The sequence below is a fragment of the Microcoleus harperi Pol14_C6 genome (genome assembly GCF_036701295.1).
In the GTDB taxonomy this organism is placed as follows: Bacteria; Cyanobacteriota; Cyanobacteriia; order Cyanobacteriales; family Microcoleaceae; genus Microcoleus.
Genome location: NZ_JAUBQN010000001.1, coordinates 170,737 through 286,079, shown reverse-complemented (window position 1 = coordinate 286,079; position 115,343 = coordinate 170,737). Strand labels below are relative to the sequence as shown.

89 protein-coding genes, 1 tRNA gene and 2 pseudogenes (1 of these 92 running past the window's edge) are annotated in these 115,343 nt (G+C 44.9%); 52 read left to right on the top strand and 40 right to left on the bottom strand.

What is annotated here, in order from left to right; all coding sequences use genetic code 11:
- Both QUA27_RS01185 and pyk read right to left on the bottom strand, forming a co-directional pair.
- Window position 1 (bottom strand) — tRNA-Thr (locus QUA27_RS01185) (it extends 71 nt beyond the left edge of the window).
- Between the two features lie 94 nt (window positions 2-95).
- Entirely contained in the window at window positions 96-1,883 is a 1,788-nt protein-coding gene (gene pyk / locus QUA27_RS01180; protein WP_333065811.1) for a pyruvate kinase, read from the bottom strand.
- A gap of 431 nt (window positions 1,884-2,314) precedes the next feature.
- Between pyk and crtR the strand changes: the two genes are divergently transcribed.
- A complete protein-coding gene (gene crtR / locus QUA27_RS01175; protein WP_333065810.1) occupies window positions 2,315-3,205 on the top strand; it encodes a beta-carotene hydroxylase in 891 nt (296 codons plus the stop codon).
- A gap of 161 nt (window positions 3,206-3,366) precedes the next feature.
- Here crtR and aroH read toward each other — a convergent pair whose 3' ends face one another.
- On the bottom strand, window positions 3,367-3,792 hold the full coding sequence (aroH, locus tag QUA27_RS01170; RefSeq protein ID WP_333065808.1) for a chorismate mutase: 426 nt from the start codon (window positions 3,790-3,792) through the stop codon (window positions 3,367-3,369).
- Window positions 3,793-4,059: 267 nt separating this feature from the next.
- A complete protein-coding gene (gene sppA / locus QUA27_RS01165) occupies window positions 4,060-4,878 on the bottom strand; it encodes a signal peptide peptidase SppA (protein WP_333065807.1) in 819 nt (272 codons plus the stop codon).
- A gap of 345 nt (window positions 4,879-5,223) precedes the next feature.
- Between sppA and QUA27_RS01160 the strand changes: the two genes are divergently transcribed.
- The gene (locus QUA27_RS01160; protein WP_333065805.1) at window positions 5,224-6,297 is read left to right on the top strand and encodes a DMT family transporter; all 1,074 of its coding nucleotides are present in this window, start codon (window positions 5,224-5,226) and stop codon (window positions 6,295-6,297) included.
- Window positions 6,298-6,354: 57 nt separating this feature from the next.
- On the opposite strand, the gene QUA27_RS01155 is transcribed toward QUA27_RS01160, so the two are convergent.
- Both QUA27_RS01155 and QUA27_RS01150 read right to left on the bottom strand, forming a co-directional pair.
- Entirely contained in the window at window positions 6,355-7,032 is a 678-nt protein-coding gene (locus tag QUA27_RS01155; protein WP_333065804.1) for a phage tail protein, read from the bottom strand.
- A 1-nt stretch (window position 7,033) separates the two neighbouring features.
- Window positions 7,034-8,203 carry an AAA family ATPase gene (locus QUA27_RS01150; RefSeq protein ID WP_333065803.1) on the bottom strand — a complete coding sequence of 390 codons (1,170 nt, stop codon included), beginning with the start codon at window positions 8,201-8,203 and terminating at the stop codon, window positions 7,034-7,036.
- Between the two features lie 47 nt (window positions 8,204-8,250).
- On the opposite strand from QUA27_RS01150, the gene QUA27_RS01145 reads away from it, so the two are divergent.
- On the top strand, window positions 8,251-9,099 hold the full coding sequence (locus QUA27_RS01145; protein ID WP_333065802.1) for a M28 family peptidase: 849 nt from the start codon (window positions 8,251-8,253) through the stop codon (window positions 9,097-9,099).
- A gap of 145 nt (window positions 9,100-9,244) precedes the next feature.
- A complete protein-coding gene (locus QUA27_RS01140; RefSeq protein WP_333065801.1) occupies window positions 9,245-12,970 on the top strand; it encodes a hydantoinase B/oxoprolinase family protein in 3,726 nt (1,241 codons plus the stop codon).
- Here QUA27_RS01140 and QUA27_RS01135 read toward each other — a convergent pair.
- Window positions 12,961-13,431 (bottom strand): RNase H family protein, encoded by a 471-nt coding sequence (locus QUA27_RS01135; RefSeq protein ID WP_333065800.1) that lies wholly within the window; start codon window positions 13,429-13,431, stop codon window positions 12,961-12,963. The genes QUA27_RS01140 and QUA27_RS01135 overlap by 10 nt on opposite strands.
- A 297-nt stretch (window positions 13,432-13,728) precedes the next feature.
- Between QUA27_RS01135 and QUA27_RS01130 the strand changes: the two genes are divergently transcribed.
- The 3 genes from QUA27_RS01130 (at window position 13,729) to QUA27_RS01120 (ending at window position 15,287) form a co-directional block, all read left to right on the top strand.
- The gene (locus QUA27_RS01130) at window positions 13,729-14,376 is read left to right on the top strand and encodes an RNA polymerase sigma factor (protein ID WP_333065799.1); all 648 of its coding nucleotides are present in this window, start codon (window positions 13,729-13,731) and stop codon (window positions 14,374-14,376) included.
- A gap of 111 nt (window positions 14,377-14,487) precedes the next feature.
- The gene (locus tag QUA27_RS01125; protein ID WP_333065798.1) at window positions 14,488-14,811 is read left to right on the top strand and encodes a 2Fe-2S iron-sulfur cluster-binding protein; all 324 of its coding nucleotides are present in this window, start codon (window positions 14,488-14,490) and stop codon (window positions 14,809-14,811) included.
- Window positions 14,812-14,813: 2 nt separating this feature from the next.
- Window positions 14,814-15,287, top strand: coding sequence for a hypothetical protein (locus tag QUA27_RS01120; protein WP_333065797.1), 474 nt, complete (start codon window positions 14,814-14,816; stop codon window positions 15,285-15,287).
- A 131-nt stretch (window positions 15,288-15,418) separates the two neighbouring features.
- Here QUA27_RS01120 and treS read toward each other — a convergent pair whose 3' ends face one another.
- Window positions 15,419-18,799: a maltose alpha-D-glucosyltransferase gene (treS, locus tag QUA27_RS01115; RefSeq protein WP_333065796.1), complete on the bottom strand. Its 3,381-nt coding sequence runs from the start codon at window positions 18,797-18,799 to the stop codon at window positions 15,419-15,421.
- Between the two features lie 573 nt (window positions 18,800-19,372).
- On the opposite strand from treS, the gene QUA27_RS01110 reads away from it, so the two are divergent.
- The gene (locus QUA27_RS01110) at window positions 19,373-19,603 is read left to right on the top strand and encodes a photosystem II protein, Psb35-related (protein WP_333046753.1); all 231 of its coding nucleotides are present in this window, start codon (window positions 19,373-19,375) and stop codon (window positions 19,601-19,603) included.
- A 211-nt stretch (window positions 19,604-19,814) separates the two neighbouring features.
- Here QUA27_RS01110 and QUA27_RS01105 read toward each other — a convergent pair whose 3' ends face one another.
- Window positions 19,815-22,754, bottom strand: a complete 2,940-nt coding sequence (locus QUA27_RS01105) for an ATP-dependent Clp protease ATP-binding subunit (RefSeq protein ID WP_333065795.1) — start codon at window positions 22,752-22,754, stop codon at window positions 19,815-19,817.
- Between the two features lie 275 nt (window positions 22,755-23,029).
- Between QUA27_RS01105 and QUA27_RS01100 the strand changes: the two genes are divergently transcribed.
- The 3 genes from QUA27_RS01100 to QUA27_RS01090 all read left to right on the top strand — a co-directional run bounded on the left by QUA27_RS01100 (window position 23,030) and on the right by QUA27_RS01090 (window position 27,491).
- The gene (locus QUA27_RS01100; RefSeq protein ID WP_333065793.1) at window positions 23,030-24,445 is read left to right on the top strand and encodes an MBOAT family O-acyltransferase; all 1,416 of its coding nucleotides are present in this window, start codon (window positions 23,030-23,032) and stop codon (window positions 24,443-24,445) included.
- A 4-nt stretch (window positions 24,446-24,449) separates the two neighbouring features.
- The gene (locus tag QUA27_RS01095) at window positions 24,450-25,439 is read left to right on the top strand and encodes an SGNH/GDSL hydrolase family protein (RefSeq protein ID WP_333065792.1); all 990 of its coding nucleotides are present in this window, start codon (window positions 24,450-24,452) and stop codon (window positions 25,437-25,439) included.
- 276 nt (window positions 25,440-25,715) lie between these two features.
- A complete protein-coding gene (locus QUA27_RS01090) occupies window positions 25,716-27,491 on the top strand; it encodes a hypothetical protein (RefSeq protein WP_333065791.1) in 1,776 nt (591 codons plus the stop codon).
- 101 nt (window positions 27,492-27,592) lie between these two features.
- Here QUA27_RS01090 and gloA read toward each other — a convergent pair whose 3' ends face one another.
- The 4 genes from gloA to QUA27_RS01070 form a co-directional block, all read right to left on the bottom strand.
- Window positions 27,593-28,021, bottom strand: coding sequence for a lactoylglutathione lyase (gloA, locus tag QUA27_RS01085; protein ID WP_333065789.1), 429 nt, complete (start codon window positions 28,019-28,021; stop codon window positions 27,593-27,595).
- Between the two features lie 109 nt (window positions 28,022-28,130).
- Window positions 28,131-28,643 (bottom strand): cupredoxin domain-containing protein, encoded by a 513-nt coding sequence (locus QUA27_RS01080; protein ID WP_333065788.1) that lies wholly within the window; start codon window positions 28,641-28,643, stop codon window positions 28,131-28,133.
- 19 nt (window positions 28,644-28,662) lie between these two features.
- On the bottom strand, window positions 28,663-30,918 hold the full coding sequence (locus QUA27_RS01075) for a heavy metal translocating P-type ATPase (RefSeq protein WP_333065787.1): 2,256 nt from the start codon (window positions 30,916-30,918) through the stop codon (window positions 28,663-28,665).
- 36 nt (window positions 30,919-30,954) lie between these two features.
- Complete coding sequence (locus QUA27_RS01070) at window positions 30,955-31,149, bottom strand: heavy-metal-associated domain-containing protein (protein WP_333065786.1); 195 nt, start codon at window positions 31,147-31,149, stop codon at window positions 30,955-30,957.
- A 322-nt stretch (window positions 31,150-31,471) separates the two neighbouring features.
- Between QUA27_RS01070 and QUA27_RS01065 the strand changes: the two genes are divergently transcribed.
- The 5 genes from QUA27_RS01065 (at window position 31,472) to QUA27_RS01045 (ending at window position 38,603) form a co-directional block, all read left to right on the top strand.
- Window positions 31,472-32,182 carry a DUF305 domain-containing protein gene (locus QUA27_RS01065; RefSeq protein ID WP_333065785.1) on the top strand — a complete coding sequence of 237 codons (711 nt, stop codon included), beginning with the start codon at window positions 31,472-31,474 and terminating at the stop codon, window positions 32,180-32,182.
- Between the two features lie 348 nt (window positions 32,183-32,530).
- Window positions 32,531-32,728: a hypothetical protein gene (locus tag QUA27_RS01060; protein ID WP_333065784.1), complete on the top strand. Its 198-nt coding sequence runs from the start codon at window positions 32,531-32,533 to the stop codon at window positions 32,726-32,728.
- A 193-nt stretch (window positions 32,729-32,921) separates the two neighbouring features.
- Window positions 32,922-34,880, top strand: coding sequence for an efflux RND transporter periplasmic adaptor subunit (locus QUA27_RS01055; protein WP_445251459.1), 1,959 nt, complete (start codon window positions 32,922-32,924; stop codon window positions 34,878-34,880).
- Window positions 34,881-34,970: 90 nt separating this feature from the next.
- Window positions 34,971-38,084 carry an efflux RND transporter permease subunit gene (locus tag QUA27_RS01050; RefSeq protein WP_333065783.1) on the top strand — a complete coding sequence of 1,038 codons (3,114 nt, stop codon included), beginning with the start codon at window positions 34,971-34,973 and terminating at the stop codon, window positions 38,082-38,084.
- Window positions 38,085-38,123: 39 nt separating this feature from the next.
- Window positions 38,124-38,603 (top strand): hypothetical protein, encoded by a 480-nt coding sequence (locus QUA27_RS01045; protein ID WP_333065782.1) that lies wholly within the window; start codon window positions 38,124-38,126, stop codon window positions 38,601-38,603.
- A 114-nt stretch (window positions 38,604-38,717) separates the two neighbouring features.
- Here QUA27_RS01045 and QUA27_RS01040 read toward each other — a convergent pair whose 3' ends face one another.
- From QUA27_RS01040 to QUA27_RS01030, 3 genes are all read right to left on the bottom strand, one after another.
- Window positions 38,718-39,662 carry an FTR1 family iron permease gene (locus QUA27_RS01040; protein WP_333065781.1) on the bottom strand — a complete coding sequence of 315 codons (945 nt, stop codon included), beginning with the start codon at window positions 39,660-39,662 and terminating at the stop codon, window positions 38,718-38,720.
- Window positions 39,663-39,749: 87 nt separating this feature from the next.
- The gene (locus tag QUA27_RS01035) at window positions 39,750-40,781 is read right to left on the bottom strand and encodes a 4-helix bundle domain-containing protein (protein ID WP_333065780.1); all 1,032 of its coding nucleotides are present in this window, start codon (window positions 40,779-40,781) and stop codon (window positions 39,750-39,752) included.
- A gap of 157 nt (window positions 40,782-40,938) precedes the next feature.
- The gene (locus tag QUA27_RS01030; RefSeq protein WP_333065779.1) at window positions 40,939-41,943 is read right to left on the bottom strand and encodes a multicopper oxidase domain-containing protein; all 1,005 of its coding nucleotides are present in this window, start codon (window positions 41,941-41,943) and stop codon (window positions 40,939-40,941) included.
- A 206-nt stretch (window positions 41,944-42,149) separates the two neighbouring features.
- On the opposite strand from QUA27_RS01030, the gene rppA reads away from it, so the two are divergent.
- From rppA to rpmB, 5 genes are all read left to right on the top strand, one after another.
- Complete coding sequence (gene rppA, locus QUA27_RS01025) at window positions 42,150-42,839, top strand: two-component system response regulator RppA (protein WP_333065777.1); 690 nt, start codon at window positions 42,150-42,152, stop codon at window positions 42,837-42,839.
- Window positions 42,840-42,916: 77 nt separating this feature from the next.
- Window positions 42,917-43,075 (top strand): hypothetical protein, encoded by a 159-nt coding sequence (locus tag QUA27_RS01020; protein WP_333065776.1) that lies wholly within the window; start codon window positions 42,917-42,919, stop codon window positions 43,073-43,075.
- Window positions 43,076-43,354: 279 nt separating this feature from the next.
- Complete coding sequence (gene rppB / locus QUA27_RS01015) at window positions 43,355-44,686, top strand: two-component system sensor histidine kinase RppB (protein WP_333065775.1); 1,332 nt, start codon at window positions 43,355-43,357, stop codon at window positions 44,684-44,686.
- Window positions 44,687-44,950: 264 nt separating this feature from the next.
- A complete protein-coding gene (gene htpG / locus QUA27_RS01010) occupies window positions 44,951-46,939 on the top strand; it encodes a molecular chaperone HtpG (protein ID WP_333065773.1) in 1,989 nt (662 codons plus the stop codon).
- A 147-nt stretch (window positions 46,940-47,086) separates the two neighbouring features.
- Window positions 47,087-47,323, top strand: a complete 237-nt coding sequence (gene rpmB / locus QUA27_RS01005; protein WP_333065932.1) for a 50S ribosomal protein L28 — start codon at window positions 47,087-47,089, stop codon at window positions 47,321-47,323.
- A 78-nt stretch (window positions 47,324-47,401) separates the two neighbouring features.
- Here rpmB and QUA27_RS01000 read toward each other — a convergent pair whose 3' ends face one another.
- Both QUA27_RS01000 and proS read right to left on the bottom strand, forming a co-directional pair.
- On the bottom strand, window positions 47,402-50,377 hold the full coding sequence (locus QUA27_RS01000; protein ID WP_333065772.1) for an adenylate/guanylate cyclase domain-containing protein: 2,976 nt from the start codon (window positions 50,375-50,377) through the stop codon (window positions 47,402-47,404).
- 175 nt (window positions 50,378-50,552) lie between these two features.
- Window positions 50,553-52,358, bottom strand: coding sequence for a proline--tRNA ligase (proS, locus tag QUA27_RS00995; RefSeq protein ID WP_333065771.1), 1,806 nt, complete (start codon window positions 52,356-52,358; stop codon window positions 50,553-50,555).
- 85 nt (window positions 52,359-52,443) lie between these two features.
- On the opposite strand from proS, the gene QUA27_RS00990 reads away from it, so the two are divergent.
- The 4 genes and pseudogenes from QUA27_RS00990 (at window position 52,444) to QUA27_RS00975 (ending at window position 57,683) form a co-directional block, all read left to right on the top strand.
- The gene (locus QUA27_RS00990; RefSeq protein ID WP_333065770.1) at window positions 52,444-52,749 is read left to right on the top strand and encodes a hypothetical protein; all 306 of its coding nucleotides are present in this window, start codon (window positions 52,444-52,446) and stop codon (window positions 52,747-52,749) included.
- A 125-nt stretch (window positions 52,750-52,874) separates the two neighbouring features.
- Entirely contained in the window at window positions 52,875-53,843 is a 969-nt protein-coding gene (locus QUA27_RS00985) for a hypothetical protein (protein WP_333065768.1), read from the top strand.
- Between the two features lie 63 nt (window positions 53,844-53,906).
- Window positions 53,907-54,167 (top strand): annotated as a pseudogene (locus QUA27_RS00980) (hypothetical protein); the annotation flags it as partial.
- A gap of 387 nt (window positions 54,168-54,554) precedes the next feature.
- Window positions 54,555-57,683, top strand: a complete 3,129-nt coding sequence (locus QUA27_RS00975) for an MFS transporter (protein ID WP_333065767.1) — start codon at window positions 54,555-54,557, stop codon at window positions 57,681-57,683.
- A gap of 86 nt (window positions 57,684-57,769) precedes the next feature.
- On the opposite strand, the gene QUA27_RS00970 is transcribed toward QUA27_RS00975, so the two are convergent.
- On the bottom strand, window positions 57,770-58,357 hold the full coding sequence (locus QUA27_RS00970; protein WP_333065766.1) for a Uma2 family endonuclease: 588 nt from the start codon (window positions 58,355-58,357) through the stop codon (window positions 57,770-57,772).
- 288 nt (window positions 58,358-58,645) lie between these two features.
- On the opposite strand from QUA27_RS00970, the gene QUA27_RS00965 reads away from it, so the two are divergent.
- Entirely contained in the window at window positions 58,646-59,122 is a 477-nt protein-coding gene (locus QUA27_RS00965) for an orange carotenoid protein N-terminal domain-containing protein (RefSeq protein WP_333065765.1), read from the top strand.
- 222 nt (window positions 59,123-59,344) lie between these two features.
- Here QUA27_RS00965 and QUA27_RS00960 read toward each other — a convergent pair whose 3' ends face one another.
- Window positions 59,345-59,776, bottom strand: a complete 432-nt coding sequence (locus QUA27_RS00960) for a VOC family protein (RefSeq protein WP_333065763.1) — start codon at window positions 59,774-59,776, stop codon at window positions 59,345-59,347.
- Window positions 59,777-59,813: 37 nt separating this feature from the next.
- Window positions 59,814-60,488, bottom strand: coding sequence for an acetoacetate decarboxylase family protein (locus QUA27_RS00955; protein WP_333065761.1), 675 nt, complete (start codon window positions 60,486-60,488; stop codon window positions 59,814-59,816).
- Between the two features lie 202 nt (window positions 60,489-60,690).
- Between QUA27_RS00955 and QUA27_RS00950 the strand changes: the two genes are divergently transcribed.
- The 3 genes from QUA27_RS00950 (at window position 60,691) to QUA27_RS00940 (ending at window position 63,678) form a co-directional block, all read left to right on the top strand.
- Window positions 60,691-61,353: a glycerol-3-phosphate ABC transporter substrate-binding protein gene (locus QUA27_RS00950; RefSeq protein ID WP_333065760.1), complete on the top strand. Its 663-nt coding sequence runs from the start codon at window positions 60,691-60,693 to the stop codon at window positions 61,351-61,353.
- A 247-nt stretch (window positions 61,354-61,600) separates the two neighbouring features.
- Window positions 61,601-62,452 (top strand): hypothetical protein, encoded by an 852-nt coding sequence (locus tag QUA27_RS00945; RefSeq protein WP_333065759.1) that lies wholly within the window; start codon window positions 61,601-61,603, stop codon window positions 62,450-62,452.
- Window positions 62,449-63,678, top strand: a complete 1,230-nt coding sequence (locus tag QUA27_RS00940; protein WP_333065758.1) for a sulfotransferase family protein — start codon at window positions 62,449-62,451, stop codon at window positions 63,676-63,678. The genes QUA27_RS00945 and QUA27_RS00940 overlap by 4 nt, the downstream gene beginning before the upstream one ends.
- A 142-nt stretch (window positions 63,679-63,820) precedes the next feature.
- Here the strand turns inward: QUA27_RS00940 and QUA27_RS00935 are convergent, their stop codons facing one another.
- From QUA27_RS00935 to QUA27_RS00925, 3 genes are all read right to left on the bottom strand, one after another.
- On the bottom strand, window positions 63,821-65,302 hold the full coding sequence (locus tag QUA27_RS00935; RefSeq protein WP_333065756.1) for an S-layer homology domain-containing protein: 1,482 nt from the start codon (window positions 65,300-65,302) through the stop codon (window positions 63,821-63,823).
- Window positions 65,303-65,463: 161 nt separating this feature from the next.
- Window positions 65,464-66,450 carry a DUF6263 family protein gene (locus QUA27_RS00930; protein ID WP_333065755.1) on the bottom strand — a complete coding sequence of 329 codons (987 nt, stop codon included), beginning with the start codon at window positions 66,448-66,450 and terminating at the stop codon, window positions 65,464-65,466.
- A gap of 4 nt (window positions 66,451-66,454) precedes the next feature.
- Entirely contained in the window at window positions 66,455-67,144 is a 690-nt protein-coding gene (locus tag QUA27_RS00925; protein WP_333065753.1) for a polysaccharide deacetylase family protein, read from the bottom strand.
- A 592-nt stretch (window positions 67,145-67,736) separates the two neighbouring features.
- Here QUA27_RS00925 and QUA27_RS00920 point away from each other — a divergent pair.
- The 5 genes from QUA27_RS00920 to QUA27_RS00900 all read left to right on the top strand — a co-directional run bounded on the left by QUA27_RS00920 (window position 67,737) and on the right by QUA27_RS00900 (window position 71,894).
- Complete coding sequence (locus QUA27_RS00920) at window positions 67,737-68,504, top strand: ChaB family protein (RefSeq protein ID WP_333065752.1); 768 nt, start codon at window positions 67,737-67,739, stop codon at window positions 68,502-68,504.
- A gap of 279 nt (window positions 68,505-68,783) precedes the next feature.
- Window positions 68,784-68,942, top strand: coding sequence for a rubredoxin (rd, locus tag QUA27_RS00915; protein WP_333065750.1), 159 nt, complete (start codon window positions 68,784-68,786; stop codon window positions 68,940-68,942).
- A gap of 12 nt (window positions 68,943-68,954) precedes the next feature.
- Complete coding sequence (locus QUA27_RS00910) at window positions 68,955-70,214, top strand: BaiN/RdsA family NAD(P)/FAD-dependent oxidoreductase (RefSeq protein WP_333065748.1); 1,260 nt, start codon at window positions 68,955-68,957, stop codon at window positions 70,212-70,214.
- Window positions 70,215-70,275: 61 nt separating this feature from the next.
- Window positions 70,276-71,013 carry a hypothetical protein gene (locus QUA27_RS00905; RefSeq protein WP_333065746.1) on the top strand — a complete coding sequence of 246 codons (738 nt, stop codon included), beginning with the start codon at window positions 70,276-70,278 and terminating at the stop codon, window positions 71,011-71,013.
- 107 nt (window positions 71,014-71,120) lie between these two features.
- The gene (locus tag QUA27_RS00900) at window positions 71,121-71,894 is read left to right on the top strand and encodes a class II aldolase/adducin family protein (protein ID WP_333065745.1); all 774 of its coding nucleotides are present in this window, start codon (window positions 71,121-71,123) and stop codon (window positions 71,892-71,894) included.
- Between the two features lie 111 nt (window positions 71,895-72,005).
- Here the strand turns inward: QUA27_RS00900 and QUA27_RS00895 are convergent, their stop codons facing one another.
- The 4 genes from QUA27_RS00895 to QUA27_RS00880 all read right to left on the bottom strand — a co-directional run bounded on the left by QUA27_RS00895 (window position 72,006) and on the right by QUA27_RS00880 (window position 74,683).
- On the bottom strand, window positions 72,006-72,908 hold the full coding sequence (locus tag QUA27_RS00895) for an Rpn family recombination-promoting nuclease/putative transposase (protein ID WP_445251461.1): 903 nt from the start codon (window positions 72,906-72,908) through the stop codon (window positions 72,006-72,008).
- A 41-nt stretch (window positions 72,909-72,949) separates the two neighbouring features.
- The gene (locus QUA27_RS00890; protein WP_333065744.1) at window positions 72,950-73,696 is read right to left on the bottom strand and encodes a HEAT repeat domain-containing protein; all 747 of its coding nucleotides are present in this window, start codon (window positions 73,694-73,696) and stop codon (window positions 72,950-72,952) included.
- 242 nt (window positions 73,697-73,938) lie between these two features.
- Window positions 73,939-74,475, bottom strand: coding sequence for a GNAT family N-acetyltransferase (locus QUA27_RS00885; protein ID WP_333065742.1), 537 nt, complete (start codon window positions 74,473-74,475; stop codon window positions 73,939-73,941).
- A 4-nt stretch (window positions 74,476-74,479) separates the two neighbouring features.
- The gene (locus QUA27_RS00880; protein WP_333065740.1) at window positions 74,480-74,683 is read right to left on the bottom strand and encodes a DUF8624 family small hydrophobic protein; all 204 of its coding nucleotides are present in this window, start codon (window positions 74,681-74,683) and stop codon (window positions 74,480-74,482) included.
- A gap of 136 nt (window positions 74,684-74,819) precedes the next feature.
- Here QUA27_RS00880 and QUA27_RS00875 point away from each other — a divergent pair, with 136 nt between their 5' ends.
- Together QUA27_RS00875 and QUA27_RS00870 are read left to right on the top strand one after the other, a co-directional pair.
- Window positions 74,820-76,181, top strand: coding sequence for an alpha/beta hydrolase family protein (locus tag QUA27_RS00875; RefSeq protein WP_333065739.1), 1,362 nt, complete (start codon window positions 74,820-74,822; stop codon window positions 76,179-76,181).
- Window positions 76,182-76,396: 215 nt separating this feature from the next.
- Window positions 76,397-77,755 (top strand): Tle-like phospholipase domain-containing protein, encoded by a 1,359-nt coding sequence (locus tag QUA27_RS00870; RefSeq protein WP_333065738.1) that lies wholly within the window; start codon window positions 76,397-76,399, stop codon window positions 77,753-77,755.
- Between the two features lie 212 nt (window positions 77,756-77,967).
- On the opposite strand, the gene QUA27_RS00865 is transcribed toward QUA27_RS00870, so the two are convergent.
- Together QUA27_RS00865 and QUA27_RS00860 are read right to left on the bottom strand one after the other, a co-directional pair.
- Window positions 77,968-79,332 carry an MFS transporter gene (locus QUA27_RS00865; protein ID WP_333065736.1) on the bottom strand — a complete coding sequence of 455 codons (1,365 nt, stop codon included), beginning with the start codon at window positions 79,330-79,332 and terminating at the stop codon, window positions 77,968-77,970.
- A gap of 188 nt (window positions 79,333-79,520) precedes the next feature.
- The gene (locus tag QUA27_RS00860; RefSeq protein ID WP_333065734.1) at window positions 79,521-81,548 is read right to left on the bottom strand and encodes an Eco57I restriction-modification methylase domain-containing protein; all 2,028 of its coding nucleotides are present in this window, start codon (window positions 81,546-81,548) and stop codon (window positions 79,521-79,523) included.
- Window positions 81,549-81,731: 183 nt separating this feature from the next.
- Here QUA27_RS00860 and QUA27_RS00855 point away from each other — a divergent pair, with 183 nt between their 5' ends.
- From QUA27_RS00855 to QUA27_RS00840, 4 genes and pseudogenes are all read left to right on the top strand, one after another.
- The gene (locus QUA27_RS00855) at window positions 81,732-83,102 is read left to right on the top strand and encodes an AAA family ATPase (RefSeq protein ID WP_333065732.1); all 1,371 of its coding nucleotides are present in this window, start codon (window positions 81,732-81,734) and stop codon (window positions 83,100-83,102) included.
- Entirely contained in the window at window positions 83,095-83,877 is a 783-nt protein-coding gene (locus QUA27_RS00850) for a ParB N-terminal domain-containing protein (protein WP_333065731.1), read from the top strand. The genes QUA27_RS00855 and QUA27_RS00850 overlap by 8 nt, the downstream gene beginning before the upstream one ends.
- A gap of 4 nt (window positions 83,878-83,881) precedes the next feature.
- A pseudogene (locus tag QUA27_RS00845) lies at window positions 83,882-84,022 on the top strand (alpha-E domain-containing protein); the annotation flags it as partial.
- 92 nt (window positions 84,023-84,114) lie between these two features.
- Window positions 84,115-85,749: a family 10 glycosylhydrolase gene (locus QUA27_RS00840; RefSeq protein ID WP_333065729.1), complete on the top strand. Its 1,635-nt coding sequence runs from the start codon at window positions 84,115-84,117 to the stop codon at window positions 85,747-85,749.
- 228 nt (window positions 85,750-85,977) lie between these two features.
- On the opposite strand, the gene QUA27_RS00835 is transcribed toward QUA27_RS00840, so the two are convergent.
- The 3 genes from QUA27_RS00835 to dusB all read right to left on the bottom strand — a co-directional run bounded on the left by QUA27_RS00835 (window position 85,978) and on the right by dusB (window position 88,819).
- Window positions 85,978-86,628 carry an NAD(P)H-dependent oxidoreductase gene (locus QUA27_RS00835; protein ID WP_333065728.1) on the bottom strand — a complete coding sequence of 217 codons (651 nt, stop codon included), beginning with the start codon at window positions 86,626-86,628 and terminating at the stop codon, window positions 85,978-85,980.
- Window positions 86,629-86,788: 160 nt separating this feature from the next.
- Window positions 86,789-87,709, bottom strand: coding sequence for an ornithine carbamoyltransferase (gene argF / locus QUA27_RS00830; protein WP_333065727.1), 921 nt, complete (start codon window positions 87,707-87,709; stop codon window positions 86,789-86,791).
- Window positions 87,710-87,808: 99 nt separating this feature from the next.
- The gene (gene dusB, locus QUA27_RS00825; protein WP_172185771.1) at window positions 87,809-88,819 is read right to left on the bottom strand and encodes a tRNA dihydrouridine synthase DusB; all 1,011 of its coding nucleotides are present in this window, start codon (window positions 88,817-88,819) and stop codon (window positions 87,809-87,811) included.
- Window positions 88,820-89,282: 463 nt separating this feature from the next.
- On the opposite strand from dusB, the gene QUA27_RS00820 reads away from it, so the two are divergent.
- The 3 genes from QUA27_RS00820 (at window position 89,283) to QUA27_RS00810 (ending at window position 93,140) form a co-directional block, all read left to right on the top strand.
- Window positions 89,283-90,875, top strand: coding sequence for a glucose-6-phosphate isomerase (locus QUA27_RS00820; protein WP_333065726.1), 1,593 nt, complete (start codon window positions 89,283-89,285; stop codon window positions 90,873-90,875).
- A gap of 63 nt (window positions 90,876-90,938) precedes the next feature.
- Window positions 90,939-91,673 (top strand): response regulator transcription factor, encoded by a 735-nt coding sequence (locus QUA27_RS00815; protein WP_333065725.1) that lies wholly within the window; start codon window positions 90,939-90,941, stop codon window positions 91,671-91,673.
- A 63-nt stretch (window positions 91,674-91,736) separates the two neighbouring features.
- On the top strand, window positions 91,737-93,140 hold the full coding sequence (locus QUA27_RS00810) for an MptA/MptB family glycosyltransferase (protein ID WP_333065723.1): 1,404 nt from the start codon (window positions 91,737-91,739) through the stop codon (window positions 93,138-93,140).
- A 77-nt stretch (window positions 93,141-93,217) separates the two neighbouring features.
- Here QUA27_RS00810 and QUA27_RS00805 read toward each other — a convergent pair whose 3' ends face one another.
- The 4 genes from QUA27_RS00805 to murC all read right to left on the bottom strand — a co-directional run bounded on the left by QUA27_RS00805 (window position 93,218) and on the right by murC (window position 96,984).
- Window positions 93,218-93,721: a low molecular weight protein-tyrosine-phosphatase gene (locus tag QUA27_RS00805; protein WP_333065721.1), complete on the bottom strand. Its 504-nt coding sequence runs from the start codon at window positions 93,719-93,721 to the stop codon at window positions 93,218-93,220.
- Between the two features lie 179 nt (window positions 93,722-93,900).
- On the bottom strand, window positions 93,901-94,251 hold the full coding sequence (locus QUA27_RS00800; protein ID WP_015178392.1) for a YbaB/EbfC family nucleoid-associated protein: 351 nt from the start codon (window positions 94,249-94,251) through the stop codon (window positions 93,901-93,903).
- A gap of 62 nt (window positions 94,252-94,313) precedes the next feature.
- Entirely contained in the window at window positions 94,314-95,270 is a 957-nt protein-coding gene (gene murB, locus QUA27_RS00795) for a UDP-N-acetylmuramate dehydrogenase (RefSeq protein WP_333065719.1), read from the bottom strand.
- Between the two features lie 157 nt (window positions 95,271-95,427).
- A complete protein-coding gene (gene murC, locus QUA27_RS00790) occupies window positions 95,428-96,984 on the bottom strand; it encodes a UDP-N-acetylmuramate--L-alanine ligase (protein ID WP_333065717.1) in 1,557 nt (518 codons plus the stop codon).
- Between the two features lie 963 nt (window positions 96,985-97,947).
- On the opposite strand from murC, the gene nadD reads away from it, so the two are divergent.
- From nadD to QUA27_RS00770, 4 genes are all read left to right on the top strand, one after another.
- Window positions 97,948-98,664 carry a nicotinate (nicotinamide) nucleotide adenylyltransferase gene (gene nadD, locus QUA27_RS00785; protein ID WP_333065716.1) on the top strand — a complete coding sequence of 239 codons (717 nt, stop codon included), beginning with the start codon at window positions 97,948-97,950 and terminating at the stop codon, window positions 98,662-98,664.
- A gap of 191 nt (window positions 98,665-98,855) precedes the next feature.
- Window positions 98,856-99,875, top strand: coding sequence for a type I glyceraldehyde-3-phosphate dehydrogenase (locus QUA27_RS00780; protein WP_190656404.1), 1,020 nt, complete (start codon window positions 98,856-98,858; stop codon window positions 99,873-99,875).
- Window positions 99,876-100,286: 411 nt separating this feature from the next.
- Window positions 100,287-101,258, top strand: coding sequence for a GDP-mannose 4,6-dehydratase (locus QUA27_RS00775; protein WP_333065715.1), 972 nt, complete (start codon window positions 100,287-100,289; stop codon window positions 101,256-101,258).
- 355 nt (window positions 101,259-101,613) lie between these two features.
- The gene (locus QUA27_RS00770; protein ID WP_333065714.1) at window positions 101,614-106,515 is read left to right on the top strand and encodes an FkbM family methyltransferase; all 4,902 of its coding nucleotides are present in this window, start codon (window positions 101,614-101,616) and stop codon (window positions 106,513-106,515) included.
- Between the two features lie 57 nt (window positions 106,516-106,572).
- On the opposite strand, the gene QUA27_RS00765 is transcribed toward QUA27_RS00770, so the two are convergent.
- The 3 genes from QUA27_RS00765 to QUA27_RS00755 all read right to left on the bottom strand — a co-directional run bounded on the left by QUA27_RS00765 (window position 106,573) and on the right by QUA27_RS00755 (window position 108,826).
- Window positions 106,573-107,361 carry a class I SAM-dependent methyltransferase gene (locus QUA27_RS00765; RefSeq protein WP_333065712.1) on the bottom strand — a complete coding sequence of 263 codons (789 nt, stop codon included), beginning with the start codon at window positions 107,359-107,361 and terminating at the stop codon, window positions 106,573-106,575.
- A gap of 118 nt (window positions 107,362-107,479) precedes the next feature.
- Complete coding sequence (locus QUA27_RS00760) at window positions 107,480-108,139, bottom strand: class I SAM-dependent methyltransferase (protein WP_333065711.1); 660 nt, start codon at window positions 108,137-108,139, stop codon at window positions 107,480-107,482.
- A gap of 3 nt (window positions 108,140-108,142) precedes the next feature.
- Window positions 108,143-108,826 (bottom strand): methyltransferase domain-containing protein, encoded by a 684-nt coding sequence (locus QUA27_RS00755; RefSeq protein WP_333065710.1) that lies wholly within the window; start codon window positions 108,824-108,826, stop codon window positions 108,143-108,145.
- Between the two features lie 30 nt (window positions 108,827-108,856).
- Here QUA27_RS00755 and QUA27_RS00750 point away from each other — a divergent pair, with 30 nt between their 5' ends.
- From QUA27_RS00750 to QUA27_RS00730, 5 genes are all read left to right on the top strand, one after another.
- Window positions 108,857-109,051, top strand: a complete 195-nt coding sequence (locus QUA27_RS00750; protein ID WP_333065709.1) for a hypothetical protein — start codon at window positions 108,857-108,859, stop codon at window positions 109,049-109,051.
- Window positions 109,052-109,300: 249 nt separating this feature from the next.
- On the top strand, window positions 109,301-109,999 hold the full coding sequence (locus QUA27_RS00745; protein WP_333065708.1) for an acylneuraminate cytidylyltransferase family protein: 699 nt from the start codon (window positions 109,301-109,303) through the stop codon (window positions 109,997-109,999).
- Entirely contained in the window at window positions 109,989-112,235 is a 2,247-nt protein-coding gene (locus QUA27_RS00740) for an N-acetylneuraminate synthase family protein (protein WP_333065707.1), read from the top strand. The genes QUA27_RS00745 and QUA27_RS00740 overlap by 11 nt, the downstream gene beginning before the upstream one ends.
- Window positions 112,199-113,146, top strand: coding sequence for a class I SAM-dependent methyltransferase (locus QUA27_RS00735; RefSeq protein WP_333065706.1), 948 nt, complete (start codon window positions 112,199-112,201; stop codon window positions 113,144-113,146). Before QUA27_RS00740 ends, QUA27_RS00735 begins: the two co-directional genes overlap by 37 nt.
- A 37-nt stretch (window positions 113,147-113,183) precedes the next feature.
- The coding region (locus QUA27_RS00730; protein ID WP_333065704.1) for a sulfotransferase at window positions 113,184-115,343 on the top strand (2,160 nt) is incomplete at its 3' end.

The window sequence follows — 115,343 nt, the reverse complement described above, 5'->3', positions numbered from 1 at the left end:
CACAGACAATTTTGAATTATAGCACAGCCTAAATGAAAAAAGCAAGGAGTTGTAGAATTTAATTCACAACTCCACAACTCCTAGCTCACCAACAGTTAAACGGTCACTTCCGCGTCAGTTGAGCCGCCTCTGGCCCCGGAATAAACTAAACCCCGCTGCATATCCAGCGTCAGCATAGTTCCGTCCCGAATGACCCGCGTGGCATTCTTTACGCCCACCATCACCGGCACGCCCAAGCGCAAACCGATAATCGCGGCGTGAGAAGTCAAACTGTCCTCCTCCGTCACCACACCGGCTGCTTTCCGAATCATCTCCACAAAAGCGACGCTGGTGTGTTCCACTACCAAAATTTCTCCAGGGTGGAAATTTCCTACATCCGCAGCAGTGCGAGCAACCCTGGCCATGCCACTCACCGATCCCAAACCGACACCGGTGCCTTTGCCTAAAACTGCTGTCACTACCTCAACTTTGATCAAATCCGTCGATCCAGCAACCCCTTGCAGAGTACCGGCGGTCATCACGACTAAATCTCCGTCGCACACTAACTCTTTTTCCTGGGCGACTGTCATGGCAGAGTGAAATGTCTGGCCGGTGGAGGGCAAATCCAGCACCAGCAAGGGTTTGACTCCCCATACCAATTGCAGTTGTCGGGCTACGTCTACGTGAGGAGTAACTGCCAAAATCGGAGTTTTGGGTCGGAATTTCGAGACATTTCGGGCTGTGGCGCCGGTTTTGGTCAGCGTCATGATGGCTGCGGCGTTCAACTGTTCGGAGATTTGGCTGACTGCTTGGCTGATGCCGTTGGGGATCGAGCGACCAATATCTTCTACATTCCTAATATTCCGTTTAATTCCTTCCCTCTCCATCCGCACAGCAATTCTCGCCATCGTCGCCACCGCTTCGACGGGGAACTTGCCGACAGCAGTTTCATTCGAGAGCATCACGGCATCAGTTCCGTCAAGAATCGCGTTGGCCACGTCGGAAATCTCGGCGCGGGTGGGACGGGGATTGTTGACCATGCTGTCGAGCATCTGGGTAGCGGTAATTACCGGAATACCCAGGCGGTTGGAGGTAGCAATCAGGCGCTTTTGCAAAATCGGCACGTCTTCGGCGGGCAGTTCCACTCCCAAATCGCCGCGGGCGACCATCACGCCGTTGCAAAGGGTGAGAATTTCCTCCATTTGTTCGATCGCCTCGTGCTTTTCGATCTTGGCAATCACCGGTACTTGCTTGCCCGCACTAGCAATCAGTTCTTTAATTTCGAGCACATCTTGGGGATTCCGCACAAAGCTCAGGGCCACCCAATCGACACCTTGGTCGAGGCCGAACATTAAATCTTTGCGGTCTTTATCAGTCAGCGCCTTAATTGACAGGTAAACTCCTGGAAAATTCACGCCTTTGTTGTTGGAAAGCGGCCCGCCGACGACGACGCGGCAGTGTAATTCCCGCGCCGCCCGGTCTACTTTTTCCACCAGCATTTCCACTTTCCCGTCGTCGAGCAAAATCATTGCTCCCTCTGGAACTTCGTCTGCTAGGGGGTCGTAGGTGACGGAAGAAATGAGCTCGGTACCTGGAACCTGGCGGCTGGTGAGAATGAAAGGATCGCCGTTTTTGACAACTATAGAGCCTGTCTCAAAGCGCCCTAAACGAATTTTCGGGCCTTGGAGGTCTTGGAGGATGGCAACCGGCTGGTTGAGTTCAAAGGATGTTTGCCGGATTAAGCGAATGCTGCGCTGGTGGTCTTCTTCTGTTCCGTGGGAAAAGTTGAGTCGCAAAGTTGTAGCACCGGCTTCTATGAGCTGGCGCAGCACTTGTGGGTCTGAAGTTGCTGGGCCAATGGTGGCGACGATTTTAGTCCGGCGTAGGGCTTTTGGCAATTGCATCAGCGGTGTTCTGGGGAGGCAGGTGGATTTCTTGTTTAAATTTCGGCTAACGTTTCATCTTTCACTACAAGCAATGACGCTAGTCTCAAGTCTTAAAAATTTTGATAGTCGTCAAAAAAGCAGGTATTGAACAATATATAGAATATCTGACTTTTTACCCATCGGTAATCTTTTCTTGGGCAGCGCGCTTTTTGGCAAATTTATCTGCTCTCAGGCTTGACATAAATACAGAGATACCCATTGATTTTATTTGGTCTGCAGAGCTCTTTTGGCTAATCTAGCACTGGTATCCTTGCACAACAGCAATACTTTCCTGGTTGTGCAGAGGCTAGTTTCTGGCGATCGAACTGTGTTCTTTCATAAAACTTTACTATTGTCCGGCTTGTATCTTATACTACGCAAGAGTGAAATATTAAGGAGTCTTAACAAAAATGTCGGAGGCAGGACGGCCGCTGACAGTGCCGAAAGAGTTTCTGAGTCCTCCCGGTGACTTTAATCCGACACTGCTGCTGTTTTTGAGTGCAGTAGCGATTATCGTGATTTCTTACTTGGGTTTCTGGTATTGGGAATGGCCCCAATGGTGCTGTTTTTTATTGAACGTGTTGGCTTTGCACATGGCTGGAACTGTGATTCACGATGCGTCTCATAATGCGGCCCATCGCGATCGCACAGTTAATGCTATTTTGGGACACGGTAGCGCCCTGATGTTGGGTTTTGCTTTTCCGGTGTTTACACGGGTACATATGCAGCATCACGCCCATGTCAATGACCCAGATAATGATCCAGACCATTATGTTTCGACCGGTGGGCCGCTGTGGTTGATTGCTGCGAGGTTTTTTTACCACGAGATTTTCTTTTTTAAGCGCAAACTGTGGCGGAAATACGAATTATTGGAATGGTTTCTCAGTCGTTTGTTTGTGATCGCGATCGTGTATATCTCGATTCAATACGATCATTTAGATTACGTGCTGAATTTTTGGTTTTCTCCGGCTTTGGTGGTGGGGTTGGCCTTGGGGTTGTTTTTTGATTATTTGCCGCACCGTCCGTTTCACGATCGCGATCGCTGGAAAAATGCCAGAGTATATCCGAGTCCTATTCTGAATATCTTAATTTTGGGGCAGAATTATCATCTGATACATCACTTGTGGCCTTCAATTCCTTGGTACAATTACAAGCCTGCTTACGAAGCTGTGAAGCCGCTGCTAGATGAAAAGGGTTCTCCTCAAACTTTGGGAATATTGGAAGGGAAAAAGGACTTTTGGAGTTTTATATATGACATTTTTTTAGGGATTAGGTTGCATCACAAAAAAGCGTCTGATTGACAAAAAACCCGGCTTCTCAAAGAAACCGGGTTTTTTTATAATAAAAGCTTTTAACCGTATATCCCCAGGGCAGGTTTTGTACTGTATCAAATGCCGTAAAAAATAAACCCACCTGTAATGGTGAGTTAACTGTTAAATCAAGCCCAAAGTGAATCTATTATTTATTTTTCCCCAGCCACCGCCACCGCTAAATTCCTATCGGGACGCAAATTTTGAGCTCCCCGCAAATAAGGATGATAAATTTCAGTATGTGCCGGCCAATTGACGTGAATTAAAAACCGGATGCAGCGTTCCAAAGCACCCTCAACGTGCATTTGCTGTACGTCCAACAAAGGAACATTGCACCAGTGAGAACGTTCGCGGGCGATTGCGGCCGGAAACACAGCATCTAAATCGCGAGTAGCAGAAAACGTAGCACTAATAATTAATTCTGGATTTATATCATTTTTTGCTTCTAATTCATCTAACAATTCTCTCACCGCTTCTCGAATTGCTGCCACCGAATTCTCGCTGGCAGTTGTTGCCCCACGAATACCCCGCACTTGCCACTCCACGCCAATTTCCTCCATTTTTTTGTCAGTTGTCATCGGTCATTAGTCATCGGTCATTAGTCATTAGTCACTAATAAGTAGTTATACTAAATTAGGCTTAAATACCCATTTTATTTCTTAGTCTGCGCTTGAGTGGACTTCGTTTATGTAGTTTGACCTCGAACTCGTAGGCGAAGCCAGCGCCAAGCACTTATGACGGGCGAAGCGCCACATTTGAGTTTGAGGTCAAGACATTTCAATCGTCCAATCATCCAGGGGGTAACTAATGACTACTGACTGCGAACCCATGACTAATTTATTTAATCACGGGCGATACATCCACAGCGGCAAACCGCTCGTAGAAAGCTCGAATTCCAGCAAATTATTGTAAGCTGAAAGCCCGGATATATCCAGACTACTCCCCAAAACGCGATTTAGGAAAGGTTTTGCTTTTTCTAGCGTGCAAGACTCGGTTTTTTCCGGGTCGAGGCCTGCGAGTTCGGCGGCAAGGCGGCGAGCGTCCTCTTCTGTTCCCAGTCGATCGACCAAACCCAATTCTAAGGCTTGCTGACCGGTAAAAACCCGACCATCGGCAAAACTTTTGACTTTTTCAACGGTCAATTTCCGGGCTTCAGCAACGGTTCCCACGAATTGCTGGTAGCTGGTGTCGATCAAGTCTTGCAGAATTTGCTGTTCAGGATCTGTCAATTCTCGATCGAATGCCAAGATATCTTTATACGGCCCCGATTTAATCACCTGAAAAGAAACGCCTACTTTTTCTAACAGCCGTTCTAAATTGTTACCCCGGATAATCACGCCAATGCTGCCGGTAATTGTACCGGGATTAGCAACGATATGCTCGGCTCCCATGCCGATGTAAACTCCACCAGAAGCTGAAATATTGCCAAAACTGGCAACAATTTTGACTTTTTCGCGCAGACGCTTGAGTGCGCTGTAAATTTCCTGGGAATCGCCGACAGTGCCGCCGGGGCTGTCTATCCGCAGCAGCAAAGCGGGAAATTTGCGTTCTTCAACGGTTTTGAGAGCTTCTAGGACTCGTTTGCGGGTTTCTCCGGCAATGGCTCCGGTGATTTCGATACGGGCGATTTGTTTGCGGTAGCGGGGCTTGAATGGCCAAATCATGGGCAGTGTACAGGCAATGTTACGGATTTTTGTAGCTAACTCTTATAGTGTGCCTTATTCATCGGGGTAGATGTTGTGCCTGTGTTCGCAACAGGCAAGATGCCTGTTGCACAAGAAAATTCTGGATTGTGGAACAGGCATCTTGCCTGTTCATAATTGCCGCAACAGGCAAGATGCCTGTTCCACCTTGATTTTGTTGTGGTACAGGCATCTTGCCTGTTCCTCATGGCCGAGATTTGTGCGATCGCATTTAACTCAACACCAATATATAATTGTAAAAATTGCTTAACAAATCTACATCATTCTCGTGAGAGCCACTCTCATCAATTATTTGGAGTCTCCGCCATGCAGCTAAAGCTTACCGATTCAAAACTGCCTTTTGCCCCGCTGTTGCTAATTGCGCCGTTTTTCCTGTGGGGAACCGCGATGGTAGCGATGAAGGGCGTGATGCCGCACACAACGCCGCTGTTTGTGGCTGTCGTGCGTTTAGTACCTGCGGGCGTATTGGTGCTGCTGGCGGCGGCATTCATGGGAAAACCGCAGCCGCAGGGTTGGAAAGCTTGGCTGTGGATTTCGCTGTTTGCTTTGGTTGACGCTACTTTGTTTCAAGGCTTTTTAGCCGAAGGTTTGGCGAGAACCGGTGCCGGCTTGGGTTCGGTGATGATTGATTCTCAACCGCTAGCTGTGGCGATTTTGTGTTTGTGGCTGTTTCAAGAAAAAATTGGTTTTTGGGGCTGGTTGGGATTAGTGATTGGCGTTGCTGGCATCAGTTTAATTGGGTTGCCCGATGGCTGGATTTTGGGGCTGTTTCATCCTGAAAACAGGCAGGTTTCTGCGGGTATCGAACAGTTGTTTCAGGGTGGAGAATGGTTGATGCTGTTGGCTGCTTTGTCGATGGCTGTGGGTACGGTTTTGGTGCGCTGGGTTTGCCGCTATGTTGACCCGGTTGTGGCGACGGGGTGGCACATGATTTTGGGCGGTTTGCCGCTGTTGGCAATTTCGGCTGTAACTGAGTCCGAACAGTTTGTGAATATTGATTTTTCTGGTTGGATGGCGTTAGGTTATTCTACCGTGTTCGGAAGTGCGATCGCCTACGGTTTGTTCTTTTATTTTGCTTCGAGTGGCAGTCTAACAAGTTTAAGTTCTCTAACCTTTCTTACGCCTGTATTTGCTTTGCTGTTCGGCAATTTGCTTTTGGGCGAAGTGTTGAATCCGCTGCAATCGATGGGAGTTGGGCTGACTTTGGTGAGTATTTATTTGATTAACCAGCGGGATACTTTGGGTGAGAAATTGAACAAAATGCGATCGGGCAAAGCAAATGCTGAGGAGGAAGCAGCGGGGTTGTTAGAGTCTTCTGAGTTGAATTCGGTGGAGTTGCCGGTGCAGGTGCGGGTAGGCGAAATGGAATCGGAAGTTTAGATTTAGATTTGGTTCCCGACGCAATTAACTCGATCCATAAAAACAGCTTAATTTACATTAAAAATCGTCTTCGGGTTCTCCAGCAATATTTCTTTTTTCAATTTCTTCTATAAAGAATTTGAAACTAGGATTGTCTGGGTAACTGGCGATTAAAACCTTCGGCTTGCAATATTTGCGGGCTATTTGTCGGTAGTAGTCAGGATTTTTAGCATTGCGATCGATTGTAAAACCATCTTTTCTACTAAGCTGCTGGTTTAACGTATCCAGACAATTTATCAACTTAGCTTTTTTCTTATCTGTATAGTACAACGGCAGCAACCAGCACTCAATAGAATGTACTGATATGGCAAATACGATCCGCTGTTCGTATTTGGTGTAAAAATCTTCCCCTATCAAACTTTTAAACTTATCTATGACTTTTTCAATCAACTGCCGAGGAGTCCACTCACCATTTTCATCTTGCTTGGCGATATTATAATCTTCTGAAACATCAGTATCTATTTGGATAATAATATAATCGATAAATTGAAATGCTTCCTTAAAATTATTTGACTCGCAGTAAGCAAAAACTTGACTCCAACCTCCATAGTTATGAGATTTATTCTCATCATCTTTATCTCTTTCTGGTTGAAGCGGTCTAATATCTATATCCGGGTTATTGAAATATCCTGCTAAAATACTTTCAATAACAATCTGGTCAGTTAATCCCTCTGTAATCAATCCCAAATTAGTCATATTAAAAATTCTTAGGAAGTCCTCCGATATAGCCCCTCAAAAACGCCTCTGATAATTTAACAGGTTCCTGTCCTTCTAGAGGTTCCGGTTTGAGAATGCGTCTAGCTTTAGTATGCCCTAATTGGTTGCGGTATATCACAAACAGCCGCTGTTCCTCATCATCTAAATCTAAACCGTCCAAAACTGCGGGATTGTGAGTTGTGAATATAACTTGTTTGTCGTGTTTTTTTGCTAATTCGACTAATTCTTGCATTAATCTGCGGCACAATCTGGGGTTGAGAGAAGCATCAATGTTATCTATTGCAAAAAATTTAGGAGTGAGATCGCTAATGAACAAGGCAAAGTAAAAGAGTAAAAACAAAAACCCTTCATTCGAGCTTCTTTGGTCGAAATAACTTAAATCAGTATCTAAGTACCTATCTGTGATTTGGATAGAAGTTTGCATTGCTGCTAAATTCTGAGGAACTTCAAAATCTTCAAACCAATCTATCAAGCGCAGCTTTTTTTTGATTTCATTAAATTTGTATTTATTTTCCTCTAAACTCAAAAAATTAATAAGTTTAAACAAGCCTTCGCCATTAATGCCTAACGGTTGAATTTGCCCTTCTTTTTCAAATGTTCGTAAAGCTGGATTTTCAGGAGAATAAACTATAAATAGATGTAAGTGAAATATTTCAATAAATGAGTCTATATCGTGGTTCAATTTTGATATGTCTTGTTCTGGTAGTTCCGTTGTATTTTTTAAAATTGATAGAAGTCTATCTTGCCCCCCGTATTTTTGAAGAAAAAGATTAAAAACATTCTCTGTTGAGGTTTCATTGTTGCCCCAAAAGTTTTTAGTCATCCACTGAGAATAAGGAGCATTATCATTTTGTAAAATACAACGGAATTGTTGTTTATTATTTGCTCTTAACTCAATTTGGATATTTTTAACTAAATTTTCATTTTCAAAACCTGCTCGCATAAATCGAGGTTCTGTAACTCGAATGCCCCGTGCAGCTAAGAACTCGTTATCAAGCTTATAATTAGCCGCAGCAGAAGCAAGGGCGATCGCCTCTAGGATATTACTCTTGCCGCAGCCATTTTCACCGATCAATACAGTTACTCGTCCTAATTCTAGTTTCAGCTTTTGAATGGACTTATAATTTTCAATTCTGACTTCTCCAATCATAATTTAATCCCATATAATCTTAGTGTACTCATTGTATCTCCGATCGCATGAATCTCAAAGAACGCTTGCACAGCCATCTGATTCAAATTGTACGCGATCGCAATCCATACCTCGCATCCGAAGGGCATTTTTATGCCCAGCAATACATCCGTGAACAGTTGGCACAGTGGGGAACTGTAGAAATTGACGATTTTTCCGTGCGCGGCCGAATTCATCACAATTTGATTTTGGATTTACCCCCCTTCGATCCGGTGGTTAAGAAGCGGTTGCCGCCGATCGTAATTGGTGCTCATTACGATACTGTACCCGGATCGCCTGGGGCCGATGATAATGCTACTGGTGTGGCTGTTTTGCTGGAACTCGCAAGGGATATCGCATCTGGGCCGCTCAAATATCCAGTGCAATTAGTTGCCTTCGATATGGAAGAATACGGTTGTTTTGGAAGCAGTCATCATGCAGCTAAATACAAGCAACAGCAAAAGTCAATCCGGTTAATGATTTCTTTGGAAATGTTGGGTTATTGCAACCACAATCCTAATTCTCAAAGCTATCCCGCTGGCTTGAAATATTTTTATCCAAATAGTGGTAATTTTATTGCTTTAATTGGCACTTTGCGGACGGTTCCCGATTTGATTAATTTGAGTGGCAAAATTCGCAAATCTGGTCAGCCCTGCGAGTGGCTGCCGGTGCCGAATCGAGGTTTAATTGTGCCGGATACTCGCCGCAGCGATCATGTTCCTTTTTGGGATAATGGTTATCCGGCTATTATGGTGACTGATACTGCTAATATGCGAAATCCGCATTATCATCGAGAAAGCGATCGGATTGAGACTTTGGATTTGGATTTTCTGGCTGGTGTTTGTCAGGGGTTAATCAAGGGCATTCGACATCTATAATTAACGCGAGCGATCGCCCGCTAGTTTGAGCGACAATAAATTATGACTTTTATGAGCCAAAGTTATGAATTTTATGAATTGACTCGAACAGAAGTTAGGTCAATAATTGTAAATTAATCAAGCAAAAATATCAAAAAAAAGAGATATGAATCCTACTTATTCCGATCGCACTCGCTGGCAATTTTGGATCGATCGCGGCGGTACTTTTACCGATATTGTCGCCAACAGCCCCGACGGTAAATTAGTCATTCACAAGCTGCTGTCGGAAAACCCAGAACGCTACACCGACGCCGCAGTCCAAGGAATTCGCGACATTTTGGGAATTCCCGCCGACGCAGCCATACCCGCCGCCGAAATTGAAGCGATTAAAATGGGGACGACGGTGGCGACAAATGCTTTGCTGGAACGAAAGGGCGATCGCACAATTCTGTTAATTACTAAAGGTTTCGGCGATGCGCTGAGAATTGGCTATCAAAACCGCCCGAATATTTTCGCGCGTCACATTGTTTTGCCCCAGATGCTGTACGATCGAGTTATTGAAGTTGCCGAACGCTACAGCGCTCAAGGTGAGGAGTTAACTGCTGTCAATCCCGAGTTTATCCCGTCTTTGCAGCAAGCATACGAGGAGGGAATTCGCAGTTGTGCGATCGTATTCATGCACGGCTACCGCTACTCAGAACACGAAAAACAAGTTGCTAAAATAGCGAAAGAAATTGGCTTTACTCAAATTTCAGTATCTCACGAAGTTAGCCCGCTGATGAAATTAGTTTCGCGGGGAGATACTGCGGTTGTCGATGCTTATTTATCTCCGATTTTGCGGCGTTATGTCGAACAAGTAACCAGTCAATTAAGAGAGGCCGAGCCTCTGGATATGGGTTCCCAGGCAGAGCCTGGGAACGAGGAAATGCCCAATGCCCAATCCCCCAAATTAATGTTTATGCAATCGAACGGCGGCTTAGTGGACGCCGCACAATTTCAAGGAAAAAACAGTATTTTATCCGGGCCTGCTGGGGGAATTGTCGGTGCTGTTCAAACCAGCAAAAAGGCAGGTTTTGATAAAATTATTACCTTTGATATGGGCGGAACTTCCACAGATGTTGCCCATTTTAACGGCGAATACGAACGCGAATTTGAGACGGAAATTGCTGGGGTGAGATTGCGATCGCCCGTGATGGCAATTCACACTGTAGCAGCCGGCGGCGGTTCAATTGTCTTTTTTGACGGGACTCGCTACCGCGTCGGGCCGGAGTCTGCAGGGGCCAATCCTGGGCCCGCTTGCTATCGCAAAGGCGGCCCCTTGACGGTGACTGATTGCAATGTGATGTTGGGGAAAATTCAACCGGATTTTTTCCCGAAAGTATTTGGATTGAATGGAGATTTGCCGATCGCCCCTGAGGTAGTAAAGCAAAAATTTGGGCAATTAGCGGCGGAAATTGGGGGCGAGAGGACGGCGGAACAAGTGGCGGAGGGTTTTTTGGCGATCGCTGTGGAAAAGATGGCAAATGCTGTCAAAAAAATCTCGCTTCAGCGCGGTTACGATGTTTCGGAGTATACATTGTGCTGTTTCGGCGGTGCGGGCGGCCAACACGCTTGTGCGATCGCCGATGCTTTGGGGATGAAACGGGTATTTATTCACCCTTATGCGGGTGTGTTGTCGGCTTACGGTATGGGTTTGGCTGATGTGCGGGCTATTCGCGAAAGGGCGATCGAGCAACAATTAAATGCAGAATTATTAGCTGATTTGCATCATATTTTAACTGCATTGGAGGCTGAGGGGAAGAGGGAATTGAACCGCAGAGGCGCAGAGAACGCAGAGAATGAGTCAGAGGTTTTAGTTGTTAGGAAGCTGCGCTTAAAATATCAGGGAAGTGACTCGGTTTTGGCGGTTGATTTTGCTGACAATATTGACGTCATGCAGGCTGAATTTGAAGCAGCACACCGACAGCGTTACAGTTTTATTATGCCAGAAAAACCGCTGATTGTGGAAGCGGTTTCAGTGGAAGTTGTAGAAAGAATGGATGTGCCGGAAGCATCCACAATTTCCCCCTCTGGTGGCACGGGCATCTCGCCTGTGCAACCAATTTCAACCGTGCAAACCTATGTTGCTGGCGGGTGGCGGGCAACACCTGTTTATCAGAGAGACGATTTGCGATCGGGCGACTGCATAGAAGGCCCTGCTATGATTGTTGAAGCAACGGGAACTAATATCATAGAACCGGGATGGGAAGGGGAAATCACCGAAAATAACGATCTAATTTTGAACCGCAGATGCACGCAGATGGACGCAGATAATATCCGCGTTCATTCGGGTTTATCTGCGGTTAAATCAGATCCGGTTTTGCTGGAAATTTTTAATAATTTGTTTCGGGCGATCGCGGAACAAATGGGCGTCACATTGCAAAACACAAGTTCCTCAGTCAACATCAAAGAACGTCTCGACTTTTCCTGTGCAATTTTCGACAAAAACGGCCAATTAGTTGCCAACGCGCCGCACATTCCCGTACATCTGGGTTCGATGAGCGAAAGCGTTGAAGCTTTAATTTTAGCACAAGGCAATGCGATTCAACCGGGCAATGTTTATGTTTCTAACAATCCCTACAACGGCGGCACACACTTGCCAGATATCACCGTTATTACTCCAGTATTCGATGGTGATTCCTCCCTTCCTTTGTTTTATGTTGCCTCGCGGGGACACCACGCCGACATCGGCGGCATTACTCCCGGTTCCATGCCTCCTAACAGTACAACAGTAACTGAAGAAGGTGTATTGCTTGACAATTTCCTGTTAGTAAGCGAGGGCAATTTTCGAGAAAAAGAATTACTTGAGCTTCTGACAGCGGGGAATTTTGCGGTTCGCAATTCCGCTCAAAATATAGCCGATTTGCAAGCACAAATTGCTGCTAACAAGCGCGGCTCTGAAGAACTGATCGAGATGGTAGAACATTATGGATTAGAGACTGTGCAAGCTTATATGGGCTTCGTACAAGACAATGCTGAGGAGTCAGTGCGGCGGGTAATTGATGTGTTGCCAGATGGCGAGTTTACTTATCCGATGGATAGTGGCGGACAAATTAAGGTAGCGATTACAATTGACAAATCTGCGCGCAGTGCAAAAATAGATTTTACTGGCACTTCTGCTCAACAATCCAACAATTTTAATGCTCCCGCTGCGGTGTGCAAAGCGGCTGTTTTGTATGTTTTCCGCACCTTGGTAGATGACGATATTCCTCTAAATGCGGGCTGTTTGAAACCTCTCGAAATCATCAATCCCGAAGGCTGTATGCTGAATCCTCGTTATCCAGCGGCGGTAGTTGCCGGAAATGTGGAAACTTCGCAGAATATTACCGATGCTTTGTATTGCGCGTTGGGAGTGATGGCGGCTTCTCAGGGAACTATGAATAATTTTACCTTTGGAAATCAGCGCTATCAATATTATGAAACAATTTGCGGCGGTTCGGGTGCTGGTGCAGATTTTGACGGTACGGATGCGGTTCAAACTCACATGACTAATTCGCGTTTAACTGACCCAGAAGTATTAGAATGGCGGTTTCCGGTGCTCTTAGAAAGTTTTGCAATTCGGGCTAATAGCGGTGGTAATGGATATCATCGCGGCGGGAATGGAGTTGTGCGGCGAGTGCGCTTTTGGGAGGCGATGACGGCGGGGATTTTATCGGGGAGACGGGTGATTTCTCCTGGCGGTTTGAATGGGGGTGAAGCGGGGAAAGTTGGACGGAGTTATGTGGAAACGGTGGAGGGAAAAGTTGAGGATTTGGGGAGTACGGCGACTGTGGAAATGCAGCCGGGGGATGTGTTTGTCATTGAGACTCCGGGGGGCGGAGGATATGGTTTTCCTAGCGGGGTTCACCGTTGATAGCCTTCATCTGCTGGTAAGTTTTGTTGATTGGCCGCTTGTCTGGAAATATAATTGCAGCGTTGATACTCTGGGTTGCCCGCACATTGCTTAATTCTAATAAACTCAACGTCGTGTTGCGAACAGAATTGGAGTAGTTGCTCCCACAAATCTACGTTAGCAGTAGGTTTCTGTTCGCTATTTTTCCAGTTATTAGCTTGCCAGCCCTGCGCCCAATTGTTGGCAATAGCGTCTACAAGGTAGCCGTTGTTATTGTATAGCGTAACTTTACATCTTGTTTTGAGTGCTTTGAGACCTTCAATTGCAGCAAGAATATCCATACGATTGTTTGTAGTCAACTGAAATCCGCCTGATAGTTCCTTGCGATGATTTTCATACAGCAAGACTGCCCCATATCCGCCAGCACCGCTCGCCGTAGTTATACCGCGAGTATAGATGCTAACTTGTTTCAAGTTGCTCATCCTTGTGGAGATCCTTCAGGGAATACAAACATTTTTGGAAAGAGAATGGACATCATAAAATTAGAATATAATTAGAAGGACTTTACCATTTCAACAACAAATTATATTTGTAGCTGCGCTGAACAAATAGAGTTTATATGTACTACTTTACATTAATACAGCATCACCTATAAATTCCCTTAGATAATTAATTGACTTAAATATCAACATAATTTGCCAGCACTTGCATCAAATGTATATGGTGTTGTAGAATTGGGCTGCACCAGCATTTATTCTCAAAGCTATTCCATAACAATTGTGCAAACACCTAATTTTTCCGAACTCAACCATCCTGTGGTCAAATCCCTGTTCCATCACAGCGACCAGGAATTATTGACCCTGTTTCAAAACCATCCCGATCAAGGTAGGTTCTTCACGGCGATTTTTTGCCGCTACGCTCAAATTGTACACTCCCTGATTCGCCATTCCGTGCGATCGCCCGTACAAGGCGATTACCTGTTTGCCCACACTTGGCAGCACATCTATCACGAACTCCGAGGCCTCGATTTGCGCCGCGAGATCCAAGAGTCTGATGGCGAAAATCTCAGTCTCCAAAACTGGCTGATTAATGTCACCGCAGTCTGCATAAATCAAGCCCAATTGCCCCCTGTTGAGTCGATTCACTATTCTTTGCAATCGGCTCCGCCTCCTCTGTGGTGTTACGTCAAACAAGCCTTGGAATTGTTAGCGCCGCTGCCGCGTTTAGTTGTGTTGATGGCTCAGACTTTCCGCTGGAGCGAAACTCGAATAGCAGCTTATTTGCAAGCAGAAGGCGAAGCTATTTCGCCCGCTCAGGTAAAGGCTTTGCTGCAAAAAGGATATCAAAGTTTAGAATCCAACTTGCCGGAGGATATTCGGGCTATTTATCTAGATGAAAATCTCGATTATCAAGAAGCACTTGTCTAGATATACACGATATAAATCCGCCCTTTCTATTTATAGGGGCGGGTGTTACCCGAAATATTTGCTAGGACTAACAGGATCGTAAACCCGCCTTTTGCGAGGAATAAGAAAAAAATGGCAGTTTATCAAGTTCGGTTGGTGAATGAGGCTCTCGCGCTCGATCGCACGATCGCAGTACCAGACGACCAGTATATCTTAGATATGGCAGAAGATGCCGGTATCCGCTTGCCGAACGGATGCAAGCAAGGAGAGTGTTCTGCTTGCGTTGTCAAACTGCTGAGTGGTGAAATCGATCAAAGCGAACAAAAGTTTTTGAAGCCGTCTGAATTGCAAGCTGGCTACGCTATTACTTGTGTGGCTTACCCGCTTTCTGACTGCACTTTGTTAACGCATCAAGAACAAGTTTTATATCAAACATCTCTCTATTTTAAGTCGTAAGTATGAACCGATTTAAAGATACTCGTGAAAACATCTACTCATTCCAGAATAAATTTCTGGTGCGATGCCCTTTCTGTGATTCATGTGCGATATTGCGCTGTATCGATGCTGATAAGGTCGATTACTTTGCTCCTCGGAGATTTTCCTGTACAGCTTGTGGTTCCTCAAAAGATTGGTCTAAGCAAAAGATTGAAAGCTGGTATAGTGGGCCAGGGGATGACTATTTAGGCTATCCTCTGTGGCTTGAAACTTCCTGTTGCGGTGAGACGCTTTGGGCTTACAATCTTCGACATTTAGAATTTATTGATGCCTGTGTTCGGGCAAAGCTGAGGGAACGAGAACCTCATGAACTTGATGGTTGGTCAAATCGCAGTCTATTCTCTCGACTTCCAAAATGGATGCAATCAGGTAAGAATCGAGAAGAAATTCTCAAAGCGATCGCAAAGATACGTGAATCAGTTGTAACTCCTACCTAATATTCGCCGCTGGAAATGGTTGTTCAACCAGATTTCGTGTCATGTAAGGTGCGTGACTCTCCAGCATCTCGCTGCAACTTGAGTGGCTAGAAAGCCACGCACCCTAACGAGTATAGATAAATCCCTCCTTATTAATTTAGCAACTGTAGAATCCGCTTCAGCGGAATTTCCGCCCAATCCAAGCGGTAATTAAGTTCGTAGGCTAGCTCGCCAACCGCTTTTTCCAAAATGTAAGCATCCAACAAAACTTGTAGTTCCGGTATAGATTTGGGCAAGAAATTCGCATCGGCTGCTGTTACCAAATAGCTGTTAAGAAAAGTGAGGCTGACCCAGCGGTGCCAAACGTTCGCCCACTGCTGCATCTCCGGGAGATTTTCCGGGCGAATCATCCCACTTTCTACTTCATTGCGGAGTGCCAAAGTAACAGCGTAACTTATAGATTGCAGCATTCCCGCAACATCTCGCAGGGGCGACCTCTTCATCCGTCGCTCGTTTAAGGGTCGATCGCGTTCTCCTCCGAAATCAATAATTACGAAGTCTTTGCCTGTATAAAGAACTTGCCCGAAATGAAAGTCTCCGTGACAGCGAATTCTATCGGCAGTGATTCTCAAGTTCAGAATAGACTTGAAACGTTCCATGAGCAAATCTTCACGGTTGAGGAGCTTTTGTGCCGATTTTTGTATTTCTGGCGGCAGTTTGGACAGCCGTTTTTTTAGCTCCAGCAAAGTTCTTCCTGCCAGATTTCTCATGTGTTGATAGATGGAACGCTGGTAAAAGGAGGTGAAGCTTTCTGGGGCAAAAGCGGGATTTTCTGTGTCAGCAGCTAAAGCGAGGTGAAGTTCGGCTGTCCGCTGACCTAAAAGTTCGGCTGATGCTAAGTAAGAGCCGATGAGTTCGCGAGCTAAGGCGGGAATTTCTAGGGATAAATCCGCTACTAGCGAGTTTGAGTTCCGCTGCATTTGTCCGGTCAAAGCGCTCGGTAAATAATTTTCGGGGGCAGTAGATAAATTCTCGCCGGAATGCTTTGCTTCTACGGTCATTACTTGCTCGAAATAGTCGCGCAGTGTGTCTAATGTATAAGACCAAGCGTCTATGCTGTCGGGGATTAATTTTTGCAGTATTCCGACGGTAAGGACTTGTTTTGCTGGTGTGTGATATTCCAATGCTCCGGCAATTGGAGCGTAGTGTTGGATCGAGTTGCGCTCTGTTAAAAAGCGTCCGATTTCTAATTCGGGGTTGATTCCTTCCTCGATTTTTCGCAATATTTTCAGGACGAAGCGGTCGCCGTAACCTGCTGATGTATTGCTTTGTTCTTTTTTGAACAGGTGAGGGTCGAGTTGCGATAAATCTTGTTCTGAGTTGAATGAACTGTCGGCAATTCCTAGCAGTTGACCTGCAGCACCTCTGTAACTGCGAGAATTGGCGATCGCCCCCAGCAGCGCGCTCAGAAAACCTTTGTCCCCGGCAGCGTCAAATAGTACGCCGACTTCGTTGTTGGTTTCTGGGAAGTGGAGGCGCGCGATCGCCCGATCGTCCATATCGCCTTTCATCTCTTCCCAACCTAAAGGCAAAACGTAAGTTTCCGGCATACCTTCAGTATAATTCAACAGCAAGAACAGAATGTAAACTTGAGATTCCTCCCCCGCACTATCTTTACATTCAATCGGTACAATCTCACTTATTTCTAATGATTGAATTGTCCGCTCTGTACCGCTAAACCAGCGATTCCGCCGCAGGTATCCCGGCAAAATATTAAGCAGCATATCGCTTAACTGACTGGTAGCAAAAGCAGTTTTCCAATTGCCTATCACCGCCAAAGTAGGCAAGTCTGTGGGAACGCCGTGGAGCGCCAAATCTTCGTTTTTAACCGTAAGAGTAAACCAGTAAAACGTGTGAGGACTCAAGCACAAAAAGTAAGGCGACTCGCCAACCGCAGGAAACTCCGTGCGGCCGAAAATCTCCACCGGAACAGCACCTTTAAAGGGCGCAAGGTCTAATTCTGCCGTCTGGACGAAGCGTGACAAATTAGCCACTACGAGGATGTGTTCGTCTTGATAAGTGCGTACAAAAGCTAAAACTTTGCGGTTTTCCGGGTACAGAAACTCGCAAGTTCCGCGGCCGAATGCTTGGAAGCGCTGCCTAATTGCAATCAGGCGTTTCATCCACCACCACAGAGAACTCGGATTCGCCCGCTGCGCGTCCACGTTAACAGATTCGTAGTGATATTCAGGGTCAACAATGGGCGGTGCGTACAGCCGCTGCGGGTTAGCACGGCTGAAACCGGCATTGCGATCGCCGCTCCACTGCATCGGAGTTCTCACCCCGTTGCGATCGCCCAAATAGATATTGTCTCCCATGCCAATTTCATCGCCGTAGTAAAGCACCGGCGTACCCGGAAGAGACAGCAGCAAAGCATTCATCAACTCGATGCGGCGGCGGTTATTTCCCATCAAAGGAGCCAAGCGGCGGCGGATGCCCAAATTAATTCTCGCCTGAGTATCTTGAGCGTAAACCCGATACATATAATCTCGGTCTTCATCGCTCACCATTTCCAGCGTCAATTCATCGTGATTCCGCAAAAATAAAGCCCACTGACAGTTATTGGGAATCTGCGGAGTTTGCTGGAGAATGTCGCTAATTGGGAAGCTATCTTCCATATACAAAGCCATAAATAAACGCGGCATCAGCGGAAAATGAAAGTTCATGTGACATTCATCCCCAGCAGCGTAATATTCAACCGCATCCTCCGGCCACTGATTCGCCTCAGCCAGCAGCATCCGGTTCGGGAATTTCTCATCTACGTGCTGCCGCAATTGCTTCAGGAATTGGTGAGTTTCTGGCAGGTTTTCGCAGTTAGTACCTTCGCGCTCGTACAGGTAAGGCACCGCATCCATTCGCAGTCCGTCTACTCCTAGTGCCAACCAGAAATCTACCACATCTAAGATGGCTTGGCGGACGGCCGGATTGTCGTAATTCAAATCTGGTTGGTGAGAATAAAAACGGTGCCAGTAATAAGCTTTTGCTACCGCATCCCAAGCCCAATTAGATGTTTCAAAATCTTGGAAAATAATTCTAGCATCTTGATATTTTTCCGGCGTGTCGCTCCACACATAAAAATCTCTTTCGTTACTGCCTTTCGGGGCGCGGCGCGCTCGCTGAAACCAAGCGTGCTGGTCAGAAGTGTGGTTGACAATTAACTCAATAATGACTCGAATTCCCCGCTGGTGCGCTGCTTCTAAAAGGTCTTTAAAATCCTCTAATGTGCCGTAAATCGGGTTGACGGTAGTATAGTGAGATGTATCGTAGCCGTCGTCTCGGAGCGGCGAGGGAAAAAATGGCAGTACCCAAATTGCTGTTACTCCCAAGTTTTGCAGGTAATCCAGTTTTTCTGTCAGTCCTCTAAAGTCGCCTATGCCGTCTGCATTGCTGTCGGCAAAAGCCCGAACTGGTACTTCGTAAATAATTGCGTCTTTGAACCACAAGGGGTCGTCATTTAACATTGAGTTTGGCATGATTTGTAGCGATGATTGGTAGTTGGTAACTTGTACTTAAAATTTGGTAATTGGGATTTGTTAGTTCCCATCCAAACCGATAAATCATAACTCATAATTTAGCCGCTATTCCTCATGCCAGCGGCAGACTTTTAATCGTAATTTATTAACGCAAAACTTATAATTTCTTAACTATAAAATCTCAACAAGCTGTTTTGCTATTTCGGATACGGTTCACAATTCCGATACATATGCGCGGTGCACACCCGAAAGACCGGTCCGCGGTGCACACCCTACCAAGGCGTGTCAACTTAAGCCTGAAACCCCTCTGAATCTCTCCCTGGTAGCCCAGTCTAGATCCCCCTAAATCCCCCTTGATGGGACTTTGAGAACACTCTTGTCCCCCCCTTATTAAGGGGGGCTAGGGGGGATCGAGCCCTTGTTGACACTAAGCGCACCCTCCCGACTCAGGATTAGGTGCGGTATTTACTACCTGCCGGACGGTTGCCACGACATTACAGTACCTTGACGTGAATTACTAATTTTCGTTACATTAGTTTACATAAAGCAACAAAAGTTAAGGAAAAAGCAAATATGGCTATTGTAATCGCTCTTTTAATCGTCGGTTGGGTCGCAGCTTCAGTAATTGGCACTCAAGCATATTTCCTCGGGGAACAGTCAAAGCCCATCCACGAGCGGAATTGGAACGATGAATCTTTTGAAAAATTGGCTGTAGCAATCACGGCAACAGAGATGGATTACAGCGTTCGCGTTCCCGCCTACAGCATGGATGCTTACGGCAGTCGCACCATCTCGAATTCTTGATATCAAGTAACAGGTTTCACCATTTTCAATAACAGGCATCTTGCCTGTTGCTAATTTTCAATAACAGGCAGGATGCCTGTTCCACAAGAGAATTAATGGTTTGTGGAACAGGCATCTTGCCTGTTGCTAATTTTCAATAACAGGCATTCTGCCTGTTCCACAAGAAGACTTATTATTTGTGGAACAGGCAGAATGCCTGTTCCTAACGCAACTACAAACTGTTACCTGTCAGCGCTGGGCGAGAATCTTTTTTGCGAAATTGCAAAGTGTTATTGTCACAGTCGATCGCAATTGTATCTCCCTCCACAAACGCATTTTCCAGAATCTTGTTTGCCAGCGGGTTTTCCAGCTCCCGCTGGATGGCGCGTTTCAAGGGACGAGCGCCGTAAACCGGGTCGTAACCGACATCTGTGATATGGTTTTTCGCCGCATCGGACAGTTCCAAAGTGATTTTTTGCTCGGCCAACAAACGCTCGATCCGCTTCACTTGGATACTGACTATTTGCCGTAGTTCCACCTTGCTCAAAGTGTGGAACAAAATTATCTCGTCCACCCGATTGAGAAATTCAGGTCGAAAGTGCGATCGCAGGGCTGTCATTACCCGTTTTAACATCTGTTCGTACTCTTGGTCTGTCTCCCGTTCTTGAGTCAATAAATTTTCATTTTCACTCTTGTTTTCACTCTTGGTTACACTATCAGCATCAACTCGCTGGGCCGACACCTCGACAGTACCGTCGGCAGCCACTTTATAATCTGTCTTTTGACTTGACAAATCTTTCGTTTCCTGCTTCCGGCTAGCAGGTTTTTTGACGGTTTTTTCCTTCTTAGTAAACACGTCTAAAATGTGGTCGCTGCCGATATTGCTAGTCATCACAATTACAGTATTTCTAAAGTCAACCACTCGACCTTGAGAATCGGTAATTCTGCCGTCATCCAACACTTGCAGCAAAATGTTAAATACGTCCGGGTGCGCTTTTTCCACTTCGTCAAACAGCACTACCGAATAAGGATGTCTCCGCACTGCTTCCGAAAGTTGTCCCCCTTCATCGTAACCGACATATCCGGGGGGAGCTCCTACCAACCGGGAAACGCTGTGTTTCTCCATGTATTCCGACATATCGATGCGGACGATCGCATCATCGCTGTCAAACAAAAACTCCGCCAACGCCCGCGCTAACTCAGTTTTGCCGACGCCTGTGGGGCCCATAAACAAGAAAGAGCCGATCGGCCTGCCGGGGTCTTTCATGCCCGCCCTCGCGCGCCTAATTGCCGCCGCCACGGCTGTTACAGCTTCCTCTTGACCGATGACTTTTTGGTGCAAGTGTTTTTCCAATTGCAGCAATTTTTGGCGTTCGGATTCTAACAATCGGTTAACCGGAATGCCCGTCCATTTAGCGACAATTTCCGCAATATCGCCCTCAGTAACTTTTTCGCGCAGCAGGGAAGAACCTTGAGCTTGCTGTTTCAAAAGTTCAGCTTCTTTCGCTTCGCGATCGCGCACCGCAGTTTCCAACTTGCCGTACTTTAACTGTGCGGCCTTATTCAAATCGTAAGCCCTTTCTGCTTGTTCAATTTGGACTCGCAATTGGTCTTCTTCTGCTTTCAATTTATTGATTGCATCCAACAACTGCTTTTCGCCCAACCACTGAGAGGACAATTTTTCCTGCTTGACTTTTAAAATGTCAATCTCCGATGTGATGCGTTCGACGCGGAAGCCGAGCCCAGGGGCTAGAGTGCCTTTTCCTTCCCCTTCGATCGACAATTTTTCCATTTCCAACTGCATCACCCGGCGGTCGATTCCTTCCAATTCCACAGGTTTAGAAGTAATCTCCATTTTCAAGTGGGCGGCCGCTTCATCTACCAGGTCGATCGCCTTGTCCGGCAAAAAGCGATCGGAAATATAGCGAAAAGAGAGAGTTGCAGCAGCTACCAGGGCCGAATCAGTAATTTTTACCCCGTGGTGGCGTTCGTAACGGTCTTTCAATCCGCGCAAAATCGAAACAGTATCTTCAACGCTGGGTTCGCCGACAAATACTTGTTGAAACCGGCGTTCCAAGGCTGGATCTTTTTCAATATTTTTGCGGAATTCGTCGAGAGTTGTAGCGCCGATGCAGCGCAATTCGCCTCTCGCCAACATGGGTTTTAACAAATTTCCCGCATCCATTCCCGAACCGGAACTGCCACCGCCGCCAGTGCCAACAACGGTGTGCAATTCGTCAATAAATAGGACAATTTGCCCGTCGGCATCGATGACTTCCCGCAGAACAGACCGCAATCGTTCTTCAAATTCGCCCCGGAATTTTGCCCCAGCAATTAAACTCCCCATGTCAAGGCTAAATAGCTGGCGATTTTTCAAAGATTCCGGTACGTCGCCGTTGACAATTCGCTGGGCTAAACCTTCGGCGATCGCAGTTTTTCCGACTCCCGGATCGCCAATTAACACCGGATTGTTTTTTTGGCGGCGGGAAAGAACTTGTACCACGCGGCGGATTTCCTCGTCGCGGCCGATTACTGGGTCGAGTTTGCCGGCTTTGGCGGCTTCTGTCAAATCGCGGCCGTACTTGCTGAGGGCGTCGGAGTTAGCTTCGCCATCTTGATCTTGGGCTTTAGCGCTGCTGCGGCTGCCTTTCCCCGTTTCGGAATTTTTTTCTTGTGTTTTAGCAGTGGCGCGGAAAGATTTGATTGCTTCTTCGAGTTTTGGTCGATCGATCGTACCGGCTGGGGGTTTGCGATCGTAACCGGGGCGGCCCGGCGGGCCGTCGCCTTTTGTCAGCAACCTGCGGCCGACTCGTTCGTCTTCTACTAAACCAATTAATAAATGTTCAACGGCGATAAAATTATCTTGCCAAGTCGCCCTGGTGGCCTCGGCAACATCTAACATCACTTCTAAGCCGCGGCCGAGGTATAGTTGGTCAGCGTTGGCAACTCTGGGCTGTCGTTTGGCAAAAGCATCTAACTGCTGCGCCAAGCGGGGGGCATCGACTCCAGCTTTGCTGAGAATGCTGTTGGCCTGGCCTTGCTGTTCGAGAAGGGCGATGGCTAAATGTTCAACCTCTAGCTGCTGATTGGCAAAGCGGCGGGCGACATCCTGGGATTTGACAATGGCTTCCCAGGCTTGATCTGTAAATTTGCTAGGGTCTGTTGGCTGCACGTTGGTTCCTCGCAATCAAGGGGATTCCTGTTGTTATCCGTTAATACATCGTCTCACAACCATCATAATCTTTAAACAGGATTATGAATTTATGAGTGCGGTTAACTAGGGCGGAAGTTGTGGCATAATTGGCCTCTTACAAAAGCTTACAGTCCGCAATCCACCCCGAAATTTGGTGAGGTCAGACCGACTCTGGCGATTCCCTTCGGGATAGGTTGGCTGGCCGTACTTATAAAAATATTGCTAGAAACAAGATTTTTTATAGGCTGAGACTTATGCTATTTCCCACTTACCAATTTCTAGTTTTTTTCCTAATTATTTTTAGCGCGATCGTCTCTGTGAAACCCCAAGTCAATTTGTATAAAATTGTCTTGTTAATTTCAAGTTTATTATTTTATTCCTTTTGGAGTTTCGACTTTCTCTTGCTCCTCATTTTTTCTACAGCGTCTAACTATATCATTCTCCGCTTTCTCTGCAACAATAAGTCTAAAAAAATTGCTTTGATCTCCGGTTTAGTTTTCAACATTACCTATCTCGGCATCTTTAAATATTGCAACTTCTTTGTAACTTCTTTATTTGAGATACTGAACCAGCTACAAATTCCAGCCAGCTTTCCAGTTTTGCAAATAATTGCCCCCGTCGGCGTGTCTTTCTACACTTTTAGAATGATTTCTCATTTAATCGACTGCTACCAGCAAAAAATACCCTGTCCAAAATTTATAGACTATGCGGCCTACATTACCTACTTTCCGCAAATTGCCTCTGGGCCAATCTCGCGAGCTCGCGAATTTTATTTGCAGCTAAATTCACGGAAAAAATACGACTATCAAATTGAAGAAGTTATAGTTTTGATTTTGTCTGGACTCTTCAAAAAATATACTTTATCGAGCTTTTTGTTTAACTTCACTGACTTACCCTTCAAAGTACCCCAGCAGTACAGCAGCATCGATTTAATCCTCGCGGCAATTTCCTATTCGTGTTTAATTTATGTAGATTTCAGCGGCTATTCGGATTTAGCCAACGGTATCTCCTGTTTGCTGGGTTTCAAGCCGATTGCCAACTTTAATATGCCATACCGATCGCTCAGTCTGCAAGAATTTTGGAAAAGGTGGCACATCAGTCTTTCCGAGTGGCTGAGGGATTACGTTTACTTTCCCTTGGGCGGTAACAAATACGGCAAGTTGAGGAAGTACCTAAATCTATTTTTAACAATGGCGATCGGTGGATTTTGGCACGGCGCAGGTTTAAACTTTATTTTCTGGGGAGCAATTCATGGTTTAGGATTAATTGTCAACCATTTATGTAAAGATATCCCCCAAGCTATCCACTTTAAATTAGACTATGCCTTTCCCAGATTTGCTAAATTTTGCAGTTGGCTGCTAACATTTACTTTTGTTACTTGTAGCTGGGTATTTTTCGGCACTCCCAACTGGGAAACTGCGGTGAGTTTTTTTGAAGGAATTGTCCATCCGGCCGTCGCAAATTTTCAATTTAACTTTTGGCAATTGTATTTAGTAATTGCAGTCATTGGCGCGATCAACTTGTGGGGCGATCGCATCGCCCAACTATTGCGAACCGTATTGTCATTAAAAAACATTTTCTTTCGGGTTGTCTTAGTTTCGCTGCTCGTGTATACTATCTTGATGTTGGGGCCAAGTACCGTTCCGCCTTTTATTTACTTTAATTTTTAAGAATATGAAAGACCGGGAAATTTTGCTGATTGTTACTTCTGTAATTCTCACTTTAATATTTTCAAACTTATCATTATTTCTCAAAAGCTTTGCTTCAACTCCTTTCGCCAGTCCAGAAATTAAACAAGCGGCGCGCCTGATCGAAATAGACGGTTTCCGAAAATCAGAACAAGATTTTTGGAGCAAAATTAAAGATATTAACTTTGATAGCCTCCCCAAAGAACCAGAACTCCCTCCCGTCAAAACCGAAACAAAAGCGGCCGTTCAACCTCCAAAGCCTGCTAATGCTAAAAAACCAACCCCAGCTAAAAAACCAACCCCAGCTAAACCTAAACTGACCAGACCTTATCGCAGATTTTTATTTATTGGAGATTCCGTAATGTTCGACTTAGGAATTCAACTCCAGTACACTCTTAAGAAAAAATACAATATCGCCGATACGAAAATTGACTACAAGGTCTCGACCGGATTAAATCGGATAGATTATTATGATTGGTATGCCAGAACTCGCCAAATTCTTAATAATTACCAGCCGGATGTAGTGGTAGTTTTGTTCGGAGCCAATGACCCTCAAAATATTATTGATTTTCAAGGAAAAGCCCGGGTTGTTATGACGAAAGAATGGCAAAAAGCTTATCAAGAAAGAGTTGAAAGATACGCCAAATTACTGGATTCGTCATCCGTGAGGAAAGTGTATTGGATCGGTCAATCCATACCTAAAAAATCTTGGTATCTCAAAGCTTTTCCCATCATGAACGATATTTATAAAAATGCCAGCAAATCTTCATCAAATATCGAATATATTTCGACCTGGGAGACTTTTGCACAAGGCGGAAAATTGGTTCCTGTAGTTGCTAATAAATCGGGTAAGCGAGGCTATGTAAAAAATAATGATGGCTTGCACTTTACCTCCCACGGCGCTCAAATTATCAGCGACTTAATCGTTGACAAAATGGTGAGCGACCAAATCTTAAAACTTCCCACAAAGAAATGACTATAATAGGTTTTGTTTCCTGACCCAACCTAAAAGTTTGACAGTTGATCGATTAGTGCAAAATGATATATTGAGTTCGGGACTGACATTAGCATTGCTCAACCCGGTTTATCAGAAAAATCTGGGCTTTATTTATGAGAAATTTACCCGTGAAACCGGGTTTATAACTCCCTATGCGTCCCGGACTAATATTGACAAAAAGCATCAGTAAATGTAATGCTGAATTCAGCATCAAACAACGGCGTCCATATCTAGTAATTGTCCTGGCGACAAATTATGACGAGCAATCTGTGGAAACTAGATCGCCCTAGCATCCCTGAGTCAATGGGGTGCAGCGGCACAGCGCTAATCTTCACTCTCACTAAATATACTCAACCTTGGCAAAGAATAAACCTAATTGAAAAAATCCTGCAACAGTGCGGCATTGAGCCTTTTGCTGAAGTTGTGGGCGTACCCAAAAACGGAATATTCAGAGAAAATATACCGGAATCCGTCAGAAAACCCCATCCGAATTTACTGTTTCGCGCTTTGGCAATTCAGGCATTGGGGAAGGTGCGAGAGGGGCACAGATCAAGTGAGAGAACGCCTAGATCAAGTGATTTTAGCAAAAATCTGCTGGCGACGTTAGAACAGGAAGCGCGAGGGGGATCGACTCCTTTAATTCGGTGGTCTGCGGCTGTTAGTATTAAGTCAATTTGGTTGGATGAAGCAGGGCCACGACAAGGCAAGGAAGGCGTTGTCAATTTCACAATCAATGCAGGGGAAATTGAGCGACGGGTTGTAGAAGAGCAAATTCAACTATTAGCAAGCAACAAATTTGCTTTGGGCGACAGCAGCAGAGATGACAGCAGTAAGGAATATGAGAATTGTCTCAATTTTTGGGTGTACGGCCCGAACTGGCTGCTGCCGAGTCTGCCAATGGATTGCGACGAATATCTGTTTTGGATCGATCGAGTATTTGGTGCGATCGCATTTACGGACCCGTACCAATTGAAAGCCGAAAACGATGCAGCGGCCACAAACTTTTTGGAAGCTGCGGAAAATAATTTTAATGACTTGGAATTCTCCAAAATACTTGCCAAAATTTTTGAGTTCCTGCACCACCCGGAAGCGAGAGTTAAAAATGTAGCTACAATTATTTTAGAACCTTACAAAGACAAGCTAGACCGAAAATCGGCGCAAATTATGACAGCGCTTGTATATAAATTTAATGTAAAATATCAGCCCTTAGAATGTCTGACTATTCCCGAGATAGAGGAGTACAAAGCGTCACTGTATTTCGGTAAAATGGAAATTGACGAGATGTATAGTCAGGCTTTGTCGCTGTGCGGCGAGCGGGATGTGGAACTCGCAAGTGTATTGTCAGCTAAACAAAGGGAATCCCAAAATACTCTAGAGGAGCATATCAACAATCTCAGCAAGTTAGTTAAGTCAATCATAAATTGCCAGAGCTTGTTAGATGCTAATAAGGAACTTTTATATTTGACTGTAGATCGGCTGGAAAAATGGGATTACACTCTCGACAATAAACTGGCGGCGCACCGCCAACAAATCCAAAACCTGAGCTTGGATAAAAGTACATCCGAGCAGTGCATAAACCTCGACAATGAACTCAATTATATCAGAGATGGTTTGCAGTATACTTTGTATGAAATCACCTCAAATATTAACAGCAAAATTAGAGACTTAGAACTTTCTGCGTCCAAAAATAGCAAGACTGCAACAGATATGTTTAAGTGGACGTGGCTATTATTCAGGGTGGGGTTTTCAGGAGGGCTGTTTTTGTATTTATCGGATTTACTGATTAAGTGGATATTCGGGGTCAGCTACACAAGCGAATTTCTAGTTTATTGGACTATTTTATTTAGTGTGAGCGTAGTATTTTTGTTAGTATTAGCTATATTTTTTTCGGGTATCGCTGCTTTAGACCAGCGCCGAGAATCTAAATTAATTCCTAAATTTGATAGCTTAAGCCAAATAGGGAGCAGTTTTTCTATATTGTGGCAAAAAATTTATTTGCAACAGTTTGTCCCGTCGGTGCGATCGAATTAAAAGTTTCAGTTGACAGTTGACAGTTGTGGGTACGACTGTTGTCAAAAGGAAAACGCAAGAGGGAAGATAGTTTTTCCTTCCCCTTCCCCCTCTTAAGAAAGTTAGGATGCGGTTGTTGCTGCTACTTTCTGGGTGTTGCTACCTTGATTTGCCAGTTGAATTAATTCAACTTTATATCCATCTGGGTCTTGCACAAAAGCGATGACTGTTGAACCGTGCTTCATCGGGCCGGGTTCGCGGATAACTTTACCGCCGCAGGCTTTAATTTCTTCGCAAGTACCGTAAATGTCGTCAACGCCGATCGCAATATGACCGTAAGCATCCCCCAAATTGTACTCTGTGACGCCCCAGTTGTATGTTAATTCCAAAACTGTAGTGTCTGATTCGTCGCCGTAGCCCACAAAAGCCAGAGTAAATTTACCGTCTGGATAGTCCTTTTTTCGCAGCAATTTCATGCCCAGAACCTCGGTGTAAAATTTGAGGGACTCTTCCAGGTTGCCGACTCGGAGCATCGTGTGTAGTAGTTGCATTTAGCTCACTCCAAATTTTTTAAGCTTTCATCTATTTTAGCGATTTCTTGCTGAAAAACTCGCGCCTCAACCGTCGCAATTGCCGCAGGTTGACAACTGTCTATTTGATTTAGCTTTGTACTTCCACCACACCCCTAAACATATTCATGCCGCAAGTAAATAGGTATCGTCCAGGTTTTTGAGGGGTGAATTCAACAGCCGTTAGCTGATTTAGAGGTAATTCTCGCACAATGTGAAAATCTGGTAACAACACTTTTTCAAGACAACTGTTGGGGTCACGCCTCAAGAAATTGAGCCTGACTAATTGACCCACTTTCACAACTACAGCTGCAGGTTCATAACCCCCGTCTACAGTAATAGTCAACTCTTGTATCCCCTGAATAGATTCAGCTTGCCGCCCTTTAGCTTTACTGAACAAAAACCACCACAATTCCAAACCAATTAATGTCAAACCACCTATTGTGACGCCAACTTTTAAACCTAGTGGCTGTTCAATGCTGCGGAATTGAGTCGTTGAATTAGAATGCTGGACGGACATTTCTGAAGCGTGAACCCCTGATGCAATTCCCATCACAAGTCCTAAAATCGCGAGACTTCCCCAAATTTGACTAGGCTGTAACATTTTTCTAATTCCTCCAAATTTATGCACTAGATTTGGCTTGAAAATTTCGCAATCGCAAAGCATTAGTAACTACAGAGACTGAACTGAAAGCCATTGCTGCACCGGCGATAATTGGATTGAGCAGCCAGCCGAAAATTGGGAACAAAATGCCCGCCGCGATCGGTATTCCAGCGATGTTGTAAATAAACGCAAAAAACAAATTTTCCCGGATGTTCCGCATGGTGGCGCGGGAAAGTTTAATTGCTGTAACTATGCCTTGCAAATCTCCTGAAATTAAGGTAATGTCGCTGGCTGCGATCGCCACATCGGTGCCGGTGCCGATCGCAATTCCCACGTCTGCTAAGGCCAAAGCCGGTGCATCGTTAATCCCGTCTCCCACCATCGCGACAATTTTCCCTTCCCCTTGCAGGGCTTGGATTTGAGCAGCTTTTTGGTCGGGTCTAACTTCGGCAAAAATGCGAGTAATACCCACGGATTCGGCGAGCGACTTCGCAGTCGCGCGATTGTCCCCCGTCAGCATCGCCACCTCCAAACCGAGTTTTTGCAGTGCTTTCACCGCCTGCGCCGACGATGGTTTGAGGGCATCAGCAATCCCCATAATTGCCTCTATTTTGCCCTCTACAGCCATCCAAACAACCGTTTTGCTCGCAGCTTCCAAAGCTCTGGCGCGCAGTTCCAGATATTCAGTATCGCAGCCTAGTTCCTGCATCCACCTCAGCGTTCCCAGGGCGATCGACTTTCCGCCGACAACCCCGCGCACACCGCTTCCCGCGATCGCCTCAAAATCCTTAACATCCGTCAAATTTACCTCTTGAGATTGAGCGTATCTAACAACAGCTTCCCCCAAAGGATGCTCCGAATTTCGCTCTACAGACGCCGCCAATTGCAGCAACTTTAACTCATTGCTGTTCGCCGTTCCTTTTATTGTCACAAAATCAGTGACAGTTGGCTTGCCGACCGTAAGAGTTCCAGTTTTATCTAACACAATTATTTGGATTTTGTGAGCCAATTCTAAACTCTCCGCTCCTTTAATTAAAATTCCGTTTTCTGCACCTTTACCCGTGCCAACCATCACAGCAGTCGGAGTCGCTAAACCCAAAGCGCAGGGACAAGCAATAATCAAGACTCCTACCATTGTCACGGTCGCTAGAGTGAAGTTTCCCGTCGCGTTAAACCAGATAAGAAAAGTAGCTAAAGCGACGGAAATTACTACAGGAACAAACCAACCAGTCACTTGGTCTGCTAACTTTTGAATCGGTGCTTTTGAACCCTGTGCATCCTGCACCATCTTGACAATTTGAGCTAAAAATGTATCTTTACCGACTCTTGTCGCCCGAAACTGAAAGCTGCCAGTTTTATTGATTGTCGCTCCGATAACTTCGTCGCCAAGCTGCTTTTTGACACGCAAACTTTCTCCCGTAACCATTGCTTCGTCTACTGTGGAAGAGCCTTCAATTACCTCTCCATCTACGGGGATTTGCTCTCCCGGCCGCACCTGCACGACATCGCCAATTTCCACTTGGGCGATCGGCACTTCCAACTCTTCCCCGTTGCGAACTATCCGAGCAGTTTTTGCTTGCAAACCCATGAGTTTCCGAATGGCTTCGGAAGTCTCTCCCTTCGCCCGATTTTCTAGGGTTTTCCCCAACAAAATTAAGGCGATAACGCTGGCTGCTACTTCATAGTAAACGCTAGGAGTCAAACCTTGGGCTGTCAAGAAACCGGGAAAAAATGTCACAAATACAGAATACAAGTAAGCAGCACTCGTTCCCAAGGCAATCAAGGTATCCATTGTCGCCACCCGCCGTTTGAAGGATTTCCAAGCTCCTACATAAAACGATTTGCCGCACCAAAATTGTACGGGGGATGTCAGGACTAATTGCAGCCAAAAATTGTGCAGCCATGCGGGAATAAATGGCAGGTGCAAGCCGGTCATCGCTGGAATAGCGCCCATAACCAGCAGGATGCTTATGATACCTGCTGTCCAGAGTTTCCGCTGCAAGGTTTGAGATTCAGATTTGCGATCGGCTTGTTCGGAATCATCCTCTATCGCCGCCATTTCTTGAAGTGGCAAAGCTTGGTATCCCGCAGCATCAACAGCCGATTGAATTGTTTCTAAGTTGGTTTGCTTGGAGTCGTATTGGATGGTTGCTTGTTCCATCCCAAAATTGACATGACACTCAAGTACGCCGGGGACAGATTGAATTGCTTGTTCGATAGAGGAAGCACAAGAAGCACAACTCATGCCCCGCAATTTAAGTGTGAGATTGTCCATATATGCCATCCTCAATGAGACATTTACCCTTTGTCTTTAAATAGTTGGATAGCCGGCAGATGCGATCGCTTTCCTAACTTCACTTTCCGACTTAGCGGTTTGAATCGTGACCAATTTTGTCTTGACATCCGCCTCAACAGTTGAGGCTGAGTCAATGGCTTGGACTGCTTTTGTGATTGTAGTCGCACAAGCAGAACAAGCCATTTTAGGAACTTTTAGCTGTAAAGTCATAATTTGAACCTCAGCAGAAACTACTCTGCTCAATCAATGAATTAACTCCATTGTAAAGTCTCCAGTAAACTGGAGAGTCAAGGGGAATTGCAAAATAAATCAGGAATTATGAAAAAACTGGTTTGACACGCTACCCATAGGGGTAAGGCACGCACTGTGCACCCTACATAATTAGATTCAAGTGAGTTCTGTAAATCTTAAATTTGAGTGCGATCGACGGCACAGCAATAATTCTTTACAAGTTCGCAGCAAAAATTTCATCCTAATTTCATTTATATATGAAAAACTGAAAATAAATGGCAGTTTTAAGGATATAGAATCTATGAAACCAATTTCATTAAAAACAGGCTTTGCAGCCCTGATATTGACCGCCGCAGCCGCTTTAACCAGCGGAGTGCTTGCAGCTTGTTCAAAAGCCCCTTCCAGCGAAGCTCAAGCCCCAAATGTTACGGCTGCAACCGAAGCAAACAACAAGCAAAACGTGGCCCAAGGCGGTGGCATGAATCATGGCATGAATCACGATATGTCAATGGATTTAGGCCCTGCTGATGCCGACTACGATTTGCGGTTTATTGATGGCATGACAGTACACCATCAAGGTGCTGTAAACATGGCAAAAGATGTGCTTAAACAATCCAAACGCCCGGAAATGAAAAAACTTGCCACTGATATAATTGCTGCTCAAAACCGCGAAATAAATCAAATGAAAGAGTGGCGAAAAACTTGGTATCCCAAAGCCAGCAGTACACCGATGGCTTATCACGCTTCAATGGGTCACATGATGGCAATGACTCCCGAACAAATGCAAAGCATGATGATGAGCATGGATTTAGGGGCCGCTGACGACCAATTTGACTTGCGATTTATCAATGCGATGATTCCTCACCACGAAGGAGCTTTAGTGATGGCTGAAGATGCTTTGAAGAAGTCAAAACGCCCGGAAATGAAGAAATTGTCTCAAGAAATTCTGACTTCGCAAAAGCAAGAAATTGAGCAAATGAAACAGTGGCGGCAAGCTTGGTACAAACAGTAATTTAGCTCACCTCAACAAAACGTGACCCAAATCCCGAAAATGAGTGACCTTAATCACAGTAGCTCAAGAGTTCCGAAAAGACTTGCTTCACCAAAGCAAGAAATTGAGCAAATGAAAAAGTGGCGACAACCTTGGTAGACAAAGTAATGTAGCTCGACAGTGGCTGTCAGCATTGGTCTGACTCCACCTCAGTTTCCTGAGAGTACCTACACATACTGTAGATAATTGAGCCGCCCTACCTCTAAAGTGGTAGAAAGTTACGTAACAATACTGTAGACAATTGTTCAGCCCTACCTCTAAAGTAGTAGATAGGTCAGCAAAAAGCTATATAAATAGAGAGGGTAGTTTATGATATTGAATAGCTTGGAATTAAACACCACTTATAAATCAGATGCAGCCGTAGATAAGTTAGTGAGCGCATTGACACAGGAAATTGAAGCGCAAGCAGAAATAAAAAAACCGGAAAAAAATTTACAGCAGAATCGCTTGTCATTAGGCGAAACTTATCTTCGTATTTTAGAATCTGGTGGGCATCTGGGCTGCTGATTCAAAATTTCATCCTAATTTCATTTGACCGTGAAATACTAGGTTGAGTAGAGCATTTCTAGCTCTTGGTCATTGCTTAGCGGTCGCTTCTTGGAAAATGCTAATAAGTAACTTTACGTAAGGGGTATCACTTACTTACGTTGGCAAAATACCAACTGCTAAACCTGTGGCACTCAACCTGATTTCAAGGACAATGCCAACGATGATATTCCACAAATATGCTCAATGTCCGGCAATTATTAGCAGCTTTTCGGGAAGTTTGCTCAGCCTAATTTTGCTAAGTTCTCCTGCTGCTGTTTTTGCCCACGCTGGCCACGGAAATGAATTTCACCAAAGCGGCGAAACAACTCAAACTCCTACTGCTATTTCTGTCGATGCCGAAACAGCAAAACGATTAGGAATTAAAGTCTCCCATGCAGCACGCCAGCGGCTAGATATCGGCATTAAAACCACTGGACAAATTGAAACTTTACCAAACCAAAAAGTAGAAGTTACTGCTCCTGTTGCTGGCAAAGTAGTAGAGTTGCTGGTTAAGCCTGGGGACAAAGTATCAAAAGGTCAACCGGTTGCGGTTATATCGAGTTCAGAATTAGGACAGTTGCGGGTTGAATCTCTCTCGAAACGTGCCGAAGCTGAGGCAGATTTGCAGCAAGCCGAAGGCGATCTCAAACTAGCACGAGAAAATTACGATCGCCAACTTCAAATATCCGCAGCAGAAATCGCCCAAGCCCAAACCCAATTGGCAGCGGTAACTAAGCAGTACCAACAAGAACAACAATTAGTAAACAAGCGTTCTGTGGTGCAAGCCGCTAAAGAAAACTATCGGCGTCAAGTTGAAATAGCGCAAGCAGAAATAGCGCGGGCAGAAACTGAACTCACAGTGGCTAAAGAACAGTTCGATCGCGATCGAGAGTTGGTGGCATCAGGGGCGATCGCGCGGCGCGCAATGCTGGAATCGCAAGCCCACTTCGCCGAAGCACAAGCCGCTGTTGCGAAGGCAAAAAGCCGTCCTGAAGTTATCAAAGCCCAAACCGAAATTAAACAAGCCGAAGTAGACCTCCCAATGCGGGAATTGCGGGAATCTCAAGGCAGAGTAGCAGAAGCAAAAGCTCAACTTACCAGAGCTCAGAGCCGCCGGGAAGTCCTAGAAGCCGAGAACCAAGTCAAACGCGGCAAAACTGCCGTCGAAGTCGCTCAGTCGCGCATTCGCTTGGCTGACGCAGCCTATCAAGCGCGGCTGCAACAATTAGGAACGGCTGCCAACGATCGAGGACTCGTTACCGTAGTTGCTCCGATTTCGGGGACGGTAGCCGATCGCGAAATCACCCCAGGCGAGTCAGTAAACTCGGCGGAAAAACCGCTGATGAGTATCTTAAACGACAGCAGCGTTTTTGCCACAGCCAATATTTACGAAAAAGACCTGAATCAAGTAAAAAAGGGTCAGGAAGTCAGGGTAAAAGTCGCTAATTTACCCGATCGCACTTTTAATGGAAAAATTGCCTTAATTGGGTCATCCGTGGAAGGAGAAACGCGGGTTGTGCCGGTGAAAGCAGAACTAGATAATATTAACGGCGAATTAAAGCCCGGACTGTTTGCTGAGTTAGAGATTTTAACCGACAAAACTGCAACAAATATTTTAGCAATTCCGAGTGCGGCGGTAGTGGATGTTAGCGGTAAAAAAAACGTTTACCTCCAAAATGGCAATGCTTATCAAGCTGTGGAAATTGAACTGGGTCAAACTGCCGGAGATTTAGTTGAAGTTAAGAGGGGTTTATTCGAGGGAGACTTGATAGTAACGCAGCGAGCACCTCAACTTTACGCACAATCTTTGCGGGGCGGCAGCAAGCCCTCAAAAGACGAGGCAAAGAAAGAGGCAACTCCAAAGGTAACAGAAATGAATTTTAATAATTTACCCGTGTCTTTATGGTGGGCGGGAATAGGGGGAGGAGTGGCGATCGCATCCCTGACTTTCACAGCCGGCGTGTTGTGGGGAAATCGGCGCAAATTGCCAGCAATAGCAGCGGATTCTGGAAACAATGCTACAAATAATGGTTTTTCCGCCTCTACATCGACCTGGGACGAGGAATTGCTGTTACATAATAACAACCATCACGTTAAAAATGCAGAGACAGAAGTCAAGAGTGTGAAGTAACAGCACGACACGGAAGTCACGGATACACGGATAGCTGTTTTTATCAATGCCCAATGCCCAATTCCCAATTCCCAATTCCCAAATTATTAAATGTTCAGCACAATTCTCAGATGGGTAATTAACCGTCGCTGGCTAGTCGTTGTCGCCACCATTATTGTTAGTCTTTGGACATTATATATCATCCCCCAAATGTCGCTTGATGTCTTCCCTCCTTTTGCACCCCCGCAAGTCGAAATTCAGACGGAAGCACCGGGGCTCGCGCCGGAAGAAATCGAGTCTTTAGTAACACTGCCGATCGAAAGTGCAATTAATGGAACTCCTGGGGTGACAGCAGTGCGATCGTCTTCGGCTGTGGGCCTTTCTGCGGTTAAGGTAATCTTTGATTGGGGAACTGAAATTTATCAAGCGCGGCAGTTGATAACAGAACGGTTGCAGCAAGCGCAAAGTAAACTCCCCGCCGGGGTAGAAACACCGCAAATTTCTCCCACAACTTCTCCTGTGGGCACTGTTATTACTTATGCTTTTACCTCGGAAACTACTCCTTTGATGGAAGTGCGCCGCCTGGTTGACTGGCAAGTCACAAATCGGCTTTTGGCAGTGACTGGGGTTGCTCAAGTGGTGGCTTACGGAGGCGAAGAAAGGCAGTATCAAGTATTAGTAGAACCTGCCAAGTTGAAAGCTTTTAATGTGTCGTTGCAGCAAGTTGCCGAAGCGGCGGCGGCTGCGAATGTTAACGCGCCAGGGGGGTATTTAATTACGCCGGATCGAGAAACTTTAATCCGGGGGGTGGGGCGGATTGAGTCTGTGGAAGATTTGCAGCAATCTGCGATTGACTCTCGCCACGGAACGCCCGTCAGAATTTCTGATGTCGCTGATGTCAAGATTGGTGCTGCTATCAAGCGGGGCGATGGCAGTTTTAACGGCAAAAAAGCTGTGATTGTGATGGTAAACAGACAGCCAGTTGCTGATACTCCGACTGTTACTAAAGCGGTTGAGGCAGCAATGGCTGAGGTTCAGCAAGCTCTGCCAAAAGATATTAAAGTTACTGTGACTTTTAGACAGGAAGAATATATTAATTCCTCAGTGGAGAATGTGCGATCGGCTTTAGTTGAAGGTAGTATCATCGTCACCCTGATTCTCATCCCGTTTTTGATGAATTGGCGCACTCTGACGGTTGTTTTGCTGGATTTCTTTCTGACTTGGCTGTTCGGGCTGCTGGCGATGTATTGGCTGGGGCTGGGGCTGAATACGATGACTTTGGGGGGTTTGTCGGTGGCGATCGGCACTGCGATCGACGATGCGATCGTTTATGCGGAAAATACCTACCGCAATTTGAGAGAAAATACGTCTTCTCTTCATCCACGCCCGGTAATGGATGTGATTTTTGACGGCAGTCAGGAGGTACGCGATTCGTTAATTGGAGCGACTGTAATTGGGATTGTGGTGTTTTCGCCAATTTTTACTTTGCCCGGTGTAGAAGGTAGAATTTTTACGCCGATGGGGATTACTTATCTGGTAGTTGTTGTGATTTCTAGTCTGGAATCGCTGTTAATATCTCCCGCCCTTTGCGCTATTTTATTGCCTAACAAACGCATGAGTGCTGCGGAACCTTGGCTGCCGAGATTTTGCAAGCGCATCTATCATTTTTTTATACAATTGTCAATGCGCTATTCGGGGATTATTTTAGCTTTAGCCGCTGCTAGCATGGTGGCTGCATTAATTATTTTGCCTTCCTTTGGACGGGTGTTTTTGCCGGAGTTTCAGGAGCAAACTTTGGTGAATACTATTCTCCTTTATCCGGGGGTGTCTTTGGAAACAACAGATAGCGCGGCTTTTGCTATTGAAGATGCACTTAAGGATGATACCAGGTTTGAATACGTACAAGTGCGATCGGGCAGAGCTCCGGGTGATGCTGATGCTGCGGGAGTTAATTTAGCTCACATTGATATCGGTTTGAGCGAGGCAGGGATGAAAAATCGGCCGAAAACTTTGGAGTCGCTGCGGCAGGAATTTGCTAGATTGCCGGGAGTTGCACCAAATATCGGCGGTTTTATTTCTCACCGGATGGATGAGGTTTTATCTGGTGTCAGAAGTCAGATTGCTGTTAAAATCTTTGGTCCGGATTTGGATCGACTTCGCAGCATCGGTGCCCAAGTTGAAGAGCAAATGAAAACAGTCGAGGGAATTGTGGATTTGCAACTAGAACCGCAGGTGCCAGTGCAACAAATTCAAATTAAGTTTAACCGTCAAGCTGCGGGTAGATACGGTTTGAAAATCGGAGAGCTTTCTGAAATAATTGAGACAGCTTTGAATGGCAAGGTTGTTTCTCAAGTTTTGGAGGTGCAGCAAACTTTTGACTTAGTTGTTTGGTTGCAGCCTGAAGCCAGAAACAACTTAGAAACTATTCATAATTTGTTGGTTGATACTCCAAGCGGCAACAAGATTCCCCTCGCCCAAGTTGCGACTGTTAAATACGGTACGGGGCCCAATACGATTAACCGCGAAAATGTTTCTCGCTTGATTGTGGCGGCGGCTAATGCTAAAGGTAGGGATTTGCGATCGGTTGTGAATGAAATTCAAGCTAAAGTAAAACGAGAGGTGGAGTTGCCTTTTGGCTATTTTATCCAGTACGGCGGTCAATTTGAAGCTGAGCAAAGAGCTTCGCAAAATATTATGATATTTAGCGCGATCGCCTTTTTGGTAATTACAGTATTGATGTACTTGTCCGTCAAGTCGATCGCTTCAACTGCTATGATTATGATTAATTTGCCGATCGGATTAGTGGGAGGAGTAATTGCGGTAGCTGTGACGGGCGGTATAATTTCCGTAGCTTCCCTGGTTGGCTTTGTCACTTTATTTGGCGTTGCCACCCGCAACGGCTTGCTTTTAGTAGACAACTACAACTCTAAGTTTGCCGAAGGAATGCCTTTTAAGGAAGCAATTATTCAAGGCTCGATGGAACGGCTCAACGCCATCCTGATGACGGCTTTAACTTCAGCTTTGGGTTTAGCACCTTTAGTCTTTGAAGGCGGGGCCGGCAAGGAAATCCTGCAACCGCTGTCAGTAGTAGTTTTAGGAGGTTTATTTACTTCTACAGCACTAACTCTGTTAGTTTTGCCAGCTTTGTATGCTCAATTTGGGAAATTTTTACGACCTCAAAAACTTCAGGCAGTTATTGAAGACGGTAAGGTACTTAATGTGTGATATTTTCTAATTATTGTCCGTCAGTAAGGAGTCAAACCAATGAAATCGCTCAAGTCTAGCTTAGTTATTCTAGGTAGTGTCGGATTGCTGTTGTTGGGAGGTTGCAGTAAAGGCGACCAAGCAAGCGATCCAAATAACACTCCAGCCTCCCCTCCTGTGGCCTCTAAACCTGCGTCTTCGGCTCCCGCCACTGCTCCTGCAACAGCAACTAAAGGGGGGCAAGTTGTAAAGTCTGGAGCTTACTATTTAGAGTTTGTACCTGAAAAAGAAGCTACCGGAACTCATTTAGATGTTTATTTGCAAAAAGGGGAGAAAAAGGAACCAGTTCCTAACGCCAAAGTGACGGCTCAAGTGCAGTTACCGAATGGAAAGCAGCAAACCCTAGCTCTCAAGTATGATGCTGAGGGTAAACATTACGCTGTGGTGTTTCCCGGCAAAGATGCAGGAAGTTATCCTGTGAAAGTGAATGCGGATATTAAGGGAGAAAAAGTTGACGGTCGTTTTACTTTCAATCAATAGATAGCTGATTTCCTAATGCGCTCTAACTTATGGGCGCATTAGTTATTAGCAACAAACAAGTACCTCCTGCATTTCCACTAAAAAGCCGATCGTATTTCGATCGCACTTTATTTCCTATTTCATTACCTGTGTTTTTTTGAATGGGAAGAAAACTCTGCCTGCCAGACTTTGGAAGTAGATGCCACCGACAGTACCTAAAAACATCAAATAGGCGATCGCCTGCACGACATAGAGCTTATCCGTGTATCCAAACAGCGCACTCAACAACAAACCGGGAAACTTTTCTTCGGGAAGCATTTGCGAGGTATTCCAGACCATCGGCCCGAGAATGCAAGAGTGGATTTTAGTAAATCTTTCGTAATAGAAACACAGTGCTGCTGATTCGCGGTTTGTTTGCGATAAAATATTCATCGCGCTGTCAAAAATTCCCAAAGTAGATACCACTAAGCCTGCTACAATGAAGAGCAATAAAATGCCCATATATTTGAAAAACAGGCGGATATTAATTTTGACTCCCCATTTAAACAGCAGGACGCCAAGTCCGGCGGCTGAGAGAATGCCCGCCAAAGCGCCGAGGGCTGGAATAATGCCTTGTTGAAACTTGGCGACGACAAACAAAACAGTTTCAAACCCTTCGCGCAAAACGGCAATAAAAACTAAACTAAATACGCCCCAACCAGCATGAGACTTTTGCGTTAAGGCGGCACTCACAGCGCCTTCAACTTCGGCTTTCATAAATCGCGCTTGTTTGGTCATCCAAATCAGCATCCAGCTCAGCATTGCGATCGCTATCAGCCCAAAGATTCCCTCTAGCAGCGACTCCATAATCGGTGCAAAAGGCTGATTGGATGCGGACAAAATTTGAATCGTCCAGCCGAACAGTACACCTATCAAAGCGCTGGCGATAAGTCCAGCGCCAACACCGCCGAAAACCCAAGGACTTAAATAACTTTGTCCTGATTTTTTGAGGCAAGCTAGAACAATTCCGACAACTAAGGCGGCTTCGACTCCTTCGCGGAGAGTAATTACAAATGTGGGCAATGCTTCGCCAAAATTCATTTTTTTATGGTGGGAATGAGAGTGGTTAATGAGCGAGGTAATTGGCAGATTATTTACCAATTACCGCTCTTGATGAGAGTGGTGTTTTTAGGATGCTGGTTTGAGAACTTTTTGGCTGTCGCTTTCGATCGTTTTAACTAGCTGGTTGACTTGTTCGGTTGTTTTTACGGGGGCTGCGGGCGCGATCGCAGTTGGCCAATTTGTCTTCAGTTCAGCCATGTTGGCAACAATTGCTTTGTCAATTTCAGGGCTGGTTTTAGCCACTTGTTCGGCGATATCTTTGTACAGCATTTCCGCGTACATGACAAAACCCCGCGAATCTTGATATTCAATTATTGCGGAAATTTTGCCGTTAGCAACTGCGGCTCCGTATTCGGAATTAGCTGTATCCAGCAAGCCGTTAATCACTTGCAGCACGAATTTGGGATCTTTGCGCTGCGTTTCGGGAAGGGCGGCAATTGCTCCGTCAACTGCTTGCATTGATGTGTCGAATTCCGCATTCACTTGAGCCGGATCTTTTGCACCCGCTTTAACTAAATCCTGCAATTTAATTAAAGTAGCCTTAAATTCAGGAATTTTACGCTCGTTTAGCTGATCTTCCACATCGGCATAAATTTCTTCGACTGGATGGCCGATGTGAGGTTCTGCCTGGTCTGGTTTGCCTTGCTCCAAGAGTTCTTTTGCTACGAAAAGATGCCCTTTCATCAAGCCAAGTTTAGTCATGTAGTCTACATCTTTGGCTTCCCCTGTCAGCACCAAATTTTCAATAGTTACCAAGTCTTTGATTTGGTCGAATTGGGCTTGAGTAATGACATTTTTTGAGACCAATTCTTCGACTTTTCCGTAAGGGCGGCTGGCTTGAATTTTGTTAGAAAGTGCCGGTACTCCTAACTTGGCTTCGAGTTTATCTAACTCTGAAAGAATGGCAGTATTGATGTTGATGCCGCCCTTGCCGCCGTGATTCATGCTGTGACCGCTTGTGGATGCGGGACTGGCTGTAGCAGCGGGTGAGGCGGTGCTGCCGGTGTTGCTGGTCGTGGAGGGGGAAACGCAACCGGCCAGAGCAACGAGGATGGCTGTAGCCGTGGCGGTCGGTAATAAGCGAAAGGATGGTAACATGGCAGTTGCTAATTTTTACGTTATGTGCATTTGGACTCACAAGTTATTAAGAATAATTCTCAATTTGCGAGCTATTCATTCTACCTATTTGCGATCGAGCTTGTCAAATAATTTCATACTTTATTTGAATCGGCGCAGCCTGGTAGCAGCATTAGGTTTAAGTGATGACTTCAAATACCCCCATGCAGCCTGCTTCGGCGATCGCATCTTGATGGGGATGAAACATATATTTTCCAGGGTAGCCGTAGGTAAATTCTAATATATGTCTTTCAGCTACTCCCATGGTGATGACATCAGTTCTTTCACTGGGAGTTAAAGTCATTCCCGTGCGATATACGTCAAAAAAGTTGGCGTGCAAGTGGAAAGTTACTGCTGCTTCGTACTCAATCAGGTTGAGAACGTAGAGCCGGATTAACTGATTTTTGTAAATAGGGATCGGGTTATTCATATAATAATTGGGCAACCCATTAAAAGCGTATAGTTCGTTTTTTTCGTCCTCGTTTACGTCATATCCCCCCATGATTAACATGATTTCATCGGCGGGAGGGCGGGGTTTTGGCGGATCGATAATGAACATTCCATATAGTCCTTTACCGATGTGGCGAGTTACGGGTTCAATATGGCAGTGATATAGATGCAATCCGTAAGGATTGGCATCGAATTCATAAATAAATACCGAACCGTTTTTCACTGGTTTAACGCCATCCATTTCGCTGGTATGAACGCCGTGAAAGTGCAGCGAATGAGAATGTCCGGCTTTGTTATAAAAAATGACGCGGATACGATCGCCCTCAGTTGCCCTCAATGTCGGCCCCGGCACGCGATTGTTGACGTTCCAGGTGTTGAAAGTGACGGCGCTGTTAAGTTGGACGATCGAAGTATTAGCTTCCAGGCGAAATTCCCGAACCGTGCGACCGTTTTCGCGCGTCACCGTGCCGTAATCAAAATCCCGCGCAATTTGCATCGGGTTAATATTGCTGACGGTGAGTGCATCTGCCGGGATTGGCGGTATTCTCGCGACTGATGTCGGTTTGCGAGTCAAGCTTTGAAGTGCGATCGCGCCGCCCGCTACCCCAGCCCCAGCTATTCCTAGCTGTAGCATTTGGCGGCGACTCCAGCGCCCAGCCTTTTTAATGGCGGGACGATCGGATAAATCTGTCATACTTATTGATAATTTTTCTCAAAAATTTACTCGTGGTTGATTATAAGACATTACCAGCTTGTTGTCAATTATTGTCAACTGTTATCTTTTTCTGGGAAGTCAGAAGATTTCATGCTGATTTCATCTCAGTATGTGAGGTTAGATATTGGGGTAGATGCTGCCGATCGCTAACAATGTATAAGGATTTACCGCTATAAATTAGAGTTATGAGAGTTTTGCTAGTTGAAGATGAGCCAGATTTAGGGAAAGCGATCGATCGCACTTTAAAGCAGGAAAAATATATAGTTGATTGGGCCCTAGATGGCAGTGAAGCTTGGGAATATTTAGACAGTCAGTGGACGCAATATAACCTAGCTATTTTTGACTGGTTGCTACCAGGATTGTCAGGATTGGAACTGCTGCGGAGATTGCGTGCTAAAAATAGCGCCCTGCCCGTCTTGATGCTGACAGCCAAAGACCGCATGGAAGATAAAGTGGCGGGACTAGATGCCGGGGCTGACGATTATTTAGTTAAACCGTTTGGGATGGCGGAACTGTTAGCAAGATTGCGGGCTTTGCAAAGGCGATCGCCCCAAATTCAACCGCAACAGCTACAGGTAGGAAATCTGGTTTTGGACTGCGGAAATCGAACTGTGTGCCATCTAGATCGAAGTGGCAACAGCCAGATAATTCCTCTAACAAACAAAGAGTTTCAACTGCTACAATACTTTATGAAACATCCCAACCAAATTATCACCACTGACCAAATTCGGAATCAGCTATGGGAGGCGAGTGCAGATACCTTTAGCAATGTGGTAGCAGCTCAAGTGCGCTTGCTGCGGCGGAAACTTGAGTCTGTTGGCGGCACGAATTTAATTGAAACCGTTCACGGCGTCGGATACCGCATGAGAAATTAAAGCTGTAGGGCCAACGGCGGGCGGATTATATCTCGTTTCCAGTATCTGGCTATAATATAGAAAATTTGATCGTAAAAATGACTGCTATGAAAGATTTAATTCAACAAGAGTTAGAAAAGCTCGCTCTAGAACAACTTAAACAAGTATTTGAATTTATTTACTGCCTAAAATTCCGTGCCAGATTAGCTACTATTCCAGCAATCTATGAAACTAACTTAGCTGCACTCTACGGCTAATTTACCGAACAAGACCGACCACTTGCGGAACTCGGAATAAGCGAATATGCAGAACTCCTAAAACATGAGGATTTGGCATGATAGCCAAATATAAAAAATCTATTATTACCGGGAAGTTTTTATTTTAATAGGACTTAGACACGGGTGTCATAAACCTGATTATTTAAGAGCTTATTCTCTCTTTTCTCCTCCTCTGCGTTCTCTGCGTCCTCTGTGGTAGGTAAAAAAATATCATCTTCGACTAATTACCAATTACCAATTACTAGCAAGATATGAAAGGTGAATCAAAATAAACTATTTAATCGAACTCGCTGGCAATTAGCCATTTCCTATGCGGCTGTAATGGGTTTGATTTTAAGCTTGTTGGGATTTGGCGTATACAAGGCGATCGCCCACGCTCACTGGGTAGCCATAGACCGGGAATTAGAATCGGTAGCGGGGACGCTACACGACAGCCTAGAACTCAAATTGCAGCAGCCCGGACGTTTGGAGCCTATAGTAAATGAACTTTTGCCCAACCTCCGCCTAATGGGAGTTAAAGGCATTAAAGAACAGTTGCCAAGCCGCCATATTTTAAGCGCTATCAACCAAGGCTATTATTATATTCGTTTATTTGATTATTCCGGGAAATTAATTGCTACCGCAGGCGCTTACCCCGAAGAATTACCACCAGAATTTAACTCCCAATACTGGCAAACAATAACTGACACTAAAGGAAATGTTTATCACCAAATTTCTGTAGCGCTACACACCCAAACACAGCAAGATTGGGGATATTTTCAAGTTGGGCGGAGCCTGCAAGACTTCAATGATTATCTCAGTACAGTGAAATGGGTTTTGAAATTAGGTTTGCCTACAGCCTTGATTTTGATAGGCTTTGCTAGTTGGTTGTTGGCAGGATTGGCCATGAAACCGATTTATTCTTCCTACCGACAAATCCAACAGTTTACAGCGGATGCAGCCCACGAATTGCGGACGCCTTTAGCGGCTTCGCAGGCGACAGTAGAATCGGCGCTGTTGACGCCTCAATTAGATGAGAAAGAAGCGCGGGAAGTTTTGCGGACGATCGATCGCCAAAACCGACGACTGACTCAGTTAGTTGCTGATTTGCTCCTGCTCGCTCGCATGGATAATCAGGCGCTACGCGATCGCCCTCAATTGTGTTGTTTGAATGACTTGGTTAGCGATTTAGTCGAGGAATTGGCAGCTTTGGCGATCGCTTCTAAGGTAGCGTTAACATCCGAAGTGCGAGTGCAGCAGCAATTAAATGTTGTCGGCAATTCCGACCAACTTTACCGCTTAGTTGCTAATTTAATTGTTAATGCCATTCAATACACTCCGGTGGGCGGGAAAGTAACAGTTATTTTAGATTGCAGCCACCAAGAGGCCATTGTTCAGGTTCAAGATACCGGTATTGGGATCGCGGCGGCAGATTTAGAGCGAATATTCGATCGATTTTACCGAGTCAACAGCGATCGATCGCGCCATACCGGCGGTTCGGGACTGGGATTGGCGATCGCCCAAACCATCGCCCGCGCCCACCGCGGCAGCCTCAGCGCCCGCAGCGAATTGGGTTCCGGCAGCACCTTTCTCCTGCAGTTGCCTTTGTGAGCTACTATGTGAGGGCAACTGACATCTTGCACCATGTTCGCTTAACAGGCTTTTCGGCCTGTTCCACAAAAAGTAAATTATCTTGTGGGGAGTAGGGGTTGGACAGGAGAACCCGCCAGTGAAAGGCTGATTGAGAATTGTCCAAGATGTGGGGAAAACCGAATCATCTTTTTGTGGTAATCCCTTTTGCAGAAGAGAGCACGATCGCCGAAAATCATTAAATAGCTATTTCTAAGCAATTAGCAGTCATCAGAGAGAAAAATTATGACAGTTTTAGAACAGGGAACAATCTCAATCCATACCGAAAATATTTTCCCGATTATCAAGAAGTCGCTATACACTGACCACGAAGTCTTCTTGCGGGAACTAATTTCTAACGGCGTCGATGCCATTGCCAAACTCAAAATGGTTTCCCGTTCCGGCGAATACGGCGGCGACATGGGCGAACCGCAAATCAACATAGCGATCGACAAAGAAAACAAAACCCTCTCAATTTCCGATAACGGCATCGGCATGACCCCCGATGAGGTAAAAAAATACATCAACCAAGTCGCTTTCTCCAGCGCCGAAGAATTTATTCAAAAATACCAAGGCAGTGGCGACGACGCAATCATCGGTCACTTCGGTCTAGGTTTCTACTCTTCTTTCATGGTGGCAAAGAAAGTAGAGATTGATACTCTTTCTTACCAAGAAGGTTCCCAAGCAGTACACTGGTCTTGCGACGGTTCTCCCGCTTTTGAACTATCAGAATCTTCCCGCACGGAACGCGGCACTACTATTACTCTTACCCTCCAAGACGAAGAAGAAGAATATTTAGAACCCAGTCGCATTAAGCAGTTAATCAAAACTTACTGCGATTTCATGCCAGTTCCCATCAAATTTGAGGGAGAGGAACTCAACAAGCACAAAGCAATTTGGCGGGAATCAGCCAGCAATTTGCAAAAAGAAGATTACTTGGAACTCTACCGCTACCTTTATCCGTTCCAAGACGAGCCGCTGCTGTGGGTACACCTGAATACAGATTATCCTTTCATTGTCAACGGCATTCTTTACTTTCCCAAACTGCGGCCGGATGTCGATGTTACCCAAGGCAATATTAAGCTATTCTGCAACCAGGTTTTTGTCAGCGACCACTGCGAAGAAATTATCCCTAAATTCTTGATGCCACTGCGGGGCGTTATTGACAGTACCGACATTCCGCTGAACGTTTCTCGCAGTTCTTTGCAAAGCAATCGCACTGTGCGGAGAATCGCTGATTATATTGCGAAAAAAGTGGGCGATCGCCTAAAAGAACTCTACCGCGACGACCGCAACGAATACATCCGCTGCTGGCAAGATATCGGCACTTTTGTCAAATTCGGAACTCTCAACGATGACAAGTTCAAAAAGCAAGTCGAAGATATTTTAATCTACCGCAGCACCTACGAACCAACAGCCGAGAAGCCAGAAACTGTAACGCCCGAAGTTCAGGTGCAAAGTGAGGAAGGAGATTTGTGGCAAGATGTCACTCCGAAGTCGGAAAATTCTAGTTCCACGCAGCCTTACACGACTCTAAAAGAGTATTTGGAACGCAATCAAAAACGCCACGAAAATCGCGTGTTTTATTGTACCGATCCGGCGTCTCAAGCAACTTACGTGGCAATGCACAAAAGCCAAGGTTTAGAAGTGCTGTTTATGGATTCTTTCATCGACACGCACTTTATCAGCTTCTTGGAAAGAGAATACTCAGATGTCAAATTCTCGCGGGTTGATTCCGACATCGACGAAACGCTAATTGACAAAGAGAAAGAAGCGGAAATCGTCGATCCGGCGACGAATAAAACTCGCAGCGAACAAGTTAAAGAAATGTTCCAAAAAGCTCTCAACAAGCCGAAAGTGAACATTCGCACAGAAGCTTTGAAGTCTGACTCTGCGGAGGCGACGCCACCTGCGATCGTACTTTTGCCGGAAGCTTTGCGCCGGATGCGCGATATGACAGCGCTTTTGCAGCAGCAAGCGGCCGAATTCCCCGAAGAACACGTTTTGCTGGTGAATACCTCTCACCCGCTGATTCAAAATCTGGCGAGTTTGAGTCAGGGTGCGATTATTCAAGGCGGCGGGGAGTCTCCGTCAAGTCAGTTGGCGAGTATGATTTGTCACCACGTTTACGACTTGGCTTTGATGGCCCAGAAGGGTTTCGATGCTGAAGGGATGAAAGATTTTGTCGAGCGATCGAATCAAGTCTTGACAAAGTTGACTGAACGTGCAATGTAATTACCCCCCCCAACCCCCCCTTGCTAAGGGGGGGAGCAAGAGCTTATTTCTATTGGTAAAGGGATAAGTCAAGCCTTCTTCCTTCTTCCTTCTTCCTTCGGGTATAATGAAATGCTGCACGCAAAAAACGGTAATCTGGAGGGAAGTATGTCACGGAAATGTCAGCTAACGGGAAAGAAGGCGAATAACGGTTTTGCAGTTTCTCACTCGCACCACCGCACTCACAAATTGCAAGAGGCAAATTTGCAGTGGAAGCGGGTTTGGTGGCCGCAGGAGAAGCGCTGGGTAAGATTGCACCTTTCTACAAAGGCGATTAAAACCTTGCAAAACAAAGGTTTGGAAATCATGGCGAAGGAAGCTGGAATTAACCTGTACAAGCTTTAAAAAACTTGGCTAAATTAAAATGAGGGCGATCGCACTTTCAAATGTGCGATCGCCCTTACTTTTAGAGAAAAACCTTTACTAGAGGCATTTTCGGCATTTTAGTAAATAAGTAGTCATCTCGCCTTTGCCTTTAACTTCGATCGCGCCGCGGTTTTCAAATAAATAATTTTCTCGCAATTGCTGATAAGTTGTTTCTGTTACCTGAATACTCCCTGGCTTGCCGTGAGATTCCATGCGGGAAGCGGTGTTAACGGTGTCTCCCCACAAATCGTAAATAAATTTTTTAATACCGATGACTCCGGCGACAACCGGGCCGCTGTTGATGCCGATTCTGATGCTGAAAGCTTGGCTGTGGGTATTGCTGAAGTCAGTAATTGCCTGCTGCATATCCAAGGCCATTTCTGCGATCGCCTCTGCATGATCCCTGCGGGGCATCGGCAGCCCTCCAACTACCATGTAGGCGTCGCCAATGGTCTTAATTTTTTCCAATCCGTGCTTTTCTGCTAGGAGATCGAATGTGGAAAAAATGTCGTTAAGCAAGGAAACTAATTCGGGGGGAGAAATTTGGGAACTAATTTGGGTAAAACCGACTATATCTGCAAACAATACTGTTACTTCGGCAAATGTATCGGCGATGATGCTTTGGTCTTGTTTTAATCTATCGGCGATTGGTTGCGGTAAAACGTTGAGTAGGAGACGGTCGGATTTTTCTTGTTCTAAGCGCAAAGCTGCCTCAGCTTGTTTGCGAGTTGTGATATCTTGAACAGTACCTTCGTAATAAAGCAAATTTCCGTAGGAATCGCGCACGGTATAAGTATTTTCCGAAATCCAAATTATGCTGCCATCTCGGCGGTAAATTTGAGATTCAAAATCCGATACTTTGCCTTGTTCTTCTATGAAGCGGACAACTTCGGCGCGGCGATCGGGGTCAACATAAAGTTGTTGGCTAATATCAGTTAGTGTGCCCACCAATTCCTCGCGTGAACTGTAACCATAAATGCGAAGCAAAGCAGGATTGGCGCTGAGATATTGCCCATCTGGGGTAGTTTGAAAAATGCCGACGATCGCATTTTCAAAAATGCTGCGGTATTTTGCTTCAGCTTGCCGCAGCGCTTCTTCAGCCCGCTGGCGTTCTCGCGCTTCCATTGCAAAAGTTACAGAGTCTGCTAGAGAAACAGCGAAACTTTGTTCTTCAATCGTCCAAAAGCGGGACATTCCTACGTGTTCTAAACAGAGAACTCCTGCTGTTTCTCCGCCTATTTGAATCGGCGTATCTAGCATAGAAGTGATGCCCAAGGGAATTAGGTAAGATTCCGCAAATTCTTTAGTTCTAAAATCGTTTTGCGCGTCAAAGGCAGCAATTGCGCGTTCTTCTCGCAGTGTTTGAAAATAGACAGGATAGTCTGCTGCTGTTAATTTCAAACCGTGTGAGTGCTGGTTGAGAGTGCGATCGAACAAATCCAGGCACTCCATCTTGGATTTAGTGCGATCGTACAGCCAGACGCTCGATCGGGCAACTTCCAGAGTACGGCTAGCAGTTTGAGTTATTTGTTGAAGCGCTTTTGTGAAGTCGCCTTGATTGAGCGCTTTATTTTTGGCTAAATCAATTAATGCCGATTTCTGTTTCTGTAGCTGAAGTTCGCTTTGTTTCAGGGCATTTGTCCGCTCTTCAACTCGGATTTCCAGCTTTTCATTCAGCTTTTGCAGGGCTATTTCAGCTTTTCGGCGATCGGTGATATCTGTGCCGATGCAGAGGATGCCCAAAAGTTTGCCCGCTGAATCAACCAGCGGTTTATTTGCCCAAGATACCCAAACCCGATCGCCACTGCGCCGGATACTTTCATTTTCATAGCTGGTAAAGCGATCGGGATTTTGTAAAATTTGACTATAAACCAACTCTAAGTTATTCCCTTCGATGTCCGTCTGTGGAATAATGGTTCCCAAGGCATTTTTTCCCAGAATTTCTTCCTCTGTGTAACCAAAGAATTTTTCGGCAAATTCGTTAAAAAAAGTAATATTGCCATCAGCATCCATTTTCAAAATAATACTGTTAGCATTTTCTACCAATTCTCGATACTTAATTTCGCTCTCCCGCAGAGAATACTCTGCTGATGTGCGTTCAGCCACTGTCGCTGCCAATAACAGCGAGGTAATCGTAATTACACCCATAAAAGCTTGTAAAAATAAGATAGCCTGATTAATATTGTCTGCTTTGGCTGTGAAGGGCCCCCCTCCATGAGAACTGCCAAAAATTGCGATGATTGAGACAATAAACGATGCTAGGATAGCGGCTCGCTGACCGAATTGAAGCGCAGCCCACATGATCAAAGGAAACGGCAAATATTCCAGGGGATAACGAGAAATAGAAGCTTCTTGTTTCGACTCAAAGACCAGCCAGCTCACCCCGATCAATAATATTAACCATACTCCTCGCTCAATTAAATAAGTTTTCTTGGTTTCTGTTTGTAGTTTTAAACGATTTGCGGTGACTTGAGGACGAATAAATATTAAAATTAATGGAGTTATAATTAAAACTCCCATGGTGTCTCCCAACCACCAATTCCATCGAACAGACCAATATTCACTCCACTCTATTTTGCCAGCTAAATATAGAGAAAATGCGCCAATAGTGCAACTGATTTGAGTAGCAATTAGACCGCCAAACAAGATTAAATTAATTACATCTTTCAAGCGTTCGAGAGAGGGACGAAACCGGAACCAGCTCAGGGCGGTTACTGCAAAAACCGCTTGCAGAATTGCCCCAAAATTTCCTCCCAGCCAAAGTGCAAATATCTGTTCACTTGGGTTAACTAAATTGAGCAAAAATGTACCCAAAGCTATGGCAGGCCAGACTTTACTCCCAAACAATAAAAGTCCGGCTTGTGCAATTCCTGCGGGTGGCCACACCGAAGAAGCGAAGGGACTAACACCTTGAATTGAAATTGCTAGCCTCGCCCCCACGGCGTAAGCGACAGCAACGACAGTTACTTGGGCCAAGTACCGCCCAATTCGGGATTGAGGGAATCGCAGAAACTGATTTAGGTTCAGATTCATACCGAGTGTTAAGTTTTAGGGAATTTCACATTTGGTCTTTAAAGTTCACAGCAGAAAGAAGGAAGAGGGATGAAGGAAGAAGGAAGCTAATGTAGGGTGCGCAGTGCGCACCTTACCCTATACGTTGCGCGTTAATTTAGGGCGATGCACTCCGCACCTCACCAATTATAAAGGCTTAGTTGATGGCAGCTTCAATCCACTGTTTCAAGGTAGAATTTACTTCATCAATGAGAATTTCATGTGATTTGTGAGTTGCTCTTTCCACGACTTCAACTTTACCTGCTTTCAGCGAACGACCCGGAACAATCCGATAGGGAATGCCGATTAAATCGGCATCTTTGAATTTAACTCCGGCCCGTTCATCGCGATCGTCGAGTAGGGTTTCAATGCCAGATTGGTTGAGTTCTGCGTAGAGTTTTTCGGCGACTTCTACTTGTTGGGCGTCGGAAATATTGGGGATGCTAATGATGGCGTGATACGGGGCGATCGCCACTGGCCAAATTATCCCGTCTTTGTCGTAGGATTGTTCTACGGCCGATTGAGCTAGCCGCGACACGCCGACGCCGTAGCAGCCCATCATAAAGGGCATTTCTTCGCCTTGTTCGCTGGTGTAGGTAGCGCCCATTGCTTGGGAGTATTTTGTGCCTAATTGGAAGATGTGGCCGACTTCGATGCCTCTGGCGCTTTGCAAGGTTTGTTCGGGATTGTGCACTGCCCGATCGCCCTTTTTGGCCGTCCTGACACCCACAACCGTTGCTGGCAAAGGAAATTCTTTGTTCCAATTTGCCCCGACAACGTGGTATCCTGATTCGTTTGAACCGGTGACAAAGTTTGTCAGGTCAACTGCAGTGCGATCGACTAAACGCAAAAACTTAGAGTTTACCTGCTTGCTTCCAGCGATATAATCATCAGCAACATCGGGAGCCATATAACCCAGAGGTAAAGATTTAGCAGCCCATTTCCGCTGAGCTTCCGCATCCGGAACAGTCAAAAATAAAACTGTTTTAGCTTGATAATTGCCCGCTAACTTCGTCAATTCATTCAGCAACTTTACCTGATTCACCTCTTGGTCGCCCCGAGTGCTTACCAATACCAAGACTGTAATGCCATTATCGTAAACAGCTTGGTAAAGCACATTTTTGACAACTTGCGTCGGAGAACATTTCAAAAACTTGCAAAGTTTATCAATTGTTTCAGTTCCCGGAGTTTCCCGCTTTTCAAAAGTTGCAAAGGGCGATGGTTCCGCATCAGCAGGCATAGAGACAGCCTTTTCCACATTAGCTGCATACTGACCGTCTTCAGTATAAAGAACTTCATCCTCGCCCGCTTCTGCCAGCACCATAAACTCTTGAGAACCGGAACCGCCAATTGCTCCCGAATCAGCATCTACTGCTCGGAATTGCAAGCCCGATCGGCGCAGCATATTGCTGTAAGCTTGAGCCATATCCTGATAAGTTTTTTTCAGACTTTCTTCGTTAGTGTGGAAAGAATAGCCATCTTTCATAATGAATTCGCGACCGCGCATCAACCCAAAACGCGGGCGAATTTCATCGCGAAACTTAGTTTGGATTTGATAAAGATGTAAAGGCAATTGCCGATAGGAACGAATCATATCTTTAGCAATTGTAGTAATTACTTCTTCGTGAGTTGGGCCCAGGCCCAATTCTCGCTGCTGCCTGTCTGTCATGGAAAACATAATACCTTCCGCTTGAGTGTAGGTGTCCCAGCGGCCGGATTCCCGCCACAAATCGGCCGGTTGTAGTTGCGGGAGGAGGCATTCTTGAGCGCCGGTAGCGTCCATTTCTTCGCGCACAATTTGAGACACTTTTTTGAGAACTCGCCACATCAAAGGGAGATAAGCGTAAAGGCCGCTACCGATGCGCCGGATGTATCCGGCACGGAGTAATAGTTTGTGGCTAGGAATTTCTGCTTCTGCGGGGTCTTCGCGCAGGGTGACAAAAAGCATTTGAGAGAGTCGCATAGCTAATTTCCTTAAAATACCGAATGATTGTAATCTCAGATCAACTTCTGATATTATCAGACGTGAGCCTGATTTGATTAAATATATGAATAAAATTTGGGAAAAATATCAAAAAGGTATGACAGCATTTGATAATTGTCACTCTCCTACAGTGCAATCTCAGTGGCTTGCCTTAAAAGATGAAATAGGAGAATTTATTCAAAAACCTAATTCAAGCGAAATTTGGGATATTCTTCATGCTGCTGGTCGATTGTTTTACAAACTAACCGGAATTCCTTTCAATTTACTGGCCTATCCTACTGTTCGCAAACACAGCCAACGTTTCGAGGAGTACGGCTGCATTCGCAGCCTTCGCAACTGTGAGGGTAAATGCTGCGGCAAAAATTCGTAGCCTATGCTGCGGCGCACCCGATATCATGTTTGTTGAATTGCCTGCAATTAGATTGTAATGACCCGATTTAAAAAACAATTATCCCGTAACTAATTCCAAATCTAAAATCTAAAATTTAAAATCCGATGACCAGATTCATCCACGACCAATTTGCCAAACAGTATCTGAAAGAACTATTAACCCCTCTCGGTAATGTAGAAACCAGCCGGGATGTCGCTGGAGAAGTGAGGCAGGTTGACGTTTTATTTGCCCCGAAACCGGAACCGGAAGTCGAACCAACAGCCCTCGGCATTCTGGGTCAAATAGCAGCACAACCCGCTGTATTTGAACCCTTCCGCAGTCCAGTCCAGATCGGAGAAATTCGCAGTTGTCTGGGCAAACTCTTCGATATCCACGGCGAATTTGAACGCGCCGCAGCTAGAGAAAATACCCGGATTGCAGAGGCAGACTTGCCTCAACTCTGGATACTGTCGCCGACTGTTTCCGATACGATGCTAGCTGGATTTCGAGCCCTTCCCGAACCGGAAAATTGGGTAAATGGAGTTTATTTTCTGGGCCCATCTCTGAAAGCAGCGATCGTTGTCATTCACCAACTGCCCCGCACTCCAGAAACGCTGTGGCTGAGAGTTTTGGGGAAGGGAAACGTGCAGAAGCAAGCTATTGCCGAATTGAGAGAATTACCCTCAGATAATGTGTTTCGGGTGAGTGCGTTAGAATTGTTGTACAACTTGCGAACTATTTTAGAAGTCCGCCAAGACATAGATCGAGAAGATCGGGAGTTAATTATGGAACTGTCACCCCTCTACTTGCAACGGTTGGAAGATGCAACTCAGCGAGGTATCCAGCAAGGTATTCAGCAAGGTATTCAGCAAGGTATTCAGCAAGGTATTCAGCAAGGTATTCAGCGCGCTCAACGCCTGATAGTAGAGAATCTGCTACAAGTAAAATTTGGCGAGATTGATGAAGAATTAGCCCAAATAATCGAGCCCTTGATTCAGCTAGAACCCCTCGATCGCACGCGACTGATTATGCAGCTCGATCGCTCTGAATTACTAACTCGTTTCGATGCGTCGAAAAACCAACCGGAATCCTAACTCAGCAGCGCGCTCTACGATATGTAGGGGGCGCTAAATATCACTTTACTATTTATTATATATCGAGAAAATCGGGAGTTAATTATGGAACTGTCACCACTCTATTTACAACGGCTTGAAGAAGCAACTCAGCAAGGTATTCAGCAAGGTCTTCAGCAAAGTAAACGCCCGATAGTTGAGAGTATGTGACAAGTGTATTTTGGCAAAATTGATGAATAATTATCCCAAATAATCGAGCCTTTAATTCAACTAGAACCCATTGAGATCGCGCGACTGATTATGCAGCTCGATCGATCGCAATTACTAGCTCGTTTTGAGCCTTAAAATCCAACGGAATCCTAACTCGCTAGCGCACTCTACGATAGGTAGGGTGCGCCGCATCTCAGTTTACTACTATAGATAATTGGTGGCGATCGCCCCCTGCCTCAAACTTGCCGCTTTTATGCGAACTCTGCTGCTAGCATTCCCTTAAAAACTAATTTCTGACTTTAGACGGATTTATTTTTTAACTTTCACAGCCATAATAAGCAGTAAGGATGAGAGCACTAGAGAACTGATTTACTACTCATTCCAATTTCACTAATAAGGCCTTCCGTAAGATAAAGCCGAACCAAAACACACCATCATCTAAAGATTACAAAATCCCCTATAACAAAGTTGGGGACTCTTTTCGCTATGCCGAGTTAGGCATAAAAAATTAGGAGGTAAATTATGTTTGAAAGCGAGTTATTAATGTCGCTGTACAGTCCCAAATTCAATATTGCCCAAATGCCAGTAGAAATAGATGCGCGATTTGACCACCCCGATATCGGAGGGCTGATGTTTTTAAGCCCGCAGTTTTTTGTGGCATTAATCGCGGGAGTCATTATGGCTTTCGGCTTCCAATTCCTGTTAACAAATTTCTCGATCGCCGCCAAAATCTCAAATTGGGACGAGGCTTTACCCGACGATGACGATGATGAATCTGAAAGTTTGGGGACTAAAGTTCGTAAGACTGAAGGTCTAGTCGGAGGTTGGATTTTAGTCACCGTTAACCTGGCTTTATTTTTGGCTTGTTTTCTGGCAGTCAAACTAACTTCAATTGCCTCGGTAGATGGAGCGGCAATTATTGGTGTAGTCATTTGGTCGGCGTACTTTTTAACGCTGGTGTGGCTCGGTTCTAGCGCCGTCGGTTCCATGATCGGTTCCTTGATAAAAACTGCTTTTTCAGGCGTTCAAGGCGTCATGGGTACTGCTGGTGCAGCGATCGGTGGCAAGATGGCCAGCGACCAAATGGTCAACACTGTAGAGGCATCTGTTGCCGCTGTCCGCCGCGAATTGAGTTCGGCGGTAGACCCGGATAGCATTCGCGAAACACTGCAAGATTATGTGGGTTCTTTGCAGTTACCGAAACTAGATGTTAAGGAAATTCGCGGTCAATTTGAAAAGTTGCTGGGCGATGCAGATATCAAATCTCTTGCGGGAAGCGACGTTCTGAAGAATGTTAACCGCCAGACTTTTGTGGATTTAGTTAAGAGTCGCACCGACTTTTCTCAAGAGGAAATAACTCAAGTTGCTGACCAACTCGAAGGCGTTTGGAAGCAAACTTTCGGCAAACAGCAACAGCAGAAAGACCCGAATTTAGAGTTGGTTGATTTTCTCAAGTTTGCGGCTCCGGATTTGCTGAAGTCTGACGAACTCAACGCCAAGCTGTCCCAAATTCTGGAAAGTCGGGAAAACAAATCGGAATCCAGCAGCGGCATGAAACGAGCGATGCAGTTGGGTGTGGAAGCTCTTGTGGGCACTGTTTTGTCGCGGACGGATTTGTCTGATTTGGATGTGGAAAAAATCTCTGGTCAGTTGCAACAACTGACAGCACAAGGGACTCAAAAAGCTAAATCTTTTGCTTCTCAGGTGGGCGACAAAGTGCCTGCGCTGCCTTTCAATACAGCTAAGGCTGATGTGGAAAATTACTTGATGAACTCCCAACCGTGGCATCTCAACCGGGAGACAATCAAGCAGGAGTTTAGGGATGTTATTTACGACCCGGAAGCCTCTCCAGGGGCAGTTTTGCGCCAGTTAGAGATGTTTAATCCCGATTATTTTGTAGGGATTCTGGGCCGCCGCGAGGGGTTTGCTCCTGAACAGGTGACGGAAATTGCCGAACAGCTTGAAGGTGTCCGCCAAGAAGTGTTGGAAATCGTGCGAGATGCTGCTGGTGAAGAACAGTCTCAAGATTTACGCAGCCGGATTGAAAATTATTTGCGATCGACTGGCAAAGATGAGCTGAATCCAGAAGGTATTGAACGGGATTTCCAAGCGCTTTTGGAAGACCGGGATGCGGGTTTTGAGGCTTTGCGCGATCGCCTGTCGCAGTTTAACCGCGATACTTTGGTGCAGTTGCTCGGTCAGCGGGAAGATTTCAGTCCAGAGGAAGCCGATCAGTTAATCGGGCGGCTCGAAAGTTCGCGCGATCGCGTGATTTCAAGAGCTCAAGAATTGCAAGAGCAAGCGAAATCGAAAGCGCAAGAATTGCGGCAAAAGGTAGAAGACTATCTCCGCAATACTAATAAAGAAGAGCTCAATCCAGAAGCGATCGAGCGCGAGTTTCAAACGCTGTTAAACGACCCGGAAGCCGGATTTAAAGCGCTGAGAGAACGCTTGTCTCAATTCGACCGCGATACGCTGGTGCAGTTGCTGTCACAGCGCCAAGACCTCAGCGAAGAACAGATAAATCAGGCGATCGACCGGATCGAATCTGTGCGCGACAACATTATCCACGCGCCGCAAATGGTGGCAGATAGAGCTAAGCAACAGTACGAGGAAGTTACTGCAAAAATTGGCGAGTACCTGCGGAATACAAACCTGGAAGAACTCGATCCAGAAGGTATCAGTCGGGATTTGACTAAATTGTTTGAAAATCCGAAAGAGGGTGCTTTGGCACTTCGGGAAAGACTTTCTCAGGTCGATCGCGAAACTTTAGTCAAGCTGCTGTCGCAGCGGGAAGATTTGAGCGAAGAACAGATCGAGCGGACGATCGATCGCGTGCAAGATTCGATTCGCAGCATCGTGAAATCGCCCCGCCGCTTGGCATCTCGCGCTCAAAAAACAGTCCGGGATTTCCAAGGCAGTTTGGAAAATTACTTGCGGAATACGGACAAGGAAGAACTCAATCCTGAAAGCATCAAACGCGATTTGCAGTTGCTGTTTAGCGAGCCGGGAATGGGGATGCAAAGTTTGGGCGATCGCCTGAAGCACTTCGATCGATCGACTCTGGTAGCATTGTTGTCGCAGCGGGAAGACATCTCGGAAGAGGAAGCTAACAGAATTGCCGACCAAATTGAGTCGGTCCGCAACCAAATTGTCGAACAAGTTCAAATGGTTCAGGACAAGTTCCAGTCCGCAATGGATGGTATTTTCGGGAAAATCCGGGATTACCTCAATTCGCTGGAGCGACCCGAACTCAACTACGAAGGAATCAAGCGGGACTTACGCAAAGTGTTTGACGACCCGCAGGCCGGATTTGACGCCATTAAAGAGCGTTTAGGTGAGTTCGATCGCGGTACTTTAGTTGCCCTGCTGAGTTCTCGTTCCGATATTTCCGAGGCACAGGCTCACCGAATTGTTGACCAAATGGAAGGAGCCCGGGACAGCGTTTTATTGCGCTCGGAACGCCTGCAAAGTGAAACTAAAAAACGCATCAAACAGCTCAAAAACAAGGCCAAGCAGCAAGCAGAAGATGCGCGCGAAGCCGCAGCAGCAGCAGCTTGGTGGCTGTTCGGTACGGCTCTGACTTCTGTGGTTGTTTCGGCTTTGGCTGGAGCAATAGCAGTCGGTGGTATTTCGGGTTTGTTTAGCTAGACTTTCAACGAGTTTGAAATAAAGTTCTCCTGATTCTAGGCTGGCTGTTTGCCAGCCTATTTTCTTTGGAATAATATCAGAGTCCTTCAGGATTCTATAGTTGGCGGAAACACTCTCGATAAATCGAGCGCCAAGTCGTGAAAATAAGGCAGATTAACAGACTCGTTGGGCAGAAAAATCAGCGTCCTGCGATAACCAAATTGGCCAGGGGCATTCTGATACGGCTCGCTGTAACATTCCAAGCAAGTTTGTGATAAATTAAATATCCAATAGTTAGAGATTCCGGCTTCAGCATAAAGGGGGAGCTTAACCTGTTTGTCGTAACTCAAAGAAGAATCTGCAATCTCAATCAGCAACAGTAGATCCCCTGGACAGGGGTGAGAGGATAGATAGTCGTCAGGGCGATTTTGTACGAGCGAAAAATCAGGTTCAGGTTCGCTGTTTGTCGGTAAAACGATGGGAGATTGACACTGTAAAGTTGCCCGTTCTGCTACTATGACGCTTAATTCCCGCAGTAATCTTCTCAGACAGGTTTCGTGAGCGGTACCTTTAGCTGCCATTTTCACAAGTTCTCCCTTGATTAACTCAACTCGATCGTCCTCACCAAAGAACCCCAGTTCTGTCAGGCGGTGATATTCCGCTATGGTGAAGCGTTTTGCAGTTGCGATCGACATAACAGCCACCTCAATACAGGTCTGTTGCGATTATAGGCGATCGTCGATCGGCTAAACAATGCTAATCATGAGCTCCGCTAACAACAATATTGTCAAATTTGCCTCATCCTTTGGTTGCAAATTTTCCCGATTTTGGTAAATTTACTCCCCGAAATTATGTCCGGGATCATATCTGTCTTAAGCAAGATTCTAGCATCACTATTTATTAGGTACTTTAACTTAAGTAGCAAACAAAAGTTTTCTCACACATCAGAAAACTGAGCAATACATATTATTTTGGAGGCTTGAATGACCTTTACTACCAGTGCTTACGACCAAGGAAAAGCAGATATTAAGAAGTTGAGTGTAGACGACCAATTAGGTTTGCTGTGGTTTGTTTACACCGAAATGGGCAAGTCAATAACGCCAGCGGCTCCCGGTGCTTCCGGTTCCGAAATCGCTCAGGGTTTGTTCGAGCAAGTCAAGCCTCTGCCCCACCAAGAACAACTACAAGTAATGCGGGACATTGCCTCAAAAGCAAATACCGAAATCAGCCGGATGTACGGCTCAATGAGTCCTGAAACCAAGCTGGCTTTTTGGTATTTCCTAGCAGTAGGAATGGACGAAGGAACTATTATTCCTGTTCCTCCCGACTATCAACTTCCCGAAGCAGGAAAAGCTTTACTAGGAAAGATTGAAGGCATGGACTTCCAGCAGCAAATTGATTTCCTTCGCGGTACAATTTTAGAAATGGGAGCTGAAGCCGCTCCGGGGGCTGGCATTTAAAAATAGGAATTACTCAGCGAATTAATTGCCCGCAGCCCCGGTTAATTTGTGATTAAATTAACTGGGGTTGCTCAATCTAGCAGTTCTGGACGCATTTCAACGTAATCCTGTCATTCACAAGCGTTGCGAAGCATCTGCTAAGATGCTTCGTTGCACAGCGTTTCACTCAGCATGACACCTAGGCTTTGCGTAAGTCCTGTCTAGAAAACTTAATGCTTGACCTTATAACTTTGGCTGCGGGAATAACTTTTCTAACAGCGCGCTAACTTCCTGACCGTAAGAAATTTCCAACGTATGACCGTCCGGGTCTCGGAGATAAGCCCAGTAACCGACAGGAGGTTCCGACTCATTAGGGCCGTTCAATAAAAGCCCTTCTGACTCAGCCTCACTGCAAAGGCGATCGACTTTTTCACGAGTTTCGCAGGCGACGCCGAGATGGGAATGTGGTAAAAGTTTGCCATCCACTAATGGTGCTTTAATTAGCACAATGACGAACGGTCGAATCAAATCACAAATCCAAGAAACATCTAATGATGTAATTGGATCTACACGGCGGTGAACCACTTTTAGGTCAGCGTACTTCGCGTAAAACGAGATGCTTTTGTCTACATCGCTTACTGAAAGTGCAATGTGGGTAAAACCAATATCGCTCATTGGAACTTTCCTCCTATAATGTACGCCAATTTTAGGGTTAATAACTGAATTCAGCAGATCTGTTCCCCACTATTTGCGGCGCACCTGCAATTAAACGCAGATCTTCGCAGGCAACTGTTAGCAAGGGCTGACCTAACTTTAAATGGGCAAAATGACTTTCTTCAGATATTTCTAATTCGCCTTTAATCAAGCCGACTCGAGATTTAAACTCTCCTTTAAACAACAGCAAATTGCTCCTGTCAGCGCTGAAAACATTTCCGCTCAAAGACAGGGGTAAAGCTAAACTTTGCTGGGTGTAACTGAGGCTGCACAGTTGACGGTTTCCTTGGCTAACTGTGACGCGGTAGCCTAGCGGTGCTGCCTTTACCGAATCGCTGCCTTCCCAACTAAATTGCGCTAATTCTTTAGGAAGTCCCCAAATTTCGCGTCCGCCGGCTACCGAGTTAGGATTGTCTACATAAATGTGAGAAATCCAAGCACCCCATTTTCCGGCATAATTGGCGATCGCGCTAACTACAATTAACTCATTGTACTCCATCACAGAACCCAACCCGTAGGAGGATATATAAATGCCGCCTAGGGTTTTTCCTGGCAATAAAGAGACTATTTCTAACTCAGAGGGAACCAAGGGGCGCACTCGTGCCACATCTACCAATTGTAAAGTCTGAACAGCATAACCTTGCAGATTCCAAGGTGCAGGTGGATATACCATTTTTAGTGATTAAATGTCTGAGAGTTTATATTTATTTTAGCTTAGCGTCTCAAAAAGCAACATTTTTTTGTATCTCTTCACATATTCTTAGGAATTTTACATATAAAAAAATAATGTGTTGATAGCAGCCAAACAGTTGACATTAGAGAGAATATTAAATATGGTCTATCTAGTGAATATTTAGAAGGAAACCTAAACCTGTATGCTGACATCTTACAAGCCAGATGTTTTCGATAGTTTAGAGCATTTTTTCACGGCAAGAGACCTGCTAGAGCAAGCCCAGGATAACATGACAGAACTGGGTGCTATCATCCGCAGTTACGGTTTGCAAAAGCAGGTAGGTATTTGCTTGCTTCAAAAACACTTTGACCTATCCGGTAACGAAAGGTTGGTCGAAGAGTTTGACGGCAACAATGCTTATGTCAAGCCGACAGCAGAATACGGCGATGCTATTCCGTATATGTGGAAGGTTGAAAAAGATCGAGCATCAGGCAACTGGGTTTGGTTTCCCTTAGAATTTGTCCGCGTTAGTGAAGCTGTCTCGGCAGCAATTAAACGCTCTGAAGCAGTTGTCAATAACTCAGAATTTCTCAATGAAATTGCAGGTAAACTGTCCGAATTGGGGATGACTGATATGTTTGGCATCAGCATTTTGCACCGAGATGCAATTAAAGTTGCTGAGGGCGAAATTTTGGTAGAAAGCACCGACGATGAAGCCCGCGTTTTGACTCTTTCCTCAGTTCCCCGGCAGGATGTTGACCGCGCAACTTTAACGCAAACTCTCTGGCAGTTTCCCAATGATGAAGGGGTTGAGGTAGGAGCGATGTGCACTCACTGCACTCACTGCACCCATTGCACTCATTAGGCAAGATTTCTAGAGGGTAAAAAGTTTGTAGTAAAGCCCTCATTGCTCAAAATTTTCTATATATGTAGGGTGTGAACTGCACACCTTACCGCTATAAGTAGCACCTCAAACCACTTTTTACCTAAGTCCTGAAACGGAAAAGAAAGAACTTACATTTCTTACTAATAACGGGAAATTCAAGAAAAAGAACTTGCATTTCTTACTACAAACGACGTTTGCGATCTGGGCGATTAATACATATTAAATAATGTCCACTCTCCGTCAAAGTATAGTAATTTATCGCTGCCAAAATCTGGAGTCAGAAACTACACAGAAAGAGTTCCCAACTAGAGTGTGGCTGAGTTCGGGCACGCAGCTAGCTTTTGACAGCGTACCCGATCGCATTCCGTATTGCGAAGGGGCTTTTATGCCAAAAGAACCTTGGAGGGAACCAACACCAGCAGAGTCTGCACTGCTTTGGGTTCATGAACCCCCACCGCCATATTCGGGTGTAGGAATTGTGCGTTTACCGCCGGATGTTTTAGCTTTGTTTGCTGCTGCCGGTATCGCTTCCCTAACAACTCCGCTACAGGTTGCTGAGTTTAAATCAGAGGAAAAATGCCGACAGGCACTCGATAAATTAATTGAGTATTTTCAGCCTTTTTGTCTGTCGGATGCGCCGCCGATTATTAACGGTATGGGAGGCAGGCAGCCGGGATTGAGTACGGCAACAATTGATAATCAACGCGGTTGTCGCAACGGCTTGCATACTGATAATTGGGACGGGTTGGCGCTGGCGAACAAGCAGGAGGCTACTAATCGGGTTTGCGTGAATTTAGGGCGGGACAGCCGTTACTTTTTGTTTGTGAATTTGACTGAGATAGACATTTTTGAAATGCTGGAATGTCCTGATTATGATCTTGGAAAACCCTGGACGCGAGAGTTAACCAATGAGTTTATGCAGCGCTATCCAGAATATCCGGTGGTGAAGCTGAGAATTGCGCCAGGCGAGGCTTATATTGCACCGACTGAAAATATGATTCACGATGCTTCTACTGCAAAAATGAAGCACTTGGATGTTAAGGTGATGATGCGCGGTTATTACAGGATTCCAGCATGAGTTTTGCCGTTAGCCAAGCCTTCGGAGAGGATCGCACTTTTACAGATACTTGTAGAGATAGTTTGGAGGATGAGAGAAAATTGCAAGAGTCGATCGCCCTTTACGAAAAATTGATCGCCCAAAACCCCAATTCGCCCTCAGCCTACCACAATTTGGGAAAAGCGCTGCAACAAAACGGGCAAATTGCAGAAGCTGTCGCCTGTCACCAAAAAGCCATTCTCCTCCAACCAAACTTTACTGCTGCTTACTTCCCCTTGCTGTACGCGCCGCTGCCTAAAGATTCTCCTCTGATTGACAGCCTGGTTGCTCTTTACCGCGAAGTTATCGAGATTTTGCCAAATTTTCCCTTAGCCTATATTAACTTAGCTGTAGCGCTCAGCAAGCAGGGAAAAATTCAGGAGTCGATCGCACTTTTTCAAACAGCAGTCCGCTTGCAAACAGTCGCATCTCGCCCGCAACTGTCGCAAGTAGAATGGAATTGGGCCTCATCGCGATCGCCGGATTTCATTATCATCGGTTCTCCCCGTTGCGGCACAACTTCTCTCTACAAATATATCACTTCGCACCCTCAGATTTTACCTGCTGCCAATAAAGAAATTTGTTTTTTTTCAGAACATTTCAACAAAGGAATAGCTTGGTATCGATCGCATTTCCCGCCGACAATAGACGCGCATCATTTTTTGACAGGAGAAGCAACTCCGACTTATCTCACTCACCCGCTGGCTGCGGAAAGATTGCACGGTTGTTTGCCCAAAGTTAAGCTGATTGTGATTTTGAGAAATCCGGTCGATCGGGCTTTTTCTCACTATCAAATGCTGGTGAGACGCGGTACGGAACGCAGAAGTTTTGAAAAGGCTATCGATTCCGAGTTGCAATTGCTTGATGGCGCAACCGAAACAAACTTAGAAGATAAAAATCCTGGGAAAGATTGTGATTATATTTATAAGAGTCTTTATGCTTGCAGCCTCAAAGAGTGGATGAAACTTTTTTCCAGGGAACAGTTTTTGATTTTGCAGAGTGAAGAATTTTATGCCAATCCGGCTGCGACAATCAAACAAGTTTTTGAGTTTTTAAATGTGCCAGATTTTCAACTGGGGAATTATCAAAAGTACAACGGTGGTGATTATCAGCCAGCAGATGATTTTGTCAACCAGCGATTGCGCGAGTATTTTCAGCCGCACAATCAGAAATTAGCGGAATATCTGAATAGAGAATTTGCATGGTAATTATAAAAAACTTATAGGGGCGGGTTTAGCCCGAAATACCAAACACTGAACAACTAATCTAGATACCAAATCCGCCCCTACAAACACTATCCGCGTTAATCCGCGTTAATCGGCTTAAATCTGCGGTTAAAAACCTGCAAATCTACTTACTGGCATAACCCGTACTTACCAAAAACTCCCGCAACTTCCCAAAGAATTGAGTGCGATCGCGCCCTTGATAAACTCTCTCCAACAACTGCCAACCTTCCGCCTCTTGACCCATGACATACTTGTTCGCCATGAAGGCCGCCAAAACCCCCTTCACCTCCCCATTTTCACTCAAACGCTTGTTAGATTCCAGCCAAAGCTCAGCAGAATTTGTGTATACCTCCACCGGATACTGTTTGCTAACATCTTGCATTTTACCTTGGCGGTACTGCCAAATTTGCAGCGGAAAGCGAGAATCAGCGTAGTTTGTAAAAGCCTCGGAAAATCTGCCGTCCTGACTCTTAAACTCTGGGATATCATTTTTGCCAAAATCGACTATTTCGTAACTTACATTGCCCCAGAAATGCTTGATATGAGTGTATTTGTTAGCGCCAGAGTCGTAGCGGTAAATAAACGAATAATTGCAGCAGCGGACGCCGCTTTTGATTGAGACTAAATCTGCCAGCACTTCCGGTTCCTTGTCGCCGTCTAAATCACGGATTAGTAGCGATAAAAAACGTCCTTCTGATATTTCTTCGCTCGCCCTTTGGTCGGGGTTATCTACTAAAGAACGAGTCGGAATGAGCACTGGTTCTTCTAATAAAGTTTTACCGTTGCGGATAATTCTGATGCGGAGATTTTTTGCATTTTCTGCTTCTTTTACGAAAGAAACTTCTGCCCGAACTTTCCCCGCTTCCGAGATTTCTGTTGTTCTCGGCGGGCCGATATTCGCCGGAACTTGGGCGATATATTGGGCAGGAACTAAGGCAGTTTGGCCGGGTTTGGCGATCGCCTGACAGAAAAAAGTTGCGACTTCAGCGCGAGTAGCATTCCGAGTAGGTTCTAGCTGTTTAACAGCAGGATAATTGACCACAAGTTGTTTTTCTGTGGCGGCGGCGATCGCATTTCTTGCCAGTTCGGGAATTTGCGGCGCATCCTCAAAAGTCGCATCCAAAATCTCAGCCGCCGAGCCCGTAGGTGTATATTTCAAGCCGCTGGTTAAAGCTACCAAAGCCTGCCAGCGGGTAATATTCAAAGTGGGGTTAAAGATACTGCCACTGTATCCAGACATAAAACCCGTCTGATAAGCTTCTCGAATTGCTTTAAAACCCCAGTAATTTGTTGGAATATCTGCAAAGTCGATCGGAGCGCGGACGGTTTTGGCATCGGGAAAAGCCATGCGAACCATCGCCGCAAACTCAGCCCGGCTAACTGGGCGATTCGGGCGAAAAGTGCCGTCTTCGTAGTAGCCACTAATGATTTTTTTCTGTGCTAACTCCTCTATGCAAGCTTGCGCCCAATGCTCGTTAACATCCTTAAATTTAGCTTGAGCAAATGCCGGCGCTACATTCAAGCCCGGAAACATTAAATTCCCGATGATTATCCCTAGGGCTACCACTAAACCGATGATAGCTTGCCATCTGTGCGATCGAATCATAGAACAGACTCCTCTACTTACAAATTGGCGATCGAAACTTTTGGAAACTTTATATAATATCAGGTATATTAACCCCATTTAATACCAGTTATTAAAAATTTACCGACAACTAAGGACACGGCAATGCCATGCCCCTAATTTTTAGACTTGTATAATAAAGCTTACTTCGACTCTAAAGTCATCTCCATCGTCATTTTTGTTGTGATTGTGGATTCTTCTGAACTGCCAGCACTTTTAGCACTCATTTCGCTATTTGAACTAATAGACACAGTAGAGCGAAAAGGAATTAATTTATCCAAGCGCCCTGTAACTTTTCCCCGACCCTGAGAACTAAAAGATTTTAGGGTTAAGGTAGTTCCAGCAGGCAGTAGGGGAGAGGTAATATTTTGGGGGTTTGCTTGCTGCTCTATACTTACACTCATAGAGACAACTCCATCTTGCCAGCTATCCAATTCATAGGTAGCAATGTCATTCACATTCATGCCACTGAAATCAGAGGAAGAAGAAACGCGCCATTTGGCTCCTTTTCCGACTGCTTCTGCAGGCAGCGGCGAGGCAAGTTGTTCTAGAGATTTAGACATTTGTCCAACCATTTGTTTGAGGTTGTTGTCAGATCCTTCGGGCAAAATAATGTCACCTCCTTTATGAAAACCGCGATTGTCCATGATGAAAGAGCCTTTCACTCCGACCATGCTTTTGAGTGCGGAACGCATGGCATCTCGCGCGGCTGGCGGGGTATTTCCAGTATCGCCCGCGATATCTGAGTTAGTATAAGCAAACTCATAGTGAATATCGCCGTTGGGATCAATTTTAGTGACTTTTGTCTCGAAAGTCATCACCGATATTGGAATTTTACCCTCAGGCGAAGACCGACCGGATGCGGATATTTCCATATCCATTTTTACGGTCATAACACTTGTTTCTTTGACATCGATAGCTGGTTTTAAACGCAGTTCCTGTCGGGGTTCCACTCCCGGATTTAGCAGTTCCACTTGCGGGGTTTTCGAGTTGGGGGCAGGCGCGGATAAGCCAGGGGCTGGCTGCTGCACTACAAGTGGAGTTTCCGCACTTAGGGAAGCAGGAGAAAGCTCGATCGCCCATCCGGCGCTCGCCAAACAAAGAGATGTAATAAACAGTGTTTTTTTCATTAACTTAATTTCCTGTTATCTGAATGTTGGCCTGTTCCCACAGTCGATCGACTGTCACGAATTTGTAACCTTTATACAAAAGCAATGGAATTATTTTATCCGCCGAATCTGCAACATCTTCGCCGCCGCAATAGCCGTCGTGCAGTACAATAATAGATCCGTTTTCAGTTTGCTGGACGACGCGACCAATAACTTTCCTAACCCCCGGCCGCACCCAATCTTCCGGGACAACACTCCACATTACAGGGCGATATTCCCACTGTTGCAATAACTCTAATGTTCGCGGCGTAAAAATGCCGTTGGGCGGCCGCACGTCCAGGATTAATTCTGGGTCTAAATTGCAAGCTTTGGCAATTGCTTTTTGGGTGTCTTCTAAACTTTGTTTGAGTTCGTGGGTTTTGAGTTTTGGAAACGATATATGCTGATAGCCGTGGAGACCGACCCAGTGTCCGCGATCGTACACTTCTTTAGCCGTTTCTGGATGGCGGTCAACACAAAAACCTAGCCAGAAAAAACTAGCTTTGATGTCGTATTTATCTAAAATTTTTAACAGTTTAGGTGTGTGCTGACGGTGCGGTCCGTCGTCAAATGTGAGGGCAATTTCTCGGCTGTTGATATCTCCCGTCCACAGACATTTGGGAAAAGCCGATTTGAGGATGGGATGAACGACAGGAAACAGGGGTGCTAATGGCATTGATTAACCTTGATAAATGCGATCGGGTAGAAATGAAGCTGCGTTACAATAGAATAAAGTTAACTCAATCTAGGTAAATATGACAACTACGGTTGAGATTGGAACGCTAATTGTCAGCACGCCGGTAACTGGCGACTGCCGCCCCCCATCGCCAAAACCCGAATTACCGTAAAAAATATTGCTATTGATTTTAATGCGGGGCTGACTCCATAAAAAATTATTGATGAAAAACCGCATAAGACTCGATCGCAAATTTATGGTGTACTAGCCTAATATTAGGCGAACCCCCACAAAATAGACGCACATATAGCAGCAGAAAACGCTGATTAAAAGCGCTTGTAATCGGAATGTACGATAAATCTGAGCCGTTAAAATATAATAAAACAGCAATTGTTAAAAGGTTATATTATATCTGAATAACTGTCTCTAATAGATGAGCAATCGCACTTAAAAAAATCTTTAACTCTTTTGATAGATCCTCAAACTATATCCGATAAATCGACCTCTATCTCGCGGTCGATGCGATTGCCCTCCGGTGTCCTCATATACTGAAAAACAGCACAACTAATCGAAAAAAAATCAAGGAGGAAAAATGACAGAGGAATACCTAGCCGAACGCACAGTTTCAGCCGTATTTAAGGAAGAAGAACAATTAGACGGCGTAATTCGGCGGTTGCTCGATCGCGGAGTTTCCCGCGACCACATCTCAGTCATGGGAAAAAACTTTCAGTCTAAAACTAGAATTGCCGGCTTTCTTACTAAAAAAGATGTGATTTTAGGCGGTCTGCGAAGCGGGGCGATTTTTGGTTCCTTATTCGGTTCTTTTTTGGGTTTGCTAACTGGCGTCGGGGTGCTGTTTATTCCCTTTGTCGGTGCAGTAGTCTCCGCGGGCCCGCTGGGTGCGGTACTGTTGGGTGCAGCTAGCGGCGCGATCGCAGGTTCGGCCGGTGCTGGTCTAGTTTCCGCTTTGGTCGCTTTGGGAATGCCCGAAGACAAAGCAACTATCTATCAAACCCGCGTTGAAGCAGGCGAATTTCTCGTGATGGCAGAAGTTCCCGCAGATAAATCGGGCGAATTTCAACTCTTGCTAGAAAGTGCAGGTGGCGAAGAAGTTTCAGTTAGCGAAATGACGCTGCCGCGCGCTGTCAAAGGTCGCTGCAATAGTCCGGCAGACTTATCTCCAGAAGTGCGATCGCACCTGTCGGAAGCTGCTCAAAAAACCTTTATGGAATCCTACAACGCCGCATTTGATGAAAGCAACGACTCCATACAAGCGGAACACACCGCTTGGAATGCCATTCACCAGCAGTACGAAGAAGATGAAAACGGCGTTTGGACTAAGCCTTTAGCGAAAGTCTAGTTTCCCGATCGCGGTTAACTAATAAAAGATAGAATGCAGCCTCTAGAACTTGGGTTCTAGAGGCTTGTAATATTTGAGAGTTTAGATTAGAAAATATTGTCTCAGTCTTTTTAATCAAATTGTGGGATGGGCTTCTAGCCCGTCCTATTTATTTTTTCAAGAGGTCTATTTTATAATTGTGAATTGTAACTTGTGAAAGATTTAATTTTTCTGGTATTGCAATAGGTTGTGTTGTCAAGTACAATCTATAGGCTTACGATATAAAATTGAGTTAAGCAAATGCAAAAATACGTTTGTACAGTTTGCAATTACGTCTACGATCCAGCAGAAGGCGACCCCGACGGAGGCATAGCTCCCGGTACACCCTTTGAAGATATCCCCGACGATTGGGTTTGTCCCACTTGCGGGGCGGCAAAATCCGATTTTGAACCAGAATAAGCGAGAAAAAATTTGTCCGATCGAATCCTCAAAATTACAGTCATTGGCGGCGGTGCTGCAGGTTTTTTTAGTGCAATTACCTGTGCCAAAACCTACCCGCAGGCCCGGGTCACTTTACTAGAAGCTGGCAGGCAACTCCTGGCAAAAGTTCGCATCTCTGGCGGCGGGCGCTGCAACGTTACTCACGCTTGTTTTGACCCTGGTATTTTAGTGCAGAATTACCCCAGAGGTGGAAAAGCTCTGCGCGGTGCTTTTACTCGATTTCAACCGCGCGATACTGTAGAATGGTTTGCCGGTCACGGCGTGAAGTTGAAAACCGAAGAAGACGGGCGAATGTTTCCGATTACCGAGGATTCGGGGACTATTGTTAACTGTTTGATCCGGGCTGCTGAGGATGCAGGCGTAAAAATTCGCACCGGCGATGCAGTAGTTTCAGTAAGGAAATTAACCGGGAATAACGCAGAGGGCGAACAAGGGGAGACCGCCCCTAGGTTTGAAATTGAGTTGAAGTCGGGGGAGACATTTAAGTGCGATCGCATTCTTCTCACTACAGGCAGCAATCCCTCGGGTTATAAGTGGGCAAAAGAGTTAGGTAATACTGTAGAACAGCCCGTTCCTTCTCTATTTACTTTTAATATTTCCGACAGCAGAATCAAAGATTTAGCCGGAATTTCTGTTCCTAATGCTAAGGTGAAATTGCCGGGAGCTAAATTAGAACAAAGCGGGCCTTTGCTAATTACTCACTGGGGTTTAAGCGGGCCTGCTGTCCTGAAACTTTCTGCTTGGGGTGCGAGATTTTTGCACGATCGCCATTATAAAACATCTGTGCTGATTAATTGGCTTCCCCAGTACAATGCGGAAGTTTTGCGGCAGCAACTGCTAGCAGTTAAGTCGCAGTTGTCGCACCGATTGATTGTCTCTAGCTGTCCGTTTCCGGTGCCGCGCCGCCTCTGGGAACGTTTGACAAGTTCGATCGGCATTGACGAGCAAAAACGCTGGGCAGACTTATCTAACAAAATCCTCGATCGCCTCCTGCTAGAACTCGTTCAAGGCGAATATCAGATTTCCGGAAAAGGCGCATTTAAGGAAGAGTTCGTCACCTGCGGCGGTGTCAACCTCAAAGAAGTCGATTTTAAGACAATGGAAAGCCGCCGCTGTCCCGGACTTTTCTTTGCTGGCGAAATCTTGGATATCGACGGCGTGACGGGCGGTTTCAACTTCCAAAGTGCTTGGACTACGGCGTGGTTGGCCGGGAACGCGATCGGCAAATGAACTCGATTTAGACGGGAAATTATTAAATTTTGTGTTATTTTTGAATTAAGAGGCACAAAATGTGATTGCTGTTGAGCCTGTAGAAGAAATTCGCAGTTTTGCCTCCTTCCACATCGGGGTCAAACACATGAAAAACGTTAAGCTGAAAACCCTAAAATTCCCGAACCACACTGACAGCCATCTTGACTCACCTTTGATAGAAAAAAATGGCTTGGTGGAACTTAACCCAAAATTTACAAATCCTGAATTTTTAACCAACTGGATTTTTGAGACAAACCTGTACGGGGAACCAGTTTCAATCGACCACTTTGTCATCACATTTCCCAGCCGCACCGAACTCGAAAACTACGCCAAATCTTTTTACCCCTTCGGCGCCAAAACAGTTGAAGGCCCCGACTTGTTCCCGATTAACTTTTGTGCGGAAAACATTAATGTTCCCTCCGACTTGTGGCTGCATTTAATGACCTTATTAATGCCAGCGGGCGGCTTAGTAGTATTAGATGCGCCCCACGCACCGGGCGACCAAACAGACCGCTTCCAGCAAGAAAGAGGATTAGAAGCAGTTCACCACGTCGCGATTCGAGTCGAAAACGTGCAGAATGCTGCTAAAATATGGCAAAATAAAAACTTTAAACCGCTATCAGAGCATCCTCTAAACTCCGGCTCATTAACCCAGTGGTTTCTGCAAAACCCCGCCGGACAAATTCTCGAATTAATCGAACGTCGCCCCGGCAACAACGCCACCTTTGACTGCAAAAACATCGCAGGTTTGCGCCTCAGTGAAGTCGCCAGTCAGTAGGGCAGGCAAGATGCCTGTCCCACAGTTCCCAATTATCTCGTTCCCAGTCTCTGACTGGGAATGCCGATTCGGAGGCTCTGCCTCCTGTCTTTTCACTAATAAAATATATGGTCGCATTAAAAATCCCCAAAGTCACCATTCAACCCCCAACATTCAACTCACTTGAAGAAGAACGCCGCCACCGCAAACAACGTTTAGCCGCCGCATTCCGATTATTTGCCCGCTTCGGATTTAGCGAAGGAATTGCCGGACACATCACCGTCCGCGACCCCGAACACCTAGACCATTTCTGGGTCAATTCTTTTGGAATGCACTTCAGTTTAATTCGAGTCAGCGACCTAATTTTAGTCAACCACAAAGGTGAAGTTGTTGAAGGAAATAAACCCGTAAACGAAGCAGCATTTGCCATTCATTCCCAAGTACACAGCGCCCGCCCCGACGTAATCGCAGCAGCCCACGCTCATTCTCCCTACGGCAAAAGTTGGTCGAGTTTGGGCCGCCGGCTTGACCCGCTGACGCAAGATGCTTGTTCTTTTTATGAAGACCAAGCTTTATTTGACGATTACACCGGAGTTGTTTTGGAAATCGAAGAAGCTAAACGCATCGCCAAAACTTTAGGTGAGAAAAAAGCTATTATTTTACAAAATCACGGAGTGTTAACAGTAGGTCAAACAGTAGATGAAGCGGCTTGGTGGTTTATTTCAATGGAACGTTCTTGTCAAGCGCAGTTAATGGCCGAAGCAGCGGGAAAACCAATTCTCATCAAGCCAGAATGTGCGCGTTTAACACAGCAGCAAGTAGGGTCTCACCGCATGGGATGGTTTAGCTTTCAACCGCTTTATGACATGATAGTGCGCCGGGAACCAGACTTATTAGATTAGAAACTCGGCGGTTGAAACCGCTATTACACAAACACAGTCCGCCCGCAGCGACTAAAGAATAAAGGGGGTATTAAAGCCGGATTTAGTATCAGGAGTGCAAAAGTTATAAATTCATGCTGAAGCCGATTCCAACCAAGCTATCAAATCATCTTGACTGGTAAAATCTAACAAGATTTCTCCTAAATCATCTAATTGTTCGAGAGATAGCTGCTGGATGCGAGTTTGAATTTCCGGCGAAATTTCACCAGTGCGGCGCGCGATTTGACGGAGAATTAATGCTATCTGACCCTCTATTATGCCTTCTTTGCGGCTTTTAATAATAGCACCGCGCTGGTCTTCAAAAAACATTTCCCGCTTTTCTAATTCCTCTAATTCCTTAAGGGTTAAATTAGTTCTGCTGGCGATGGAAAAAGCTGTTTGAATTTCGGGTATTGATGCAAATTTTTCGGGAATTTCCTCGAATAGAGGAGCATTTTTGATAAAATAAATCCAGCTTTGAATTATGTTTTCGACTTGTTCTAGTTCTAGGTTTAACTTGGGCAGTTCGACAAACACTAATTCGATTTCTCTGTTATAATACTCGAAGTTTTCTTCGAGTTCTTTAAATACAAAATTAGTGAAAAAATTTTCGGTATTTTCAAACAAAATAAAATCAGTAATTGTTAAAGCAATCAGAGGATTTAATTTAGAGTATCCTTCCCTAGGTCTGAGTTGAGTTGCGTAGGTTTTGGTTGCATTGTACACTACCCGTTTAGTAAAAGCTTCTACATTTATTACGTGCATTTCGATAATCACAGTTTTGTTGCCTGTAATTTTGGCTTTAACATCCAGGTCAGTGTCTGTTAATCCAGTAACGCTCGGCGCGGCGTAAGGGTCAATAATTTCTAAGTCTTCAATGGTTGGCTGTGCGTCATAGAGCATAGCATTGAGGAAGCTAATCAAAATGTCTTTGCTCTGGGGCGAAGCAAAGATTTTTTTGAAACCAAATTCTGTCTTAGGATTGATGAAACTGATAATTTGGAATTAGTAAGTGGTGTTTGATTGTGGTAATTATATCACAAAAGTCCTTCCATTTCTAAGTCTTCAATTATCTGCAATCCACGCGGGTCGCCAACTCGCAAGAGTGAAGATTTAGCATCTTCCCGCACGCCCATATCTTCATCTTCTTCTAAAGCTTCAATCAGACCATCGATCGCCCCAGCGTACACTATATTATTCGGCAATTCGCGGGCCAGTTGCCCGATCGCCCAAGCGCAGTTGCTCCGCACAGCAGATACAGAATCTCCCCGCAGCGCTTCAATCAACGGCGGAATCGCCGCAATCACCACAGAGTAACCAACTTTTGCCATTTGACCCAGAGAACTCGCCGCCCACAAACGCACCGCCGAAATATCAGTTTTCAGAGCATCAATTAAAGATGGCAAAGCGCGCTGATCCCTGCAATTTCCCAGCGCCCAAACTACCCCTTTGCGAACGTAACCGTTCCAATCGCGGTTAAGCTGAAGAATCAGCGGTTCCACAGCATCGGGACTCGGATTTCGCCCCAAAGCATAGGCCGCGCTTACCCGCACCAAGGGGCAACCGTCTCTCAATAAATTAATTAAATGCGAAATTGCTCGATCGTCCTGCAGTTCGCAAAAAGCCCGCGCCGCAATCATCCGGTGCTGAGGTTCTGGGGATTCCAGCAAAGGCAGCATTTCCTCGGGATCTGGCAGCGGGGGTTGGGAGTCGTCAAATTGATCCAAAGGGCTTTCCAGTTCCGTGTCAGTATCAAGGGCGTTGGAGTAGTCGTTATTGTTCATAAAAAAACTTTACCGTACTGAGGATGCTCCTGAGCAACTCAGACAACGGTCAACAGCAACTAGGATAATACCAATAAAAGTATCCCGAAGGAGGACTGAAGGCCTCATGTGGTTCATAGTGAGGACTTCAGTCTTCCTTAAAGTTCGTAGTCAAGACTTAATTTCCCCTAAAGTCACAAAGTTTTTAGATTCTTTTAGTATTAGGACTCTTAGTCTTTACTACAAACATTACCTTTTATTTTTTAAAGAGACTTGAGCATAGAGACAGAATGACTTTGATAGCCTAATTTTTGATAGAGATTCACCGCCGGCTGATTGCTCAGAAATACTTGCAAACCAATTTGCCGATCGCCCCTTTCGCGCGCCCAATTTTCAGCATGAATAACTAAAGCTGCACCGATCCCCAGACGGCGATGTTCCGGTGCTACGTACAGCAAAAAAATGTGAGCGTAGCGTTCTCCGGTGGTTTGGTCGATCGCATTTCCCAACCACAAACATCCGACAACCGATTGGAGATTTTGGGCTTGAGATTGGGGATTGAGATACTGCGAGGGAAGCACCGGCAAAATTTCTGCCTCTTCCTGGGTGTTTTTCTGGCACTCTACCCACCAAACCGGCGTCTGGTTAGAAAAATACTGCTCGACAGTTTGAGCCAAATGTCCCAATTCCCCATCCGGGTAAAGCTCTTGGTAAGTCCGGTGCATAAACTTTACCAGTTTTGCCCGATCGACTCCCGATCCTGAGCGCAGCCCGTAGCCCGGTATTAATGGAGCAGACATCAGCTCACCGGACACGCAAAGCGGAATAATTTAGCCCCAAGAAAATTGGATTCACTACGGCAGCTTGCTTTTGGGGGATCGCTTCCTCAATCGGTGCCGGGGCAGCCATGTCACCCGGCAAAAAGATGCGAGCACTGACTGCTACCAGAGCCGCGAAAAATACTAATACCGCTATCAATGGAGCAATGTATTGACGAATAATACCCATAACCGCAAAAACTTAATTCTTGAGTTGATATTATCAAGTGTACCATACAAATCTTGTCAGCTATAATGGCTGCCATTGGACAATTAGCTCAAGAAGAGAGCGATCGCAAATACCAACTAACAGAAAATCTAATATTATGAGTGCCTCGCCTGCTGTTTATGAAGCTCTGGCTAAGTCAATTGTTTTTTTGAATCAAAAACCTAACGCGGAAAATGAAGTTTCCAGTTTCCTAGATACTAATGGCTACTATATCGATCGCATATTCGACGACCCAGAAACAAACTTTTATGCGATCGGGTTCGGTTCATCCAATCCCGAAAACCCGCCCGCCCTCGTATTTAAAGGTACAGATTTTATCGACGGCGACGCTATCTTTTCAGACTCGCGGGACATTGGTTTACCTGAATTTGAAAAGAACAAAGATAATATCAAAAACTGGCTCACAGAAATCGGTCAAAATACTGGTAAAAACCCCAACCAATTATTGCCCGATGTCATCGGGCACAGTTGGGGCGGAGCAGTCGCTCAAATTGTAGCAACCGAATACACATCTCTGACCGGCGATATCTTTACTTTCAACTCTCCGGGAGTATCAGCGAGTACATTCACCAGTTTTCGGAGAAATCTCAGCAGGGCAGGCAACAAAAATGTCACTCACTACATTGTCAGCGGAGATGTAGTCAGCTTGTTTGGGGAAGCATTTATTCCGGGTAAAGTATTTATCCAAAGTTTTACAGATCCGAGTATTAATCCCTTAACTGTTTTGGCAAAACATCGAACTGAAGATTTGTTAACTACTCCGCCCGTGGGTTTTTTGCAGAGGCAAATTTCCGTAGAACAATTAAACAGTCCCGAATTTGCTTATAACAACGACTCAGATTTTAACGAGTTTATCGCTGCGATGAATTTCGCCCTGCCCAATGTGTCAGTCGCCATCAGAACCAGAGGCGGTGCAGAGAGTTTGAGAACAGCACCAGAATTTTCTTTTGTGCAGTTAATCAGACAAATGCAGTACGGTTTAGCTCCCTTACAACCGAATTATTTATCAGGGGACGCTCGGAACAATACTGCTACCGGGGGCCCCGGAGAGGATACAGTTATCGGCAACGGTGGTAACGATACTCTCAGAGGCAATCGAGGTAATGACAGCATCACCGGTGGTGATGGCGACGATTTCTTGTACGGCGGCAGAGATAACGATTATTTGGAGGGTGGCGACGGAAACGATTTGGTTTCCGGCGAGTTGGGCAACGATTTTTTAATTGGTGGTGCGGGGCGCGATCGCTTTGTATTGGAATCCGGCGGCGGAGCAGATGTGATTTTAGATTTTCAAGATAGTGAAGATTTAATTACACTGTCGAGGGGTCTAACTTTTCCTCAAGTTAGAGTAACCCAAGGTGTTGACGGAGCTTTAATTACTATCCCGATTACTGGCGAAATTCTTGCTACTCTCAGAGGCGTAGTGGCAAGCGATATTACGCGGGTAGATTTTGTATAGCTTTAGGGTGCTCAAAATTTGTATTTTTGGTGGCGCGAAACCTGCCTGGGTTTGGTACCGAGATGGTTTTTTTGTATTAAAAAATCTCTATCAATCTGACCCTAAAAAGCTACTAAAAATGACCAATTAATATGGTCAATAAACGAAGTTTATAGTAAACTTAGTTAAGTAGCTTAAAAACTAATTCCCCCTCAAACGACAGGAAATAAAAAAATATGCCCTCCTCCCCCGCCGCTTACGAAACTATAGCCAAGCAACTTGCTTACATAGATGACGATCCCGAGTTTCAAACTTTAGTTCAAACAGGCTTGAGTGCTGCTGGCTATCAAATCGATCGCACTTTTGACGATCCCGCGACTGGATTTCACGCGATCGGCTTAATTTCCACCACCCCAGACAAACCGCCCGTTTTAGTATTTCGCGGCACCGACTCGCCCGTAGACGATATTGCCAACGCAGACCCGCGCGGCACAGGTTTCAACCAATTTGAAGCCAACAAACAAGCGTTAGGAAATTGGTTGACCCAAATCAGTCAAGACACAGCAAAAAACCCCAGTCGCTTGCCACCAGACATTCTCGGACACAGCTTAGGCGGCGCCATAACGCAACTAGCCGCGACCGAATTTACATCTACTATTGGAGATGTTGTCACCTTCAATTCTCCCGGAGTTGCTCAGAGTACAGTCAATACATTCAAGCAGAAAGTCGGCGCCGGAAAAAATGTAACTCACTACATAGTTAGCGGCGATTTTGTGAGTTTGGGAGGAGAAGCTTTTATCCCCGGGAAAGTAGTTCTTCAAAAATTTACTGACCCGATTATCAGCCCGCTACTGGTCTTGGACAAGCACACGCAAAGCGGTTTGTTAACCGATCCACCTCCCGGCTTTACTCAGACAGAAATTTCTGTAGACCAGTTGAGCAGCCCTAATTTCACTTTCACAGATTCCGATTATTTAGAGCTGTTAGCTGGCTTAGACTTTACACTGCCAGCCTTGGGAACATCGCTGGAATCCCGCAGCAGTTTAGAGAAATTAAGAACCACTCCGGGAACCTCCTTTTTAGCAAACGTTGTGGCAATGCAAACTGCTCTGGATGCCTCCCAAATTAATAATTTAGTAGGCGACGATGCTAACAATACCGCATCAGGTTTCGCAGGGGACGATATTATCACTGGCAATGGGGGAGACGACACCCTCAGCGGCAACAAAGGCAACGATATTATCAGCGGTGGCAGCGCCAACGATCTGCTATTAGGCGGCAAAGGGGATGACAATTTGAGCGGGGGAGAAGGAAACGATACACTCATTGGTGCAGCGGGTGCGGATCTCTTAATCAGTGGCGCTGGACGCGACGTATTTGTGTTAGGAGTAGGTGCCGGTACAGATACACTTATAGACTTTCAAAAGGGTCAAGATTTAATCGGTTTGAGCGGAAGTTTGAGCTTCAACCAACTGAGAGTTACTCCAGGCGATTTTATAACGACGATCGAAATTGCCAGTAACGGCGAAGTTCTTGCCAGTATTCCCGGCCTTTCAAGTAGTCCCCTAACAGCTAGTGACTTTATTTCAATTTAGTTGGCGGCTGGCAATACAGATATTGGGTAGGGACACAACATTGTTGTGTCCTTATTTTATCTTATGAAGGCACGCACAATTTATACCAGTTAGTGATTAAAAACATCCATATTCCTGTAGGGGCAGGTTCGGGGGAATATCGAAAAAGTAGTGCAGATATTGGTAAACCCACCCCCGCCCGAATCTTATAGTTATAGCGACCGGACTTGATATTAATCGAAATCGTCCAGTCCAGGCCGGGGCATGGATGCTAATTTTTTCTCATCTTCTAGGGGCAGAAAGAAAATGGTTAGCATACCGGGAATCACAGCCAGTGCACTCATCAAAAAATAATTTTGATAGCCGAGGTTCGCCTGCAAGTAGCCGCTAAAAACGCCCGGAATCAGCACTCCTGCGGCCATAAAAGCAGTTGTAATTGCATAGTGAGATGCTTCGTATTCAGGGCGGACAGTCCGCATCAAGAACACTGTATAGGCAGCTACGCCAAGTCCGTAAGTAAATTGCTCGATCGAGTTTACAGCATAAGCCCATTCAATCCCCGGTTGATTGATTGCCAACAGCCAATACAGCACGTTAGTTGAATTTTGCAGAATAGCCGTCGGCCACATCCATTTTTTCAATCCTTGTTTCGCAATTAAATAGCCGCCCAGCAACCCTCCAATTAACAGAAACATTACCCCTAAAGTACCGGATAATAAGCCCATATCCGACGTAGAAACTGCTAATCCTCCTTTCTCAACTTTATCCATCAAAAAGGGCGGAGCCATTTTAAACGTCAAGGCATCGCCCAATCGAAAAATCAAGACGTAAGCCACAATCCAACCAATTTTATCTTGCTGAAAATATGTTTTAAAGGCTTCGATAAAGCTGGTTGTCTGTTGGGGGGTGTCGGATTCCAGATCGTAATTTCTAGGATAGGGAAGATACCACCGCTGAAAGAGATATATCAGCACAAACATAATCGCACAAATGCCAAAGGCTGTCGCCCATCCGTAGTTAAGCGCAGACACGCTAAAATCCGAACCGAAAAGTGACAGTGGAATGTTTTGATAGATTTTGGTGTCGCCTGTATTTCCGGTGACTAAATGGTTTTCGGCCAGTTTCCCGGCTAAGAACACCAATAAACCGCTACCGGCAATGACAGCACCTCTATAAGCCGTGTTGCGAACCCCGACAAATAGTGCTTGTTGGTCTTTATTGAGAGTGTTTAAATAAAATCCGTCAATAGCGATGTCGTGAGTAGCTGATACAAATGCGATCGCCGTAAAGATAACAAGCGATATAATAATCGGTGCCGGCGTTAACACGCCAAAAGCTAGGAAAGCAAACAGAAAAGCACAAATGATTTCGGTTGCTAAAATCCATTTGCGTTTGGTGGAATACAAATCAACAACTGGCCCCCACAAACCTTTTAAAACCCAAGGGAAAGACAACAGACTTGTCAATCCGATGAGTTCGTTGCTGGTTCCCATACCTTTCAAAAAAATCACCGACATTAAATTAACGACGGTGTAAGGGAGACCTTGAGCGAAGTATAATACTGATACCCACAATCCAGCGTTATGCTTTTTTTCCATTGCAGAGATATTTTACCTAGTTACTTATTTGATTTACGGAGTGCGATCGACAATTCCGGTCAATCAAACCGCTTGCATCACAGTATATGTCATTCCGATGCCCGCGGCAGCCATATAAATAGTGTATTTTAGCATCCTTCGGACTCACAAATATTTTCATTTTTGGAATAACCCTGCAAAAAAAATTTTCATTTAAAATGAACGAGGTAAGCGCGAAGATTCTTGTCCCAGTCAGAAGACTCATAAGTTCGCAGCAGTTCCAAAGCACTTTCTTCTATCTGATATGCCGTTTTTGGACTATTCACCGGACGTTCGGGACTGTCAGGATTAACAACAATTAAACCTGCATCTAGAAACTGATGCACCGTCTGGCGGCGCACAGTTTCCCGCGTATTTGGTGCATATTTTTTACTGTACTCCTCCTCCATAAATTCCATAATTGGTGTGATTCCCCAAAGTGGAGATTTCGCCGATTCCCAAGCTTCCTTTGGCTTGAGGTCAAGCAAAGCCAGAAGGGTTAAGGCGGAACGTTCGTTAAGCTGACCTTTTGGAAAACCCAGCGCTGCAAGTATTTCTAGAGATTCATCAATACGGTTCTTGATTGTCATTGGGCTATTTTCTAACGGATTGGTCGCGTTAAGCAGTTGTCTCTCGACAAGTCGATCGATCTCCCGCTGTGTAGGAAATATTTCTCCTACTTGAGCGCCAAGTAAAAGTAATTGCTCTACAGTAGGATACTTCAAATTGCGTAAATCCGTAGCATTAACTTGAGTGTGTCCGTTGAACAGTCGGAAAAACGCATCTACCAAACTCGAATTTAGATAAACGGCCAATCCCCGCGCCAGGGTGAGGTCTAATCCGCGTCCCTGTTGGTGAAAGTAATTCAAATGGTTCTCAAAACCCACGCGAGAACTATTAATTTTATTGGCATCCCAGACAACTGCAACAATTCGCTTTTTCTCTTCCTTCGAGGAGAAGCGCTTGCTCAAAACATAATGTTCGTTAGGTACGAGGAGTGCAGCAGTTTTTTCCGTGACAGCTAAAGCTTGAGGCTTTCTCGTTGCTGTGGGATATTCAACACCGCCAGCCGAGAAGTGTGCGGGATAAATCAGCGGAACTGTACCGTTTTCAGGTTTTAGCCGCAAATCAGACCGAACACGAAAATCTACAACTTTTCCCGTGGAAACTGTTAAGCCTAATTCCTCTAGGGTGCAAGTAAATTGAGCCATTTGCTCGACTACTTTCTGGCTGACAGAATCCGGTAAAATCCGAATAAATTGCTCGGAATCTTGGGGATTAATTAGGGCGGTATAGGGCAGTTGGTGAGACAAAACCAGGTCGTCGCCCGCGCTGCTGCTTGAGGTAATTAGTACAGTATCTGGCTGTTCTATTTGTTTGGTGGCGCGCACAATAATAGTTTCTTGCAGCACCGCATCATCGCGAAATGGCAACTGTCGGGATTCAAAGATATGTACTTGGCGTAAGGCCATTATTTGAAGGAATACTTTGCGGAAGTCTCGAAAGTATAAACCGTTGCAAAAGCTGCGGGGAGTAATCGATACTAATTCACCGTTTGGTTTGAGCAGGTGAGCGGCAGCAAATGTAAAGCCTGCGTAAAGATTGCTGGTTTCTAGTCCTATAGAACGCAGCAAGGTTCGGGCTTGGGATTTAGCGTCTATCTTGGCATAGGGAGGATTGAGAATTGCATGGGTAAATTCCCGTTTTACTGGTTGTGTAAATAGATTGGGCTGCAACATATCGGCGCTGTCTTGAATAAAATCAATTTCGCGAACCTCGCAGGTAAAAGATATCCCAAGACGCTGACATTCTATACTGCATAATTCTAAAGTTTGCTTGAGGTATTCAATCAAAATAAGGTCTATTTCATAAGCTGTAACGTGCAGGCTGCGCGGTTTGTTTGGGCGCTGGCAAAGTTCGCAAACAACGGCTGCTAACAGGGAACCAATACCAGCCCCGGCATCTAAAAGCGATATATCGGGACAGTTAAATTCAAACATTCCGGCCATCAAACTTGCGATTGAGGAAGGTGTTAAAAATTGTCCCTTTTCTCCTCTCTGGCTTTGCTGCAACTTTCGGGTTGCTTCTTGGCGCCAGCCATCTACTCGATCGAGTAAATTGCTGGCAGTTGAGTAGCTGTTACCCGGAAGGGCTAGGGTTTGAAAGTGTGGTAGTCTCATTTGTTCAAAAAGTGCCATCGCCAGTTCACTTTATTTTCGCCCAAAATTGCACCGATGTGCGAAAATGTCAAGCGCACTAAAAAATATATAACTTATCCAAAAGTATGTTGACTGTTCATATAGCTAGATCGGGAGGTAGCTAACGATGACACCAACTGAAACCAAGCGTTATGATTTTACTTAAGTATCTAGGTCTAAGTTATGACAACTATCAACTGGAATGAAGTTTTAGATAGTATTTCAGAGAATGCAGAAGAGCCAGAAGTCGAAGATCGATTTGTCAAACGCCTTCTAAATGCACTTGGATTCACATCTGATGAGTGGGTACAACAGTTTAAAACAGGGAATGGTTCTGCTGCTGATTTTGCGGCTCGCAAGAATCACGATGATGATAAATTTTCAGTGGCTAAGATTAACCCCTACTTAATCATTGAAGTTAAAGGGAGAGTATCAGGAAAGGCAATCATTAACTTAGCCGAAGGTACTCCCACGTACAAAAAAACTAAAGAACAGATAACAGGTTATCTTCTTGCTCCTAAGTGCCAAACATCTCAATGGGGGATGATCACTAACTCAACAGATATCCAGCTATTCCGCAAACATGGTAAAATCGTATTGCCTGCTACTGACTGCATGAGGATAACCAAAGATAATATTATTAAAATTATTACTAAAATTAAGAACTTGCTGGAAAACCCACCCAAAGCTTTAACAATTTGCATCTATAATGATAAGGGAGGCGTGGGAAAAACTACAACGACAATCAACTTGGCGACGATTCTTCGACAACATCATAAAAAAGTGCTTGTTGTTGACTTCGATCCCCAACAAGGAGATTTAACAGATTCATTAGGCTTACAGGAGGGAAAAGTCAAACTATCTGATTGCCTGGTTGATGGAGGATTTAATGTTAAAGAAACTATTCAAGCATTTAATCTGAAGAATAAAGCAGGTCAATTAGTTAAGGTATTTGATGTCATCCCATCTGATTCAGGATTATCGAAGTTCATGGCTCATACTTATGAATCAAAAATTGATAAAGGTTCAGCAAGGCTGCGAGATTTGCTGGCTATTTTTGTTGGTAATTATGATTACATCTTAATTGATGCACCTACGAACTGGACTTTTTTTAGCAAAAGCTCTGTGATAGCTTCCGATGTAATCCTCATGCCAACAGAACACAATAACTTTTCATCTTTAAAAAATGCTGCTAAAGTTATTAAAGAATTCTTACCTGAAGTTAAGAAGCTTAGGCAGGACGGTGGCCCTATTGCCTTGCCGATATTTTTCAATAGACATAAAGAAACAGAGGCTTCAATCAAAAGAGCAAATGCAGAAATTAAAGCAATTCTTACACTTAAGAAAGGAGATACTTATATTTTAGATCCTAATTTGTTACCCTATTATTGGCCTAAATCTACAAAAACTGTGATTGACACAACTATATTCAGTGTTCCAGAATATGAAGTTGTTTCAAGTGCAGCTTTTTCTCGAAAACCAGCGGTTTTTCAACACAAAAAAGCCGCTGAATATTACTTAAAATTAGCGAAGGAGTATTTTTTGTATGAGTAATTCTGAGAACATCGGTAAGTTAATGCACTTGAATTTATCTAAAATTGAGTCAGCAGAACCATGCTCTGAGTCAGAGTTTATCATTGCCGGAGCCGCCGAAGCCGTATTGCAAGCAGGTAATCGCAATTGGATTCCGATTATAGTTAAAGAAACAGGCGACTATCAGTATCAAGTTGTGAGCAATCACTTTGTCTATGCTGTAGCTCAACAAGCCAAATTAGATTCAGTCTGGTGTATTGTCATTGACCCAAAACCATCAAATATTGAACAAGCGAAGATTCTAGCGCGAGAAGCAAATCCCACAGTCAATCTGAGTACAGCATCAAAAGATACTATTATAGCTGTACTTAAATACTTAGTTAAAGAACATAATTGGAAGAATGTAAAACCAGTTGAAACTGCCAATAAAATTGTAGATTCTAACCGCGATCAATGGTCAGATTTCACCCCTCTGACTAAGTTACAATGTGGTTTGACGAAGGCGAGATTAGATTTTATTGCTAAAGTATTTTCTATATCACCGCCACCGCCGCCGCCTCCTCCTCCTCAAGCAGTTAGTGTGAAACGTGCATCAAGAGATGAGATTTTCGCTCGTCTCAATTACTTATACACTAATAAAATAGGTGGCTTTGAAAATATAGATGCCGAAAAAACAGCCGATGCTATCTTCACCGCGAATAAAGGCAAGTGGAAAACCCTCAGTCCAATTTCCAAACTTGAATGCGGCATTGATACAGCCAAAATGAAAATCATTAAAACCCTATTTAGCCTGTAAAACTATGTTAAGTGGTGTAGCGGATTCAATTTACTGGCTCAACCGCTATATTGAAAGATCGGAAAATATCGCCCATTTTGCCCAGGTGAATTTTAATCTCATTCTCGACTCTCCCAGCGGTATTACTCAACTATTTACCGATCTGCCCAATTAATGTGCCATTGTGCGAAGATGTCAAGCGGACGCTCAAACCAAAAGTCCGTAAAGGACTGTTAAACGCTCTCTCACACACTTCTCATGCGAAATTCCAAAACATTCTTTTTGTCAAGCTTGTTCCTGATCGGCTTAACAATTAGTTTTCTGCTGACTCCTGGTTGGTTCTCCAACTTCCCATCCCGCGCGATCCTCTTCGAGGGCTTCGCTAACGCAACTATGCCTCCACAAACCCAAACCGCCGAATTTCGAGCCTTCTGGGTGGACGCCTTCAACCCCGGCTTCAAAACGCCTCAAGAAGTCACAAAATTGATCGCAGACGCGCAGCGGGCAAATGCCAACGCCATCGTCGCCCAAGTCCGCCGCCGTGGCGATGCTTTTTACACCAGTGCGATCGAACCCCGCACTCTCGATCCCAACGTTCCTGCGGGTTTCGATCCACTGCAAGATTTGATTGACAAAGCCCACGCCGCAGGCATTGAAGTATACGCTTGGATGGTGACGCTGCCGGTGGTTTCCGGCGGCAAACTTCCCGCCGGTCACGTTTGGCAACAACACGGGCCTTCGGCCCCAGGAAATGACAATTGGGCGATGCTGACTTCGAGTGGCGAATCACCCGGTTTCCTCGATCCCGGCCATCCAGACGCCGTAGATTATACTGTTTCCGTCTATTTGGACTTGATCAAGCGCTACGATGTAGACGGCGTACAGTTGGATTATGTGCGCTACGGCGGGCCGACTTGGGGCTACAATCCGACTGCGATCGCCCGTTTCAATCAGCAAACAGGTCGATCGGGCAAACCCGCACCCAGCGATCCCGCGTGGATGCAGTGGCGGCGCGATCAGGTAACAAATTTAGTGCGGAAGCTTTATGTAGAAAGCCTTGCGATTAAACCGCGCGTTAAAATTACCGCCGCCACGATCGCCTGGGGCGACGGCCCGAAAAACGATGCAGGATGGTATCAAACGCAGCCGTACAAAGAAGTATTGCAGGATTGGCGCGCTTGGCTGGAAGAAGGGATCGTAGACATGGCGATGCCGATGACTTACCAGCGCGAGTACAAACCATCGCAAAAACTCGCTTATGACCACTGGATCGAGTTCGCCAAAGACCACCAGTACAACCGCCAAATTGCGATCGGCCCGGGCAATTACCTCAACTACATCGAAGACACTCTAGGCCAGATTCGTCGCGCCGAACAGCCGTCTGCGAAAGGAAATCACGTCGCAGGTACGGTGCTCTATTCCTACGCTAGCAGCAACGTGTACACGAATGTGGAACTGCGATCGGGCGGCAGCGGAGATTTGCCCCGCCAGCCTTGGAAATACGTTCCCCAAAGCAACGATTTGTTTTACACCGCACTTTCGCAGCCGAGTCAATACGTTGATGCTGCGACGGGCAAAACCTATGAAACTCAGCCTGTGTGGGCGACAGCAGCAGCGGTTCCCGATATGCCTTGGAAGTCGCGGCCGACTACAGGTGCGATCGCCGGCAATTTGCAGCGGTGCGCTCGAACTTGCGACGGTGCGAGCTTGACATTGCAGTCGATCGATGCTGGTGGCCAGGTGCGTCAACTGCGCGCCGATGGTAAAGGATGGTTTGGGGCGATCGAGCTTTCTCCGGGAACTTATCAGTTAAAGGTTGATAGCAGTCAGATTCAACAAACTGTTAATGTTGTCGCAGGTGAAGTCACAAAAGTGAATTTCGGAGCCTCTTAATATCTTTTTAGGGTGCGCCGAGGTGCGCTATTGCGATCGACTTACAGCGTATCCCGGGTTTATAGAACCCATTTAGGATCTTTTTGTTGTCTCACAAGCCTTTGAGGTATCTAGGTTGTATCTGGTTTGATGCCTGTTAGCTTGAAGTCCTGACTCTGGTATTAAATCCTCTGGTAAAACGATCCCCTCAAAACCATATAGTTCGCTCAAGAAGATACCAAATGGGTTCTATAAAGTTTCTAAGATTTCTGACTTAGGGAATCTTACTTTTGCGAGTGAAGCATACTTATCTGTTTCAGAGCGATAGCCAGCCGCACAAGCTACGACGGTAGTAAAGCCTTTTGCAGAAAGACCCAACAGGCGATCGTAATTGACAGGTTCAATTCCTTCCATTGGACAGGTGTCAACACCAAGCAATGCAGCACTGGTCATAAAGTTGCCCAGTGCAATATAAGTTTGGCGCGTTGACCAGTCATTGATATTAAAACTGCGGCCACCATCAACCAAGTCACTGACGATTAGACTCCGATATCCTGCCATTGCCTCTACAGTCCCGCCTCGCACCTCGGCAGTGCGGATTATAAAGCGATCGACATCCTCGGCAGTGAGATTCTTTTTAATCGCGAACACGACATAATGAGAGCAATCAGTCACCTGTGACTGATTCCAGGAGAGGGGCTTGAGCTGTTCTTTAAGTTCCGAGCTGGTAATAATCAGAAATTTCCAAGGTTGAAGCCCATAAGAAGATGGTGTTAACACTAACGCATCTTCTAAAGCTGTCCAGATTTCTGGAGCAATTGTTTTGGCTGGATCGAACTGTTTGGTGGCATATCGCCATTTGAGATTTTCGAGTAAATCTGTCGTAGTGATGTGATTCATTTCTTTTACTTAAGAGATTGCAATTAATCATGGTTGAAACGGATAATTACAGGCTGGTTGCAAATAATCCTGGTTCAAATGAAATGATAACGGAAGCGGTCTGCAAAAAGTAGCGAGCAGGTCGATTTGCTCCCCCGACCGACTAATTTTTAGCTAATTCCTAATCGCTTTCCAGAATGCTTGCCAGCAAAGCTTGCTGAGCGTGCATCCGATTTTCTGCTTGATCCCAAACGCGCGATTGACTGCCCTCAATCACGTCATCTGTAATCTCTTCATCCCGGTGTGCGGGCAAACAGTGCAATACAATTGCATTCTTATCCGCTAACTTCAGCAATTGTTCATTTACCTGATAGGGCTTAAACAAAGGAATCCTGATTTTTGCTTCTTCTTCCTGTCCCATACTCGCCCAAACATCAGTATAAATCACTTGAGCATTCTTCACAGCAGCTTCTGCGTCCGCCGTCACAGTAACTTCTGTTTTTCCATTAGCAATATTCTTAGCTTTTTCCACTATCTCAACATTCGGCTGGAAATCTTGAGGGCAAGCAATTCTGACATTCATTCCCGTCATTGCACAGCCCAACATCAGCGAATTAGCCATATTATTGCCATCGCCCAAATAAGTCAAAGTCACCCCTTCCAACTTGCCAAAACACTCTTTTACTGTCATTAAATCCGCCAGCACTTGGCAGGGGTGTTCGTCATCTGTCAGTGCATTAATCACAGGAATTTTCGCATAATTGGCAAAAGTTGCTAAATCCTTTTGCTCGAAAGTCCGTATCGCCAAAATGTCTAAATATCTGTCTAAAACCCTGGCTGTATCTACCAAAGGTTCACCGCGGCTGACTTGTGTAACGTTGGGATTAAGGTCAATCACTTGCCCTCCCAATTTATACATTGCCACCGTAAAACTTACCCGCGTTCGCGTTGAAGCTTTGGAAAATAACAAGCCGAGAACTTTATTGCGTTTCAGCTTGACCATTCCCGATTTTAAACTGGCTGCTAGATCCAGCAAATAATTTAATTCGTCAATGCTTAAATCTGCCAGACTTAATAAATCTCGCCCTTTTAATGAGTCCATGCTTTCCCCCACACACAAATTTTTAATGGTGTCTTAAATCTTAGCCCGCAGAGGCAGGTTTTTTTTCTGTAACCCCTAGTTGACATCTGCGGGTAAGGTTTATGCGGGCAATTGCTCGATCGCGCGATCGATCGAATCGCAACCTTGTTCAACCGTTTCTACCACAGCCAACACGCCCCGCAATTCCCCAGCGCCGGGGAAACCCTTAGCATACCAGGTTAAGTGCTTGCGCGCTTGACAGACACCGCTTTCACCTTTATATTCCCACAAAGCCCGCAAATGTTCCTTAGCACATTCGAGGCGTTCAATTGGTGTCGGAGCTATCTTTTCTTGACCTGTTTTCAAGAAATAATCAACTTCTCCCACTAAAAAAGGATAGCCCAAAGTTCCCCGCGAACACATCACTCCATCTGCGCCGGTTTCTTCCAGACATCGCATCGCTGCTTCCACTGAAAAAATATCCCCGTTAGCAATAACTGGAATCGATAAAACTTCTTTAACTCGGCGAATCCACTCCCATTTTGCCGGCCCCGTGTAACCTTGCGATCGAGTGCGGCCGTGCACGGTAATCATTTTTGCTCCCGCATCTTCCATCCGCTTCGCAAATTCCAAAATATTAATTTCTTTGTCAGTCCAACCAATCCTAGTTTTAACGGTGACAGGAACATCTACCGCTTCCACAACAGCCCGCACAATTGCCTCGGCTGTTTCCGGATCTCGCAGCAGGGAAGAACCGCCGCCGTTTTTAGTAATTTTGTTAACCGGACAGCCCATATTAATATCAACAGTATCCGCTCCTTCTGCCACTGCTTTCTGCGCTGCTTCTGCCAAGAAATCCGGCCGGCAGTCAAACAATTGAATGCTAATCGGGCGCTCGTTCGGGTCAACTTCCATAATTCTCGGCAGTTGCTTCACGTAGTGCAAACCCGTAGCGTTCACCATTTCCGTGTACATCATCGAATCCGGCGCGTAGCGGCGCACCAGGCGGCGAAATACCAAATCGGTAACGCCGGATAAGGGCGATTGCAGGACGCGGCTTTTAACTTCAAAATCGCCGATTTTGAGCGGAGTTGCTAACCTTTCTTTTAATTCTGGAGATAGAGCAAGCATAGTCGATCGCACTTTAATTCTAATATCTGTATATTATACTACACTTCAGATAGTTGACCGTTGTTAAATATACTTTTACCCGATTATTGAGTGACAGCTAACAGTATATTTAACCTGACCGCAATGCCTATTTTACCGAGTCCGATCGCCCGAATTTGAATATTGTTAAATTATGACCCAAAGCCCAACCCCGACTACACTTAAATCTCTGTGTCGCTTCGATCTATCTATGGGGTGTTGCCATTAATGGGCGATCTACCTACAAAGAGTGTTGTGCAACTCATATTTTTCTTGTTTAGTTCTGCCGAATGCTCTGACTGCCTTCTGTTCCGGCTGCCTTCAGACCATTAATGCTTAAATTTATTGGGATTCTGCAAAAGCCGTACATCAGATCGTTTTAAACTACAATTGGTGGATTCCTGACGACGCCGATCGAACATTAAAAAAATTGTAGAGAATTCCTATGGACGCCGCAGCACTCTGGCAACGCTATCAAGACTGGCTTTACTATCACGAGGGATTGGGACTTTACCTCGATATCAGCCGCATGGGATTCGACGACGCTTTCGCAGCAGCACTGAAGCCCAAATTTGACAAAGCTTTCAAAGACATGGCAGCTTTGGAAGCAGGTGCGATCGCCAATCCCGACGAAAACCGCATGGTGGGTCACTACTGGCTGCGAAACCCCGATTTAGCTCCCACTCCAGAATTAAAACAAGAAATAGTCGAAAGTATAGCACAAGTAGAAGAATTTGTCAAGAAAATTCAAAACCGCGATATTAAACCGCCCTTTGCTCCGCAATTTACCGACATAATTTCGATCGGCATCGGTGGTTCCGCCCTCGGCCCCCAATTTGTCGCCGAAGCTTTATCCCCAGACATTCCGCCCCTAGCAATACATTTTATCGACAACACAGATCCGGCTGGGATCGATCGCATCCTTAACAAAATCAAAGACAAACTTGCCAGCACCCTAGTAATTACTATCTCCAAATCCGGCGGCACCCCCGAACCCCGCAACGGTATGATCGAAGTTCAAAAAGCCTTCGCCGCCGAAAAACTCGATTTTGCCAAACAAGCAATTGCCATCACCGGAGTTGACAGCCAACTAGACAAATTAGCCAAATCCGAAGGCTGGATTACCACTTTTCCAATGGCAGATTGGGTGGGAGGACGCACTTCCGAATTGTCAGCAGTTGGACTTTTGCCAGCAGCTTTGCAAGGCATCGACATTCGGGCGATGCTAGACGGCGCTAAAGTCATGGACGAAGCTACCAGGATTCCCGACATTAAAAACAATCCCGCCGCCCTTTTAGCCATGAGTTGGTATTTTGCCTGCAACGGACGTGGCGAAAAAGACATGGTAGTTTTGCCGTATAAAGATTCCCTGCTATTGTTCAGCCGCTACTTGCAGCAATTAGTCATGGAATCGATCGGCAAACAGGAAGATTTAGACGGCAATACAGTTCATCAAGGAATCGCAGTTTACGGCAACAAAGGCACCACCGACCAACACGCTTACGTCCAGCAACTGCGAGACGGCGTGCCGAATTTCTTCCTAACATTTATCGAAGTTTTGGAAGACAGGCAAGGCATTTCCCCAGAAGTAGAAACCGGGGTCACTTCGGGAGATTATTTGTCTGGTTTGTTGCAGGGAACTCGACAAGCTTTGTACGAAAATCACCGAGATTCAATTACTGTCACAATCCCCCAAGTCAACCCTCGGACAGTAGGAGCATTAATCGCCCTCTACGAAAGAGCCGTAGGTTTTTACGGTTCCTTGGTGAATGTCAATGCTTATCACCAACCGGGCGTCGAAGCAGGCAAAAAAGCGGCCGCTGCTGTATTGGACTTGCAGCAACGGGTACTGCAAGTGCTCAAAGACGCCCAAAAACCTCTGTCTGTAGCAGAACTAGCCAAAAAAGCAGGAAGACCAGAGCAAATCGAGACAATTTACAAAACTCTGCGGCATTTGGCAGCCAACGGGCGCGGCGTAGCTTTGGAGGGCAAATTAGGACAACCGGCTACTTTAACTGCAAGTTATCAAGAGAATTAAACAGTAGAATTAAACATTAAAAGTGAAATTAGTCACTTTTAATGTTTAATTTTTAATTCCCCCATGCCATTAACGATTCTGGTTGCTGACGACGATTTCGCGACTCGCTTGTCAATTACTGATTATCTAGAAATTACCGGATACTCTGTAATCGCTGCTGAGAACGGCAAAGAAGCTTTAGGCCTGGTAGATGAATTTCAGCCCCACTTGATTGTTACCGACATTACAATGCCCGAGATGGATGGCTACGAATTCGTGCGGCGAGTTCGGACTCGTCCCGCTTTCCGCTTGCTGCCGGTGATTTTTTTGACGGAACGCACGAGCACACAGGAGCGGATTCGCGGCTATCAGATGGGGTGCGACAATTATCTGGCTAAACCTTTTGAACTCCAGGAATTGGGGGCGGTTATTCGCTCTTTGCTCGATCGCTACGCTCTAATCGCTCAGGCCCCCTCTCGTTCCCCGGAACCCGAACCGACGCCAACAGAGGCACCCAGCAGAGGCAATGACAAGCCAGAAGCAGATTTTTTAACTCCAAAGTCAAACACAGGCGATTTCCTACGGGATAGCTCCGCTTCACGGGCATCTCCCAGCCAAAATGCTCCGACTTTGACTCAGCGAGAGCGACAAGTGCTAGATTTGCTGACAGAAGGTCTTTCTAATATTCAAATAGGTTCCAGGCTCCACCTCAGCCCTCGAACTATCGAAAAGCACGTCAGCAGCTTGTTCAGAAAAACTGAAAGCAACAACCGAGCAGAACTCGTTCGCTTTGCGATGGAACACCATTTAGTCAGATAACCGCCAACGCGATCGGGCAAGAAAATTACCTGCACTTACTTACCACACTGAATAAATAGCATCATGGTCAACAATTACTTAAAAAATCAGAAAATTTTATATGCAGCAGCATTAGCAGCTTCCCTGGTTTACTGTATTGCCATGACATCAATGGGAATCACCAAGTATTACAGCGTTTTACAGGGTGGAGAAAACTATAACGATTTCCCTACCAGCGGTTTCAGTCTCATCAGAGTTATAACTAACGGTTCTTACTTGATAGCACTCGTTGTCTATGTTATCTGGTTATTTCAAAAAAAACACGTAGGTTCAACCTTTCTAGATATTTGCAAGTATTCCCTGCCCTGGATGGCACTTGCCTTCATAGCTTATCCGCTAAGTAATGACATTTATATGTACTTGCATTACGGAGTCATGAGCTTAAATAAAATCAATCCTTACTTGAGTACGTCCGCTAGCTTTGTCTCTAGCTTATCCCCGTTCCTCCACTGGTTTCAAACTTCCACATACGGTCCGGTTTCTCTGTTCTTTTTTTCGGTATCAGCACTTGCAGTACCAATTAGCCCGTTAGTGGGAGTTTATTTTTTTAAAATCATATGTTTATGCGTACATACACTCAATGCTTACTTGATTTGGCGATTACTCAAAAATTCCGAGAACCGTAGCCTGATCGCAATGGCATATCTACTCAATCCAATGCTCTTGAACGAGCAGATAGTTAATGCTCATCTTGACGTTTTGCTGGCTAATACATTGATTGTTTTTATAGGATGTATTTATTACCAACGTTATGTTTTGGCAATTTTAGCAATTTGGGTGGGTTTTCTAGTAAAAACATTACCTCTAATTTGGTTTCCCTTAGTTTTTGCTTTCCTCTGCAAGCAGCGTCGGTGGAGAGATTTAGCAGCAGTATCCCTACTTTCTTTATTAATAATTACAGTCATAACTTATACATTTTTACCAACAGTTGCAGCTTGGAAAAGTTTGTTAAATCCAGGAGTATCCTCGGTTACAGCTCGCTCGTTTCACCACCTGATAAATTTATGTCTGAACTTCTTCCCAAATATAACTTTTGAAACCCGCCAAAGTATCCTATCCTTCCTTAAAGTTTTTTCCTATTGTATCTGGATGATTTACTACCTAGTGACGTTACTTAAATCATACTTCCGCAGCAACTATTCTGAAATCAATTTGGTATCAGATATTGGATGGATAACTCTTAGTTTGTTTTTGTTTGCTACACCTTGGCTAATGCCTTGGTATCCCTCTATTCTGCTGCCAATTGCTGCTTTGAGTATCAATGCTCCCCATTTTGTCTTGACAAGCTTAACTTTTGCTCTGTTTCCCAGTATCCTTTTAGGGGGAGGGGGTGGAAATAATCCGATCTCTATACATACAATTTTGGTCACCGTTATTCCTCCTACAGCCTTACTCGTACTAAGGCGAAGATTTGTCAGAAGTATTTAAGTTATAGTTCCAAAGAAGAGAAAAAATATAGTTTCCGATCACACCGAGAGTTTACAGTAGCTGTCGATCGCAATTTTCTAACTTTCCTTCTGGCCACCAACCCTTAAGCCTTCCTGACTGACAACGTACTCCAACAAACCCTCGCAGGCATCTAACAGTAAATCAATTACTCGATCGAATCCATCGGGCCCACCATAATAAGGATCTGGCACTTCTTTCATGTCATATTTATGGCAAAAGTCGCACATCAACCGCACTTTTTTTTGATATTTTCCAGCATTATCAAGAGCAAGAATATTGCGATAATTTTCTCGATCCATAGCCAGAATCAAATCAAAATTTTCAAAATCTTTCTTGGTAAATTGGCGGGCTTCGCCTAACAATTCAATGTCTCGCTTCCTCGCCGCCAATGCCATCCGCCTGTCAGGGGGGCTGCCAATGTGATAGCTAGCAGTTCCGGCAGAATCGCAGGTGATACGATCGCTCAAACCAGCTTGTTCAATTAAATGATTCATAATATTTTCTGCTGAGGGCGATCGGCAGATGTTTCCGAGGCAGACAAACAATAATTTATAAGACATTTAATTGATAATTAGTAATTAGTAATTTTTAATGGGGAGGAAGAAAGAAAATTTTTCCTTCCCCTTTTTCCCAAAGTTTCGTGCATCATAGAAATCAATCAGTCATTAGCTATAGATTCCTTTTTAAACACAGATAGCTAACAACTAATGACTGATGACTCATGACTGATGACTCATGATTAACCGAAACCGGGGAGATTTAGTCCACCGGTGAGTTCTTCCATTTTCTCCCGCATCGTCATCGTAGACTTAGCGTAAGCATCCTGCATCGCCACCGTGACGAGTTCAGAAACCACCTCAGCACCTTCACCGAGGGCATCCGGTGAGATTTCCACGCGGCGGGGTTCTTGGTTGCCGCTGAGAAAAACCTTGACCAAGCCACCGCCGGCTGTTCCCTCAATTTCCATTACATCCAACTCTTCTTGGAGCTTTTTAGCTCCTTCTTGAACCTGCTGAGCTTTTTTGAAAGCTTCAGTCAGTTCTTTCATTTTTCCCAGGCCGAAGCCAAATCCTTGTCCTGATTTTGTCATAACTACTTTGTGATGGTGTGTGGGCTGGCAGTCTGCCGTTTCCGTATTACTTCAATGATGCCTTAGAAGGGAAACTCTCCCAGTATTCTAACTTCTGGCTCCAACAACAGCGACCACCGCTGCTCGACTTGCTGTTGAACGTGGCGGATCACTTGAAAAATATCATTGGCCGTTGCCGACCCGCAGTTAAGAATAAAATTAGCATGGCGCTGAGCTACTTGTGCGCCCCCGATCTGATATCCCTTCAGTCCCGCTTGTTCGATGAACCAACCTGCCGTCTTGGGGCCGGGGTTACGGAAGACTGAGCCACAGCTCGGTAAGTGGTAAGGTTGAGTTGTCCGCCGCTGGCTGAAATGGTCATTAGTTTCTGCCATTACTTGCGATCGATCGAATCCCGGCTGCAACTGGAAAGTCGCTTCAGTCACCAGGCGATCGCCCCCTTGCAGCACCGAAGTCCGGTAGCGGTACTCCAACTCTTGGGGAGTCAGAATTTCCACCTTGCCGCCAGGGGATAGGACGCGAGCGTTGACTAGAATATCAGCAGTACAGCCTCTGTGAGCGCCTGCATTCATCACCACAGCCCCTCCCACCGTACCCGGTATGCCGACTGCCCATTCTAGACCTTTCCAGCCCCGTTTAGCGGCCAACCAAGCGAGGCGGGGAATTGACTCCCCCGCCCCCGCTGTCACTTGACCTGTTTCTGGATTAAAATTCACCTGTTTGAGGTAGCGAGTGCCGACGACCAAACCGGACAAACCCCGATCGCTCACCAACAAATTAGAACCCGCACCCAGCAGAGTCACCGGCATCCCTTCATCGTGTGCCCAGGCAAAACTCGCTTGCAAAGCCTCCATACTGCGGGGAGCAACGTACCACTCGGCGGGGCCACCGACTCGGAACGAAGTCAGGCCCGCCAGCGAAACTTGGGAGTTAATCTTGCAATCAGTTCCCCGCAAAGAAATAGGAGAATACACTCGCCGATTGTCCTTAACAGAGGAGTCATTCGAGATAGTCACCATCTTGAAAATCCTTAAAAATACCTGCTTCGAGAAGACGTGGTTGAAAATTCTTTTACGTAACTTATGCCACCCTTCTGAGCGAGTCGCTCTTTCAGCAGTGTCGGTACAACCTGCACCGCCCTGGCTGTCGATCGACTCAAAGGGGCGGGCGATCGAGCTAATCCGGGCGATCGGCTTGTTGATAAAAAGCCATAACCTCTGGAATAATCTGATTCAGATTACCAGCGCCCAAAAACAGAGCCAAATCCCCCGGTTGCAGATTTTGGGTTAAAAACTTAGTGACTGACTCCAGGGAAGGCGCAAACTCAACCTCTCGGCCTTCTTTAGCAATCAAATCAGCAACCTGCTGCCCGCTAATCTCTCCTAAATTCGGTTCCCCAGCACTATAAATATCGCAAGCCACAACCAAATCAGCATCCCCAAAAGATTGAGCAAATTCTGGCAAAAATGTCAGAGTCCGGCTGTAACGGTGGGGTTGAAAAATTGCAACCACTCTTCGGGATTTGGGATTTTTTTCGCTACCTTCGATACGCAAGCGAGCCGCCGCCAAGGTGACACGAATTTCGCTAGGATGGTGGGCGTAGTCGTCCACAAACAGGATGTCATTGTGAAAACCCCGCACCTCAAAACGGCGGCGAGCTCCTTCAAAGCCAGCAATCGCTTTGGCAATCGCCGAAAACTCTAACCCCAACAATCGGCCCACTGCTACCGCAGCTAGTGCATTGCTGAGATTGTGTGTGCCCAGCAACTTCAACTCCATTTCTCCCAGAAAAGCTCCTCGCTCCCAAATCCGGGCCGTGGTGCTTTCGGATCCGTACTCCACGCCCGAAGCCGTGTAGTCAGCACCGCTGTCTGGCTGCAAGCTATAACTGACATGAGGCTGAAGGCAGTCTTTGACGATTTGGTCGTCAATACAGCCCACCAAGGTTTGACAGTTTTGGGCAAACACCTTAAATGTGTCTATTACCTGGTCAAGGGTATCGTAATGGTCTGGATGATCCAGTTCCACATTCGTTACTATGCCAATTTTGGCTACCAGCTTAACGAGAGAACCGTCGGATTCATCAGCCTCGGCTACTAAGTAGGGGCCTTCCCCCAAACGGGCATTGCCTTCCCAAGCATTTACCTCGCCTCCTACTACTATCGTCGGGTCTAGACCCGCCGCCATCAGCATGAAGCCGATTAAGCTGCTAGTAGTAGTTTTGCCGTGAGTTCCAGCTACGGCTATGCTTTGGTAATCTTGAATTAATGCTGCCAACACATCCGATCGATGAAAAATCGGACAGCCCAAATCTAAAGCACCTCGATATTCGGCATTAGCTGGGTGAATAGCCGTCGAACATACTACTTGAGGCAATCCCGGAATTGCTTGGGCGCTTGAACCGTTGCCGTTCAATTGGAGAGCTTTGGCTGTCGCTACAGAAGTCCCTACCGTACCCGCGACTATCGAGGATACTGCCCTTTCCTGTTGCCCGCAGTCGGGACTGCTACCGTTGATGGCCGTTTGAAATAATTCAAAATTGCTGGCGTCTTGACTCCAAAAAATATGAGCTCCCATTCCTTGCAAGCGCTCGGTTATGTGACTCGATTTAATGTCGGAGCCGTACACAGGCAACTTGCGTTTAGCTAGAATGTAGGCAAGGGCTGACATCCCAATCCCACCAATGCCGATGAAATGAAATGGTCTACCGCTAAAATCAACAGAACTCGGCATCTTTGCTCCTCACACACCACACCACGCCAATAACACGCGATATCATATCAAGAATTGTTTTTTCAGGATACAGTTCGCTAGAGATTTTGTACAAAATTCTCTGCGCGTCCCTAGATTTGCGGGACTTGTAGAGATGTTTGTCTTGTATCCTATATGACTTAGTACCGAGTAGTTTTCCGGAACAGTCACAGCTCGAAAATTGCAGGTAACAGAAAACGGGGTCTGGGGTCGGGGTCAATAGACTAATTTGGGGTGGTTGCATACTCCTGCATTCTTTCTATTTCGATCCGCCTGCTGTGCTGGGATACGGCAGCAAAAGCCCCACAACCTTTCTACCAAGATTGAGGGTAAAACCCATAAGGATTTACAAACACTACCACGTATGACCAAATTTCGCTCCTTTTATAGTCATTTATCTACTCGTACGGTCATTTTTTCTTGAAAGTGAGAGATTGACACGATCGCAGCTATAGTATATATTCTTACTTTATTGTATATATACAAGTTATGCAGTTAGTCGAAATAGTCGGAAAGGCATAGATCAAACCAAATCATTGGTTTTGATCGAGAAGCCGATCGACTCTCTTGGCAGCCCTTAAAATTTTTACCACTGCGATAAGTATATCTACCGTCAAAACTTTTTCGGTCGCCCACAAACGAATGCTCAGGCGGTCGATGGCGCGCTCAAAACAAGTTGGGATTAATATTGGCAAGGTTAATCATCCAGTCCCGCACCCACTCTGACGCTCAGAACCGGGTTTTTTAAGTCTTATTGAAGGTTTGAACGAATTAAGGGGGTTGAAAAAACCGGTTTTAGCGTCCGGGACGATCGTCGAAACTAGGGTCGTCCAGGGGTTTTTCCCCAATGAAAACCGAGGGTTTTCTAATAAACCAGCTTATGGTTAAAAGCGTAGAAACATAAAAGTGGCGCGATGTCTGTATTAATCCTGATTTGGGGGAAATATGGCGAAAATAGCGATTTTGGGAGGGACTTTTGATCCGGTTCACTGGGGTCACGTGTTGGTAGCCGAGACGGCTGCGAGTCAATTTGCTCTCGATCGAGTCATTTGGGTACCGGATCGCTCTCCTCCTCACAAAGAGCGCCCGGATTTGGCAAGTTTTGAGCAGCGGCGGGAAATGCTCGCTCTGGCGATCGCCGATCGCCCCGACTTCCTAATTTCGCCGCAGTCGGCAAATCCCTCCGACAGTTCTTTTGCGATCGACACCCTGCTGTATTTGCAAAAATTGTATCCAGGCGATCATCACTGGTACTGGATTATTGGTAGTGACGCACTCCTTACTCTGCCCAAATGGCACCGGTCCGGCGAAATTGCCGGGTTGTGCGACTGGTTGGTAGCCCCACGTCCGAGTCAGGAAGATCGAGAGACAGCAGAAAGCGGGGAGATTGGGGGACTGTCCGAGTGGGGAGATTGTCCGAGTGGAAAACCCATCGATTCCGCGAGGGACAGGATGCAGGTTCAGGCAAATGCTTTGGGCCGACGAGTTGCCGAACAAATGGCTCTTTTGGACGTGGAAATTCGCTGGGAGGTGCTTTCCATGGCTGCGATCGAGATTTCGTCGAGCCACATCCGCCGCTGCTGCGCCGAAAGAATCGACCTCCGGTACTTAGTCCCGGAAGTTGTCGGGACTTATATTGCAGCCCATCAGCTTTACCAGTAACCAGCGCCAGAAAGCCTAATGCCTTCTGCCTTATAATTTCACCCTTCTAGAAAAGTTCAAGCTTTTTTGATCGACACAAAAAGTTAGAAAGGATCGACCTTTGCGATATGATCTTGTCTCATAAGTCAATTCTTAAATTTTTTCAAAATTTAAGCCTGAGCTATAGGCTGCCATCGTTAGGAGGTACTAAAGTGATTCGAGTCGCGATCAATGGTTTTGGACGTATCGGGCGCAGTTTTGCGCGCTGCTGGCTGGGCAGAGAAAACAGCCAGCTAGAGTTGGTAGCTATTAATGACACTTCCGATCCCAGAAGTAATGCTCACTTGCTCAGATACGATTCCATGATGGGAACGTTGAAGAATGTGGACATCAGTGCGGATGAAAATTCCATTACTCTCAACGGCAAGACAGTTAAATGCGTGAGCGATCGCAACCCGCTAAACTTGCCTTGGAAAGATTGGGGTATTGATCTGATTATTGAATCGACCGGCGTCTTCGTTGACCAAGCTGGTGCATCGAAGCATATCACTGCCGGCGCTAAAAAAGTGCTAATTACCGCTCCCGGCAAGGGTTCTGAAGTTGGCACTTATGTGATGGGAGTCAACCACCACAACTACAAGCACAGTGACTACACAGTCATCAGCAATGCTAGCTGTACTACCAACTGTCTGGCTCCTGTACTGAAAGTGCTGCACGAAAATTTTGGCATCGTCAAAGGCATGATGACCACTACCCACAGCTATACTGGCGACCAGCGCTTGCTGGATGCCAGCCACCGCGACTTGCGGCGGGCCCGGGCTGCAGCAATGAATATTGTGCCGACTTCTACCGGAGCAGCCCAAGCTGTGGCTTTGGTGATTCCGGAATTGAAAGGCAAGTTAAATGGTATCGCCATGCGCGTCCCGACTCCTAATGTGTCGGTAGTTGATTTTGTGGCTCAGGTAGAGAAAAAGACTTTTACCGAGCAAGTAAATCAAGTTTTCAAAGAAGCTGCCTCCGGTTCCATGAAAGGGATTTTGGAGTACAACGATTTGCCTTTAGTTTCATGCGACTATCGCGGAAGTGATGCTTCTTCGATTCTGGATTCCAGCTTGACGCTGGTGATGGATGGCGACATGGTGAAGCTGTTGGCTTGGTACGACAATGAGTGGGGCTACAGTCAGCGGGTGGTTGACTTGGCTGAATTGGTCGCCGAACGTTGGGAAGCCTAGTATCCGAAGGCAGAAGGCTTTAGTCATTCGGCAGAAGGTAAAAAAGGCTAATATTGTGTACTTTTGAGTCGATTTCTAGCTGAGTGGTTATTTCTGTTTTCGAGCGGTAGAGACTTTTGGCAGTTGATAGTTGGCGAGTAGAAGATGAAATATCGTAGGAACAGGGCAGTCCCGTGTCCCTACGATATTGGTAAGCTGCTACTCCCAGCTATCGAAATTTTTGCCATAATACTACGATCGGACTTTCGGGTCTAGATGATAAATTTGTTGTTTGTAGTAAGCGCTTAAAATTGCTTTAGTTAAGTTCTCGGAAAACCCCAAATATTAAAAAAATAAAAATTCCGACTATAAAAGTTAAACAACGGGAAAAATAGCAACAGCTACGGTAGAGTTTGGGAAGCAAAATGTGGTATGAAAAAAGCGTTAATTAGCGGTATATCGGGTCAGGACGGAGCTTATTTAGCTAAACTGTTGCTCGATCGAGGTTATGAAGTTTGCGGCACCTCAAGGGACGCCCAAATGTCTAGTTTCGGAAACCTGGCCCGTTTGGGCATACGAGACAGAGTAAAACTAGAATCCATGTCTCTCAACGATTTTCGCAGCGTTTTGCAAGTGCTTGCTAAAATAGAGCCAGATGAGGTGTACAATCTAGCAGGTCAAAGTTCCGTCGGTCTGTCTTTTGAACAACCCGTAGAAACCCTCGAAAGCATTGCCACAGGCACATTGAATCTCTTAGAAGCAATTCGGTTTACAGGCGGAAAAATCAAACTTTACAACGCCAGTTCCAGCGAATGTTTTGGGGATACCCGAGGCAATCCAGCCGATGAAAATACCCCTTTTCGCCCCAGAAGTCCTTACGCGGTGGCGAAAGCAACGGCATTTTGGGAAGTAGCGAATTATCGGGAAGCTTACAATTTGTTTGCGTGTTCTGGTATTTTGTTCAATCACGAGTCGTCACTGCGGCCGGAGAGATTTGTTACCCAAAAAATAGTATCTGTGGTGTGCCGAATTGCTGCGGGTAGTTCGGAAAAACTGCATTTAGGTAATATTTCAGTGCAGCGGGACTGGGGTTGGGCGCCGGAATATGTGGAGGCTATGTATTTGATGTTACAGCAGGAAGAACCGGACGATTATGTAATTGCCACGGGTGTAACCTATCCTTTGGAAGAATTTGTGAAAACAGCGTTTGTTGCTGCGGGTTTGGATTGGCAGGAACATTTAGTAACCGATGCGAGTCTTTACAGACCGACGGAGATTGCAGTTGGGAAGGGAAATCCGGCTAAGGCAAAAGAAAAATTGGGATGGGAGGCGAAGTATAAGATGCAGGATGTGGTGAGGATGATGGTGGAGGCAAGGCAGATTGGAGGGGAAATTATCAGGTGAAAATAGGGAGGCAGAATATCCAACGGCTAATGAGTGGTATAAGGCTAATCACCGTGATTTAAAAAAATATCGAGGCGAGGGGATAGCTTATACTAACAAATGGGTGATTAGTTGCGATCGCGATTATCGAAAGATGAACGACGGGATTACGGCTGATATACCTAAACAGGGTTATTTACTCGATCGTATATTTGAAAGTAAATTTGTGGAACCAGTTAGGTTTTATCCAGTCAGGATGAGGTCTTTGAAATCTCACGATTGGCAGCCAAGATATGTTAATCTCTAAACACTGCAAAAAAAAGCTGGTTCAGAGAGACTGTAGTTTTGTGTAAAAAAATGTATAGGAGTGATTGAGATGGGTTTGGGAGATTGCAAACAGCTAATGTTGGTGCTTAAAAATGAATATAATTTGCCAACTTTTGTAGAGACGGGGACTTGGAAAGGTGGCACCTCTGTGTGGGCGGCACAGCATTTCCAACAGGTCTTTACAATAGAATTTGCCAAGCATATATATGAATCAACATCTAGTACGTATAGCCATATAAAAAATATAGAATTTTTGTGGGGTCATACAAAAGAACAACTTAAATTCGTTGTTCCTCAACTTAATGAGCCTGCTCTGTTTTGGTTAGATGCTCATTGGATGGGCGGCGGTACAGCAGGAGAAGATGATGAGTGTCCGCTGCTTGAAGAATTGGAAATAATCAATAATTCTGAATGCGAACATTTTATCCTGATTGACGATGCTCGATTGTTTTTGTCTCCCCCACCAAGTCCTCACCGTATAGAACAGTGGCCGAGCCTTAATGAAATAATTGCTACACTATCGGCGAAAACAAGCAGATATACCGTTATTTTTGAAGATGCCATAGTTTCTGTGCCAGAACGAGCAAAATCAGTTTTAGCTCAGTTTTGTCAAGATGCTAATACTAAGGCATGGGAAGAGTTTTCGCGAACAGGTGAATTCCGGGTAGCTACTGCCTTGCCAAAGCATCCCGAAGAAAAGAAAGAAACAGAAAAAATAATAAATCCCACCTTTCAAAGTAGTGGTGAAAGCCAAGTTATCGCGACATTAATTAAGGCAAATAATGTAGTTTTTGATGTAGGTGCTAATGCTGGCGATTGGACAGCGGAAGTGGTAAGCCAAGGAAATGACGTAGAAATTCACCTGTTTGAACCAATTCCTCATGTTTACAAAAAACTGATTCTGAACCTAGATAAACAAGTAATTTCAAACAATCTAGCTGTAGGGCAGAAGGAAGAAGTTAAGACATTTTATTATTACGAAGCCAATCCACTATTGAGTACCTTTTACCGCAGATTCGATGTGGAAAAAGAAGGGTGGCTGAATCCGCCTAAAGAAATACCAGTTTTGACGACAACTATCGACAATTACTGTCAGCGCCACGGCATTAAAAGAATTAATTTTATCAAAATAGATGTTGAGGGTGGCGAATTAGATGTTCTCTATGGAGCTAAATATTTTCTAGAAACAGGCAGAGTAGATTATCTACAATTTGAATATGGTGGAACTTATCTCGATTCAAAAACAACGTTAAAAGAAGCATTTGAGTATTTAGAAAAATTCCGGTATTCAATTTTTAAGATTTTGCCGGATCGGTTAGAATACAAACCCACCTTTTTGCCAGAGGATGAAAACTTTGAGTTCAGCAATTTCTTGGCTGTCAATGAGCGATTCCACTCGACTGTTTTGGGTGAAGTAACCGACGGAAAGCTTAACATACAGGAACTTTGTCGGCAGTATGCCATCGAGCCGCGTGGGGTGATTCATGTTGGGGCTCATGAAGGCACAGAAATCACGGCCTATCAACAAATGGGCGCGCAAAAAGTGCTGTTCGTAGAAGCCAACCCAGCGGTATTTGAACGCTTGCAAGCCAATCTAACCGGGATGCCCGATGTCCGATCGGTCAACTGTGCGATCGGCGATCGCAATGGTACTGTGGATTTGCACGTTACTTCCTTCGATCAAAGCAGTTCTATTCTGCCCTTGAAGCACCATCAAGAGGTTTATCCCCACATCACGGAAACTCATCAAATTACAGTACAGTCGAAAACACTCGATACTCTACTGCAAGAACAGGAACTCAATCCTTCTGACTTTAATATCTTAAATATAGATATCCAAGGTGCAGAACTCTTGGCTTTGCAAGGAGCAACCAATTGGTTGAAATCTGTTGAGTTAATCAACACAGAAGTTAACTACGAAGAACTGTATGAAGGCTGCGCGTTAATTGACCAGTTAGATAAATTTCTCGAAGGACACGGTTTTCAGCGGGTAGCAACCACAACACCAATTCACCCATCTTGGGGAGACGCAATCTATGTGAAAAAACCAGCGATTACCTCATCCGTACTCGGCATGGAGAATATGGGTAGGTTGGGAAATCAAATATTTCTGTATGCGTTTTTGAGAACTTACGCAAGGGAACACAATCTCAGGGTAGAAACACCAGCTTGGATCGGTCAGTATCTATTCGGTCACCATGATGCGCCTATTTCTAAGCCTTTACCTCTAGTTGGAGAACAAGCGCAGCCTTACAAACTTTCCGAGTCGGCAATTCTCAATGCACGGGAACCGTTGAAAAATGTAGACTTTCAGGGCTATTTTCAGTTTCACACTCAATATCACGCCCAACATAAAGAATATTTCCAATCTTTATTCAAACCTCTGCCAGAAGTCGCAGCGAAGGTGATAGAAGCTCTCGATCTGTTGCGTTCCAAAGGTAAAACAGTTGTTGGATTGCATTTGCGGCGCGGTGATTACAGAAGCGTTCATACTGTTGTGCCGTATCTGACCGTTGCTCCGAGTGGATGGTACAAGGAATGGCTGGAGGGTCTGTGGGAAACTCTGGACGAACCCGTCTTGTTTATAGCTAGCGATGAAATCGAAACAGTTGTCGGGGAGTTTGCGGATTACAACCCCATAACAGTCAAAGATTTGGGTGTCGAAATGCCAGAAGCACCTTTCTATCCTGATTTTTACATTTTGAGCCAATGTGATGTCTTGGCAATTTCCAATAGCACATTTTCATTTGCCGCATCGATGCTAAATGAACGGTGCAAATTTTTCTTCCGTCCCCACTTGCAAAAACAAAAACTGATTCCCTACGATCCCTGGAACAGCGAACCCTTGTTGCGCGACAATCCTAATGATTTGCCAGCAACAGGATCTCAAAAACCCATAAAAATTTTGAATATTCAAGAGGTGTCATTAATCTCTCCTGAAGATCCCGAGTTGCTGTGGGGATTTAATATAGAGGCTCCGACGAGGGGAACCACGGTAAATCCCAGTAATATTTTGATTGGGGGTTGGGTGATAGGTAAAAAGTCCCCGGCTGTTAAAGTTGAGTTGATTCGCGACGGTGAAGTTATCCGCGAAATGCCTGTAAATCAGCGCCGCTCAGATGTAGCCGCAGTTTTTACGGGAGTACCGTTAGCAGAAAATAGCGGTTACGCGACCGAATGGGAACTAACAGGAACGTTGCCTGAATGCGAAATATTTATCCAAGCTGTATTAGCAGATGATACTCGTGTCAATATTGGATTAGTTCGACTGCAAGAAATTATCTATTCGGCTCCCAAAGACAGCCTCAGAGAAAAGTGCAAACTCAGCGTGTGTGCAATTATGAAAGATGAGGCTCCATACCTTATAGAGTGGTTGGAGTTTCATAAAATAGTGGGTGTTGAAAGGTTTTACTTATACAACAATAACAGTAGTGATAATACTGTAGATATTGTTCAGCCCTACATTCAATCCGGTGAAGTTGTTTTGCACGACTGGCCATTTAGCCCTAAACAACAAGCCTCGGCCTATGAACATTGTCTGGAAGAATACAAAAAAGAATCTGAGTGGATAGCTTTTCTCGATTTAGATGAGTTTTTGTTCCCCACAGAAAAGGAAAAGTTAACCGAAGTATTAGAGGAGTTTGATTCCGTACCAGCCGTGGGAGTCAATACGTTAACTTTTGGCTCTTCAGGTCATGAAGCTAGACCGGCAGGCTTACAAATTGAAAATTTCACTAAACGCTCCACAGACAATTTTGAAGTCAATAGGTATGTAAAAAGTATTGTTCGTCCTGAACAAATACTTCGCCCAAACTGTCCGCATTTTTTCATCCCAATTAATAATGAATTTTGTTCTGTTACAGAAAATAAAGAACCGTTAGGAGGCTCTATATCTGAAAGACTTTCAGTGCAAAAGCTGCGGATAAATCATTACTATACTCGGTCTAAACAGGAAATGAAAGAAAAAGTTATGCGGGGGGATGCTTTTTTTCCTTGGCAAAAAGCTTTGTCTGTTCTAGAAGCTAGAGATCGCAATGAGGTAGAAGATTTAACGATTCAACGTTTTGTTCCTCAGTTGAGGCAAGCTGTTGATTCAGTTAGAGATAAATCTCGAATAGCGCAGATTTTAACGGAACAGTGGCGCTTGCAATCTAAGCTTTACCAGATGCAACTGGAATTAGAAAAAGGTCAGACAAAACCATACCAAACTTCTGGGGAATTTAAGCAATCTACAACTCAACTGCAACAAGTTAAAGATGAAATTCAACCAATTAAAGAGGAACTAGAATGCTGGCAGGTTAAGGCTCGTCTAACTCAGGAAGAACTGGAAAAAACTAAGTGTCAGCTAATGGCAATTCAGACTAAAATGCAAGAGATTGAGAGCGCAGCGGTTCCGTTAAGTCAACTGGCAGAATTGTATTTGGCTCAAGGGAAGTTAGAAGATGCGATCGCAGTTTGCGAGCAAGTATTAAAGATTCAACCCAAATTTGCTCCGGCCTATAAGACTTTGGGGAATGCCTTGCAAGCTCAGGGTAAACTGGATGAGGCCAAGAGTTGGTACCTTCGCGCTCTGGAAATTCAGCCTGATTTTGCTCCCGCTTTAGCAAACCTGGGGACTATTCACGCACAGCAGCAACATTGGCAAGAGGCGATCGCCTGTTACCAAAAAGCGATTGCGATTCAACCGAATTTTGCTGGTGTTTACCGCAACTTGGCTAGGGTATTTTCGCAAATTGGCAAGGCAGATGAAGCTGTCGAGTGTTCTTATGCAGCCGTGATTTTGGCACCGGAAACAACTGCAGAGGAATACTTTAACCTTGGCAATACTCTGTTGCAACAAGGTAAGCATGAGCGGGCGATCGTATGTTACCGCAGGGCTGTTTATTTAAACCCAAATTTGTCTGAGGCTCATGACAAGTTAAGTGAAGTTATGTCTGTTGTTGGGGAGTAGGATGAAGCGATCGCTTATTATCAAAAAGCGATCGAACTTCTAGCACCAATCTAGAACTCACCGCCTCATCGCTACTAAAGCAAAGCACGGCCCGTGAGGAGTGTGAGGCTGATCGAAGTTGATGCGGATGTCGGTTAACCCAAAATAGGTCAAACATGACAGGATATCTTCACGGCTCATCCAGTTACTAAATCGACTGCTGCCGCCGCAGAAACCAGTAGCTTTTACTTCACCTTTGTATTCCCCATATTCCTGACGGTAAAGCATATGTTTAAAGCCTTGATAATCAGCAGCAGTCTTATCGGCAAACCTTGGGGAAAGGTAAGGAGTGCTGCGGACTATATTCTCGTCATAGTAGTGAGTCCATATAAAAACTCGGTCTGAAACTTTGGCAATCAAGCCGATCAGCTCAGCAGGGTTTGTCATGTGGTAGAGTATTCCGCTGGCGAAGCAAGTATCAAACTTGCCCGGATTTAACCGCAGATATTCTACACAATCACCGCACAGAAAGCGAGCATTGCGAAGTCCTACAGCTTCTTTAACAATTAGGCATTTTAGATAAGCGCGAGTGCTGGCCTCAACTGCCGTAATCGATGCTGCTCCCAGTTTCTCCAGCATATAGGTATGCCCCGCTTCCAGCGGCCCGAGTTCGAGGATTGTTTGACCTGTAACTCCTCCTAATTGCTCAATAGCCCAAGTGATGCGACCATCTTCAAACAGTCCGCTTTGTCCTGCATTTAGTAAGGACAAATCCCCTGGCAACTTAGATGCCCATTCACCTGAAAAAATATCCAGCGTATTCTGTACGCTAGGGGCGGACTTAACATAATAATCTGGGATTTCCATACTGTTATGACGATGGGGTTGTTTATGCGAAAAATAATTTGTTGCTTTCTTGTGGATTCTCTAACTACGAGAGAGATAGAGAAAACTTTCTAATCAATATAAATCACCCCGTTCTTTTTTAAGAAGGAGATGAAAACCAATTGATTGCCTGGAGTAACTCATTTTCATCGGTCACTTCTGAATAAGCTGGTAGCTGGTATCGCTGAGCAAGACGATTCGTAGTAAAGGTACGCTTAGGGTATACAGTTGGTTCTTGATAGTTATGGCGGACTTCGATTATAACTGCAAATTCACTCACAATACCTTGATAATGCTTGAGAGCAAAGTCAATCTGAATTTTGTTTCTGTAGAGTTCTATTAAAGTCCTCGGATCTACAACATACACAAATTCCTTAAGCACCCATCTGGCACCGAGAGCTTGTCCCCAGAAGTCTCCAAACCATACACAAAGGTGCATATAGTGATCTTCATTCCAGTAACTCGTATGTCCAAAAACAAAAGCTGAGTTTGTCCAGAGATAGGGTGTCCAAAACTCTAGCTGTGCTCTATCAATACAAACACGACTAATTTCGCAGAAGAGCGGTATCACTGTATTTGGACTCAGATGTTCTAAAAAATGAGAAGAGTGAATATATTCAACGCTCCGACTTGCAAATGGCAACTTCTCAGTCTGCAAATCTATTACATAGTCAACACCAGGTTGTTGAACATAATCCAATCCAAGAGTTCCTGGTTTTTTGTTGCCACCACAGCCTATATCAAGTTTAAGATATTGCACAAGCTACTCCTTTGTTCTTTTTCTGAGAATACAAATAAGTTCTCCCAAATTTTCTTGGCAAAGTTTAATATCAAAACCAAAAAATAGATTTTTTTGACAGTATTCGAGAAATTCCGGGAAAGTCTCCGCTGTCCAGACGTGAAAGTGAATGCTGTAATCTATGTCAAGTAGATGCTGCACCCGTTCACCCACCTGTGCTTCTGGAAATTTGTCAACTAGCCTTACGTATTCCTCGTAATGAGCTAGCCTAGACCATGTCGGCCCTTCTTTGTAGTCCCGAGTTAGGTGGTCGAGGGAAGTCAGGGGCCGATCGCGATCGAATGTATAACGTTTGTCCGGCACGCCCATGTACACAATTCCTTCGGGTTTAAGAACTCTCAAAAAGTTTTCCAAAGCGCTGATCGGATTTTGACAGTGTTCTATCATGTGATTGGCAATGACAAAATCCCAGGAGTTATCTGGTGTTCTTGCAAGAGTTTCACCGTCATCTATAATATCAACCTCTGCGAGATTGACCCCAGCTAGCTCCGGGTAGTGTCTCCTTAATTCTTCTACGGGCATCCGATCTATGTAATGAACTTTAACCTCAGCAGGAACTTCTAGAGGAGCGTTCAGCGGGCCCACCTCAATTCCCTCACCTTTCAAGTATTGAGAAGCTATTTCTCTTCTTTTTGCGTACAGATCCATAATTTATTGTTTTGTCTTGCGAGTTGGGATGTGGCTCCTCAGTACAGAGGTGGAACCCGATCGACCTTTCTAGTTTACCCGATCGCGGGTGTTGCTCGATCGCCTGAGTGCGATCCTCTTCCTGTGTTGATTTTTGGGGTAATATCTATTGTTAAGCTCGATGGCAAGCGGGCTTGGGGGCGATCGCCCATCTATAATACCTGGTGCGTGCGGGAACATCCTTAGATACCTGAAGTCTAATCTCCTTGGGAAAGCACAACATTGAGTTGAGTGGGGGCGATCGGGCAAAATACACTCAAACTTGTGGTAAACTTCCCAAAAAGCTTTGCAACAGTCGGCAACCTCAAGGCAACAGGAAATTTATTATAACAAAAGACTTAAAAGATTATTGACGAGTTCCAGAAACCTTAAACCGACAGATAACTGTCGAACTCATTTCTATTTTTGCTGTACCAGCAGTTCTCCTTTTTAACGATGACCGATTTATCATCAAGTAGTATTATTGCAATTATTCTTGCCCGTGGAGGGTCTAAGGGAGTACCGCGCAAAAATTTACGTTTATTCGCAGGAATCCCCTTAATTGTACATTCTATTATTGACGCCCGAGAATCGGAATTAGTCGATCGAGTTTATGTTTCTACAGAAGATGCAGAAATAGCCGATATCTCCCGACAATATGGAGCTGAAATTATCGATCGTCCCTTAGAACTTGCGGATGATAAGGCAGCCTCCGCACCCGCACTCATTCATGCTGTAGCTGAAATAGAAAAAAACCGAGTGTTTCCGAGATTAATCGTGTTTCTTCAGTGTACGTGTCCCCTGAGAACAGGTCAAGATATCGATCGCGCAATTCAACACCTACAAAACACGGCTGCTGATTCGCTGCTTTCTGTGTCTCCTGCTCATACTTTTTTATGGGAAGAGAGCGATCGATCTGCTAGATCTATTAATTATGATTATCGTCAGCGACCCCGCCGTCAAGACTTTCGATCGCAGTTTCGAGAAAATGGTTCTATTTATATTTTTCAGCCCAGGGTACTTCATCAATTTGGCAATTGGTTGGGCGGAAAAATTACTTTATTTAAAATGGGAGAAAATGTATGGGATATCGACTCTATTTTAGATTTTAAAATAGCTGAAACTATCCTGCAGCACAATCATCATGAAAATTGACAGGCAACTCACTAAATATATCGTATTTTCTCACGAAAATGTCCTCACTGCACTCAAAAAAATTAGCAATAATCAAAAGCGGATAATTTTTGCGCTCTCTGATTCAGGGCTGTTAGAAGGAGTAATGACAGATGGGGATTTTCGTCGCTGGTTAATAAATCAAGAGAGTCTGGATTTGAACGTTGCGGTATCTCAAGTTTGCAATAAAAACTTTAAGTTTGCTTTTTCGGATGACGATCGCAACACAATTACCTCTTATTTTTCTAAAGAAATAGAGTTGATTCCTCTATTAGACCGACAATATCGCTTGGTTGCTATTGCTAGTCCAGAAGAGGATATAATTTCTATTGGTAAATTTGTTATTAATGGTGATTCTCCTGCTTTAATTATTGCGGAAATCGGTAACAATCATAATGGCAGCTTAGAAATGGCGAAAAAATTGATCGATCGCGCCACAGAAGCTGGAGCAAATTGTGTGAAATTTCAAATGCGCCATGTAGAATCGTTGTATCAAAATGCGGGAAATGCTAGCGATGCTAAAGAAGACTTGGGAACTCAGTACGTACTAGATTTACTATCTCGATTTCAGCTAACACCGACAGAAATGTTTTTAGCTTTTGATTACTGTCAAAAACGAGATATTTTGCCCTTATGTACTCCTTGGGATATCCCAAGTCTAGAAGTTTTAGAAACTTATGGAATGGTGAGTTATAAAGTAGCATCCGCTGACTTAACTAACCACGATTTTTTGAGGGCTTTAGCCCTAACTAATAAACCTTTAATTTGTTCGACGGGAATGTCAACCGAGGATGAGATAAAAGAGGCGATCGCTATTTTAAATGAATCTCAAGCTAAATACATTCTCTTGCACTGTAATTCTACATATCCAGCTCCTTTTAAGGATATCAATATTAATTATTTAGATAAACTTAAAGAACTTTCTAACAGTCCGCTCGGTTATTCGGGACACGAACGAGGGATTAATGTCGCGATCGCTGCGGTAGCTAAAGGTGCTAAAGTTATTGAAAAACACTTGACTTTAGACAGAACTTTAGAGGGTAACGATCACAAAGTTAGCTTGTTACCAGAAGAGTTTCAAGCAATGGTAGAAGGAATTAGACAAGTTGAAGCAGCAATGGGGACTACGGCAAAAAGAACTATCAGTCAAGGAGAATTAATAAATCGTATAACTTTAGCTAAAAGTTTGATAATTAATTGCGATCTCAAGCGGGGGGAAATAATTAAAGATGATATGATATCAATTAAAAGTCCCGGTCGCGGCTTACAACCCAATACCAAAAACAAGTTAATTGGTCGTCGTGCTACAAGAGATTTTCAATCGGGCAGCTTTTTCTTTGCCAGCGACATTTTAGAGGAACAAATTCAACCGCGAAACTATAGTTTTACTCGTCCTTGGGGAATACCAGTTCGCTATCATGATTTTGCCACAATTTTAGATAAGTCAAATCCTAATTTTTTAGAGTTTCATCTAAGTTATAAAGATTTAGATGAGAATTTGAATTTATACTTTAAACAGAAATATAATTTAGGTTTAGTAGTACATAGTCCTGATTTTTTTTGTGGAGATTTTCTACTTAACTTATGTGCATCTAATTTAGAAGAACGACAGAGATCGATCCAGGAATTACAAACCGTAGTAAAAGTGACACAATCTTTAAAAAAATTCTTTAAAAATACTTCTCGTACTTTCGTCGTTGTCAGTCTAGGTGGTTATACAAGAGACAAACATCTTCAGGAGTCGCAACGAGGAAAACTTTATGAAATAATTGCCGAAAGTCTCTCAAAAATTGAGACAGAAGGCGTTGAGATTATTGCCCAAACTTTACCACCTTTTCCTTGGTACTTTGGCGGTCAACTATACTTGAACTTATTTGTCGATCCCGAAGATACTGCTGAGTTTTGCCGTCAATACGGTTATCGCCTGTGTTTAGATATTAGTCATGCTAAACTAGCTTGTAATTATTTTCACTGGTCTTTTAAGGAGTATGTGGAAAAAGTTGCACCCTATAGCGTTCACTTGCACGTAGCAGATGCGGCGGGCGTGGATGGCGAAGGCTTACAAATTGGTTCTGGTGGCATTGATTTTCTGAGTTTAGCCGAAAACTTAAACAAGTTAATGCCTAACATTTCATTTATTCCTGAAATTTGGCAAGGACATCAAAATGGAGGAGAGGGTTTTTGGATGGCTTTGGAAAAATTAGAAAAATTTTTATAATAAATTTTAATTTTATGATAACAGATGAAAATACAATCTATTCTTGGCTATTGCGTCTGGGTATATGCGAACCTAACTCAGTTGAATTATATTACTCCAGAGTGAGAGATCGCGATGATATTTGTGTTATGAAATGCCAAAAATCCGAAGTGATTTTTTTGACAAAATCTCAACATATTGATTCATTATATTATCAAAATAAGCCTGATTTGAGCTATTGGTCTGCCACGAGTAGAAAAGAAGCAATTTTGAAGACATTTGAGGATGATCCAAGACGAGCAACTCAATTTGGCTGGGCGATCGAAAATAAAAAATGGCTTGATTTTGGGACAGGGGCGGGAGGAATATTAGATTTATTAAATGAAAAAGCAGCAGAAACTTTCGCCGTAGAACCCCAAATAAAGATCGCGACTGAACTAATAAACTTAGGTTATCAAGTATGGGAAAACATCGACCAAGCTCCGAATGAATATTTGGATGTCATTACTTTATTTCACGTGTTTGAACACTTAGTCGAGCCTATTGAAACAATGGGCATAGTAAAAAGTAAACTCAAACCTAATGGCATAGTTATTGTAGAAGTGCCTCATGCTAAGGATTTTTTAATTGATATCCTCGATCTTGATTCTTTTAAAAGATTTACTTTTTGGAGCGAACATTTGATTTTGCATACCCGTCAAAGTTTAGAGACTTTTTTGCAAGCATCAGGATTCGATCGGGTTGATATTCAGGGCTTTCAGAGGTATCCTTTAGCTAACCATTTATATTGGCTGTCGAGAGGTAAACCTGGCGGTCACAAAGTTTGGGAATATTTAAGGAGTGAGGAGTTGGATAAAGCTTACGGTGAAATGTTAAACTCATTGCATAGAACAGATACTTTAATTGCTATTGCCCGTAAAAGTAATCTGTGATAATGTTGCTTTAGCTGTAAATTACACGATAAAGACAATGCCAAAAATGCGGTTAGCAGAACTAAACGATCGAGAGAAAGGCAAAACGATATTTATTATTGGTGCCGGACCTCAACTTAATACGCTCTCAAAAAAGCAGCTAGAAGCGCTGGAAAAACTGCCGACAATAGGTGTGAACAGAGTGCAATATAAGCTCAAAATAAAGTATTTTATATCTGCTTATCCGGCCGAGATAATGTTAGCAGCAAAAAAACTACTTGATTCAGTCATTATACATATCAGACCTGTATGTGAAAAACTTTTTTATGAGCCAAATATTCTCACAATTAGGCGCAATATTTTTGATGAAAATATTGGTTTGAGTCGCTATATCAATGAAGATAGTGCTATTTATACTAAAAATAATGTAGTTTTAGCTGCTACTCATCTCGCTTTGATTTTAGGTGCATCTAAAATTGTATATATTGGAGTCGAGCAGCGCAACAGAGTTCATTTTTATAATGAAGACTTGCCACTCAGAATGGCAATGAAAAATGATTTAGAAAATACAGAGTTCCACAAGCGCGCCCTTTTTAATGCGGATCATCCACACTGTACCTACGATTATCTCTTACAAGCGTTGGAGGCACCATTAGCAGAACTAATTTATCAAGCATTTTATGTGCAAAGCCATGCAGATACATTAAGGAAATATTTTACTATCCTCCGAAATAATCAAGTAGAAATTTACACATCTAAAAAAGACAGTGTAGTTAGCGATGCTGGGGCAATATATGAACCAATCGATACTTTTTTGGTTGATGATAATATAGTAAAATATCCTCAGCTTTCAAGTTGGTCCGGGTCAAAAATCACAAAGGAGTTGAAACCAATGAACGATCGTCAAAAGGAAAAGTCATCCATCCTTGTAATTGTCAGCATGCACCGTTCTGGAAGTTCTTTAACAGCATCTTTGCTTCAAAGTGCTGGTTTGCATATAGGTCGCAATTTATTGGGAGCCGATAATGTAAACATCAAAGGTCATTTTGAAAATATTGATTTTTATGAATTTCACAGAGCGGTGCTGCGCTCGCAAGCCATTATTGAGGATGGTTGGACTTTACAGGAAAAAATAAATGTTGAAGATCGTTTTGTGAAGCAAGCTAAGGAAATAGTTGCCAAAAACTCTGTAAGTAGAGTATGGGGATGGAAAGAACCCCGTACAACTTTATTCTTGGATTTCTGGTCTGAGTTGCTGCCAGAAGCTAAATTTTTGCTGATTTATCGGTCTCCTTGGGAAGTAGTAGATTCTCTTTATCGCAGGGGCGATCGTACTTTTCAAGATCAGCCTGAATTGGCATTGAAAGTATGGCATCAATACAACCAAATAATCATTGATTTTTACGCTCGCTTTTCTAATCGTTGCCTTCTAGCTAATATTAACACCATAGTCAATTTCAAAGAATCATATATTAAAGCAATAAACCAGAAATTCAAGACTAGCTTAACAGATCCTGAATCAACGGTTTATGACCCATCCTTATTTCACGCTCAACCATTAGATAGCTATCGACCTAGCTTAGTTAATCATTACTGTCCAGAAGCAGTAGAGATGTATCAAGAACTCGATGCTAGGGCATGGTGGCCGGATGAAACACCAAATTTTTCTTGGCGGGAACTAATAAAACCAGTTTACAAGGCTGAGGCTTTTCAGGAGTGGCTGAATACTCGCAACCTGGAAACAGAAAATAAAGCACTACGAGTCCAATTGGAAAACTTCCAGTCTCAACTGCACCAGACTCAGGGGGAATTGGAACACTCCCAAACTCAACACGCTCAGACTCAAAGGGCATTAGAAAGCTCCCAAACTCAACTGCATCAAACTCAGGAAGAATTCGCATACTCGAAATCTCAACTGCATCAAACTCAGGGGGAATTGCATCAAACTCAGGGGGAATTGCATCAGACTCAGGTGGAATTTAAAAGATCGCAGTCTCAACTGCACCAGACTCAGGGGGAATTGGCACACTCCCAAACTCAACACGCTCAGACTCAAAGGGCATTAGAAAGTTCCCAAACTCAACTGCATCAAACTCAGGAAGAATTGGCACACTCAAAATCTCAACTGCATCAAACTCAGGGGGAATTGCATCAGACTCAGGTGGAATTTAAAAGATCGCAGTCTCAACTGCATCAGACTCAAACGGAATTGGAAAAC

Bases quoted from the DNA above. Each gene is read 5' to 3' on its own strand.
- pyk (WP_333065811.1), bottom strand. From the start codon at position 1,883: ATGCAATTGCCAAAAGCCCTACGCCGGACTAAAATCGTCGCCACCATT.
- crtR (WP_333065810.1), top strand. From the start codon at position 2,315: ATGTCGGAGGCAGGACGGCCGCTGACAGTGCCGAAAGAGTTTCTGAGT.
- aroH (WP_333065808.1), bottom strand. From the start codon at position 3,792: ATGACAACTGACAAAAAAATGGAGGAAATTGGCGTGGAGTGGCAAGTG.
- sppA (WP_333065807.1), bottom strand. From the start codon at position 4,878: ATGATTTGGCCATTCAAGCCCCGCTACCGCAAACAAATCGCCCGTATC.
- QUA27_RS01160 (WP_333065805.1), top strand. From the start codon at position 5,224: ATGCAGCTAAAGCTTACCGATTCAAAACTGCCTTTTGCCCCGCTGTTG.
- QUA27_RS01155 (WP_333065804.1), bottom strand. From the start codon at position 7,032: ATGACTAATTTGGGATTGATTACAGAGGGATTAACTGACCAGATTGTT.
- QUA27_RS01150 (WP_333065803.1), bottom strand. From the start codon at position 8,203: ATGATTGGAGAAGTCAGAATTGAAAATTATAAGTCCATTCAAAAGCTG.
- QUA27_RS01145 (WP_333065802.1), top strand. From the start codon at position 8,251: ATGAATCTCAAAGAACGCTTGCACAGCCATCTGATTCAAATTGTACGC.
- QUA27_RS01140 (WP_333065801.1), top strand. From the start codon at position 9,245: ATGAATCCTACTTATTCCGATCGCACTCGCTGGCAATTTTGGATCGAT.
- QUA27_RS01135 (WP_333065800.1), bottom strand. From the start codon at position 13,431: ATGAGCAACTTGAAACAAGTTAGCATCTATACTCGCGGTATAACTACG.
- QUA27_RS01125 (WP_333065798.1), top strand. From the start codon at position 14,488: ATGGCAGTTTATCAAGTTCGGTTGGTGAATGAGGCTCTCGCGCTCGAT.
- QUA27_RS01120 (WP_333065797.1), top strand. From the start codon at position 14,814: ATGAACCGATTTAAAGATACTCGTGAAAACATCTACTCATTCCAGAAT.
- treS (WP_333065796.1), bottom strand. From the start codon at position 18,799: ATGCCAAACTCAATGTTAAATGACGACCCCTTGTGGTTCAAAGACGCA.
- QUA27_RS01110 (WP_333046753.1), top strand. From the start codon at position 19,373: ATGGCTATTGTAATCGCTCTTTTAATCGTCGGTTGGGTCGCAGCTTCA.
- QUA27_RS01100 (WP_333065793.1), top strand. From the start codon at position 23,030: ATGCTATTTCCCACTTACCAATTTCTAGTTTTTTTCCTAATTATTTTT.
- QUA27_RS01095 (WP_333065792.1), top strand. From the start codon at position 24,450: ATGAAAGACCGGGAAATTTTGCTGATTGTTACTTCTGTAATTCTCACT.
- QUA27_RS01090 (WP_333065791.1), top strand. From the start codon at position 25,716: ATGACGAGCAATCTGTGGAAACTAGATCGCCCTAGCATCCCTGAGTCA.
- gloA (WP_333065789.1), bottom strand. From the start codon at position 28,021: ATGCAACTACTACACACGATGCTCCGAGTCGGCAACCTGGAAGAGTCC.
- QUA27_RS01080 (WP_333065788.1), bottom strand. From the start codon at position 28,643: ATGTTACAGCCTAGTCAAATTTGGGGAAGTCTCGCGATTTTAGGACTT.
- QUA27_RS01075 (WP_333065787.1), bottom strand. From the start codon at position 30,918: ATGGACAATCTCACACTTAAATTGCGGGGCATGAGTTGTGCTTCTTGT.
- QUA27_RS01070 (WP_333065786.1), bottom strand. From the start codon at position 31,149: ATGACTTTACAGCTAAAAGTTCCTAAAATGGCTTGTTCTGCTTGTGCG.
- QUA27_RS01065 (WP_333065785.1), top strand. From the start codon at position 31,472: ATGAAACCAATTTCATTAAAAACAGGCTTTGCAGCCCTGATATTGACC.
- QUA27_RS01060 (WP_333065784.1), top strand. From the start codon at position 32,531: ATGATATTGAATAGCTTGGAATTAAACACCACTTATAAATCAGATGCA.
- QUA27_RS01055 (WP_445251459.1), top strand. From the start codon at position 32,922: ATGCCAACGATGATATTCCACAAATATGCTCAATGTCCGGCAATTATT.
- QUA27_RS01050 (WP_333065783.1), top strand. From the start codon at position 34,971: ATGTTCAGCACAATTCTCAGATGGGTAATTAACCGTCGCTGGCTAGTC.
- QUA27_RS01045 (WP_333065782.1), top strand. From the start codon at position 38,124: ATGAAATCGCTCAAGTCTAGCTTAGTTATTCTAGGTAGTGTCGGATTG.
- QUA27_RS01040 (WP_333065781.1), bottom strand. From the start codon at position 39,662: ATGAATTTTGGCGAAGCATTGCCCACATTTGTAATTACTCTCCGCGAA.
- QUA27_RS01035 (WP_333065780.1), bottom strand. From the start codon at position 40,781: ATGTTACCATCCTTTCGCTTATTACCGACCGCCACGGCTACAGCCATC.
- QUA27_RS01030 (WP_333065779.1), bottom strand. From the start codon at position 41,943: ATGACAGATTTATCCGATCGTCCCGCCATTAAAAAGGCTGGGCGCTGG.
- rppA (WP_333065777.1), top strand. From the start codon at position 42,150: ATGAGAGTTTTGCTAGTTGAAGATGAGCCAGATTTAGGGAAAGCGATC.
- QUA27_RS01020 (WP_333065776.1), top strand. From the start codon at position 42,917: ATGACTGCTATGAAAGATTTAATTCAACAAGAGTTAGAAAAGCTCGCT.
- htpG (WP_333065773.1), top strand. From the start codon at position 44,951: ATGACAGTTTTAGAACAGGGAACAATCTCAATCCATACCGAAAATATT.
- rpmB (WP_333065932.1), top strand. From the start codon at position 47,087: ATGTCACGGAAATGTCAGCTAACGGGAAAGAAGGCGAATAACGGTTTT.
- QUA27_RS01000 (WP_333065772.1), bottom strand. From the start codon at position 50,377: ATGAATCTGAACCTAAATCAGTTTCTGCGATTCCCTCAATCCCGAATT.
- proS (WP_333065771.1), bottom strand. From the start codon at position 52,358: ATGCGACTCTCTCAAATGCTTTTTGTCACCCTGCGCGAAGACCCCGCA.
- QUA27_RS00990 (WP_333065770.1), top strand. From the start codon at position 52,444: ATGAATAAAATTTGGGAAAAATATCAAAAAGGTATGACAGCATTTGAT.
- QUA27_RS00985 (WP_333065768.1), top strand. From the start codon at position 52,875: ATGACCAGATTCATCCACGACCAATTTGCCAAACAGTATCTGAAAGAA.
- QUA27_RS00975 (WP_333065767.1), top strand. From the start codon at position 54,555: ATGTTTGAAAGCGAGTTATTAATGTCGCTGTACAGTCCCAAATTCAAT.
- QUA27_RS00970 (WP_333065766.1), bottom strand. From the start codon at position 58,357: ATGTCGATCGCAACTGCAAAACGCTTCACCATAGCGGAATATCACCGC.
- QUA27_RS00965 (WP_333065765.1), top strand. From the start codon at position 58,646: ATGACCTTTACTACCAGTGCTTACGACCAAGGAAAAGCAGATATTAAG.
- QUA27_RS00960 (WP_333065763.1), bottom strand. From the start codon at position 59,776: ATGAGCGATATTGGTTTTACCCACATTGCACTTTCAGTAAGCGATGTA.
- QUA27_RS00955 (WP_333065761.1), bottom strand. From the start codon at position 60,488: ATGGTATATCCACCTGCACCTTGGAATCTGCAAGGTTATGCTGTTCAG.
- QUA27_RS00950 (WP_333065760.1), top strand. From the start codon at position 60,691: ATGCTGACATCTTACAAGCCAGATGTTTTCGATAGTTTAGAGCATTTT.
- QUA27_RS00945 (WP_333065759.1), top strand. From the start codon at position 61,601: ATGTCCACTCTCCGTCAAAGTATAGTAATTTATCGCTGCCAAAATCTG.
- QUA27_RS00940 (WP_333065758.1), top strand. From the start codon at position 62,449: ATGAGTTTTGCCGTTAGCCAAGCCTTCGGAGAGGATCGCACTTTTACA.
- QUA27_RS00935 (WP_333065756.1), bottom strand. From the start codon at position 65,302: ATGATTCGATCGCACAGATGGCAAGCTATCATCGGTTTAGTGGTAGCC.
- QUA27_RS00930 (WP_333065755.1), bottom strand. From the start codon at position 66,450: ATGAAAAAAACACTGTTTATTACATCTCTTTGTTTGGCGAGCGCCGGA.
- QUA27_RS00925 (WP_333065753.1), bottom strand. From the start codon at position 67,144: ATGCCATTAGCACCCCTGTTTCCTGTCGTTCATCCCATCCTCAAATCG.
- QUA27_RS00920 (WP_333065752.1), top strand. From the start codon at position 67,737: ATGACAGAGGAATACCTAGCCGAACGCACAGTTTCAGCCGTATTTAAG.
- rd (WP_333065750.1), top strand. From the start codon at position 68,784: ATGCAAAAATACGTTTGTACAGTTTGCAATTACGTCTACGATCCAGCA.
- QUA27_RS00900 (WP_333065745.1), top strand. From the start codon at position 71,121: ATGGTCGCATTAAAAATCCCCAAAGTCACCATTCAACCCCCAACATTC.
- QUA27_RS00890 (WP_333065744.1), bottom strand. From the start codon at position 73,696: ATGAACAATAACGACTACTCCAACGCCCTTGATACTGACACGGAACTG.
- QUA27_RS00885 (WP_333065742.1), bottom strand. From the start codon at position 74,475: ATGTCTGCTCCATTAATACCGGGCTACGGGCTGCGCTCAGGATCGGGA.
- QUA27_RS00880 (WP_333065740.1), bottom strand. From the start codon at position 74,683: ATGGGTATTATTCGTCAATACATTGCTCCATTGATAGCGGTATTAGTA.
- QUA27_RS00875 (WP_333065739.1), top strand. From the start codon at position 74,820: ATGAGTGCCTCGCCTGCTGTTTATGAAGCTCTGGCTAAGTCAATTGTT.
- QUA27_RS00870 (WP_333065738.1), top strand. From the start codon at position 76,397: ATGCCCTCCTCCCCCGCCGCTTACGAAACTATAGCCAAGCAACTTGCT.
- QUA27_RS00865 (WP_333065736.1), bottom strand. From the start codon at position 79,332: ATGGAAAAAAAGCATAACGCTGGATTGTGGGTATCAGTATTATACTTC.
- QUA27_RS00860 (WP_333065734.1), bottom strand. From the start codon at position 81,548: ATGGCACTTTTTGAACAAATGAGACTACCACACTTTCAAACCCTAGCC.
- QUA27_RS00855 (WP_333065732.1), top strand. From the start codon at position 81,732: ATGACAACTATCAACTGGAATGAAGTTTTAGATAGTATTTCAGAGAAT.
- QUA27_RS00850 (WP_333065731.1), top strand. From the start codon at position 83,095: ATGAGTAATTCTGAGAACATCGGTAAGTTAATGCACTTGAATTTATCT.
- QUA27_RS00840 (WP_333065729.1), top strand. From the start codon at position 84,115: ATGCGAAATTCCAAAACATTCTTTTTGTCAAGCTTGTTCCTGATCGGC.
- QUA27_RS00835 (WP_333065728.1), bottom strand. From the start codon at position 86,628: ATGAATCACATCACTACGACAGATTTACTCGAAAATCTCAAATGGCGA.
- argF (WP_333065727.1), bottom strand. From the start codon at position 87,709: ATGGACTCATTAAAAGGGCGAGATTTATTAAGTCTGGCAGATTTAAGC.
- dusB (WP_172185771.1), bottom strand. From the start codon at position 88,819: ATGCTTGCTCTATCTCCAGAATTAAAAGAAAGGTTAGCAACTCCGCTC.
- QUA27_RS00820 (WP_333065726.1), top strand. From the start codon at position 89,283: ATGGACGCCGCAGCACTCTGGCAACGCTATCAAGACTGGCTTTACTAT.
- QUA27_RS00815 (WP_333065725.1), top strand. From the start codon at position 90,939: ATGCCATTAACGATTCTGGTTGCTGACGACGATTTCGCGACTCGCTTG.
- QUA27_RS00810 (WP_333065723.1), top strand. From the start codon at position 91,737: ATGGTCAACAATTACTTAAAAAATCAGAAAATTTTATATGCAGCAGCA.
- QUA27_RS00805 (WP_333065721.1), bottom strand. From the start codon at position 93,721: ATGTCTTATAAATTATTGTTTGTCTGCCTCGGAAACATCTGCCGATCG.
- QUA27_RS00800 (WP_015178392.1), bottom strand. From the start codon at position 94,251: ATGACAAAATCAGGACAAGGATTTGGCTTCGGCCTGGGAAAAATGAAA.
- murB (WP_333065719.1), bottom strand. From the start codon at position 95,270: ATGGTGACTATCTCGAATGACTCCTCTGTTAAGGACAATCGGCGAGTG.
- murC (WP_333065717.1), bottom strand. From the start codon at position 96,984: ATGCCGAGTTCTGTTGATTTTAGCGGTAGACCATTTCATTTCATCGGC.
- nadD (WP_333065716.1), top strand. From the start codon at position 97,948: ATGGCGAAAATAGCGATTTTGGGAGGGACTTTTGATCCGGTTCACTGG.
- QUA27_RS00775 (WP_333065715.1), top strand. From the start codon at position 100,287: ATGAAAAAAGCGTTAATTAGCGGTATATCGGGTCAGGACGGAGCTTAT.
- QUA27_RS00770 (WP_333065714.1), top strand. From the start codon at position 101,614: ATGGGTTTGGGAGATTGCAAACAGCTAATGTTGGTGCTTAAAAATGAA.
- QUA27_RS00765 (WP_333065712.1), bottom strand. From the start codon at position 107,361: ATGGAAATCCCAGATTATTATGTTAAGTCCGCCCCTAGCGTACAGAAT.
- QUA27_RS00755 (WP_333065710.1), bottom strand. From the start codon at position 108,826: ATGGATCTGTACGCAAAAAGAAGAGAAATAGCTTCTCAATACTTGAAA.
- QUA27_RS00745 (WP_333065708.1), top strand. From the start codon at position 109,301: ATGACCGATTTATCATCAAGTAGTATTATTGCAATTATTCTTGCCCGT.
- QUA27_RS00740 (WP_333065707.1), top strand. From the start codon at position 109,989: ATGAAAATTGACAGGCAACTCACTAAATATATCGTATTTTCTCACGAA.